This is a genomic window from Xanthobacter aminoxidans, from assembly GCF_043193615.1.
Taxonomy (GTDB): domain Bacteria; phylum Pseudomonadota; class Alphaproteobacteria; order Rhizobiales; family Xanthobacteraceae; genus Xanthobacter; species Xanthobacter aminoxidans.
Window position 1 is genome coordinate 171,418 of sequence record NZ_JBAFUS010000003.1, and the last position, 112,357, is coordinate 283,774.

General features: G+C 68.8%; 104 protein-coding genes, 1 tRNA gene and 2 pseudogenes (2 of these 107 running past the window's edge). 62 read left to right on the plus strand and 45 right to left on the minus strand.

The window, feature by feature from the left end:
- Positions 1-1,186, minus strand: partial view of an NAD(P)/FAD-dependent oxidoreductase gene (locus tag V5F74_RS15880; protein ID WP_394009110.1) — the 5' portion only. 50 nt of this gene lie to the left of the window's left edge; 1,186 of the gene's 1,236 nt are visible here — the first part of the coding sequence; the start codon lies at positions 1,184-1,186; the stop codon falls past the left edge of the window.
- A 157-nt stretch (positions 1,187-1,343) separates the two neighbouring features.
- Here V5F74_RS15880 and V5F74_RS15885 point away from each other — a divergent pair, with 157 nt between their 5' ends.
- Both V5F74_RS15885 and V5F74_RS15890 read left to right on the plus strand, forming a co-directional pair.
- Positions 1,344-2,789, plus strand: a complete 1,446-nt coding sequence (locus tag V5F74_RS15885) for a 3-oxoacyl-[acyl-carrier-protein] synthase III C-terminal domain-containing protein (protein WP_394009112.1) — start codon at positions 1,344-1,346, stop codon at positions 2,787-2,789.
- 15 nt (positions 2,790-2,804) lie between these two features.
- The gene (locus V5F74_RS15890; protein WP_394009114.1) at positions 2,805-3,998 is read left to right on the plus strand and encodes an acetyl-CoA acetyltransferase; all 1,194 of its coding nucleotides are present in this window, start codon (positions 2,805-2,807) and stop codon (positions 3,996-3,998) included.
- A 78-nt stretch (positions 3,999-4,076) separates the two neighbouring features.
- On the opposite strand, the gene V5F74_RS15895 is transcribed toward V5F74_RS15890, so the two are convergent.
- The 3 genes from V5F74_RS15895 to V5F74_RS15905 form a co-directional block, all read right to left on the minus strand.
- Complete coding sequence (locus V5F74_RS15895; RefSeq protein WP_394009115.1) at positions 4,077-6,197, minus strand: 3-hydroxyacyl-CoA dehydrogenase NAD-binding domain-containing protein; 2,121 nt, start codon at positions 6,195-6,197, stop codon at positions 4,077-4,079.
- 128 nt (positions 6,198-6,325) lie between these two features.
- Positions 6,326-8,872 carry an AsmA-like C-terminal region-containing protein gene (locus tag V5F74_RS15900; protein WP_394009117.1) on the minus strand — a complete coding sequence of 849 codons (2,547 nt, stop codon included), beginning with the start codon at positions 8,870-8,872 and terminating at the stop codon, positions 6,326-6,328.
- 144 nt (positions 8,873-9,016) lie between these two features.
- Positions 9,017-9,964 (minus strand): LysR family transcriptional regulator, encoded by a 948-nt coding sequence (locus tag V5F74_RS15905; RefSeq protein WP_024277589.1) that lies wholly within the window; start codon positions 9,962-9,964, stop codon positions 9,017-9,019.
- A gap of 132 nt (positions 9,965-10,096) precedes the next feature.
- Here V5F74_RS15905 and V5F74_RS15910 point away from each other — a divergent pair, with 132 nt between their 5' ends.
- The 5 genes from V5F74_RS15910 to uraD are packed head-to-tail and all read left to right on the plus strand — an operon-like array spanning position 10,097 to position 14,816.
- The gene (locus tag V5F74_RS15910; RefSeq protein ID WP_250166430.1) at positions 10,097-11,203 is read left to right on the plus strand and encodes an ABC transporter ATP-binding protein; all 1,107 of its coding nucleotides are present in this window, start codon (positions 10,097-10,099) and stop codon (positions 11,201-11,203) included.
- 2 nt (positions 11,204-11,205) lie between these two features.
- Complete coding sequence (locus tag V5F74_RS15915) at positions 11,206-12,249, plus strand: ABC transporter substrate-binding protein (RefSeq protein ID WP_394009120.1); 1,044 nt, start codon at positions 11,206-11,208, stop codon at positions 12,247-12,249.
- A 2-nt stretch (positions 12,250-12,251) separates the two neighbouring features.
- Entirely contained in the window at positions 12,252-13,109 is an 858-nt protein-coding gene (locus tag V5F74_RS15920; RefSeq protein WP_394009122.1) for an ABC transporter permease, read from the plus strand.
- Between the two features lie 10 nt (positions 13,110-13,119).
- Positions 13,120-13,923: an ABC transporter permease gene (locus V5F74_RS15925; protein WP_029557200.1), complete on the plus strand. Its 804-nt coding sequence runs from the start codon at positions 13,120-13,122 to the stop codon at positions 13,921-13,923.
- A 14-nt stretch (positions 13,924-13,937) separates the two neighbouring features.
- Positions 13,938-14,816 (plus strand): 2-oxo-4-hydroxy-4-carboxy-5-ureidoimidazoline decarboxylase, encoded by an 879-nt coding sequence (gene uraD, locus V5F74_RS15930; RefSeq protein WP_394009124.1) that lies wholly within the window; start codon positions 13,938-13,940, stop codon positions 14,814-14,816.
- Between the two features lie 57 nt (positions 14,817-14,873).
- On the opposite strand, the gene V5F74_RS15935 is transcribed toward uraD, so the two are convergent.
- Positions 14,874-15,623 carry a haloacid dehalogenase type II gene (locus V5F74_RS15935; protein ID WP_394009126.1) on the minus strand — a complete coding sequence of 250 codons (750 nt, stop codon included), beginning with the start codon at positions 15,621-15,623 and terminating at the stop codon, positions 14,874-14,876.
- A gap of 119 nt (positions 15,624-15,742) precedes the next feature.
- Positions 15,743-16,258, minus strand: coding sequence for a MarR family winged helix-turn-helix transcriptional regulator (locus V5F74_RS15940; RefSeq protein WP_394009128.1), 516 nt, complete (start codon positions 16,256-16,258; stop codon positions 15,743-15,745).
- A 65-nt stretch (positions 16,259-16,323) separates the two neighbouring features.
- Between V5F74_RS15940 and V5F74_RS15945 the strand changes: the two genes are divergently transcribed.
- From V5F74_RS15945 to V5F74_RS15975, 7 genes are all read left to right on the plus strand, one after another.
- Entirely contained in the window at positions 16,324-16,797 is a 474-nt protein-coding gene (locus V5F74_RS15945; RefSeq protein WP_394009130.1) for a carboxymuconolactone decarboxylase family protein, read from the plus strand.
- Positions 16,797-17,237, plus strand: a complete 441-nt coding sequence (locus V5F74_RS15950; RefSeq protein ID WP_394009132.1) for a GNAT family N-acetyltransferase — start codon at positions 16,797-16,799, stop codon at positions 17,235-17,237. The genes V5F74_RS15945 and V5F74_RS15950 overlap by 1 nt, the downstream gene beginning before the upstream one ends.
- Before the next feature lies 1 nt (position 17,238).
- On the plus strand, positions 17,239-17,874 hold the full coding sequence (locus V5F74_RS15955) for an FMN-dependent NADH-azoreductase (RefSeq protein ID WP_394009134.1): 636 nt from the start codon (positions 17,239-17,241) through the stop codon (positions 17,872-17,874).
- A gap of 115 nt (positions 17,875-17,989) precedes the next feature.
- Positions 17,990-18,424: a hypothetical protein gene (locus V5F74_RS15960; RefSeq protein WP_394009136.1), complete on the plus strand. Its 435-nt coding sequence runs from the start codon at positions 17,990-17,992 to the stop codon at positions 18,422-18,424.
- A 30-nt stretch (positions 18,425-18,454) separates the two neighbouring features.
- Positions 18,455-18,775, plus strand: coding sequence for a hypothetical protein (locus V5F74_RS15965; RefSeq protein ID WP_394009138.1), 321 nt, complete (start codon positions 18,455-18,457; stop codon positions 18,773-18,775).
- A gap of 60 nt (positions 18,776-18,835) precedes the next feature.
- Positions 18,836-20,125, plus strand: coding sequence for an SDR family oxidoreductase (locus tag V5F74_RS15970; protein ID WP_394009651.1), 1,290 nt, complete (start codon positions 18,836-18,838; stop codon positions 20,123-20,125).
- Positions 20,125-20,610 (plus strand): DUF2269 family protein, encoded by a 486-nt coding sequence (locus V5F74_RS15975; RefSeq protein WP_394009140.1) that lies wholly within the window; start codon positions 20,125-20,127, stop codon positions 20,608-20,610. Before V5F74_RS15970 ends, V5F74_RS15975 begins: the two co-directional genes overlap by 1 nt.
- Positions 20,611-20,616: 6 nt before the next feature.
- On the opposite strand, the gene V5F74_RS15980 is transcribed toward V5F74_RS15975, so the two are convergent.
- Both V5F74_RS15980 and mtnC read right to left on the minus strand, forming a co-directional pair.
- On the minus strand, positions 20,617-20,946 hold the full coding sequence (locus V5F74_RS15980; RefSeq protein ID WP_394009142.1) for a 2Fe-2S iron-sulfur cluster-binding protein: 330 nt from the start codon (positions 20,944-20,946) through the stop codon (positions 20,617-20,619).
- Positions 20,947-20,981: 35 nt separating this feature from the next.
- The gene (gene mtnC, locus V5F74_RS15985) at positions 20,982-21,659 is read right to left on the minus strand and encodes an acireductone synthase (RefSeq protein ID WP_394009144.1); all 678 of its coding nucleotides are present in this window, start codon (positions 21,657-21,659) and stop codon (positions 20,982-20,984) included.
- Positions 21,660-21,833: 174 nt separating this feature from the next.
- On the opposite strand from mtnC, the gene V5F74_RS15990 reads away from it, so the two are divergent.
- The gene (locus V5F74_RS15990; protein ID WP_394009146.1) at positions 21,834-23,087 is read left to right on the plus strand and encodes a lytic murein transglycosylase; all 1,254 of its coding nucleotides are present in this window, start codon (positions 21,834-21,836) and stop codon (positions 23,085-23,087) included.
- Between the two features lie 3 nt (positions 23,088-23,090).
- Here V5F74_RS15990 and V5F74_RS15995 read toward each other — a convergent pair whose 3' ends face one another.
- Both V5F74_RS15995 and V5F74_RS16000 read right to left on the minus strand, forming a co-directional pair.
- Positions 23,091-24,362 carry an MFS transporter gene (locus V5F74_RS15995; protein ID WP_029557187.1) on the minus strand — a complete coding sequence of 424 codons (1,272 nt, stop codon included), beginning with the start codon at positions 24,360-24,362 and terminating at the stop codon, positions 23,091-23,093.
- Positions 24,363-24,576: 214 nt separating this feature from the next.
- The gene (locus V5F74_RS16000; RefSeq protein ID WP_394009148.1) at positions 24,577-25,269 is read right to left on the minus strand and encodes a helix-turn-helix domain-containing protein; all 693 of its coding nucleotides are present in this window, start codon (positions 25,267-25,269) and stop codon (positions 24,577-24,579) included.
- A 247-nt stretch (positions 25,270-25,516) separates the two neighbouring features.
- Here V5F74_RS16000 and V5F74_RS16005 point away from each other — a divergent pair, with 247 nt between their 5' ends.
- The 15 genes and pseudogenes from V5F74_RS16005 (at position 25,517) to V5F74_RS16075 (ending at position 44,510) form a co-directional block, all read left to right on the plus strand.
- Positions 25,517-28,270 carry a nitrate/nitrite transporter gene (locus V5F74_RS16005; protein WP_394009150.1) on the plus strand — a complete coding sequence of 918 codons (2,754 nt, stop codon included), beginning with the start codon at positions 25,517-25,519 and terminating at the stop codon, positions 28,268-28,270.
- An 84-nt stretch (positions 28,271-28,354) separates the two neighbouring features.
- A complete protein-coding gene (locus V5F74_RS16010; RefSeq protein ID WP_394009152.1) occupies positions 28,355-32,098 on the plus strand; it encodes a nitrate reductase subunit alpha in 3,744 nt (1,247 codons plus the stop codon).
- Positions 32,095-33,630 carry a nitrate reductase subunit beta gene (gene narH / locus V5F74_RS16015; protein WP_394009154.1) on the plus strand — a complete coding sequence of 512 codons (1,536 nt, stop codon included), beginning with the start codon at positions 32,095-32,097 and terminating at the stop codon, positions 33,628-33,630. Before V5F74_RS16010 ends, narH begins: the two co-directional genes overlap by 4 nt.
- Positions 33,630-34,349, plus strand: coding sequence for a nitrate reductase molybdenum cofactor assembly chaperone (gene narJ, locus V5F74_RS16020; RefSeq protein WP_394009156.1), 720 nt, complete (start codon positions 33,630-33,632; stop codon positions 34,347-34,349). The genes narH and narJ overlap by 1 nt, the downstream gene beginning before the upstream one ends.
- An 11-nt stretch (positions 34,350-34,360) precedes the next feature.
- Positions 34,361-35,134, plus strand: a complete 774-nt coding sequence (narI, locus tag V5F74_RS16025; RefSeq protein ID WP_394009158.1) for a respiratory nitrate reductase subunit gamma — start codon at positions 34,361-34,363, stop codon at positions 35,132-35,134.
- Between the two features lie 5 nt (positions 35,135-35,139).
- Positions 35,140-35,982, plus strand: coding sequence for a peptidylprolyl isomerase (locus V5F74_RS16030; protein ID WP_394009160.1), 843 nt, complete (start codon positions 35,140-35,142; stop codon positions 35,980-35,982).
- Positions 35,983-35,991: 9 nt separating this feature from the next.
- A complete protein-coding gene (locus V5F74_RS16035; RefSeq protein WP_394009162.1) occupies positions 35,992-36,378 on the plus strand; it encodes a hypothetical protein in 387 nt (128 codons plus the stop codon).
- Positions 36,365-37,024 (plus strand): annotated as a pseudogene (locus tag V5F74_RS16040) (carbonic anhydrase); the annotation flags it as partial. The gene V5F74_RS16035 and the pseudogene V5F74_RS16040, both read left to right, overlap by 14 nt.
- A gap of 178 nt (positions 37,025-37,202) precedes the next feature.
- The gene (gene moaA / locus V5F74_RS16045; protein WP_394009164.1) at positions 37,203-38,234 is read left to right on the plus strand and encodes a GTP 3',8-cyclase MoaA; all 1,032 of its coding nucleotides are present in this window, start codon (positions 37,203-37,205) and stop codon (positions 38,232-38,234) included.
- A 33-nt stretch (positions 38,235-38,267) separates the two neighbouring features.
- Positions 38,268-39,446 (plus strand): NnrS family protein, encoded by a 1,179-nt coding sequence (locus V5F74_RS16050; RefSeq protein WP_394009166.1) that lies wholly within the window; start codon positions 38,268-38,270, stop codon positions 39,444-39,446.
- A 130-nt stretch (positions 39,447-39,576) separates the two neighbouring features.
- Positions 39,577-40,554, plus strand: a complete 978-nt coding sequence (locus tag V5F74_RS16055; protein WP_394009168.1) for a TAXI family TRAP transporter solute-binding subunit — start codon at positions 39,577-39,579, stop codon at positions 40,552-40,554.
- A 101-nt stretch (positions 40,555-40,655) separates the two neighbouring features.
- Positions 40,656-42,785, plus strand: coding sequence for a TRAP transporter permease (locus tag V5F74_RS16060; RefSeq protein WP_394009170.1), 2,130 nt, complete (start codon positions 40,656-40,658; stop codon positions 42,783-42,785).
- Between the two features lie 3 nt (positions 42,786-42,788).
- Positions 42,789-43,154, plus strand: a complete 366-nt coding sequence (locus tag V5F74_RS16065; protein WP_374252030.1) for a DUF1850 domain-containing protein — start codon at positions 42,789-42,791, stop codon at positions 43,152-43,154.
- A 77-nt stretch (positions 43,155-43,231) separates the two neighbouring features.
- Positions 43,232-43,831, plus strand: coding sequence for a DUF2239 family protein (locus V5F74_RS16070; RefSeq protein WP_374252032.1), 600 nt, complete (start codon positions 43,232-43,234; stop codon positions 43,829-43,831).
- A gap of 178 nt (positions 43,832-44,009) precedes the next feature.
- Positions 44,010-44,510: a GNAT family N-acetyltransferase gene (locus tag V5F74_RS16075; protein WP_394009173.1), complete on the plus strand. Its 501-nt coding sequence runs from the start codon at positions 44,010-44,012 to the stop codon at positions 44,508-44,510.
- A 3-nt stretch (positions 44,511-44,513) separates the two neighbouring features.
- On the opposite strand, the gene V5F74_RS16080 is transcribed toward V5F74_RS16075, so the two are convergent.
- The gene (locus V5F74_RS16080; RefSeq protein WP_394009175.1) at positions 44,514-46,337 is read right to left on the minus strand and encodes an ABC transporter transmembrane domain-containing protein; all 1,824 of its coding nucleotides are present in this window, start codon (positions 46,335-46,337) and stop codon (positions 44,514-44,516) included.
- An 88-nt stretch (positions 46,338-46,425) separates the two neighbouring features.
- Between V5F74_RS16080 and rpmE the strand changes: the two genes are divergently transcribed.
- Positions 46,426-46,650, plus strand: coding sequence for a 50S ribosomal protein L31 (gene rpmE, locus V5F74_RS16085; RefSeq protein ID WP_024277552.1), 225 nt, complete (start codon positions 46,426-46,428; stop codon positions 46,648-46,650).
- Between the two features lie 98 nt (positions 46,651-46,748).
- On the opposite strand, the gene V5F74_RS16090 is transcribed toward rpmE, so the two are convergent.
- Both V5F74_RS16090 and V5F74_RS16095 read right to left on the minus strand, forming a co-directional pair.
- Positions 46,749-47,150, minus strand: a complete 402-nt coding sequence (locus V5F74_RS16090; RefSeq protein WP_156026321.1) for a hypothetical protein — start codon at positions 47,148-47,150, stop codon at positions 46,749-46,751.
- 290 nt (positions 47,151-47,440) lie between these two features.
- Positions 47,441-47,623, minus strand: coding sequence for a DUF1192 domain-containing protein (locus V5F74_RS16095; RefSeq protein WP_029557169.1), 183 nt, complete (start codon positions 47,621-47,623; stop codon positions 47,441-47,443).
- A gap of 142 nt (positions 47,624-47,765) precedes the next feature.
- Here V5F74_RS16095 and V5F74_RS16100 point away from each other — a divergent pair, with 142 nt between their 5' ends.
- Positions 47,766-48,779: an NAD(P)H-quinone oxidoreductase gene (locus tag V5F74_RS16100; protein WP_029557168.1), complete on the plus strand. Its 1,014-nt coding sequence runs from the start codon at positions 47,766-47,768 to the stop codon at positions 48,777-48,779.
- Between the two features lie 35 nt (positions 48,780-48,814).
- Here the strand turns inward: V5F74_RS16100 and V5F74_RS16105 are convergent, their stop codons facing one another.
- Positions 48,815-49,069, minus strand: coding sequence for a hypothetical protein (locus V5F74_RS16105; protein ID WP_374252043.1), 255 nt, complete (start codon positions 49,067-49,069; stop codon positions 48,815-48,817).
- Positions 49,070-49,241: 172 nt separating this feature from the next.
- On the opposite strand from V5F74_RS16105, the gene V5F74_RS16110 reads away from it, so the two are divergent.
- Positions 49,242-50,681, plus strand: coding sequence for an MFS transporter (locus tag V5F74_RS16110; protein ID WP_029557166.1), 1,440 nt, complete (start codon positions 49,242-49,244; stop codon positions 50,679-50,681).
- Here V5F74_RS16110 and V5F74_RS16115 read toward each other — a convergent pair.
- The 3 genes from V5F74_RS16115 to V5F74_RS16125 all read right to left on the minus strand — a co-directional run bounded on the left by V5F74_RS16115 (position 50,678) and on the right by V5F74_RS16125 (position 53,520).
- On the minus strand, positions 50,678-51,406 hold the full coding sequence (locus tag V5F74_RS16115) for an RlmE family RNA methyltransferase (protein WP_029557165.1): 729 nt from the start codon (positions 51,404-51,406) through the stop codon (positions 50,678-50,680). The two genes, V5F74_RS16110 and V5F74_RS16115, sit on opposite strands and share 4 nt — an antisense overlap.
- On the minus strand, positions 51,403-52,440 hold the full coding sequence (locus tag V5F74_RS16120) for a Ppx/GppA phosphatase family protein (RefSeq protein ID WP_348550880.1): 1,038 nt from the start codon (positions 52,438-52,440) through the stop codon (positions 51,403-51,405). Before V5F74_RS16120 ends, V5F74_RS16115 begins: the two co-directional genes overlap by 4 nt.
- A 330-nt stretch (positions 52,441-52,770) precedes the next feature.
- The gene (locus V5F74_RS16125; RefSeq protein ID WP_038193115.1) at positions 52,771-53,520 is read right to left on the minus strand and encodes a transaldolase family protein; all 750 of its coding nucleotides are present in this window, start codon (positions 53,518-53,520) and stop codon (positions 52,771-52,773) included.
- A 291-nt stretch (positions 53,521-53,811) separates the two neighbouring features.
- Between V5F74_RS16125 and V5F74_RS16130 the strand changes: the two genes are divergently transcribed.
- Positions 53,812-54,171 carry a hypothetical protein gene (locus tag V5F74_RS16130; protein WP_024277543.1) on the plus strand — a complete coding sequence of 120 codons (360 nt, stop codon included), beginning with the start codon at positions 53,812-53,814 and terminating at the stop codon, positions 54,169-54,171.
- A gap of 92 nt (positions 54,172-54,263) precedes the next feature.
- On the opposite strand, the gene V5F74_RS16135 is transcribed toward V5F74_RS16130, so the two are convergent.
- The 5 genes from V5F74_RS16135 to V5F74_RS16155 form a co-directional block, all read right to left on the minus strand.
- Positions 54,264-54,722: a DUF2023 family protein gene (locus V5F74_RS16135; RefSeq protein ID WP_394009180.1), complete on the minus strand. Its 459-nt coding sequence runs from the start codon at positions 54,720-54,722 to the stop codon at positions 54,264-54,266.
- Complete coding sequence (gene fldA, locus V5F74_RS16140; protein ID WP_029557161.1) at positions 54,701-55,183, minus strand: flavodoxin FldA; 483 nt, start codon at positions 55,181-55,183, stop codon at positions 54,701-54,703. The genes V5F74_RS16135 and fldA overlap by 22 nt, the downstream gene beginning before the upstream one ends.
- Positions 55,184-55,581: 398 nt before the next feature.
- On the minus strand, positions 55,582-55,872 hold the full coding sequence (locus V5F74_RS16145) for a GIY-YIG nuclease family protein (RefSeq protein ID WP_029557160.1): 291 nt from the start codon (positions 55,870-55,872) through the stop codon (positions 55,582-55,584).
- A gap of 107 nt (positions 55,873-55,979) precedes the next feature.
- Positions 55,980-57,188 carry a sodium/glutamate symporter gene (gene gltS / locus V5F74_RS16150; RefSeq protein ID WP_029557159.1) on the minus strand — a complete coding sequence of 403 codons (1,209 nt, stop codon included), beginning with the start codon at positions 57,186-57,188 and terminating at the stop codon, positions 55,980-55,982.
- 65 nt (positions 57,189-57,253) lie between these two features.
- Entirely contained in the window at positions 57,254-58,714 is a 1,461-nt protein-coding gene (locus V5F74_RS16155) for a sugar porter family MFS transporter (RefSeq protein ID WP_394009182.1), read from the minus strand.
- Between the two features lie 32 nt (positions 58,715-58,746).
- Here V5F74_RS16155 and V5F74_RS16160 point away from each other — a divergent pair, with 32 nt between their 5' ends.
- The 4 genes from V5F74_RS16160 to V5F74_RS16175 are packed head-to-tail and all read left to right on the plus strand — an operon-like array spanning position 58,747 to position 63,512.
- On the plus strand, positions 58,747-60,069 hold the full coding sequence (locus V5F74_RS16160) for a DegT/DnrJ/EryC1/StrS family aminotransferase (protein WP_394009184.1): 1,323 nt from the start codon (positions 58,747-58,749) through the stop codon (positions 60,067-60,069).
- A gap of 46 nt (positions 60,070-60,115) precedes the next feature.
- Positions 60,116-61,516 (plus strand): sugar porter family MFS transporter, encoded by a 1,401-nt coding sequence (locus V5F74_RS16165; protein WP_284145553.1) that lies wholly within the window; start codon positions 60,116-60,118, stop codon positions 61,514-61,516.
- 9 nt (positions 61,517-61,525) lie between these two features.
- Positions 61,526-61,873, plus strand: a complete 348-nt coding sequence (locus tag V5F74_RS16170) for a hypothetical protein (RefSeq protein WP_029557155.1) — start codon at positions 61,526-61,528, stop codon at positions 61,871-61,873.
- Positions 61,866-63,512: a GMC oxidoreductase gene (locus V5F74_RS16175; RefSeq protein ID WP_394009186.1), complete on the plus strand. Its 1,647-nt coding sequence runs from the start codon at positions 61,866-61,868 to the stop codon at positions 63,510-63,512. Before V5F74_RS16170 ends, V5F74_RS16175 begins: the two co-directional genes overlap by 8 nt.
- Before the next feature lie 49 nt (positions 63,513-63,561).
- Here V5F74_RS16175 and V5F74_RS16180 read toward each other — a convergent pair whose 3' ends face one another.
- Entirely contained in the window at positions 63,562-63,867 is a 306-nt protein-coding gene (locus V5F74_RS16180) for a hypothetical protein (protein WP_029557153.1), read from the minus strand.
- 193 nt (positions 63,868-64,060) lie between these two features.
- Between V5F74_RS16180 and V5F74_RS16185 the strand changes: the two genes are divergently transcribed.
- Positions 64,061-65,176, plus strand: a complete 1,116-nt coding sequence (locus V5F74_RS16185) for an NAD(P)-dependent alcohol dehydrogenase (protein WP_394009652.1) — start codon at positions 64,061-64,063, stop codon at positions 65,174-65,176.
- A 230-nt stretch (positions 65,177-65,406) separates the two neighbouring features.
- Positions 65,407-67,005, plus strand: coding sequence for a bifunctional aminoglycoside phosphotransferase/ATP-binding protein (locus V5F74_RS16190; RefSeq protein WP_394009188.1), 1,599 nt, complete (start codon positions 65,407-65,409; stop codon positions 67,003-67,005).
- Between the two features lie 5 nt (positions 67,006-67,010).
- On the opposite strand, the gene V5F74_RS16195 is transcribed toward V5F74_RS16190, so the two are convergent.
- From V5F74_RS16195 to V5F74_RS16210, 4 genes are all read right to left on the minus strand, one after another.
- A complete protein-coding gene (locus V5F74_RS16195; RefSeq protein ID WP_394009190.1) occupies positions 67,011-67,418 on the minus strand; it encodes a hypothetical protein in 408 nt (135 codons plus the stop codon).
- Between the two features lie 93 nt (positions 67,419-67,511).
- The gene (gene selD, locus V5F74_RS16200; protein ID WP_029557149.1) at positions 67,512-68,570 is read right to left on the minus strand and encodes a selenide, water dikinase SelD; all 1,059 of its coding nucleotides are present in this window, start codon (positions 68,568-68,570) and stop codon (positions 67,512-67,514) included.
- A 131-nt stretch (positions 68,571-68,701) separates the two neighbouring features.
- On the minus strand, positions 68,702-69,841 hold the full coding sequence (locus tag V5F74_RS16205) for a transglutaminase-like domain-containing protein (protein ID WP_394009192.1): 1,140 nt from the start codon (positions 69,839-69,841) through the stop codon (positions 68,702-68,704).
- Entirely contained in the window at positions 69,838-70,419 is a 582-nt protein-coding gene (locus V5F74_RS16210; protein WP_394009194.1) for a TlpA family protein disulfide reductase, read from the minus strand. Before V5F74_RS16210 ends, V5F74_RS16205 begins: the two co-directional genes overlap by 4 nt.
- A gap of 464 nt (positions 70,420-70,883) precedes the next feature.
- Between V5F74_RS16210 and fdnG the strand changes: the two genes are divergently transcribed.
- The 10 genes and pseudogenes from fdnG (at position 70,884) to V5F74_RS16260 (ending at position 82,623) form a co-directional block, all read left to right on the plus strand.
- Entirely contained in the window at positions 70,884-73,970 is a 3,087-nt protein-coding gene (fdnG, locus tag V5F74_RS16215; RefSeq protein WP_394009196.1) for a formate dehydrogenase-N subunit alpha, read from the plus strand.
- Positions 73,971-73,987: 17 nt separating this feature from the next.
- Positions 73,988-74,944 carry a formate dehydrogenase subunit beta gene (gene fdxH / locus V5F74_RS16220; RefSeq protein ID WP_024277525.1) on the plus strand — a complete coding sequence of 319 codons (957 nt, stop codon included), beginning with the start codon at positions 73,988-73,990 and terminating at the stop codon, positions 74,942-74,944.
- A complete protein-coding gene (locus tag V5F74_RS16225) occupies positions 74,941-75,639 on the plus strand; it encodes a formate dehydrogenase subunit gamma (protein ID WP_374252076.1) in 699 nt (232 codons plus the stop codon). The genes fdxH and V5F74_RS16225 overlap by 4 nt, the downstream gene beginning before the upstream one ends.
- A 90-nt stretch (positions 75,640-75,729) precedes the next feature.
- Entirely contained in the window at positions 75,730-76,659 is a 930-nt protein-coding gene (fdhE, locus tag V5F74_RS16230; RefSeq protein WP_394009198.1) for a formate dehydrogenase accessory protein FdhE, read from the plus strand.
- Between the two features lie 7 nt (positions 76,660-76,666).
- Positions 76,667-78,106 (plus strand): L-seryl-tRNA(Sec) selenium transferase, encoded by a 1,440-nt coding sequence (gene selA / locus V5F74_RS16235; RefSeq protein WP_394009200.1) that lies wholly within the window; start codon positions 76,667-76,669, stop codon positions 78,104-78,106.
- Positions 78,107-78,746: 640 nt separating this feature from the next.
- On the plus strand, positions 78,747-79,475 hold the full coding sequence (locus V5F74_RS16240) for a tetratricopeptide repeat protein (protein WP_394009653.1): 729 nt from the start codon (positions 78,747-78,749) through the stop codon (positions 79,473-79,475).
- Positions 79,476-79,624: 149 nt separating this feature from the next.
- Positions 79,625-81,400, plus strand: a pseudogene (gene selB, locus V5F74_RS16245) (selenocysteine-specific translation elongation factor); the annotation flags it as partial.
- Between the two features lie 135 nt (positions 81,401-81,535).
- Positions 81,536-81,631: transfer RNA gene (locus tag V5F74_RS16250), tRNA-Sec, on the plus strand.
- A gap of 98 nt (positions 81,632-81,729) precedes the next feature.
- Positions 81,730-82,245 (plus strand): hypothetical protein, encoded by a 516-nt coding sequence (locus V5F74_RS16255; RefSeq protein ID WP_394009202.1) that lies wholly within the window; start codon positions 81,730-81,732, stop codon positions 82,243-82,245.
- A 6-nt stretch (positions 82,246-82,251) separates the two neighbouring features.
- The gene (locus tag V5F74_RS16260; protein WP_029557137.1) at positions 82,252-82,623 is read left to right on the plus strand and encodes a hypothetical protein; all 372 of its coding nucleotides are present in this window, start codon (positions 82,252-82,254) and stop codon (positions 82,621-82,623) included.
- A gap of 209 nt (positions 82,624-82,832) precedes the next feature.
- On the opposite strand, the gene V5F74_RS16265 is transcribed toward V5F74_RS16260, so the two are convergent.
- The 5 genes from V5F74_RS16265 to trxB form a co-directional block, all read right to left on the minus strand.
- Positions 82,833-83,546: a M15 family metallopeptidase gene (locus V5F74_RS16265; RefSeq protein ID WP_394009204.1), complete on the minus strand. Its 714-nt coding sequence runs from the start codon at positions 83,544-83,546 to the stop codon at positions 82,833-82,835.
- A 67-nt stretch (positions 83,547-83,613) separates the two neighbouring features.
- Positions 83,614-83,937, minus strand: a complete 324-nt coding sequence (locus V5F74_RS16270; protein ID WP_394009206.1) for a hypothetical protein — start codon at positions 83,935-83,937, stop codon at positions 83,614-83,616.
- A gap of 53 nt (positions 83,938-83,990) precedes the next feature.
- Positions 83,991-84,509: a peptidoglycan-binding domain-containing protein gene (locus V5F74_RS16275; protein WP_024277514.1), complete on the minus strand. Its 519-nt coding sequence runs from the start codon at positions 84,507-84,509 to the stop codon at positions 83,991-83,993.
- Positions 84,510-84,826: 317 nt separating this feature from the next.
- Entirely contained in the window at positions 84,827-85,717 is an 891-nt protein-coding gene (locus V5F74_RS16280; protein WP_024277513.1) for a LysR family transcriptional regulator, read from the minus strand.
- A gap of 151 nt (positions 85,718-85,868) precedes the next feature.
- Positions 85,869-86,831 carry a thioredoxin-disulfide reductase gene (gene trxB, locus V5F74_RS16285; protein WP_250167684.1) on the minus strand — a complete coding sequence of 321 codons (963 nt, stop codon included), beginning with the start codon at positions 86,829-86,831 and terminating at the stop codon, positions 85,869-85,871.
- Positions 86,832-87,124: 293 nt separating this feature from the next.
- Between trxB and V5F74_RS16290 the strand changes: the two genes are divergently transcribed.
- Positions 87,125-87,607, plus strand: a complete 483-nt coding sequence (locus V5F74_RS16290) for an Lrp/AsnC family transcriptional regulator (protein ID WP_029557133.1) — start codon at positions 87,125-87,127, stop codon at positions 87,605-87,607.
- A 266-nt stretch (positions 87,608-87,873) separates the two neighbouring features.
- Here the strand turns inward: V5F74_RS16290 and greA are convergent, their stop codons facing one another.
- The gene (greA, locus tag V5F74_RS16295) at positions 87,874-88,347 is read right to left on the minus strand and encodes a transcription elongation factor GreA (RefSeq protein ID WP_029557132.1); all 474 of its coding nucleotides are present in this window, start codon (positions 88,345-88,347) and stop codon (positions 87,874-87,876) included.
- 242 nt (positions 88,348-88,589) lie between these two features.
- Positions 88,590-91,964: a carbamoyl-phosphate synthase large subunit gene (carB, locus tag V5F74_RS16300; RefSeq protein WP_250167683.1), complete on the minus strand. Its 3,375-nt coding sequence runs from the start codon at positions 91,962-91,964 to the stop codon at positions 88,590-88,592.
- Between the two features lie 420 nt (positions 91,965-92,384).
- On the opposite strand from carB, the gene V5F74_RS16305 reads away from it, so the two are divergent.
- Positions 92,385-92,831 carry a GtrA family protein gene (locus tag V5F74_RS16305; protein ID WP_394009210.1) on the plus strand — a complete coding sequence of 149 codons (447 nt, stop codon included), beginning with the start codon at positions 92,385-92,387 and terminating at the stop codon, positions 92,829-92,831.
- An 87-nt stretch (positions 92,832-92,918) separates the two neighbouring features.
- Here V5F74_RS16305 and V5F74_RS16310 read toward each other — a convergent pair whose 3' ends face one another.
- From V5F74_RS16310 to V5F74_RS16325, 4 genes are all read right to left on the minus strand, one after another.
- On the minus strand, positions 92,919-93,614 hold the full coding sequence (locus tag V5F74_RS16310; protein WP_250167682.1) for a class I SAM-dependent methyltransferase: 696 nt from the start codon (positions 93,612-93,614) through the stop codon (positions 92,919-92,921).
- Positions 93,615-93,647: 33 nt separating this feature from the next.
- Positions 93,648-93,902, minus strand: a complete 255-nt coding sequence (locus V5F74_RS16315; RefSeq protein WP_024277506.1) for a hypothetical protein — start codon at positions 93,900-93,902, stop codon at positions 93,648-93,650.
- 168 nt (positions 93,903-94,070) lie between these two features.
- A complete protein-coding gene (locus tag V5F74_RS16320) occupies positions 94,071-94,664 on the minus strand; it encodes a hypothetical protein (RefSeq protein ID WP_374254343.1) in 594 nt (197 codons plus the stop codon).
- Between the two features lie 163 nt (positions 94,665-94,827).
- A complete protein-coding gene (locus tag V5F74_RS16325) occupies positions 94,828-95,532 on the minus strand; it encodes a hypothetical protein (protein WP_394009213.1) in 705 nt (234 codons plus the stop codon).
- Between the two features lie 202 nt (positions 95,533-95,734).
- Here V5F74_RS16325 and V5F74_RS16330 point away from each other — a divergent pair, with 202 nt between their 5' ends.
- The gene (locus V5F74_RS16330; protein ID WP_394009215.1) at positions 95,735-97,231 is read left to right on the plus strand and encodes an MFS transporter; all 1,497 of its coding nucleotides are present in this window, start codon (positions 95,735-95,737) and stop codon (positions 97,229-97,231) included.
- On the opposite strand, the gene V5F74_RS16335 is transcribed toward V5F74_RS16330, so the two are convergent.
- Complete coding sequence (locus tag V5F74_RS16335) at positions 97,232-97,783, minus strand: DUF2478 domain-containing protein (protein ID WP_374254337.1); 552 nt, start codon at positions 97,781-97,783, stop codon at positions 97,232-97,234.
- Between the two features lie 199 nt (positions 97,784-97,982).
- Between V5F74_RS16335 and V5F74_RS16340 the strand changes: the two genes are divergently transcribed.
- Positions 97,983-98,393, plus strand: coding sequence for a DUF930 domain-containing protein (locus V5F74_RS16340; RefSeq protein WP_038193104.1), 411 nt, complete (start codon positions 97,983-97,985; stop codon positions 98,391-98,393).
- Between the two features lie 23 nt (positions 98,394-98,416).
- Positions 98,417-98,698, plus strand: a complete 282-nt coding sequence (locus V5F74_RS16345; protein WP_394009217.1) for a hypothetical protein — start codon at positions 98,417-98,419, stop codon at positions 98,696-98,698.
- A gap of 161 nt (positions 98,699-98,859) precedes the next feature.
- Here V5F74_RS16345 and uvrB read toward each other — a convergent pair whose 3' ends face one another.
- Positions 98,860-101,520 carry an excinuclease ABC subunit UvrB gene (gene uvrB / locus V5F74_RS16350; RefSeq protein WP_394009219.1) on the minus strand — a complete coding sequence of 887 codons (2,661 nt, stop codon included), beginning with the start codon at positions 101,518-101,520 and terminating at the stop codon, positions 98,860-98,862.
- A 181-nt stretch (positions 101,521-101,701) separates the two neighbouring features.
- Here uvrB and V5F74_RS16355 point away from each other — a divergent pair, with 181 nt between their 5' ends.
- Complete coding sequence (locus V5F74_RS16355; RefSeq protein ID WP_250167675.1) at positions 101,702-102,493, plus strand: hypothetical protein; 792 nt, start codon at positions 101,702-101,704, stop codon at positions 102,491-102,493.
- Positions 102,494-102,561: 68 nt separating this feature from the next.
- Entirely contained in the window at positions 102,562-102,924 is a 363-nt protein-coding gene (locus V5F74_RS16360; protein WP_250167674.1) for a DMT family protein, read from the plus strand.
- A 111-nt stretch (positions 102,925-103,035) separates the two neighbouring features.
- Here V5F74_RS16360 and V5F74_RS16365 read toward each other — a convergent pair whose 3' ends face one another.
- From V5F74_RS16365 to V5F74_RS16385, 5 genes are all read right to left on the minus strand, one after another.
- Complete coding sequence (locus V5F74_RS16365; protein ID WP_029557120.1) at positions 103,036-103,818, minus strand: hypothetical protein; 783 nt, start codon at positions 103,816-103,818, stop codon at positions 103,036-103,038.
- Between the two features lie 85 nt (positions 103,819-103,903).
- On the minus strand, positions 103,904-105,268 hold the full coding sequence (locus tag V5F74_RS16370; protein ID WP_394009222.1) for an 8-oxoguanine deaminase: 1,365 nt from the start codon (positions 105,266-105,268) through the stop codon (positions 103,904-103,906).
- Between the two features lie 74 nt (positions 105,269-105,342).
- Positions 105,343-106,449, minus strand: coding sequence for a PQQ-dependent sugar dehydrogenase (locus V5F74_RS16375; protein WP_051679431.1), 1,107 nt, complete (start codon positions 106,447-106,449; stop codon positions 105,343-105,345).
- A gap of 115 nt (positions 106,450-106,564) precedes the next feature.
- Entirely contained in the window at positions 106,565-106,963 is a 399-nt protein-coding gene (locus V5F74_RS16380; protein ID WP_394009224.1) for a hypothetical protein, read from the minus strand.
- Positions 106,964-107,192: 229 nt separating this feature from the next.
- Positions 107,193-107,831 carry a glutathione S-transferase family protein gene (locus V5F74_RS16385; RefSeq protein WP_394009226.1) on the minus strand — a complete coding sequence of 213 codons (639 nt, stop codon included), beginning with the start codon at positions 107,829-107,831 and terminating at the stop codon, positions 107,193-107,195.
- A gap of 301 nt (positions 107,832-108,132) precedes the next feature.
- Here V5F74_RS16385 and V5F74_RS16390 point away from each other — a divergent pair, with 301 nt between their 5' ends.
- From V5F74_RS16390 to msrP, 5 genes are all read left to right on the plus strand, one after another.
- Complete coding sequence (locus V5F74_RS16390; protein WP_250167668.1) at positions 108,133-109,335, plus strand: pyridoxal phosphate-dependent aminotransferase; 1,203 nt, start codon at positions 108,133-108,135, stop codon at positions 109,333-109,335.
- Positions 109,336-109,573: 238 nt separating this feature from the next.
- Complete coding sequence (locus V5F74_RS16395; RefSeq protein ID WP_029557114.1) at positions 109,574-110,047, plus strand: DUF992 domain-containing protein; 474 nt, start codon at positions 109,574-109,576, stop codon at positions 110,045-110,047.
- Positions 110,048-110,280: 233 nt separating this feature from the next.
- Positions 110,281-110,811 (plus strand): DUF992 domain-containing protein, encoded by a 531-nt coding sequence (locus V5F74_RS16400; protein ID WP_374254318.1) that lies wholly within the window; start codon positions 110,281-110,283, stop codon positions 110,809-110,811.
- 114 nt (positions 110,812-110,925) lie between these two features.
- Positions 110,926-111,435 (plus strand): DUF992 domain-containing protein, encoded by a 510-nt coding sequence (locus V5F74_RS16405; protein WP_374254316.1) that lies wholly within the window; start codon positions 110,926-110,928, stop codon positions 111,433-111,435.
- A 115-nt stretch (positions 111,436-111,550) separates the two neighbouring features.
- Positions 111,551-112,357, plus strand: partial view of a protein-methionine-sulfoxide reductase catalytic subunit MsrP gene (gene msrP, locus V5F74_RS16410; RefSeq protein WP_394009229.1) — the 5' portion only. It continues 171 nt past the right edge of the window; only the first 807 of its 978 coding nucleotides appear in the window; it begins with the start codon at positions 111,551-111,553; the stop codon falls past the right edge of the window.

A 112,357-nucleotide genomic window follows, 5' to 3' on the forward strand; every position in this document is an offset into this window, starting at 1 on the left:
CCACCTCGTCGAGCGTGAGAACCGCCCCCGCCTCCAGCAGCTTCTTGGCCGCCATGTAGGTGCGCGCATCGTTGAGGGCGTCCACGGCGATCATCCGCCCGTCGCGGAAATACCAGAGCGATTCGCCCCGCTCGGACCGTCGGCGCAGCACCGCGTCATAGCCGCGGTTGAGGCCGACGATCTGGAGCTTCATGTCGTACTGGTCGGACCAGAACCACGGCACCGGCGCATAGGCGCGGGTGTGGCCGAGCATGTCGTCCGCCGCGCATTCGGCCTGGTCCACCGCGTTCTGCACACTCTCCAGCCGCGTCTGGAGCCCCTGGAACGGGAAGGCCGCGCAATCGCCCGCCGCCCAGATGCCGGGGGCCGATGTACGCCCATGCACGTCCACCACGATGCCGTTCTCGCAGGTGAGGCCGGCCGCGCGGGCGAGCTCGTCGCGGGGCAGGACACCGATGCCCACCAGCACCGCATCCACCTCCAGGCGCGTGCCGTCATCCAGCGTCACCGCCGCCACAGTGCCGTCCCGCGCCTCCACCCCGGCCACGCTGCGGCCTTCGAGGATACGCACGCCATGGCCCGCGTGGAGCGCGCGGATGGCGTCGGAGGTCTCGGCGCAGGCGACGCGCTCCAGAATGCGCGCGGTCCGCTCCACCACGGTCACGGCGAGCCCGGCCTTTGCCGCCACCGCCGCCGTCTCCAGCCCCACATAGCCGCCGCCGAGCACGAGGAGCCGCCGGCCGGGGCGGATCTCGCCTTCCAGCCGGTCCGCATCGGCAAGGCTGCGCAGCTCGTAGATGCCTGTCAGGCCGGAGAATTCCGGCGGAAGCGGACGGGGGCGCGTGCCGGTGGCCAGCGCCAGCTTCGTCCACGCCACACTGCGCCCGCCCACCTCCAGCGTGCGGGCAACCGGATCGATGGCCGTGACCGGCGCGCCCGTCACCACATCGACGCCGATGCCGCTCCAGAACTCGGCCGGGCGCAGATAGAGCCGGTCCACCGTCCACTCCCGCTTGAGATAGGCCTTGGAGAGCGGCGGGCGCTGATAGGGCGGGTGCGGCTCGTCGCCGAAGAGGGTCAGCGCACCGGAATAGCCGCCATGCCGCAGGCGCAGCGCGAGGGAGGCAGCCGCCTGCCCGGCCCCGACGATGCAGATGTGATCCTCACCGGCGTGTTCCTGGTCCATGGCGTCCCCCGTTCTGGATATTGATTGACCGAACGTTCTGATTATTATACTGCCGAAATGCGGGCGGCAATCGGCTTTCCCGCGCGCCGTCGGCCCCGACGTTCGGCGCGTGGACGCCGGTGAAGCCCCCTCCCCCGGCCGCACAGACGGGCACCACATGACGGGCATCACAGCACTCGCAATCCATCTGCCGCGCCTGCGCCTCCAGCGCACCGCCATGGCCGCCGCCATGGGCTGGCTCTGCCCCCGCGCCGAGACCCGCGGCGCCCGCACCCTGGCCTATTGGGACGAAGACCCCATCACCATGGCCGTCGCCGCCGCCCGCGCCTGCCTGGCGCAGGTTCCTGAGGCGCGAACGGCCGTCCGTGCCCTCACCTTCGCCACCACCACCCCTGTGTTTGCCGAGCCACAGCAGGCGTCCCTCGTCCATGCCGCCCTTCGCCTCCCCGAGGCGACCCGGGCGCAGGATGTCGGAGGTACCATGCGGTGCGGACTGCTCGCTTTGCACGCCGCTCTTGAATCCTCGGAACCGGCATTGCTGACAGCCGCCGACATGCCGCTGAATACCCCGGGTGGCACGGCCGAAATGCGCTATGCGGATGGGGGTGTCAGCGCCCTCGTCGGGTGCGGGCCGGACCTCCTCACCTATCGCGGCGGGGCCAGCCTCTCCGCCCCCTTCATCGAGCGCTACCGCGCCGCCGACCGACCGCTCGCCACCGATTGGGAGGAGCGCTGGGTGCGGGAAGAGGGCTTCCTCGACCTCGTGCCCCGCGCCATCGCGGAAGCGCTTGGAAAGGCGCAGCTTTCCGCCGCCGATATCGACCATTTCGTCTTGCCCTGCGTCATTCCCGGCGCAGCTAAGGCGGTGGCGCAGGCGGCCGGTCTCTCCCGCGCAAAACTCGCGCAACCCCTTGATCTGGAATGCGGAGACACCGGCGCCGCCCACGCCCTCGTCATGCTGGCGCGGGCGATGGAAGACATCCGCCCCGGCGAGCGGGTGCTGGTCGCCCAGTTCGGGCAGGGCGCGACCGCTTTGGTGCTGGAGGCGACCGAAGCCATCAGCGCCTTCCCGGCCGCCGCCTCGGCCGTTCTGGCGGATGGCATCGCCGAGCCCAACTATCTGAAACTCCCCATCTTTCGCGGCCTGATGCCGTGGGAGCGCGGCCTGCGCGGACGCTTCCCGGTCAATGAGGCGCTGACCACGGCCTATCGCAATGCCGAGGCCCTGCTGGGCTTCGTCGGCAGCCGCAGCCCCGAGACCGGGCAGGTGCAATTTCCCCCCTCCCGCCTCGCCGTCGCGGAGACGGGTCTGTTCGCGGAAACCCAGCAGCCATGGCCCCTTGCGGACCTCGGTGGCACGGTCGCCACCGCCACCGCCGACCGCCTCGCCTTCTCCCGCAGCCCGCCCAATTGCTACGGCCTCATCGACATCCCCGGCGGCGCCCGCCTGATGATGGACTTCACCGACCCCGACGCGGAGCGGCTCTCGCCCGGCGACGCGGTGCGTTTCGTCTTCCGCATCAAGGATCTGGACGAGCGCGCCGGCTTCCGCCGCTATTTCTGGAAGGCGGTCGCGGCCCCCGCGCCGTCCGCCGCAGCCTGACCGGAGGGCGACAAAATGGCCAACGGAATCAAGGACAAGGTCGCCATCCTCGGCATGGGCTGCTCGCGCTTCGGCGAGCGCTGGGACGTGGGACAGGAAGAGCTGATGGCGGAAGCCTATCTGGAGGCGCTCGGCCATGCCGGCATCGCCCCCGACCAGATCGGCGCGGCCTGGTATTCCTCTCATTATGACGACATCGGCGCCGGCAAGGCCGGCACCCCCATGGCCCAGGCCCTGCGCCTGCCGAACATCGGCGTCACCCGCGTGGAAAACTTCTGTGCCGGCGGCACGGAGGCCTTTCGCGGCGCCGTCTATGCGGTGGCGTCGGGGGCGGTGGATATCGCGCTGGCGGTGGGCGTCGAGAAGCTGAAGGACACCGGTTTTGCCGGCCTGCCCCCAGCCTCGCGCGGCACCTTCGCGCCCATGTATCTGCCGACACACACGAATCCTGGAAACTTCGCCCAGCTGGCGCGGGCCTATGGCACCCGGCACAACATCTCCGCCGGCGACCTCAAGCGGGCCATGGGGCACACCTCCATGAAGAGCCACGCCAATGCGGTGAAAAACAAGAACGCCCATCTGCGCAAGGCCATCACCGTCGAGCAGGCGGTGAATGCCCCGCTCGTCGCCGACCCGCTGGGCCTGTTCGACTGCTGCCCGGTGTCGGACGGCGCGGCCTGCGCCATCGTCACCACGCCGGAGATCGCGCGAAGCCTCGGCAAGGCACCGGTGCTGGTGAAGGCCATCCAGCTCGTCGCCTCCAACGGCTGGGAGGTGCAGAGCAGCGGCTGGAACGGCTCCTACGTCCACACCGCCCGCATCGCCGCCAAGCGGGCCTATGCGGAGGCGGGCATCGCCGATCCGCGCAGGCAGCTGAGTTTCACCGAGCTGCACGACTGCTTCTCCATCACCGAGCTGGTGACGCTGGAAGACATCGGCCTCGCCGACGAAGGCACCGCCTGGAAACGCATGCTGGACGGTGCTTTCGACGCGGATGGCGCCATGCCCAGTCAGGTGGATGGCGGCCTGAAATGCTTCGGCCATCCCGTGGGCGCGTCCGGCCTGCGCATGCTCTACGAATGCTGGCTGCAACTGACCGGACAGGCCGGCGAACGCCAGCTCGCGAGCCCGAGCCTCGCCCTCACCCACAATCTGGGCGGCGCGCCGGCGCAGAACGTGTGCTCCATCACCATTGTCGGTGCCGCCTGATCCGACCGTGGCGGCCCGCTGACTGCCCCGCCGCCCGGCACATGCCGGCGGCGGGGTTTTTTAATGTCGGTGAGCGGCTTAGGCCTTTTGCCAGTCTGCGAAAGTCCTGCCCTCGGCCGCGAGCTGGGCGAGGAGTTCTGCGGGTTCGGAGCCGGCGCCGCCGGTGGCGTGGGCGACTTTGATCTCGGTGAGGATGGTGGGAAGGCCGAGGGCGTCGGCGGCGTGCATGGGGCCACCTTTGAGGCGCGGGAAGCCGTAGCCGTTGACGAAGGCGAGGTCGATGTCGGACGGCCGCAGCGCGATGCCCTCGGCGAGTTCCTTCGCGCCTTCGTTCGCCATCACCGCCAGAAGCCGAAGCTGGATCTGCTCTTGGGTGAAGCTGCGGGGCTGGATGCCCTTGGCCGCGCGGGCCTCTGCGATGATCTGCGTGACGGCGGGGTCGGGGGAGCGGTTGCCGTCGGCGTCGTAGGCATACCAGCCGCCGTTGGTCTTGCGGCCCAGCCGACCCGCCTCCACCAGCGTATCGGCGATGGAAACGTAGCGCTCGTTCGGGTCCCGCGCCGCCGCCCGGCGCTTCCTCATGGCGTAGGCGATGTCGAGGCCCGACATGTCCGATACCGCGAAGATGCCCATGGCGAAGCCGAACGCCTCCAGCGCCGCATCCACCTCTTCGGGCGCGGCCCCGTCCTCCACCAGATATTCCGCGTGGCGCCGGTACACCGCATAGATGCGGTTGCCGATGAAGCCGTCGCAATTGCCCGCAACAACCGGCTGCTTGCCCATCTTCTTGGCGAGGGCAAGCGCGGTCGCCAGCACATCCGGCGCGGTGCGGGTGGCTTTCACCACCTCCAGCAGCTTCATGACGTTGGCCGGAGCGAAGAAGTGCAGGCCCACCACGTCCTGCGGCCGCGCGGTGGCGGCAGCGATGGCGTCGAGGTCGAGATAGGAGGTGTTGGTGGCCAGCACCGCGCCTTGCTTGGCCACCTTGTCGAGGCGGCGGAAGATGTCGGTCTTGACCCCCATGTCCTCGAAGGCGGCTTCGACGATGAGGTCGGCCTGCGCCAGCGCGGCATAGTCGGAGGCCGGGAGGAGGCGGGCGAGGCGCTCGGCCTTGCGGGCCTCATCGATGCGATTGCTCTTCACCTGCCTAGCATAGAGGGCATCGATGCGCGCGACGCCGGCCTGCGCGGCCTCATCGTCCCGCTCTACGAGGATCACGGGATATCCGGCGTCCAGCAGCGCCACGGCGATGCCCGCGCCCATGGTGCCGGCGCCGATGACGGCGGCTGATGACACCGAACGCGCCTTTGCCCCCTCCAGCCCCGGCACCTTCACCGCCTCGCGCTCGGCGAGGAAGAGGTGGCGCAGGGCTTTGGCTTCCGGGCTCTCGCGCAGGGCAAGAAAGGCGGCCCGCTCAAGGGCAAGCCCCGCGGCGAAGTCGCCGTCCTTCGAGGCCGTGATGACACGGATGGCTTCGGCGATGGCCGGCACACCCTTCGCGCCCTTGAGGGCCTTGGCGGCTGCCGCCGCCTCTTCGGCCGGATCGCCCACGGGCACCGGCAGGGCCGACAACCGGCGCTTGGCCGCCGCCGGTGCGCGGGCGATGGCCTCAGTGAGGAGATCGCCCTCCACCACCGCATCGAGCAGGCCCAGCGCCAGCGCCTCGCCGGCCTTCAGCACCCGCCCCTCGCAGACCAGGGCGATGGCTTGCGCCACGCCCACCAGCCGCACCAGCCGCTGGGTTCCCCCCGCACCGGGGATGATGCCGAGCCTTGTCTCGGTGAGCCCCACCAGCGCCTTCGCCGACCCGAGCCTGAGATCGCAGGCCAGCGCGATCTCGCATCCGCCGCCCAGCGCAGCACCATCCAGCGCGGCGACCACCGGCTTGGTGCAGGCATCGATCGCGCCCACCACCTCGGGCAAAAACGGTTCATCCGGCGGCAGCGCCATCTCCCGCAGATCCGCCCCCGCGATGAACCGCCCCGGCCCGCCGCTCAGCACGAGCGCAGAGACCGCCGCATCCCCATCCAGCGACTGCACCGCATCGATCAGCCCCTGACGCACGCCACGAGACAGCGCGTTCACAGGCGCATGATCGATGTGGACAACCGCGACGGTGCCATGGCGCGTGATGCTCACGGGGACGCTTTCGGCATGCGGGGGCGCGCCGCGCGGGGCCGCGGGCGGTTGGTCGGTCATGGGTCGCTCCTGAGGATGGCGTGCGGCGGCTGTGTCGCCGGGCCTTGCCGGCGATTCAAAGATTAAACGATCGATTTATTATTTCCAAGACGACAAGCGGAAGGACCTCAGCCGCCCCCCCCCCCGCCTCACTCGCAACTGTAGCGGCCGTGGGGCTCGTTGCCGGCGGAGGCCATCGCGATGACGGGGCTGCTGAGCGCCCCCTTCACGGTGAAGCTGTGGCCGGGCGGACCATCGGGCGCCGTGATCGGGCGCGGCGCCACGCGCAGATCGATGCGGTTGCGCACCAGGTCCACCGTGCCGCGGGCGAGGGCCTGCACATGCTCGGTATTCACCACGATCACCGGATTGGTGCGGCCGACGCCCTTGTGGAACTGGAGGGGCACCTTGGCACAGCGCAGCACGCTTTCGCCCTTCTGTACCGAGGAGGTGAAGATGCCCGCGAGGATGCCCACGCCGGCGAGGTCCAGAAGCCCGGTGCCGATGCGGCCGCGGCCGACGCGCCCGGTGAGGGTGCCGCCGAGGGTGGCGAGCGGGTTGTCCGCATCCATCCGGGTGGTGAGGTCGAAGACGACGCTCAGGGTGCCGGACACCGAGATGGGCGAGCCATGCCCGAACAGGGTCGCCAGCGGCCAGCCCGTCCCCGACCCCTTGGTGCGCAGCACGGAGCGCCCCTCGCTCGCCATGACGGCGGAGATGACGCCGCCGCGATAGCCGATGCGCAGCGGGTCCACGCGCAGGGCGCCATTGTTCACCACGAGACGGGCCTTGACGCCGGTGGCGCTGTCGCCGCCGCCCTGCAGGCGGGTGGCGGAGATGGCCACGTCCGCATCCGTCGTGCCGATCAGGTCGATCTGGCTGCCGCCTTCCGGCTCCCGGCTGCCGATCAGCTTGACCGTTTTGCGCCGCCGCTGACCTTCCGGACGCATGAAGGCGAGAAGCTCGTCCGCATAGACCAGCGGCGAGGTGATGCTGCCCTTCACCACCGACCGGCCCCCGGGCGCGGCGAGGCTGGAGAGGGTGCCGTCGATGCGGGTGCGGCCGATGTCCGTGCGCCCCTCCATGGTCAGCGCATCGGTGTTGCCGCTCAGGCGCCCCTCGAACGTCACCTGCCCGCGGAAATCGGAGGTGTCGCCGAAGGCCGCGACGAAGGCGGAATAGTTCGGCACCTTGAGCCGCGCATCCACCTGGGTGGTGGCCGCGACGCCGGGCTTGCCGAGATCGTCCAGCACGAGGGCAAGCGTCGCCGAGACCAGGGCGCTGCCCTCGATGCGGGCGGCAAAGGAATCCACCCCCAGCCCGCCCCCGGCGTCCGACATGGAGAGGCTGCCGACGATGCGTCCGAGCTTGTCCTGGGCCTCGGGCGGCAACGCGACGACGCTGGCGACCGGCATGTCGACACCGCCCGCCAGCTCGACGCCGGCAAACCCGAGGATGTCGTCCACATTGCCCTCCAGCCGGGCGATGGGGCGGCTGGGCGGGCCGGCGATCACCGAGATGCCCCGAAAGGCCACATGCCCCTCCGCGTCGCGCGTGACCGAACGCACGTTGATGGGGCCAATCTCCCTCAGGCTCTGGTCGAACGCGTTGGTGGAGATGAGGATCTCCTCCAGCATCATGCCTTCGGCGCGGCTTCGGAAGTCCCCTGTCAGACGGGTGACGACGATGTCGCGCAGGGAGACGGCGGGGGGCGCGGCGGTCGCGAGATCGGCCACCACCTTGAGGTCGGCGCCGGCGAGGGTGGCGAGGTCGTCGGCCTGGCCCGTGACGGAGATGCGCTCGCCGTCCGCCAGGGTGAGGACGAGGTCGAGATCGTGGAAGCTGAAGCGGTCCGGCTCGGCCTTGAAGCGGGCACTGACTTTGCCGGTGCCGTCGATGGAGGGGGCGATGCCGGCGAGGGTGAGCCCCTTGGCGAGGCTCTTGGCGTCGGCATCGAACTTCATCACGAGGCCATGGTCGAACCTTTTCGTCGGCGCACGCACGTCGAAGCGCGCCGAAAGGCCGGGGGCGTCGGGTCCTCCGGCGGTGGCCAAGGTGATACGGGCGCCATAGGGGCGTTCCCGCTCCTCCTTCTCCACCTCGAGGTCGAAGGCGAAACCGAGGGTGAGGGGCTGGCCGTTCAGGGCCGCGTCGGCGACGAGCACGTTGCGCCCCGCCTCCGCCACGCTCCTGAGATCCTTCACCCTGAGATCGAACAGCCAGCCGTTCATGGTGTCCGTGAAGCGCACCACCGTGTCGCGGATGGTGAGGTGCGGCAGCAGGGACAGCACGTGGATGGGGGATTCGAGCAGCGATCCGGGGCGGGCCGCCTCGCCGCTGGCGAAAGGCACGTCGAAGTCTCCCCCCTCGACAGCGAGGCTGTAGCGCAGGCCGCCGCTGACCAGTTCGGCATAAGGCGGGATGGCGACGGTCAGACGATCGGTCCGGGCGTTGGCGCCATCGGTGCCGTGCGCCTCCACGCCGTCCATATCGACCGCCGCATTGGGCCACAGGGAGACCGTCACCGCCCCGCGCACGCTCACGGGCTCGCCCCACAGATGGGTCAGCCCCTGTTCCGCCAGCGACCGGCGCAGTCCCTCCGCCTGTGGCAGGTTGGCCGCCAGCACCAGCGCGAGAAGTGCGGCGCACACCAGCACCAGCAGGACCGCAACGACCCGCCGCACGACGCGAAACATGACCCCTCCGCCTTGCCCGACGGCCGCGAAGCAACCGCCCCCTCTCAACATACCGATTGGAACCCCGTCCGACAGGCGATTTCTCGTGCGACCTTCGCCGCACGACGCGCCGACGTGCCGGAGAGGCCGCATGCACGGCCGGCATCAGTCCGGCGCGGACGCGGTGCCGGCGCGACGGACATCGTCGATCATCCGGCCGGTGAGGCGTTCCAGCGCCTCCGCCACGATGCGCCCCACCCGCGTCAGGGGCTTTCGCCCATCGATGGCGATGGAAACCATCTGCGGCTCGGCGCCCTTGTCGCGCACAGGGCGGAACACCAGCGTGCCGGCGATCAGCTCGGCCGCCGCATCGAGCTCGGAGGTGAAGGCCACATAGCCCTTCTCGCGGGCAAGGATCTTCACCAGCTGGAGCGAATTGGTCTCCACCGTCTTGCGTTCCTGGGTGAACAGCCAGCCGTGCCGCGCCTCCAGATAGCGGCGGATCATCAGCGCCCGGCTCTGGAGCACGATGGGATGGGCCACCACCTCCTGCAGGCTGATGGAGCCGCGGCTCGCCAGGGGATGGTCCGGCGCGATGACGCAGCCGAACGGCAGCTCCGCCGACCACAGCACATGGATGTCGCGCCGGGGCGACAGGTTGAAGATGGCGGCGATGTCGGCGTCTCCGGCCATGAGGGCGGCGACGGCGGCGTCCGTGCTCGCCACCTCCACGTCCAGCGAGATGCGCGGGTGGCGGGCGTCGAGATCGGCGATGAGGGCGGGCAGGATGCCGTTGACGTGGCTGTCCATGGCCACCACCCGTACATGGCCCTGATCCACCCCCTGAAGCTGGCGCAGCTCGGCGGCGGTGCGGCGTTCGTCGGCCATCCAGCGCCGCGCGAGGGTGACGAGGGCGTCGCCTGCGGGGGTGAGGCGCATGCCCTTCGCCACCCGCTCGAACAGGGGCACGCCCAGCGTCTCCTCCAGTTGCAGCACCTGCCGGTTGATGGCCGAGGCGGCGACGTTGAGGTCCTTCGCGGCGCGCTGGATGGAGCCGGAGCGCGCCACCTGCTCGGCATAACGCAGGGCCGCGGGAACGAGGGATGCCGGCACCACTGCCTCCATACGCATTTTGCGTATGGAAAAGTATCAAATCTGCGATGGACGGCAATGGCCGCGAGGACGACTATCTTCCCCGCAGGGGCGATGGGGCGTCCCGATCAGATGCACCTTGAGGCTTCCACCATGAGCCAGTCCGCCGGGCACGCGCTGACGCTGAGGGGCATTTCCCATGCGTTCGGGCAGGTGGTGGCCGCCAATGCCATCGATCTCGACATCCGCCCCGGCGAGCTCGTCTCGCTGCTCGGCCCGTCGGGCTGCGGCAAGACCACCCTGCTCAAGATCATCGCCGGTTTCCTGCGCCAGACCTCCGGCGACGTGCTGGTGGACGGCGCCTCCATCTCTCATCTGCCCACCAACCGGCGGCGCATCGGCATCGTGTTCCAGAACTATGCCCTGTTTCCGCACATGAGCGTGGCGCAGAACATCGCCTATGGCCCCATCGCCGCCGGCCGGCCGAAGGCGGAGACCGATGCGGTGGTCTCCGAGATGCTGGACGTGGTGCAGATGGCCGCCTTCCGCGACCGTCTCCCGCGCGAACTCTCCGGCGGCCAGCAGCAGCGCGTCGCGCTCGCCCGCTGCCTTGCGATCCGCCCGCGCATTCTCCTGCTGGACGAGCCGTTCAGCGCCCTCGACAAGAATCTGCGCCTCGACATGCAGATCGAGATCAAGCGGCTCCAGCGCCAGTCGGGCATCACCACTGTCATGGTGACCCACGACCAGGAGGAGGCGCTTGGCATGTCCGACCGCATCGCCGTGCTCTCGCGCGGCAACCTGGAGCAGTTCGCCCCGCCCTCGGACATCTACGACCGGCCGGCCTCCCTGTTCGTGAACACCTTCGTCGGCACCGCCAACCTGCTCAGGGCCACGGTGGCCGGCACCTCGGCCACGGGCGCGGCGGTGCGCCTGGCCGATGGCATGGTCATCGAGACCGGACGGGAGACACCGCTGCCCGTGGGCGCGGCGGTTCTCGTCGCGGTGCGCCCCGAGGGGATGCGCGTGAGCGCCACCGGCGGCGCGGGGGCCATCGGCGCGGAGATCACCGCCGTCATGCCCATCGGCCCCGCCCTCATCTACGAGGTGGCGCTCATCGACGGCTCGTCGGTGAAGGTGGTGCAGGAGCGCGAGGCGGATGCCCCGCTCGAAGGCTCCGTCTTCCTCCATTTCAAGCCAAACCGCATCACCGGCCTGTTCCCGGACCATTCGGGCGACACCCACAAGAAGGGGAATTGAGCATGACGTTCGAAATGTCCCGGCGAGGGTTCCTCGCCTCCGCGGCCGCCGCCGGCCTCGCCTTCGCCCCGCGCGGCGCCTTCGCCGCGGACGAACTGGTGGCCGCCACCTTCGGCGGCACCTGGGCCAATGTGCAGAAGCAGATCCTCGCGCCCTATTTCGTCAAGCGCACCGGGGCGAGCGTGGTGCAGTCGCCCATGCTGGCCACCGAGCAGATCGCCAAGCTCACCGCCGCCAAGGGCAACCAGCCCCCCTTCGACGTGGCCATGCTGGACGAAGGCCCGGCGCTGGAAGCCATCGATGCCGGCCTCATCGCCAAGTACGACCCGGCCAAGTCGCCGAACTTCGCGGCGCTGAACCCCAAGTTCCAGGGCGCATACGGCCCGGCCATCACCATGCAGGCCATCGGCATCGCCTATAATCCGAAGTCCGTGAAGACCCCGCCCACCTCCTGGGACGACCTCTGGAAGCCGGAATACAAGGGCCGGGTGGGCATCACCTCGCTCGCCTCCACCCTCGGCCTCGCCTTCCTGCTCGACATCAACCGGCTGGCCGGCGGCACCGAGGCGAACATGGAGCCGGGCTTCAAGAAGCTGAAGACGCTGCTGCCGAACCTTGCCGCCGTCTCCGCCAATTTCGGTGCCCACGGCGCGCTGTTCCAGCAGGGCGAGATCGATATCGGCGTGCAGAACTTCAACTTCGCCGAGGAGCTGAAGGCCAAGGGCGTGCCCATCGAGTTCGTCCGCGTCGATACCGGCACGCCGGCCTGGAAGACCACCATGCACATCGTCGCCGGCGCGCTGAAGCCGGAGCTGGCCTATGCCTATGTGGACAGCCAGATCTCGCCCGAGGTGCAGGGCGAGATGCAGAAGTCGCCGTGGAACGTGATCCCCACCTCCAGCAAGGTGCCCTATGCCGGGCTTGTCGCCCAGCAGATCGCCAAGACCCCCGCCGACCTCGACAAGATGGTGTTCTTCGACTGGGCCAAGGTGAACCAGAACCGCGCCGCCTGGACCCAGCAGTTCAACCGTGACATCCGGGTGTGACCATGGCGGGCGCCCTTAATCCCAAACCCAAGGACTGGGCGCTCGCGCTGCCGCTTGCGGCCTTCTTCACGCTGTTCTTCGTCGCGCCGCTCGGCCTGCTCGTCGCCATCAGCTTCGAGACCGAGCGGCAGATGACTGGCACGCTGGGCCTCGGCCAGTATGCCGCCTTCCTCACCGACGGCCTCAACCTCGCCGTGCTGCACGATACGCTGCTCGTCGGGGCGAAGGCGACGCTCCTGTGCCTGCTGTTCGGCTATCCGCTGGCGTGGCTGTGCACACGGGTTTCGGCCCGCTGGCAGGCGGTGCTGATCTTCCTCGTGGTGCTGCCCATCGTCACCAGCGTGGTGGTGCGCACCTTCGCCTGGATCGTCATTCTCGGCCGCCACGGCATCGTCAACGAGGCGATCCTGGCGCTGGGCCTCTCGGCCCAGCCGCTCAAGCTCTTGTTCAGCGAGACCGGCGTCGTCATCGTGCTGGCGCAGGTGCAGATGCCGCTCATGGTGCTGCCCCTCATCACCACGCTCCAGCGCATCGACCCCAATCTGGAGAGCGCCTCGCAGGCGCTGGGCGCGGGGGCCTGGCGCACCTTCTTCAAGGTGACGCTGCCCTTGTCGCTGCCCGGCATCATCGCCGGAACGATCCTCACCTACACGGCCTGCGTGACGGCCTTCGTCACCCAGTCGCTCATCGGCGGCTCGCGGCTGCTGTTCATGCCCATGATGATCTTCCAGCAGGCCATGGATTTGCAGAACTGGCCCTTCGCGGCCGCCGTCTCGGTCATCTTCATGGTCTCGGTGCTGCTCATCGTCGCCATGCTGGTGGCGCTCTCGCGCAGCCGCGCGGCCCGGCTCTACGGCTAGGAGAAACGCCATGCTGCGCGACTGGCAGACCCTCTCCTTCAACACCGTGTTCGGCCTCCTCTCCCTCATCTGCGTCATCGCCCTGGCGGGGCCGACGCTGGTCATCCTCATCCTCTCCTTCACCGGAGAGGAGGCGCTGCACTTCCCGCCCGCCAGCTATTCGCTGCGCTGGTACGCGGCGCTCATCGACGCCAACGAATTGCAGGCGGCCCTGTGGGTGAGCCTGAAGGTGGCGGTCATCAGCGTTTCCGCCTGCGTGGTGCTGGGGGTGGCCGCCGCGCTCGGCATCGCCCGCAGCGAGGGGCCGGTGGCACGGGGGCTGGAGACGCTGTTCATGTCGCCGCTGATCCTGCCGGCGCTGGCCTTCGGCTTCGCGGCGCTGATGCTGTTCTCCATGCTGGGGATGCGGCCCTCGACGCTGACGCTCGCCATCGGCCATATCGTGGTGTGCGTGCCCTTCGTGCTGCGCACCACGCTGGCCAGCCTCGCCCAGCTCGATCCGGCTTTGCTCGACGCCTCGCGCAGCCTCGGCGCATCGCGCCTGCACACCTTCCGGACGGTGACGCTGCCGCTCATCAGCCCCGGCGTCGCCTCCGGCGCCTTCATCGCCTTCATGGCCTCGTTCGACAACGTGCCGGTGTCGCTGTTCCTCCAGGATGCCCGCACGCAGGTGCTGCCCATCTATCTCTGGGACATCATCCAGAACCAGCTCGACAGCCGGGCCGCCTCCGCCTGCGGCGTCATCATCATCGCCACCGTGCTGATGATGGTGCTGATGGAGCGCGTCGCCGGCTTCTCACGCTTCATGAAATGACCGGGAGACGGGACGTGCCGAACGACCTCCTGCGCCTCGACGCGCTGAATGCCATGACCGCCGCCGATTTCGCGGCGGCCCTCGGCCCGGTGTTCGAGAATGCCCCGTGGGTGGCGCGGAATGCTGCCGCCGCGCGCCCCTTCGCCACCCTCACCGCCCTGCACAAGGCGATGCTGGCCGGCATCGAAGCGCTGCCCGCGCCGGCGCTGGCGGACTTCCTCAACGGCCATCCCCGCCTCTCCCCCGAAACCCTGAGGCGCGGCACCACGGCCGAATCCACCGCCGAGCAGACCGCCCTCGGCCTTGATGCCCTCGATGCCGAGATCAGCGCCCGGCTGGACCTCTTGAACGCCGCCTATGAGGCGCGCTTCGGCTATCCCTTCATCCTCGCCGTGCGCAAGGCCTCGCTGGAGACCCTGTTCGCCACCTTCGAGCGGCGCCTCGCGGCAAGTCCGGAGGCGGAGCGTTCCGAGGCGCTGGCGGAGGTCGCGGCCATCTCCTGGATGCGGCTGCTCGACCGCGTGCGCGCCGCACCCACGGGCAGCGTCTCCACCCATGTGCTCGACACAGTGCGCGCGGCGCCGGCCGGCGGGCTCGGCGTGGAGCTGTGGCGGCGGGAGAGCGATGGCGGCATGACGCGCCTCACCTCCTTCGTCACCAACGCGGAGGGCGCCTGCGACCACCATCTCCTCGGCGGCGGCGACCTTGCCGCCGGCACCTATGAGTGGCGCTACGACACGCCCACCTATTTCGCCCGGCACGGCTATTCCACCACTGCCCGCGCCTATCTCGGCAAGGTGCGCGTGGCCTTCACCGTGTGGAATCCAGAGGAGCATTTCCACGTGCCGCTCCTCCTCTCGCCCGGCTCCTACACCACCTATCGCGGCAGCTGAGGGCAAAGGCGGCGCTGCGCTCTTCGGTCGGCCTGCGTCCGCCGTCCCGCCCGTCCATCACCGCATCCCGCCAGCCGTCTCTGCGATCAGCCGCGGCAGGTCGCCGAGGGCGGGCACCACGAAATCCGGCGCCTCCGCATAGGTCTCCTCCTGCATCCTGAGCGCCTTGAACACGGTCAGGGGCGCGATGGTGCCCGAGGCCAGTTCCCGCGCCAGCGCCTCCCGCGGCAGGCGGGCGACACGGGCGACGCGGAAGCCGAACGCCTTCGCGCCCCCCACGTCGAAGCCGTTGGAGGACACGAACAGCACCTCCGCCGGCGTCACGCCCAGCACCTCCTCCACCAGCGCATAGGCCTCGGGATGGGGCTTGAACACGCGCTTGGCATCGACGCTGATCACGGCGTCGAAGCTGTCGGCGAGGCCCGCATTGGCCACCAGCGCCCGCAGCATGTCGGGCGCGCCATTGGAGAGGATGGCGCGCTTGAGCGGCGCCAGCTCGGCGAGGCAGCGGGCCGCGTCCGGATAGGGGGTGAGGCGGTTGTAGGCCTGCGCCATGTCGGCGAGGAAGGCCTCGTCCGGCTCCAGTCCCAGCGTTCCGAGGGTGTAGGCCAGCGCCTCCCGCGTGACGCTCCAGAAGTCGGCATAGCGCCCCATCAGCGCCCGGAGCCAGCTGTATTCCAGCTGCTTCTGCCGCCACACCTGCGTGATGTATTCGCCCCGGCCGGGATACGCCTGCTCGGTGGCGTCGGCCACCGACTGGACGTCGAAGAGCGTGCCGTAGGCGTCGAACACGACGGCCTTGATCATGTGGTTCCTCCCGCTGTGTGCGCCTATCGATCCGTGAAGGCTCTTGCCGGCCGGCGCATCATCGCCCAGTCCGGTCTCGGCGCGAAAGACCACCTTGTCGAACCGCGCCTCCGACAGCTTCAGTCGTCGCCGGCTTCCGCCGGCACATCGGCCCCGCCGGCCGCGACCCGGACCAGCCAGCGGCGCACCACCGCCGCCTCCGCCGCCGACAGGGGCGCGGCGATCTCCGCCTCCAGCGCATTCGCGCTGTCCTTGCATCGGGCGAGCACATCGTTGCCGGGGACGGTCAGGCTCAGGCAGCGGATTCGCCCGTGCACCGGGTGCGGGCCGGACTGGAGCAGGCCGTCCCGCTTGAGATTGGAAACGATCACGGAGACGGTTTGCGGCGTCAGCAGCGACAGCCGCGCGAGGTCCGCGCCCGAGCATCCGGGATAGGCGTCGATCATGGTTAGCACGACGAACTGCGGCTGGGTGACGCCGGTGTCGGCCAGCGCCCGCTCCAGACGGGTGCGGAAGGCCACATTGGCCTGGCGCAGCAGGTAGCCGAGATGCCCGTCCTCCCCGCGCTTGCCATGTCCGGGAGCCGGGATTGTGCCCGGAGCGGGAATCTCGATGGAAGGAGCGGGCTTGCGCATAATATCAGAACTCGAATATATTGTTCGAGCTTTGATATTATCACGTCGCCACTCCCGGAACCAGCATGAGCGCCCATAATCCCCACGAGCCCCGCCTGTCCTACGAAGCGTTTGCCAAGACTGCCGCCTATGCCGCGCTGCTGGCGCTGGGCAAGAGCGTCGACGAGTCCGGCCTCGAGAAGCCGCTGACCGAGATCGCCAAGCTGCGCGCGTCCCAGATCAACGGCTGCGCGTTCTGCATCCAGTATCATCTCACCGTGGCGCGCCGGCTCGCGGTCCCGGCGGAGAAGCTCGATCTCGTCGCCGCGTGGCGCGAGGCCGGTGTGTTCACCCCGCGCGAGCTCGCCGCCCTCGCCTGGACCGAGGCGCTGACCCTGACCGCCGGAGGCCCCCCGTCCGATGCCGATTACGCGGCCCTGCTGGAGGTGTTCAGCGCCGAGGAGGCGATGCACCTCACCGTCGCCATCGGCACCATCAACCAGTGGAACCGCATCGCCGTCGCCCTGCGCTTCGCCCCGCCGCTGGCGAGGGCCGCGTGATGCCTGCATCCGAACTCCGCGACGTCGGTGAGGCCGAGATCGCCCTGTGTTATCCGCTGATGCGCCAGTTGCGGCCGCATCTGGCATCCGCCGAGGAGCTGGCCCGGCGCTGGCGGCGGCAGTCGGCGGATGGCTACCGCATCCTCGCGCTGTGGGCGGGAAGCGCGCCCGTCGCGCTCGCCGGCTACCGGGTGACGGAGAGCCTGATCCACGGCCGCTTCCTCTATGTGGACGACCTCGTTTCCGACGCCGCCGAGCGCAGCCGGGGCCACGGGGCGCGGCTGATGGGCGAGCTGAAGGCGCGGGGCGCGGCGCAGGGCTGCGCCAAGCTGGTGCTCGATACCGGCCTCGACAACGCGCTGGGCCATCGCTTCTATTATCGCCAGGGCCTGCTCGCCATGGCGCTGCGGTTCAACATCCCGCTTCCCGGGGCGGGATGACATGCGGCGCCTGCTCCACGTCTCCGCCAGTCCCCGCGGCGCGGCGTCGTTCAGCCGGACCGTGGGGGAAGAACTCGCAGGCGCAATCGCGGTCGCCATGCCCGGATGGACGGTGATCCGCCGCGACCTCTCCCTCACGCCGCTCCCCCACCCCGGCCCCGACTTCGCCCGCGCCAACGCGCTGGCCCCGGACATGCGCGGACCGGCCGAGGAAGAGGCGCTGGCCCGGTCCGAGGCGCTCATCGCGGAAGTGGAGGCGGCCGATGTGCTGGTGATCTCGACGCCCATGCACAATTACACCGTGCCCTCGGCGCTCAAGGCCTGGATCGACCATGTGGTCCGCCCCGGCCGCACCTTCCGCTCCACTCCAACCGGCAAGCAGGGCCTCCTCGCCGACCGGCCCACCTTCGCCATCGTCTCCTGCGGCGGGCGACTGGGAGATCCGCCAGCGGGGCAGGCGGACTTCCTCACGCCCTATCTGCGCACCGTCTTGGCGACCATCGGCCTGTCGCGCCTCGACATCCTGTGCCTGGAGGAGATGAACCGCGGCCCCGAGAAGGTGGCCGTCGCCCGCGCCGCGGCCCGGCTGTGGAGCGCGGCCTGCGTCGCCCGCGCGACCGCCCCTCCAGGCGCATGAGGTCGAACTGGCGCGCAATGTGCTTCTGGCCGGGCAATGTCGATTTTTGTCGCATGTCCAACGACCCGCCCGACAGGAGCGTATTTTGCCGGCATTGCAGGAAACCCGCGCCAGCGTGACACTGGCCCCCGCCAAGCCCACCGGGCTCGCCGACCTCGGCGTGCTGCCCGCCGAAGGCCTCGCGGTGAAGAAAGGGCGCGTGCACGAATTCCCGCAATTGCTGGCGGACGGCACCATCGGCCGGCGCTTCCAGGACCTGAAGGTCATCGCCATCAGGACGGAGGAGGCGGGCGCGCCGCTGGTGCGGCTCGTCGTCCAGTTCGAGGTGTTCGGCGACAACACCGCCGCGGCCGAGGCCGGCCCCGGCTTCGAGGCGGTGCTGAAGGCGAGCGACACGCCGCTCGCCACCTTCGCCTCCGGCAGCCTGTTCCTGCCCTTCGGCAATTTCTGGTACGCGAACCGCTTCGTCTTCGCCGTGCCGGTGGCGGATTTCGACGCGGCGGACAGGCTGGACTTCGTCGCAAAGGCGGAAGAGGTCCGGCCGATCTGAGCGGCCGGCCTTCGCCATGAGCCTTCAGCAATGACCGACCCCGGCGTCCCCTACCCCTTCGTCCGGCGCATCTCCCACCGCCTCCTCGGCGACATGCTGCGCATGACGCTGAGCGCGGCACGGCATTACGACCTGACGCTTGAGGAAGGCCGCACCCTGTCGCGCGCCTTCACCGCCGTCGCCCACGACTGGCGGCGCACGGATTTCCTCTATCTCAGCCCCGTGGGCATGGATGGCGACTTCTCCGCCGCCGTTCATGCGGAGGGCGTCGACGTGGACACCGGCGGCGCGCCCCTTCGCCTGAGCTGGGACGACGTGCGCGAACTCGCCGAACGGCTGGCGACGGAGTGAGGCGTGGCGCCGCGGCAATGCCGCATGTCGGGAACGGTGCCGGCATGGTAGTTCATGCCCATGCGGATCATCGTCCTCGGCGCCACCGGCCTCATCGGCTCCGCCGTGCTGGCGCGGCTGGCGTCTGCGGGGCATGAAGTGGTCGGCCTTGCGCGGAACACCGAGACGGCGGCCCGCACCCTGCCCAAGGGACGCTTCGTGGCGCTCGACCTCGGCACCGCGACGCCCGAACAACTGGCCCGTGAACTGGACAGCGCCGACGCGGTGGTGAACGCTGCCGGCCTGCTTCAGGACGGGCCGGGCGAAAGCGTCGCGCGCGTGCATGTCTCAGGGATGGCGACGCTGATCGCGGCCTGCCACCTCGCCCGCGTGCGGCGCGTGGTCCACATCTCCGCCATTGGCGTCGACACAGGTGCGCCCTCCGACTTCTCCCGCACCAAGCAGCAGGGCGACGCGCTGCTGGCGGCGAGCGGGCTCGACCATGTCATCCTCCGCCCGTCCGTGGTGGTGGGCCGCAGGGCCTATGGCGGCAGCGCCCTGTTCCGCGGGCTCGCCGCCCTGCCCGTCTTTCCGCTGTTTCCGGACACCGCCGATCTTCAGATCGTGCAGCTCGACGATGTGGCGGAAGCCGTCGCTTTCTTCGTCGCGCCCGGGGCTCCGGCCGACGTGGAGATGGATCTTGCCGGGCCGGAACGGCTGTCCCTCGAAGCGGTGATCGCCACCTATCGCCGCTGGCTGGGCTTTGCTCCTGCGCGAACCGTCCGTGTCCCCGGCGGGATCGCCCGCGTCATGTACCGGCTCGGCGACGCGCTCGGTCGCCTGGGCTGGCGCCCGCCTCTGCGCAGCACGGTGGCGCGCGAGATCGCCCGCGGCGCCACCGGCGATCCCGGCCCGTGGATGGGGATGACCGGCATCCGCCCGCAATCCCTCGCCGACGCCCTCGCCGCCGAGCCGGCGGGCGTGCAGGAACGCTGGTTCGCGGCGCTGTACTTGCTGAAGCCGGCAATCTTCGTCCTGTTCGCCCTGTTCTGGATCGTGACCGGGCTCCTCTCCCTCGGCCCCGCCTATGATGCGGGCGTCGCGCTCCTGAAGGAGGGCGGCGCCGGCGCCCTCGCTGCTCCGCTCGCGATCGGCGGCGCTTTGGCGGACCTCGCCATCGGCCTCGGCATCGCCGTCCGGCGGACCACGCGGATGGCCCTGTGGGCGGCACTCGCCGTCTCGCTGCTGTATGTGGTCGCCGGCACGGCGCTCCTGCCGCGCCTGTGGCTCGATCCGCTCGGCCCGCTGGTGAAGATCGCACCCGTGGTGATGCTGAACCTCGTCGCCCTCGCCATCCTGAGGGACCGGTGATGGTCTATTTTGTCCTGAAGTTCCTGCATGTCATCGGCGCGACGGTGCTGCTCGGCACCGGGGCGGGCATCGCCTTCTTCATGGTGATGGCCCATGTCACCGGCAGCGCCGTGAAGGTGGCGGCGGTGGCGCGCATCGTGGTCCTCGCGGATTTCCTCTTCACCGCCACCGCCGTGGTGCTGCAACCGGTCACGGGTGCGCTGCTGGCGCAGACGGCAGGCTATCCGCTCACCGAGGGGTGGATCGTGCTGTCCATCGCGCTCTATCTCCTCACCGGCGCGTTCTGGCTGCCGGTGGTGGGAATGCAGATGCGCATGCGGAAGCTCGCAGAGGCAGCCGCCACGGCGGGCACGGCACTGCCAGCCGCCTATCATCGCCTGTTCTGGACCTGGTTCGCCTTCGGCTTCCCCGCCTTCGCGGCGGTGCTGGGCATCTTCTGGCTGATGATCGTGCGGCCGGACCTTCCGGCCTTCACCCTCGGCTGACTCGCCTCAGAAGTCCCCCGCCTCCTCCGGCGCGATCACCACCGCCATGCCGTCCAGCGCCGGCTCCAGCTTCAATTGGCAGGCGAGGCGGGAGGCGAGGGTGCGGTTCTGGCTGGTGGCGAGCATGCGGCTTTCGCCGGGGCTGATCGGGGGCGCCGTGACGCCCTCGGGCAAAGTGACGAAGACATGGCAGGTGGCGCAGGCGCAGCCGCCGCCGCACTGGGCGGCGAGTTCCTCGATGCCGGCCTTGCGGATGGCCTTCAGCAGCGTCGCGCCATCGCGCCCCGTCACCTCCTGGCGGGCGCCGCTGCGGGTTTCCACGGTGAAGCGCGCCAAGATTCAGCCCCCCGCCCAGACGTCCGAACGCCGCCTCACGGCAGGATGACGGACGCGAGGTCCGCCGCCGCCGGGTGCCTTCCGCTTTCGCCGCCATCGCGCGCGATCCGCACCGTGGCGAGGCCGGCGGAGGCGGCGGCGTCCAGCTCGTCCACATTGCCGGAGAGCACGAGGATCTGCGCCGGGGCGAGGCCGATCTCCTGGGCGATGGCCTTGTAGGCCTCCTCCTCCATTTTCTGGCCCATGCGGGTGTCGAAGAAGCCGTCCAGCAGGCGCTCCGCATCCGAGCCGGCGGAGGAGATCCAGAGCTTCTGAGCCAGTTCCGACGAGGAGGAGAAGGTGAAGAGCTTCAGCCCCTGCCCCTTCCAGGCGGCAAGGCTCGGCCCGGCATCGCCATGGACCTCCGCCCTGAAGGCGCCGGCCGCATAGCCCTCCTGCCAGATGCGGCCCTGGATGATCTTGAGCGGCGTCGGATTGCGGCCCTGTTTCATCCAGCGCAGCAACAGCGCTTCCGCCTCGCGGGGCTTGAGGGAGAAGCCGCCCATGAGGCGGCCGGCCTCGTCCAGCGCACCCTCGATCTCCTCGTCCTCCTCGCCGTGCTCGGCGATGAAGGCGCCGAGGCGCTCGCGGGCATGGGGCACCAGCGTCTCATCGAGGAAGGACTGGGGGCCGAGAACGCCCTCGATGTCCATCAGCACCGCCTCTATGGCCATGACACCGCCTCTGCCTTGCCCCCAGGGATGCGCCCGTGTCGGGAACGCGCCAATGCGGCCCTTCCCCGGCACGCCGATCGGGTTTGAAGGGAAGGCAAGCACCCGCCGTGCCAGCCGCCGGCTTTGGCGGCGGCGGCGGCCATGCTACCCTCCGGCTCTGCTTTCCCCTGATTGATGAGCGGTCCCTTGCCTGCCGGTTGCCGTTGCCTCCTTGCCGGGCTGATCGCCTGGACCCTGGCCCTCACCATCGCCGCTGCCGCGCCGGCGCAGGCGGCGGATGCTGCATTCACGCAATTCATCGCCTCCCTGTGGCCGGAGGCGCAGGCGGCGGGCGTGTCGCGCGCCACCTTCGAGCGGGAGACGGCCGGCCTCGAGCCCGACTACAAGCTGCCCGACCTCGCTTTGCCCGGCCGCCCCTCCACCGGTGCCGGCGGACAGGCCGAGTTCGTGCAGGTGCCGGCGGCCTATGTGAAGGGGGCCACCATCGCCCGCCTTGCCGCCGAGGGGCAGCGGCTGATGCAGAAATACAAGGCCCCCCTCGACCGCATCGAGGCCATGTTCGGCGTGCCCGCCCCCGTGGTGCTGGCCATCTGGGGCCGCGAGACCGATTTCGGCCGCTACACCTCACCCCACGACGCGCTGAAGGTGCTGGCGACGCAGGCCTATGCCGGCCGGCGCAAGGACCAGTACCGCACCGAGTTCATCCTCGCCCTGAAGATGCTGAACGACGGCGACGTGAGCCGGAAGGATTTCCGCGCCTCCTGGGCCGGCGCGACCGGCCTCACCCAGTTCCTGCCCTCGGACTATGTGAAGCACGGCGTCGATCTCGACGGCACCGGCCATGCCGACATCTGGCATTCGGTGCCGGACGCGCTCGCGTCCGCCGCCAAGCAGCTCGCCGACAAGGGATGGCAGCCGGGCGTGCGCTGGGCCTATGAGGTGCTGGCCCCGGTGAATGCCGACTGCACCATGGGCGTGCCGGAGGTGAAGCAGCCCATCAGCGAGTGGATCCGCGCCCGCTACGCCCCCGTCCGCCGCCTCTCCGCCACCGAGGTGGCGCAGCCCGCATCGCTGTTGCAGCCGGAGGGCACCTACGGCCCCTCCTTCCTCACCACGGCGAACTACTTCGTCATCAAGCAGTACAATTTCTCCGACCTCTACGTGCTGTTCGTCGGCCACCTCTCCGACCGCATGACGGACCCCTCGCCCTTCCGCACGCCGTGGTCGGCCTCCTCCCAGCTCAAGACGAAATCGGTGGAGGCCATGCAGAAGCACCTCGCGCGGCTGGGGCTCTATTCCGACAAGATCGACGGCAAGGCCGGGATGCAGACGCGCGCGGCGCTCGGCGCCTACCAGAAGTCCGCCGGGCTCAAGGTGGACTGCTGGCCGAGCGAGGCGGTGCTGAACGCCATGAATGCCGGGCGCTGAAGCTCAGGGGATCGCGCGATCCTCGTCCGGCCGGTGGAAGGCGAGGACGAGGACGACGGAGGAGAGCGCCAGCACCGCCATCAGGCCGAAGCCGTCGGCGAACGAGCCGCGCAGCGACAGCACGAAGCCGGTGATGACAGGGGCGACGAAGCCGGCCAGCGCGAAGCAGAAATCCATGATGCCCAAAGCGGTGGCCGCCTTCTCCGGCACGATGTCCACGTTCACCGCGAAATAGGCCGCGTTCGCCCCCATGGAGGCGGCGACCGCCAGCGAGATGCAGGCGATGGCCACCGGCAGGCTGGCGCTGAACGCCACCGGCACCACAGCGAGCGCCGCCACCAGTTGCGTGCCCGCGATGAGATAGGAGCGCGACACGCGCAGCCGGCCGGTCGTCTTCAAAAGGTGATCGGACCAGCGTCCCAGCGCCCAGAGCGCCACGGCGGCACACAGCCAGGGCAGCACGGTGAAGGCGCCCACGGCGGCAAGGTTCAGCCCGTAGGACTGCTGGAGATAGCTCGGCAGCCAGGCCATGAAGAAGAACAGGAAGTAGCCGAAGACAAAGAAGGCCCAGTAGTTCACCAGCAGCGTGCGGTTGGTGAGCAGCACCCGCACCTCGCTCATGCGCGGCCAGCGGCGGAGGGGCGCGGCCTCCGCCGTCTGGCCTTCGCGGATGAAGGCGAGTTCCTGTGCATTCACATGGCGCGACTGGGCCGGGTCGTCGCGGAACAGGACGTACCAGAGCGGCACCCAGACCAGCGAGAGCGCGAACAGCACGGCGAACGTGCCGCGCCAGCCGAGCGCCGCCAGAAGCTGCGTCACGATCGGCCCGCCGCAGGCGAGGGCCACCGGCACTGCCACCAGCGCATAGGAGAGCGCGCTCGCCTGCCGGGCCGGCGGCAGCCAGCGCTCCACAGCGCCGGTGACGGCGGAGAAGTTCGGCCCCTCGGCCATGCCCAGCAGCGTGCGCGCGAGATAGAGGGTGAGGAAGCCGGAGGCGAGGCCGGTGAGGCCGATGGACAGGCTCCACAGCACCGCCGCGATGCTCAGCACGATGCGCGCGCCGTAGCGATCCACCGCGAAGCCGCCGATGAGCGTCGTCACCGCATAGCCCAGCCCGAACGCGCCGAGGATGGTGCCGGCGGCGGCCTTGGAGAGGCCGAGCTGCTGCTCGATGGCCGGGATGGCATAGGAGATGGCGGCGCGGTCGATGTAGTTCACCACCGTGATGGCGAACAGCAGGAAGATCACCACCCTGTGGAACCGCGTCGCCGCCATGGATCGCCCCCTGCCCGTGCGCGGTGAGTCACCGGCCGGGAGCACCATGGGCAAGACAGGCGGTCTTAATCAAGAGCGATCCGCCACAACCGTCATCCCCCGGTTCATCCGGGGGATCCACGCCTCCGCGGGAACGGTGCCCGGCCTCCTGCACCCCGCGCGCGGCACCGTGGACGCCCCGGACAAGCCGGGGCATGCCGACAGTGAGTGCCCCTCACTCCGGCCCGTCGATGAGCGGATCGGGCCGCGCGAAGGCGGCGAGCGCCGCGCGGTCGGCGAGGGTGATGACGGCGCCCCGGCTCGTCACGCCGTGGGTCTTGAGCACGGCGAAGGCGCGGGAGAGATTTTCCGGCGTCATGCCCAGCAGCGAGGAGAGGACCCGTTTCTCGAACGGCAGAGTGATGCGCCCTGCGCCCTCCGCATCGGCGCGCTGGAGCAGCCAGTTGGCGAGGCGCTCCGCCCCGGTGCGCAATTTCTGGCCCTTCACCTCCTTCACCGCCCGGCGATAGCCGCGGGCCAGCTCGGTGACGACGGCACGGGTGAAGGCCGCGTCCGTGCCCATCGCATCGCGCACCTTCTCGGCCGGGATCATCAGCACCTGCGATTTCTGCAGGGTGCGGGCGGACTGGAGATAGATGCGCGCATTGAGCACCGCCGCGAGGATGAAGGTGCCCACCGGCTCCACGATGCTCATGGTGGTTTCGCGCTCGCCGAAGGTGGCGAAAAGCTCCACCTGCCCCTCCACCACCACATGGAGGAAGTCCGCCTCGTCATTCTCGTTGATCAGCGTCACCCCCGGCGGGAATCGCTGGAGAAACGCCGTGCGCACCAGCTCCGCGAAGGTCTCCTCGCGGGCGTCGGCGAACAGCGGCAGGCTTCGGATCACGGCGGCGTCGTCGGGCTTCATGCGCACCTCGTTTCGTCACCCCTACCATGCCATCGCCTTCGCCACTTGACAAATGTCAATTGCCGCGTCAAAGCTTGTAAAGTCGAGACAGTAATAAAGACATTTCGCGTCGGGTCATCCAATAAGTCTCCGCTGTTTTCTGATGACCGAAGTCTATTACTGATACAGATCAAAGAAGCCACGGCGCCCCCGCCGCAGGTTGCGACGCGCGGTCCAGCCGCGACTTTGCAACTGGCGGGTTGAAGCCATGCACACCCCTTTCGAGGCGAGCCAAAGCGACCAGCGGCGCGCCCTTTCCATGAGCACCCTCGCCTTCACCGTGTGTTTCGCGGTGTGGACGATCTTCTCCATCATCGGCATCCGCATCCGGCAGGATCTCGGCCTCTCGGACACCGAGTTCGGCCTCCTCATCGGCACGCCGATCCTCACCGGCTCGCTCATCCGCGTGGCGCTGGGCGTGTGGGCGGATGTGTATGGCGGGCGCGTCGTGTTCGCGCTGACCATGCTGGCGGCGGCAGTGGCCACCTTCCTCCTCACCTATGCCCACACCTACCCGCAGTTCCTGCTGGCGGCGCTGGGCGTCGGCATCGCCGGCGGCTCCTTCTCCGTGGGCGTCGCCTATGTCTCGCGCTGGTATCCGGCGGGCAAGCAGGGCACCGCGCTCGGTATCTTCGGCGCCGGCAATGTGGGCGCGGCGGTGACCAAGTTCCTGGCCCCCTTCGTGCTGGTCGCCTTCGGCTGGCAGATGGTGGCGCAGGTGTGGGCCGCCGCCCTCGTGGTGATGGCGGTGCTCTTCTTCGTCACCACCAAGGATGATCCGGTGCTGGTGGAGCGCCGCCACCTCGGCATCAAGCCGAAGAGCGCGTGGCTGGAGCTGGAGCCGCTGAAGAACGTCCAGGTGTGGCGCTTCTCGCTCTATTATTTCTTCGTCTTCGGCGCCTTCGTCGCGCTGGCGCTGTGGCTGCCCCAGTATCTGGTGAAGGTCTACGGCCTCGACATCAAGCAGGCGGGCATGATCGCCGCCGCCTTCTCCGTGCCGGCGAGCCTGTTCCGCGCCTATGGCGGGCATCTCTCCGACGTCTACGGCGCGCGGCGGGTGATGTACTGGACCTTCCTCGTCTCGGTGGCCGCCACCTTCGTGCTGTCCTATCCGCCCACGGACTATGTGGTGCGCGGCATCAACGGCCCCATCACCTTCCACATGGAAATGGGCGTCGCCGGCTTCACCGTCACGGTGTTCGTGCTCGGCTTCTTCATGGCCCTGGGCAAGGCCGCGGTCTACAAGCACATCCCGGTCTATTACCCCAACAATGTGGGCGCCGTGGGCGGCCTCGTGGGGATGATCGGCGGCCTCGGCGGCTTCGTGCTGCCGCTTGCCTTCGGCGTGCTCAACGATCTCACCGGCCTGTGGACCAGCTGCTTCATGCTGCTGTTCGTCATCGCGGTCGGGGCGCTGGCCTGGATGCACCTCGCCATCCGCCACATGGAAAAGGAAGCCTCCGCTCCCGCGCTGGCCAGCCTGCCCGAGCTGCCGGAAATGCAGGGCATGCCGACGCCAGCCCTGCCCGCCCGCAAGGCCGGCGCGGTGCTGACCGACTGGCGGCCCGAGGACAAGGCCTTCTGGGCCTCCACCGGCCGCGCCATCGCCCGGCGCAACCTTTGGCTCTCCATCCCGGCGCTGCTCTTGTCCTTCGCCATCTGGCAGGTGTGGTCGGTGGTGGTGGCGAAGCTGCCGCTGGTGGGCTTCAGGTTCACAACCGACCAGCTGTTCTGGCTCGCCGCGCTCCCCGGTCTCACGGGCGCGACGCTGCGCATCTTCTATTCCTTCATGGTGCCGATCTTCGGCGGGAGGCTCTGGACGACGCTCACCACCTGGTCGCTCATCATCCCCGCGCTCGGCATCGGCTATGCGGTGCAGAACCCGGACACGCCCTATGTGGTGCTGCTCATCCTCGCGCTGCTGTGCGGCTTCGGCGGCGGCAACTTCGCCTCCTCCATGGCCAACATCTCCTTCTTCTTCCCCAAGGCGGAGAAGGGCAACGCGCTGGCGCTGAATGCCGGCCTCGGCAACCTCGGGGTCAGCGTGGTGCAGTTCGTGGTGCCGCTGGTCATCACCATGGGCCTGTTCGGGAAGTTCGGCGGCGATCCGGCCATGGTGAAGGCGGCGGCGGGGCCGGCGCCCCTGTGGCTGCAGAATGCCGGCTTCGTCTTCGTGCCCTTCATCGTGCTCTCGGCCTTCGGCGCGTGGTTCGGCATGAACGACATCGCCGACGCCCGCGCCTCGTTCCGTGAGCAGTCGGTGATCTTCCAGCGCAAGCACAACTGGATCATGTGCTGGCTCTATACGGGGACGTTCGGCTCCTTCATCGGCTATTCCGCGGGCTTTCCCCTCCTCACCAACATCCTCTTCCCGGAGGTGAACGCGCTCTCCTACGCCTTCCTCGGCCCGCTGGTCGGCGCCCTCGCCCGCTCCGGCACGGGCTGGCTGGCGGACCGCTACGGCGGCGGACGGGTGACGCTGTTCGTCTTCGTGCTGATGATGGTGGGCGTCTCGGGCGTGCTGTGGGCCATCGGCATGCGCGCCGAGCCCTGGGCCTTCTCGGCCTTCTTCGCGGCCTTCCTGGTGCTGTTCTTCGCCACCGGCGTCGGCAACGCCTCCACCTTCCAGATGATCCCCGCGATCATGGCGAAGGAGATGGACCGCCTGATGCCCGCCGCCGATGCGGAGGCGCGCCGCAAGCAGGCGGAGAAGGAGGCGGCGGCCATCACCGGCTTCACCTCGGCGATTGCCGCCTTCGGGGCCTTCTTCATCCCCAAAGGCTACGGCACCTCCATCGCGCTGACGGGCGGGCCGGAGGCGGCGCTCTGGGCCTTCCTCGGCTTCTATGTGAGCTGCCTGGTCATCACCTGGGCTGTCTACACCCGCAAGGGCGGCCTCCTCCACGACATCGAGCGCGGGATCGCCCCGCGCGCCACTCCCCGTCCGGCTGCGGCCGCGTAGCACCAGCGGTTCGCGAGCCCGGCTCGCGAACCGCTGGTCAAGCCCGCGCGGCGCTTGAGCGAAAACACACGGAAGGCTCTACCCATGTCCCATTTCCTCGACCGGCTCACCTTCTTCCGCCGCGAGACCGAGCCCTTCGCCAACGGCCACGGCATCGTCACCCACGAGGATCGCTCGTGGGAGGACGGCTACAGGAAGCGCTGGCAGCACGACAAGATCGTGCGCTCCACCCACGGCGTGAACTGCACCGGCTCCTGCTCGTGGAAGATCTATGTGAAGGGCGGCATCGTCACCTGGGAAACCCAGCAGACGGACTATCCCCGCACCCGCCCGGACCTGCCGAACCATGAGCCCCGCGGCTGCGCCCGTGGCGCCTCCTACAGCTGGTATCTCTATTCCGGCGCGCGGGTGAAGCACCCCATGGTGCGCGGGCGCCTCCTCAAGCTCTGGCGCGAGGCGCGGGCGAAGCTGCCGCCGGTCGCCGCCTGGGCCTCCATCGTCGGCGATGCGGAAAAGCGCGCCTCCTACACCTCCATCCGTGGCCATGGCGGGCTCGTGCGCGCCAGCTGGGACGAGGTGAACGAGATCATCGCCGCCGCCAACGCCCACACCATCCGCACCCATGGCCCGGACCGGGTGGCGGGCTTCTCGCCCATCCCGGCCATGTCCATGGTGTCCTACGCGGCGGGGGCGCGCTATCTCTCGCTGCTCGGCGGCGTGTGCCTCTCCTTCTACGACTGGTATTGCGACCTGCCGCCGGCCTCTCCCCAGACCTGGGGCGAGCAGACCGACGTGCCGGAAAGCGCCGACTGGTACAATGCCGGCTTCATCATCGTGTGGGGCTCCAACGTGCCGCAGACGCGCACGCCGGACGCCCATTTCTACACCGAGGTGCGCTACAAGGGCACCAAGAGCGCGGTGGTGACGCCGGATTATGCCGAGGCCACCAAATTCGCCGACATCTGGCTGAACCCCAAGCAGGGCACCGACGCCGCGCTGGCCCTCGCCATGGGCCATGTGATCCTGCACGAATATCACCTTGACCGGCAGGTGCCCTACTTCGACGATTACCTGCGTCGTTACTCGGACATGCCTTTCCTCGTGCGGCTCGTGGAGCGCGACGGGCGTCTCGTGGCGGAGCGGATGCTGCGCGCATCGGACCTGCCCGGCGGCCTCGGCGAGACCAACAATCCCGAGTGGAAGACCGTCGCCTTCGATGAGGCGAGCGGCGATCTCGTCGCCCCCGTCGGCTCCATCGGCCACCGCTGGGGCGAGCAGGCGAAATGGAATCTGGAGGAGAAGGACGGCACCGGCCGCGCCCTGCGCCTGCGCCTCTCGCTGGAGGACCATGCGGACGAGATCGCGGCCGTGGACTTCCCCTATTTCGGCGGCCGCGCCACCGAGCATTTCGTCTCCACCGACCATGGCGAGGTGCTGACCCGCAACCTGCCCGTGCGCCTCGTGCAGGGCGCCGACGGCAGCGTGATGAAGGTCGCCACCGTCTACGATCTCATGATGGCCAATTACGGCCTCGACCGCGGCTTCGGCGGCGGCAACGTCGCCGTCTCCTATGACGAGGACGTGCCCTTCACCCCCGCCTGGGCAGAGCGCATCACCGGCGTGAAGCGCGATGCCATCATCACCGTGGCGCGCGAGTTCGCTACCAATGCGGAAAAGACCAACGGGCGCTCGATGATCATCATCGGCGCGGCCATGAACCACTGGTATCACATGGACATGAACTACCGGGGGGTCATCAACCTCCTGGTGTTCTGCGGCGCCATCGGCCAGTCCGGCGGCGGCTGGTCGCATTATGTGGGGCAGGAGAAACTGCGCCCGCAGACCGGCTGGCAGCCGCTGGCCTTCGGGCTCGACTGGTCGCGCCCGCCCCGGCACCAGAACGCCACCTCCTTCTGGTATGCCCACACGGACCAGTGGCGCTACGAGACGCTGACCGCCGGCGAAATCCTCTCCCCCACCGCGCCCAAGGGCGAGTGGGACAAGAGCTTCATCGACTACAACGTCCGCGCCGAGCGCATGGGCTGGCTGCCCTCCGCCCCGCAATTGAAGCAGAACCCCCTCGCCATCGCCGCCAAGGCCAAGGCCGCCGGCAAGGAGGTGAAGGACTATGTCGCCTCGGCGTTGAAGAGCGGCGAGCTGGAACTCTCCTGCCACGACCCGGACCACCCGGACAACTGGCCGCGCAACCTCTTCGTCTGGCGCTCGAACCTGCTGGGGTCCTCGGGCAAGGGGCACGAATACTTCCTCAAGCACCTGCTCGGCACCCAGCACGGCGTGATGGGCAAGGACCTCGGCAGCGAGGGCGCGGTGCGCAACACGGAAGTCGCGTGGCATGAGGAAGCGCCCACCGGCAAGCTCGATCTGCTGGTGACGCTGGACTTCCGCATGTCCACCACCTGCGTCTACTCGGACATCGTGCTGCCCACCGCCACCTGGTACGAGAAGAACGACCTGAATACTTCGGACATGCACCCCTTCATCCACCCGCTGTCCGCAGCCGTGGACCCGGCGTGGGAAGCGCGTTCCGACTGGGACATCTACAAGGGCCTCGCCCGCACCTTCTCGGCCGTGGCACCCGAAGTGCTGGGGGTGGAGGCCGACACGGTGCTCACCCCCATCCTCCACGACACGCCCGCCGAGATCGCGCAGGCGCTGGATGTGAAGGACTGGCGCAAGGGCGAGGTGGAGCCCATTCCCGGCAAGACCATGCCCAGCGTGACCGTGGTGGAGCGGGACTATCCCGCGACCTACGCCCGCTTCACCGCCCTCGGCCCGCTGATGGAGAAAATCGGCAACGGCGGCAAGGGCATCAGCTGGAAGACCGGGCATGAGGTGGAGGCCCTGCGCGCCCTCAACGGCACCCATCGCGACGGTCCGGCCAAAGGCCTCGCCAAGATCGAGACCGACATCGACGCCGCCGAGGTCATCCTCATGCTGGCGCCGGAGACCAATGGCGAGGTGGCGGTGAAGGCGTGGGAGGCCCTCTCCCAGAACACCGGCCGCGAGCACGCCCATCTGGCGCTGCCCAAGGAAGACGAGAAGATCCGCTTCCGCGATGTGCAGGCGCAGCCGCGCAAGATCATCTCCTCGCCCACCTGGTCGGGCATCGAGAGCGAGAAGGTTTGCTACAACGCCGGCTACACCAACGTCCACGAGCTGATCCCCTGGCGCACGCTGACCGGCCGCCAGCAGCTCTACCAGGACCATCTGTGGATGCGGGCCTTCGGCGAGGAGCTCGTCACCTGGAAGCCGCCGGTGGATCTGAAGACCATCCCCGGCCATCGCAATGCCAAGCCCAACGGCAATACCGAGATCGTGCTCAACTTCCTCACCCCGCACCAGAAGTGGGGCATCCACTCCACCTATACTGACAATCTGCTCATGCTCACGCTCAACCGGGGCGGGCCGGTGATCTGGATCAGCGAGGACGACGCCCGCGCGGCCGGCCTTGCCGACAATGACTGGGTGGAGGTGTTCAACGCCAACGGCGCGCTCACCGCCCGCGCCGTGGTCTCCCAGCGCGTCATGCCGGGCATGGCCATGATGTATCACGCGCAGGAGAAGATCATTAACACCCCCGGCTCGGAGATGACCGGCAAGCGCGGCGGCATCCATAATTCCGTGACGCGCACGGTGCTGAAGCCGACCCACATGATCGGCGGCTACGCCCAGCAATCCTATGGCTTCAACTATTACGGCACGGTCGGCGCCAACCGCGACGAGTTCGTGGTGGTGCGCAAGATGAACAAGGTCGATTGGCTCGAGGACGAGCTGCCGGCCGCTTCCGAAAAGGAGATGGCCCAATGAAGATCCGCGCCCAGATCGCCATGGTGCTGAACCTCGACAAGTGCATCGGGTGTCACACCTGCTCCGTCACCTGCAAGAACGTGTGGACCAGCCGCCAGGGCGTGGAATACGCCTGGTTCAACAATGTGGAGACCAAGCCCGGCGTCGGCTACCCCCGCGAGTGGGAGAACCAGAAGAAGTGGAACGGCGGCTGGCGCCGCAAGCAGAACGGCAAGATCGAGCCGCGCATCGGTGCGAAATGGCGGGTGCTCGCCAACATCTTCGCCAATCCGGATCTGCCGGAGATCGACGACTATTACGAGCCCTTCACCTTCGATTACGAGCACCTGCACACCGCCAAGGAATCGAAAGCCTTCCCCACCGCCCGCCCGCGCTCCCTCGTTTCCGGCGAGCGGATGGAGAAGATCGAGTGGGGGCCGAACTGGGAGGAGATCCTGGGCGGCGAGTTCGCCAAGCGGCGCAAGGATGTGAACTTCGAGGGTGTGCAGGCCGAGATCTACGGCCAGTTCGAAAACACCTTCATGATGTACCTGCCACGCCTGTGCGAGCACTGCCTGAACCCCACCTGCGCGGCCGCCTGCCCCTCCGGCGCCATCTACAAGCGCGAGGAGGACGGCATCGTCCTCATCGATCAGGACAAGTGCCGGGGCTGGCGCATGTGCGTGTCGGGCTGCCCCTACAAGAAGATCTACTACAACTGGTCTTCGGGAAAATCGGAGAAGTGCATCTTCTGCTATCCCCGCATCGAGGCGGGCCAGCCCACCGTGTGCTCGGAGACCTGCGTCGGGCGCATCCGCTATCTCGGCGTGCTGCTCTATGACGCCGACCGCATCGAGGAAGCGGCCAGCGTGAAGGACGAGAAGAAGCTCTACCAGGCCCAGCTCGACCTCTTCCTCGATCCGAAGGACCCCGCCGTCATCGCCCAGGCCCGCGCCGATGGCGTGCCCGATGCCTGGATCGAGGCGGCGAAGGTCTCGCCCATCTGGAAGATGGCCATGGAGTGGAAGGTCGCCTTCCCGCTCCATCCCGAATACCGCACCCTGCCCATGGTCTGGTACGTGCCGCCGCTCTCGCCCATCCAGTCCGCCGCCACCGCCGGCAAGATGGGCATGGATGGCGAGATGCCGGACGTGCGCTCCCTGCGCATCCCGCTGCGCTACCTCGCCAATCTCCTCACCGCCGGCAACGAGGAGCCGGTCGCCCTGGCGCTGGAACGCATGCTCGCCATGCGCGCCTACATGCGGGCGAAGACGGTGGACGGACGCATCGATGGCGGCATCGCCACCAAGGTCGGCCTCACCGGCGCGGACATCGAGGACATGTACCAGACCATGGCCATCGCCAATTACGAGGACCGCTTCGTCATCCCCACCGCCCATCGCGAGGCGGGGGAAGACCCGTTCGACCTGCGCGGCTCGTGCGGCTTCTCCTTCGGCAACGGCTGCTCGGGCGGGGACAGCGATGTGAACCTGTTCGGCAGCCCCACCCACACGCCCGGCCGGCGCACCAAGACACCGATGGAGGTGGAGTGATGGACGACAACCTCACCCTCAAGGCCCTCTCCCGCCTCCTCCTCTATCCCGAGGCGGCATTGCAGGATGCGGCGCCCCACCTCGCCGAGGCGCTCACCGAAGACGGCCAGCTCGATGCCCCCACCCGCCTCGGCCTCATGCCGCTGCTGCGCTCGCTGGCGGGCGAAGACCTCTACGACCTGCAAGAGGCTTATGTGAGCCTCTTCGACCGCACCCGGCGCCTGTCCCTGCACCTGTTCGAGCATGTGCATGGGGAAAGCCGCGACCGCGGGCAGGCCATGGTGGACCTCGCGGCGCTCTACGCGCAGGGCGGCCTCGCCATCGACGCCAACGAGCTGCCGGATTTTCTGCCCCTGTTCCTGGAGTTCCTCGCCACCCGTCCGGAGGCGGAGGCGCAGGGGCTGCTCGCCGACGTGGACCACATCCTCGCCACCCTGGAAGAGCGCCTTGGCGAGCGCGGCTCGCTCTATGCCGCCGTGCTCACCGCCGTGCGCCACCTTGCTGGTGCCGAAGCGGTGTTGGCGCCCACACAGGAGCCCGTGCCCCACACCGAAGACCTCGCTGCCCTCGACCTCAATGCGCTGGACAAGGAGTGGGAGGAGACCGCCGTCACCTTCGGCCCCGGCGATGCCGCCTCCTGCGGCGTCGATCGCTTCCGCACCCAGCTCCGCGCCGCCCAGCGCGATGTGCGCCACCCGGCGCCTCAACCTGCCGCCTGAAGGAGACGACCATGTCGCAGGCCATCAATTCAGCCCTGTTCGGCTGGTATCCCTACCTCTGCCTCACGGTGTTCCTCGTCGCCAGCCTCATCCGGTTCGACCGCGAGCAATACACCTGGAAGACCGGCTCCTCGCAGCTGCTGCGCAAGCGGCAATTGCGCTGGGGATCGAACCTCTTCCATGTGGGCATCCTCGTCATCTTCATCGGCCACGCCGGGGGCCTCCTCACCCCCATCTGGGTGTTCGATGCGCTGGGCATCTCGCATTCCTTCAAGCAGGGCCTCGCCATCACCGTGGGCGGCATCGCCGGGGTGATGTGCTTCATCGGCATCGCGCTCCTGGCCCACCGCCGGCTGTTCGATCCGCGCATCCGGGCCAATTCCAGCTTCGGCGACACCGCCATCCTGCTGCTGCTGTGGGTGCAGCTCACGCTCGGCCTCTCCACCATCTTCGTCTCGCTGCATCACATGGACGGGCACGAGATGGTGAAGTTCATGAACTGGGCGCAGGGCATCCTCACCCTCCAGCCGGCAGCGGCCGCCTATGTGGCGGACGTGAGCCCCATCTTCAAGGCGCACCTCGTGCTGGGCATGACGATCTTCCTCGTCTTCCCCTTCACCCGCCTCGTGCATGTGTGGAGCGCGCCGGTCTGGTATCTCGGCCGGCCCGGCTATCAGGTGGTGCGCTCGCGCCGGCCTGCCCGCAAGCCGGTCGCGATGCACCCGCAGCCGGCGACGGCGGCCGTGCGCCCCGCCGCCCGTCCTCTCAGCAATCCGGCGGAGTGAAAGCCATGGTCGAGATCGTCAGCCGCACCGCACCCCGCCCCGCCGGGCGCCGGCCGCAGGAACTCTCCGTGGACGGCGTCACCATCGCCCGCGCCGACATCGCCCGCGAGGCGCAGAACCATGCGGCGTCGGACCCCGCCGCCGCATGGCAGGCCGCATCCCATGCCCTCGTGGTGCGCCAGCTGCTCCTCGCCGAGGCCGACCGCCTCGGCATCGCCGCCGTGCCGGAGGAGGACGACGAGGACCGCCGCGAGACCGAGGAGGAGGCGGTCATCCGCGCCCTGCTCGAGCAAGAGGTGAAGGTGCCCACGGCGGACGAGGCCACCTGCCGGCGCTATTTCGCGCGCAACCCCGCCCTCTTCCGCACCGGCGACCTCTATGAGGTGGCGCACATCCTCATCGCCGCCGATCCGGCCGACGCGGACGCGCGGCAGGCGGCGCGGGAGCAGGCCGACGCCTTGCTCAAAGCCCTTCTCTCGGGCGCCGTGGCGTTCGAGACCGCGGCGCGCGAAACGTCCGCCTGCCCCTCCCGCGAGGTGGGCGGCAGCCTCGGCCAGATCGGCAAGGGCCAGACCGTGCCGGAGTTCGAGGCGGCGCTGGCGGCCATGGCGCCGGGCGCCATCCACCCCGTGCCGGTGGAGACGCGCTACGGCTTCCACATCGTGCGTCTTGCTCATCGGGTTGAGGGGCGAGACCTGCCGTTCGAGATGGTACGGGAGGCCATTGCCGGCCATCTGGAGCTGTCCTCCTGGCACGCCGCCATGCGCCAGTATGTAAGCCTGCTCATCGGCCGCGCCGACATTCGCGGCATCTCCATGGAAGGGGCGCAATCGCCCCTCGTGCAATAGGGGGCCGCCATGCTGCTCGGAAGCCTGCTGCGGCGCCTGCGCGATGAACGCTTTGCGCAGGAAACCCTCCTCGGCCTCGGCGATCTCTCCCTCGTCGCCCGCGCCGATGCGGCCGGGGCGCCCTATGGGGAGAGCGCGGCGGACTATGCCGCCTCCGCCTGCGCCCGCTTCGGCGATCAGGCGGGCGACGAGGACTGGCTGGCGCTGATGACCGCGCTGGAGCGCAGCACCGACCCCGCCGCCACCTGCCTCAGGACCATGACCGAATGGGCCCTGAAGGACGATGCGGCCGCCGCCCGCGAAGCCGAAGACGCAGGCCATGATGGCTGCGGCTGCGGCGGAGGTGGCGGCTGCGGGGGTGGAGGGCACGGTGGGGGCCACCATGGGCACGGCTGAGCGCCCCCGTCCGGACGGCATCCTCGACGAATTGTTCGACAACAATCTCGCCTGGGCGCGTGCCAAGACGGAAGAGGACCCCACCTTCTTCCGCCGCCTCGCCGAGCAGCAGGCACCGCGCTTCCTGTGGGTCGGCTGCTCCGACAGCCGGGTGCCGGCCAACGACGTGGTGGGGCTCGACCCCGGCGAGCTGTTCGTCCACCGCAACATCGCCAACGTCATCCACTCCAGCGACATGAACATGCTGGCAGTGCTGGAATTCGCCGTGGAAGTGCTGGGCGTGCGCCATGTCATCGTCTGCGGCCATTATGGCTGCGGCGGCGTGCGGCGCGCGCTGGAGAATGCCGCCGGCACCGGCGGCAGCGCGCTGGTGGACCACTGGCTCGCCCCCATCGTCGATCTCTATTGCCGCCACCGCCGGGACATCGCGGCGGCCGGCGATGCCGCCCGGCAGATCGACCGCATGTGCGAGCTGAACGTCGCCTTGCAGATGCGCCGCCTCGCCGCCACGCCGGTCATGAAATCCGCCTGGGCGCGCGGCCACCGCATCACCGTGCATGGCTGGATCTACGGCATCGGCGACGGCCTCCTGCGCGACCTCGGCACCACCATCTCCTCGCCCGAAGACTTCGCCGCTTTGCCCGCGCTCGACGCCCTCATCGCCGCCCCGGCCGAGCCCATGACCGCCGCCCGCCGGCACGCCATCGCCGCCTTCCTGGAGCTCGACGCGGAGGCCTTCCCCGAGCTTGCGGCCTGCGGTCGCGGCGCCTGTAGCTGCGGCGCCTTCCCCCCGCCATCCGCCCGCGCGGCGGAGGAGGCCTGACATGCCCACCCAGATCGCCCCCTGCCCTGTGCCGGCCTCTCCCTGCTCGCTCATCGACCTGTTCGGCCGCCGCATCACCTATCTGCGCCTCTCCGTGACCGACCGCTGCGATTTGCGCTGCGTCTATTGCATGGCGGAGGACATGACCTTCCTGCCGCGCAACGAGGTGCTCTCCATCGAGGAGCTGGACCGCCTCGCCACCGCTTTCATCCGCCAGGGCGTCACCAAGCTGCGCCTCACCGGCGGCGAGCCGCTGGTGAGGCGGGGCATCATGGACCTCGTCGCCTCCCTCTCCCGTCACCTCGCCTCCGGCGCGCTGAAGGAGCTGACGCTGACCACCAACGGCACCCAGCTCGCCCGCCACGCGGACGACCTCGCCCGCCTCGGGGTGCGGCGGGTGAATGTGTCCCTCGATACGCTGGATCCTGATACCTTTCGGCAGGTCACCCGGCGCGGATCGCTGGCCGTCGTGATGGACGGAATCCGTGCGGCGCTGAATGCCGGACTGACTGTGAAACTGAACGTGGTGGCACTCGCCAATTCCACACCCGGCAACGTGGTGAAACTCATCGAATTCGCGCACCGGCATGGCATGGACATCACCTTCATCGAGACCATGCCACTGGGCGACGTGGGGGTGGACCGGGTCGACCAATACCTGCCGCTCGACAAGCTCAGGGCCTTGATCGAGCAGCACTTTTCCCTCGTGGACACGCCGGAGCGCACCGGCGGCCCCGCCCGCTACGCCCGCGTCGCGGAAACCGGAGGCCGCATCGGCTTCATCACCCCCATGAGCCACTCCTTCTGCGAGAGCTGTAACCGTATCCGGGTAAGCGCGACGGGTGTTCTCTACACCTGCCTCGGTCAGGAAAATGCAGTGGATCTAAAGACTTGCCTGCGCACTGGCGGCGAGGCAGCGATGGTGGAGGCCATCGCCGAGGCCATCCGCGCGAAGCCCCGCGGGCACGATTTCGTCATCACCCGCGGCGGCACCCCGGCCCTGGCACGGCATATGTCAGCGCTGGGTGGCTGAGGTAAATTCTTTCTATATTTCAGGACTGTAGCCATGCGAACCGCCGCCACTTTCCGCGCCTTCACCGGCCTCGCCCTGCTGAGCCGGGGCTTCCGCCCCTTCTTCCTCGGCGCCGGCCTGTTCGCCCTCGTCGCCATCGCCGTCTGGCCGGCCGTATTCCTCGGCGAAGTCATTATCCCGACTGCATTTTCCGCTGTGGAATGGCACGCCCACGAGATGCTGTTCGGCTACGGCGCCGCCGTCATCGCCGGCTTCCTTCTCACCGCCATCCCCAACTGGACTGGCCGCCTGCCGGTGGCGGGAAATGCTCTCGGAAGCCTTGTCCTGCTTTGGTTTGCGGGCCGCGCCGCCGTGCTCGTCTCCGCCAAGATCGGCTGGGCCACGGCGGCGGGGATCGACGTGGCCTTCCTCGCCGTCTTCACGCTGGTGGTGGCGCGGGAGGTCACGGCGGGGAAAAACTGGCGCAATCTCAAAGTTATAGCTGTGGTGGGCTTGCTCGCCGGCGCCAATCTCGCCTTCCATCTGGAAGCCCATTTCACCGGCGATGCTGACCATGCGGGGCGGGCGGCTCTGGCACTGATCGTCTTCCTCATCCTCCTGTTCGGCGGCCGGGTGGTGCCGAGCTTCACCGGCAACTGGCTAGCCCGGCGACCGAATGAGCAACGGCCGGCGCCGTTCGACCGCTGGGATGCCTATGCCCTCGGCATTTCCGCGCTGGCGCTCATTGGCTGGATCGCCTTTCCCGACAAGGGCTTGACCGGCATCGCGCTGATCGCGGGCGGCCTTGCATCCCTGGCCCGGCTCGCCCGCTGGCGCGGCTGGCGGACCTTCGCCGACCCGCTGGTTCTGGTGCTGCACGGCGCCTTCCTGCTGGTGGCGCTGGGCTTCCTCGCGGCCGGAGCGACGGCGCTGGCGCCGGATCATGTGCCGCCCGCCGTCGGGCTCCACGTCTGGGCCATCGGCGGCATCGGCGGCATGACTTTGGCCATGATGACACGGGCGACCCTCGGCCATTCCGGCCAGGCGCTTGCCGCAACGCCCGGCACCGTCGCGGTCTATCTCCTTGTCGTTGCAGCACTTGTGGCGCGCGTGGCCATGGCTTGCCTCCCTCAATGGATGGCAACGCTCATGCTGGCCGCGGCCGCCTTCTGGTGCGCCGCGTTCACCGGCTTCGTCATCATCTACGGGCCAATGCTGGTACGACGGAGTTGAGGTCGGATGAAGCTTGGCCATACTCGGCAACCACGCATACGACTTTAGTCGCAAGAGTCAGAAAGGCGCTGGCCTTTACGGTGCGAGACGGTAGCCTCCCTGCAACGATCGATAACAAGGGAGCACGCCAATGCAGCGCCTGTCCGCCGCAGCCAAAGCCTTTCGACCCGCCCATCTCGCCGCAGCCGCCCTCTCCTGCGCGCTCGCCCTCGCCCCGGCCGCCGCACGGGCCGAGTTCGTCAACGTCCTCACCGGCGGGACGTCCGGTGTCTATTATCCGCTTGGCGTTGCGATCTCGAAGCTCATCGGCGAGAAGGTGCCGGGCACCCGCCCCTCGGTGCAGGCGACCAAGGCGTCGGTGGAGAATCTGAACCTCATCCAGCAGGGCAAGGGCGAAGTCGCATTCACCCTCGCGGACAGCCTCGCCGACGGCGCGGCCGGCAAGGAAGAGGCCGGCTTCAAGACCCCGCTCACCAAGGTGCGGGCGCTGGGCGGCATCTATCCCAACTACATCCAGATCGTGGCCTCCAAGGATTCCGGCATCAAGACCATCGCCGATCTCAAGGGCAAGCGCCTCTCCGTGGGCGCGCCCAAATCCGGCACGGAACTCAATGCCCGCGCCATTCTCAATGCGGCCGGCCTCAAGTATGAGGACCTCGGAAAGATCGAATACCTGCCCTTCGCCGAATCCGTGGAGCTGATGAAGAACCGCCAGCTCGACGCCACGCTGCAGTCCGCCGGCCTCGGCGTCGCCTCCATCAAGGATCTCGCGAACTCGGTGCCGATCGTGGTGGTGGAGGTGCCCGGCGCGGTGATCGACAAGATCGGCGCACCCTATCTCAAGACCACCATCCCGGCGGGTACGTATGAGGGCCAGAGCGCGGACGTGGCGACGGCCGCCGTGCCGAATTTCCTCGTCACCCGGTCCGATCTGAAGGACGATGAGGTCTACGCCATCACCAAGGCCATCTACGAAAACCTGCCGGAACTGGCCGCCGCCCATTCCGCAGCGAAGTCCATCACCCTCGCGAATGCCATGAAGGGTTCGCCGGTGGCGTTCCATCCGGGAGCCGAGAAGTTCTTCAAGGAAAAGGGCGTCACGCCCTGATCCGAGGGGCTAGACGCCCGCTCGATTGCCTTGCCGGCGGCGCGCTCCAGCGCCGCCGTTTCCCGTTCCAGACTGTGCCAGCCGCCCGCGAGCCCTGATCCATGACCTCCTCGCTCCACACCCCGCAGACCGCCCCGCCGGTGAGCCACGACGTGAACAATCCCGACCACGGCGCGCCCGTGGTGGTGGACGACGCGCTGCTCGACCTCACCTGGGGGCCGGGGACGTGGGGCCGCACGGTGTTCTGGATCGCGGTGGCCTTCTCCACCTTCCAGGTCATCACGGCGGCCTGGAGCCCGCTCGCCAGCCAGGTGGTGCGCTCGATCCATGTGGGCTTCCTGCTGCTCGTGGTGTTCGCCATCGCCGCCAACCACAAGACCGGCACCGAGCGCCTCGTGCTGTGGGGCCTCGGCATATTCTCCTTCGTCGTCGGGCTTTATCATTGGGTGTTCTACGCCGCGCTGATCCAGCGCGCGGGCGATCCCTCCACCCTGGACATCGTGGTCGGCAGCATTGCCGTGGCGCTGGTGTTCGAGGGTTCGCGCCGGCTCATGGGCGCTTCGCTGCCCATCATGTGCGGTGGCTTCATTCTCTACGGCCTGTTCGGCGAATACCTGCCCGCGCCCCTCGACCACCGCCCGTTCGACTATGTGCAGGTGGTGGACCAGATGTTCCTCGGCACCGAAGGCATCTACGGCACGCCCACCTACGTCTCCTCCTCCTTCATCTTCCTGTTCATCCTGTTCGGCGCCTTTCTCGAGCGCGCCGGGATGATCCAGCTGTTCAACGATCTCGCCATGGGCACGGTGGGCCACGCCAAGGGCGGCCCGGCCAAGGTGGCGGTGATCTCCTCGGCGCTGATGGGCACCATCAACGGCTCGGGCGTGGCCAACGTGGTCACCACGGGACAGTTCACCATCCCGCTCATGAAGCGCTTCGGCTACAAGCCGGCCTTCGCCGGCGCGGTGGAGGCCACCGCCTCCATGGGCGGGCAGATCATGCCGCCGGTGATGGGAGCGGTCGCCTTCATCATGGCTGAGACCATCGATGTCCCCTATGCCACCATCGCAACCGCGGCGGTGATCCCGGCCTTCCTCTATTTCTTCACCGTCTTCGCCATGGTGCATCTGGAGGCCGGCAAGGACGGCCTCTCCGGCCTGCCCAAGGACAAGTGCCCCAATGCATGGCTGGCGCTCAAGAACAACTGGTACCTCATCCTGCCGCTGGCGGCGCTGGTGTGGCTGCTGTTCTCCGGCTACACGCCGCTGTTCGCTGGCACGGTGGGTCTCGCGCTGACCGCCCTCATCGTGCTGGGCGCGCCGGTGGCCCGGTTGATCGGGCCTTACGGGCTGAGGGTAGTGTTCTGGATCGTGCTCGGCCTGTCGGCGGCGAGCTTCGTCGAATACGGCATCAACGGCGTCGCCACGGTCATCGCGGTGCTGGTGGCGATCCTGTTCTTCGTGAAGGGTGGGCGCGAGACGCTGCGCATCAGCATCGAGAGCATGGCGGACGGCGCCCGCAACGCGCTGCCCGTGGGCATCGCTTGCGCGCTGGTGGGCACAATGATCGGCGTGTTCACCCTGACCGGCGTCGCCACCACCTTCGCAACGTTCGTGGTGGAGGTGGGCAAGAACTCGCTGTTCCTGTCGCTGGTGCTGACCATGATCGCCTGCCTCATCCTCGGCATGGGGCTGCCCACCATCCCGAACTACATCATCACCGCCTCCATCGCCGGACCGGCGCTGCTGGCGCTCGGGGTGCCGCTCATAGTCTCCCACATGTTCGTCTTCTATTTCGGCATCATGGCCGACCTCACGCCGCCGGTGGCGCTGGCCGCCTTCGCGGCGGCGCCCATCGCGGGGGCGTCGGGGCAAACCATCGGCTGGATCGCGACGCGCATCGCGGTGGCGGGTTATGTGGTGCCGTTCATGGCGGTCTATGCTCCCGCGCTGATGCTGCAGAACGGCGATCCCATGGCCGATCTCATCGGCTTCTGGCCGGCGGTCGCCTATGTGTTCGTGAAGGCGATCGTCGCGATCATCCTGTGGGCCGCAACTGCCACCGGCTATCTGCTGGCGCCGCTCAACGTCATCGAGCGCATCATCGCCTTCGCCGCCGCGGCGCTGCTCATCCTCGCACTGCCCATGACCGACGAGATCGGCTTTGCCGCCTCTGCCGCCTTCATCGGCTGGCACTACTGGAAGAACCGGTCGCGTCCGGCCGTGGCCTAAGGGGTGGCCCTTGTCTGTTTGGCGACGGGCGCGACGGTGGTGCGCCTCGCCGCCGCCATCACCCTCGCCTGGACCCATTCGGTGCAGAAGAGCGCGTGGCAGGAAGACTGGCGCGCCACCTCCGACGGCCTCATGCTCGCCGAGGTGCGTGTCCAAGGCTCGGGCGCCGGCATGGAGCCGCCGGAGGGTGCCGTGCTGAAGGGCGGCTTCTACGTCGCCCATCCCACACTGGCGCCGCAGCGGGAGGTGATCCTGCGCCGCTCCGGCGCCACCGCGGACTGGCAGGTCTGCATTGCCGGCACCTGCCATTCCATGGCCGAACTGGTGCCGCCCGACGCTGATCCAGTAACTCTGACCATCTGCGAATAAGCCGCAGGCTGCCGGACGATCGGGCTGGACAGATATTTTCATCCGGGTATTTTCCTGCCCAAAGCAGGAGCCCTCCCGTGTCCCCCTCCCCCGCCAGACCATGCACCGCCTTTGCCGGAACGCGCCTCCTCCGGCGTGGTCCCCTCGCCGACGTGGCGCTGGCGGTGAAGGCGGCAACCGAGGCCGGAGAGAGCGTGCTCGTCTTCGACGATGCCACCGGGCGGCTCATCGATCTCGACCTGCGCGGCAGCGATCCCGAAATCCTCGCCCGCCTCGATGCCCCCTCCGCACCGGATGCCACCGAGCCCAAGGCCCCCGGCAAGGGCCGCGGCCGCCCGAAGCTGGGTGTTGTCGCACGCGAGGTGACGCTGCTGCCCCGGCACTGGGACTGGCTCGCCGCCCAGCCGAGCGGCGCCTCAGCGACCCTGCGCCGCCTGGTGGATGAGGCCCGGCGGCGGGGCGCACCGCAGCAGCAGCGGCGCTCCGCTCAGACCGCAGCCTATCATTTCATGCAGGCACTGGCCGGCGACCTGCCCGGCTACGAAGAGGCCACTCGCGCCCTGTTTGCCGATGACCGGGCGGGGCTGGAGCAGACGACAGCCGGCTGGCCGCCCGACGTGCGCGACCACGCCATCCACCTCGCCTTCGACGCGGTCAACGAGCCGGAGGCGGACTGACCCCCGCGCCAGTCACCACCCATCTGCGGCCCACACAGGAGGCCGACCGCCGAACGGCGACGCTGGGCGATTCGCGCCTGCTTTCCTTGATCGAGAAACTGCTGCCGGCCCGAACCGCGGAGGCATTAAAGCGACGGCAACCGGACAGGCGCAGTGTGGGGCAACCGCCGGAGCCGCCATGTCCGACCAGACCGCCCAAGAACCGCCCCAAGAGCCCCTTCCCGCCTACGCTCTCGCTGCGGCGACGCCTCAGGACCGGCCAGCCATGGCGCAATTGTGGGTGGAGACCTGGGCGAAGACGATGCCCGATATCGATTTTCCCGCACGCCTGCCTTGGCTGGAAAGCCATCTGGATAGCCTGGCCGCCGGCGGCGCGCTGATCCGCGTGGCGCGGGAGGGGCACGCGGACGGACCCGTCGCCGGCTTCGTCGTCATCCATCCCGGCACGGGCTATCTCGACCAGCTCGCAGTAGCGCCGCGCGCCTGGGGCAAGGGCGCGGCCGAGGCGCTCATGGCGGAGGCGCGCCGGCTCTCCCCTGCCCTCGTCGCCCTCGACGTGAACCAGGACAATCCACGCGCCGTGCGCTTCTACGAGAAGATGGGGCTCGCCATCGTCTCCGAAGGCGCCAACCCCATGTCCGGCCGCCTGACGTACCGGATGGAGTGGCGTGGCGCCTGAGGCCTACGCCGCCGCATGGAACTGAAGCTGGGCGAGGCGCGCGTAGAGGCCGCCCTTGGCGACCAGTTCCGCATGGGTGCCCTCGTCCACGATGCGACCGGCTTCCATCACCAGGATGCGGTCGGCCGACAGAACCGTGGAAAGGCGATGGGCGATGACCAAGGTGGTCCGCCCCTCCATCGACCGCTCCAGCGCCGTCTGCACCAGTGTCTCGCTTTCCGCATCGAGGGCGCTCGTCGCTTCGTCGAGCAGCAGGATGGGCGCGCCGCGCAGGATGGCGCGGGCGATGACGATGCGTTGCCGCTGGCCACCGGAAAGCATCACGCCGCGCTCGCCCACCATGGTGTCCCAGCCCTGCGGCAGCCGGGCGACGAATTCGTCCACCAGCGCTGCTCGGCCGGCCTCCTCAACCTCGGCGTCGGTGGCCTCGGGGCGGCCGAGGCGGATGTTAGCCCGCACGCTGTCGGCGAAGATGGCCACCTCTTGCGGCACCAGCGCCATCTGCCGCCGCACGGCGACGGGATCCGCCTCGCGGATATCGATGTCGTCGAGGAGGATGCGCCCGGCCTGCGGGTCGTAGAAGCGCTCCAGCAGCTGGAACACGGTGCTCTTGCCAGCCCCGGACGGGCCGACGAGGGCGACGCGCTCCCCGGGCCTGATGGAGAATGCAATGGCTGCGAGCGCCGATTGATCGGGCCGCGTGGGATAGGAGAAGGACACCTCGTCGAATCGGATGGCGCCGCTGACCCGCCCCGGCAGCGGCACCGGCCGGACCGGCGGGCGCACCTGAGGCTCGACCTTGAGCAGTTCGCCGATGCGCTCGGCAGCGCCGGCGGCGGCCGACATCTCGCCCCAGGTCTCGGAAAGGTTGCCAAGGGAGGCAGCAGCGAGCACCGCATAGAGCACGAACTGGCCCAGAGCGCCCGACGTCATGGTGCCGGCCAGCACCGACTGGGCACCCGCCCACAGCACCGCCACCACCGAGCCGAACACCAGAAAGATGGCGATGCCGGTGAGCCAGCCGCGCGCCTGGGTCGCCTGCCGGGCGGCACCGAAGGCCTCTTCCACAGCGCCGTCGAAACGCTGCCGCGCCACACCCTCGGCACTCGCCGCCTGCAGCGCGCGCATGCTGTTCAGCGCCTCGGCGGCATAGGCGGACGCATCGGCGAGGGTGTCCTGCGCCTGCCGGGTCAGACGGCGCACCTTGCGGCCTGAAGCCATCAACGGCAGCACGATGATGGGAATGGCCACCAGCACGAGGCCGGACAGGCGGGGGCTCGTCACAACCATCATCGCCACCGAGCCGATGCACATCATGAGATTGCGCAGGGCCGTAGAGGCGGAGGCGCCGACCGCGGACTTCAATTGCGTGGTGTCGGCGGTGAGGCGGGAGGTAAGCTCGCCCGAGCGGGCCGAATCGTAGAAGGCGCCATCCAGCGTCACGAGGCGGGCGAACACCGCCGTGCGCAGGTCCGAAACGATCCGCTCGCCGAGGGTGGTGACGAGGTAGTATCGGCAAGCGGACGCGAGCGCGAGCACTGCGGCCACCGCCACCAGCACGCCGAAATACTGGTCCACGAGCCCCGCATGGTCCTCGGCGAAGCCGAAATCGATCATGCGCCGCACGGCGATGGGCAGCGCGAGCGTGGCGAGCGCGGCGGCCAGCAGCGCACAGAGCGCCCCCGCCACCCGGCCGCGATACCGCTTCAGATAGGGTGCAAGGCCCGCCAGCGGCTTCAGGTCGCGTCTGCGCTTCTCAGCGGCGGCGCGGGTTTCGGGGCTGTCGACAGGGGCAGATGAGGTGTCGGCTTGTGTCAAGGCATCCACTCGGCTATAGACCCGCCACTTCCGTCAGGAACCGAAATTGACGCTGCCTCCCCCGGCGGGGCGGGCGTGGCGATAAAGGATTGAACCAATGAAGAGCGACATCCACCCCGATTACCACTTCATCAAGGTGGTGATGACGGACGGTTCCGAGTACACGACCCGGTCGACCTACGGCAAGGAGGGGGACACCCTCCAGCTCGACATCGATCCGCGCACCCATCCCGCGTGGACCGGCGGCAGCCAGCAGCTGATGGACCGCGGCGGCCGCGTGTCCCGCTTCAAGAACAAGTTCGGCGCGCTCCTCAAGGGCTGAGGCCGGAGGGGCCTTCAGGCCCCTCGTTGCCGCTGCGAAGCTGCGCGCCTCCGCCGCAGCGACGCAAGCGCACAACCGGTTCGCGCAAGGGGACCGGCTCAGGGAATGACGAGTTCAAGCCGCGGGCGGCCCTGCCGCCGTCGCGGCTTTTCGTTTTGGGGCGCGGCCGCCTGTGCCACCACGAGTCCGGCGCTGACCGCCTCGGCGAGGGCGACAAGTTCCAGCGCAGCGAGACGCGCGGCGGCCGGCAGGCGCCCGATCACGTTTGCGGGAAGGACCAGTTTCAGCGGCGCTGCCGCGGCCGCCATCTCGGCCCGGGAGATGCATCCATCTGCCCGGCTGAGCAGCAGCACAAGACCTGCCGCGATATCCGAGCGCAGGCGTGCGAGGGTTTCGCGGTCGGCTGCGGAGAGAGCAGACCCGGCGAGGCGTGTCTCAGCCGCGGCGAGGCGTTCGAAGCCTCGCGCGATCCCGTCTCTCTTGTCCCGCGCCTCGTCCACCGGCCGCTCCTGTGACTGGACCGGCATGAAGCGCAGCGCGGGCATCCCCGTAAAGGGGAACTGCATTGATCAGACTGGGGATATCGGGGGCTGGCCAAAGAAGAGCCGCCTTGCGGCGGCTCGCAGTCCGACAGGGAGAGTTGCCAGAAGTCCGGGGAGGATTTTTTCCGACGGACAACATCAGAATGCGCGCCGGATATTAACGCCGCGTTAATGCGAACCGGCTAGCCGCGCCCATTCCGCACTAAACGACCCGGCGCAAGCCCAAGGTCCAACTGCCTTTTCCGTCCCTACAGCTTGAACGCCGCATCCGCCGCCGCGCGGGAGGCGTGCTTTGAGGCGAGCGCCGCCTCCAGCCGCGCGATCTCCGCCTTCAGCGTGACAATGCGCGCCTCGATCTCGTCTACCGACAGACGCGACACGTCGGCGACCGCCAAGGGATCGACGGGCTTCGGCTTGATCTCCTCATCCATTGGCTTTGCTCCTCCCCTTCCCTATTCTCCGCGGCGACCGCCGCTGCCTCAGGCGCGGGTGCCTCCTGTATGATCGCCCTATTTTGCGCGCCGTGGCCGGGCTGGGAAGAGCTTCGTGCCGGGTGCCCCACCGGAGCTTTCCATGTCCAGCGCCGCTGTCCCCCTGCCCGAGACCATGACCGCCATCACCGTCAGCGCCCCCGGCGGCCCCGAGGTGCTGGTGCCCGGCCCCAGGCCGGTGCCGAAGCCCGCGCCGGGCGAGGTGCTGGTGAAGGTTGCGGCTGCAGGCATCAATCGGCCGGACGTGATGCAGCGCAAGGGTCTCTACCCGCCGCCGCCCGGCGCCTCCGACATTCCGGGACTGGAGATCGCAGGCACCGTGGTGGCGCTGGGCGAGGGTGCGAGCACCTACAAGATCGGCGACAAGGTGTGCGCCCTCGTCACCGGCGGCGGCTATGCGGAATATTGCCCCGCCCATGAGGCCACCACCCTGCCGGTTCCCGAAGGCCTCTCCATGGCCGAGGCAGCGGCCATGCCTGAGACTGTCTTCACCGTCTGGAGCAACGTGTTCGACCGTGGTGGGCTGAAAGCCGGAGAGACGCTGCTGGTGCACGGCGGAGCGAGCGGCATTGGCACCACAGCGATCCAGCTGGCCAAGGCGCTCGGCGCCCGCGTGGTCGTCACCGCCGGATCGAACGAAAAGTGCGCCGCCTGCGTGAAGCTTGGCGCGGACCTCGCGGTGAACTACCGGACGCAGGATTTCGTCGCCGAGGTGAAAAGCTTCACCGCCGGCAAGGGCGCGAACGTCATCCTCGACATGATCGGCGGTCCCTACATCCAGAAGAATTACGAAGCAGCAGCGCAGGACGGCCGCATCGTGCAGATCGCCTTCCAGCAGGGTGCGAAGGCCGAGGTGGACTTCATGCGCCTCATGCTGAAGCGCCTCACCCACACCGGCTCCACCCTGCGCTCGCGCCCGGTCGCCGAGAAAGCGGCCATCGCCGCAGCCATCGTCGAGCATGTGCTGCCCTTGATCGCCGCCGGAAAATACCGTCCGGTGATGGACGAGACATTCCCCCTCACGGACGCTGCCGGAGCGCACGCCCGCATGGATGCGAGCGCGCACGTGGGCAAGATCGTTCTGGTGGTGGAATAGTCCCAGAGGAGGCGGGGGCGTCCCCGCCTCTGCCTTCAGGGGCGCCAGTCGCGCGGCGGTACGCCGCCCGAGCGCTGGATGGCCTCCAGAACCTCCCGCTGGCGGCGATCGGTGCGCTTCATGTGCACCGCAATCACCGCATGGGCCGAGGGCACGAGGAACATCAACGGGAAAATCAGCCCGAGCAGGATGCAGGGCACGATCATCACCAGATTGATGATGGCCGAGATGGGCTGCCCGTTCACCAGCAAACCGACGGGCGGCAGCAGAGCGGCGAGAATGTAGATCATGGCCTTCCCGGGCCCTCCTTGAGGCCCGATGTCCATATGGTGTGCCCTGCCCGTGCTGCAAGGATCGGGGCGAGACCATGCGCCGAACGCTGGTTGATCCGGGCGTCTCCTCCGCCTATTGCGGGGAAGGGGAAACGCCGCAGCCCGAACGGGCCGGCCCAAGGGTAAGCCGATGCAGCTCAAGGCGCTCCCGCCTCAGATCCTGATCCCGCTCATCGTCGCCTGCGCGCTCTTCATGGAGCAGGTGGACTCGACCGTCATCGCCACCTCCCTGCCCGCCATCGCCGCCGACCTCGGCGAGGACCCGGTGGCGCTGAAGCTGGCGCTGACCTCATACCTGCTCTCACTGGCCGTCTTCATCCCGGCCAGCGGCTGGGCCGCCGACCGCTACGGCGCGCGCACGGTCTTCCGCTCCGCGATCGTCATCTTCACCATCGGCTCGATCCTGTGCGGGCTCTCGTCGTCGCTGGCGGACTTCGTGCTCTACCGGATCATCCAGGGCATGGGCGGAGCTATGATGGTGCCGGTGGGGCGGCTCGTCATCCTGCGCTCGGTGCCCAAGTCCGAACTGGTCTCCTCGCTGGCCTGGCTCACCATTCCGGCCCTGCTGGGCCCGGTGTTCGGCCCACCGCTGGGCGGCTTCATCACCACCTATTTCGACTGGCGCCTCATCTTCTTCATCAATGTGCCGATCGGCGTGCTGGGCGTGTTCCTCGCCACCCGCTTCATCGAGAACGTGCGCGAGGAGGACGTACCGCCGCTCGACCTCAAGGGCCTGATCCTGTCGGGCGTCGGTCTCGCCGGCCTCGTCTTCGGCTTCGCCGTGCTGGGGCAGGAGGTGCTGGTGCCGCAGTGGGCGGCGCTCACCATCGGCACCACGGGGGCGTTCTTCCTGTTTCTCTATGTCCGCCATGCGCGGGTCACACCACACGCCGTGCTGGATTTGAAGCTGCTGCGCCACGGCACCTTCCGCGCCGGCGTGGTGGGCGGCTCCCTGTTCCGCGTGGGCATCGGTGCCATGCCCTTCCTGCTGCCGCTAATGCTGCAGCTCTCATTCGGCCTTTCGCCCTTTGCCTCGGGCCTGCTCACCTTCACCGCCTCGGCCGGGGCGATGGCCATGAAGTTCACCGCCGCCAAACTGCTGCGGCGGATCGGCTACAAGCGGGTTCTCCTCGCCAACGTGTTCCTGTGCAGCGGCTTCATCGCGATCAATGCCGCCTTCACGCCGCTGACGCCGCACTGGCTCATCGCGTCGCTCCTGCTGGTGGGAGGCTTCCTGCGCTCGCTGCAGTTCACCGCGCTGAACGCGCTGAGCTATGCCGATGTCGAGCCGGATGAGATGAGCCGGGCCACCTCGTTCGCCAGCGTGGCGCAGCAGGTGTCGCTCTCCTTCGGCGTCGCCGTAGCGGGCCTTGTGCTGGAAACCATGCGGGCGTCCCGTGGCGAGGTGGCGGTGACGCAGGGCGACTTCTCCGCCGCCTTCCTCGTGGTGGCGGCGGTAAGCGCGCTCAGCATCTTCTACTTCATCCCCCTGCCGAAGGATGCGGGCGCCTCACTCACCGCTCGCAAGCCGGACCTGGACGACCCGCGCAGCGAAGTGCCGCCAGACTAACCCTCCGCCTCGTCGCATTCTTCCGCCCCGGCATCGGCTTTTCCCCGGAAGCCGGTGGCGAGGACATACAGTTCTGCCGAATCGGCGCGGCTGGCAGCGGGCTTGATGTGGCGCACCAGCGCGAAATCCCGCTTGAGGTTGGCGAGCAGCGTGCCCTCGGTTCCGCCCTGGATCACCTTGGCGAGGAAGCCACCGCCGGGCGCGAGCACCTGACGGGCGAAGTCCGCCGCCAGTTCCACGAGTCCGACGATCCGCAAATGGTCGGTTTTCTTGTGGCCCGTGGCGTTGGCCGCCATGTCGGACATCACGAAGTCCGCCTGCCCGCCGAGCATCTCCATCAGCCGCTGCGGGGCGTCGGGGGCGAGGAAGTCCATCTGGGCGAAGGCGACGCCGGGAATGGCGTCCATTTCCAGCAAGTCTATGGCGACGATCTTGCCCTGCCCCTGCTCCAGGCCGATCTTCTGCGCCGCCACCTGGCTCCAGCCGCCGGGCGCCGCGCCGAGATCGACAATCCGCATGCCCCGCTTCAGAAGCTTCACCTTCTCGTCTATCTCGATCAGCTTGAACGCGGCGCGCGAACGCCAGCCCTCGCGCTTGGCGCGGGCCACATAAGGGTCGTTCAGCTGGCGCTGAAGCCATTTCTGCTGGGACGTGGTGCGGCCGCGCGAGGTCTTGACGCGCACCTTCAACGGCCGGCCGTCCGGCCCGCGGGGTGGGGTGGTCACGCTGGGCGGCTTCCGTTCGGCGCGTTCGCGTGGAATCCGTCAGCCGAGCGGCCATTCCGCCACACGCCGTCCGCCCGCATCATCTGCACCAGCATCCCCTCCCTCAGCCCGCGATCGGCCACCCGGAGCCGGTCGGCGGGAAAAATACGGCGCACCGCCTCCATGATGGCGCAGCCGGCGAGCACGAGATCCGCGCGCTGGGCGCCGATGCAGGGATTGGCGACCCGCTCCTCGAAGCTCATGGTCATCAGCCGCTCCACCACCTGCTCGATGTGGCTGGCGCCGAGCCAAGCCCCGTCCACACGCGCCCGATCATAGCGATCGAGGCCGAGATGGATGCCGGCGACCGTCGTCACCGTGCCCGAGGTGCCGAGAAGATGCAGCCGGGCGGGAGCGCGCACGCCCCAGCTCTGTCGCACGCCATCGAGCATGGCGCACACCTCGTCCACCATGGTGTGGAATACGTCCGGCGACACTTTCACGCCGCCATGGCGCTCCGACAGGGAGACGACGCCCACCGGCAGCGACACCCAGGAGCGAATGCGCGCGCGGGGCGGCCCGTCATCGCCGGCCGAGCGGCGGCCGAGCCAGACCACTTCCGTGGACCCGCCGCCGATGTCGAACAGCACAGCCCCCTCGCAGGAGGGGTCCACCAGCGGCGCACAGCCGGTGGCAGCGAGCCCCGCCTCGGTGCGGCGGTCCACCACCTCCAGCGTCAGCCCGGTGCGCGCTTCCACCTGGGAGCAGAAATCTTCGCCGTTGACGGCGGACCGGCAGGCTTCGGTCGCGACCATTCGGGCACGGGTAACGCCGCGCAGATCCATCTTGGTGGCGCAGATTTCAAGCGCGCCCAGCGCCCGCTCCATGGCGCCGTCGCACAGCCGGCCGGAGGCGCCAAGCCCTTCACCGAGGCGGACGATGCGCGAAAAGGCATCCACCACGCGGAAGCTGCGGGCCGTCGGGCGGGCGATCAGGAGGCGGCAATTGTTCGTGCCGAGGTCTATGGCGGCATAAATGCCGTGCGGGCTCGGCACCCGCGATTCGGTCCGCCGATCCTGAGACGGAACGGAAGTGGCGCAAGGGCGGGCGGCAGGAGGATGGTCCTTGGGACCATCACCCGTCCCCGCACGCAACGGAGAATCCGTTGCCTCGGCAACGTTTCCGCTACGGCAAGACTGCTCCGGACCCCCGGCGGGCCCGTGCGTCTCGTCCCTCATGTCCTGTCCCTCGCCGCAAGGCGGTCCCGTGCGCTCAGGCCAGCCGCGAAGGTCCGCGGCCGGCTGCGCCTTGCGGCCAGTGTAACAGCGCGACGCTGCTGCGCAATGCCGCGGCGTGCCCTGTTCGTAATCAGGCGGGGGTGAAACTCACTCGGCGGCGGCGCGGCCCTTGAGATCGAGGGTCAGGCCGGCGGCGAGGGCGTCGGCGCGGAAGGCCTTCACGGCGTCCAGGGACAGCTCGGCAGCGGTGCGCGATCCCAGCGCCGGCAGCTTCTTCAGCACGTCGGCGGGGGCGGTGATGATGTGGCAGCCCATCTCGTCCGCCTCGATCACGTTCCACACCTCGCGGGTGGAGGCCCAGATGACCTCGACGTTCGGGGTGGCCCGGGACAGCTCGACGGCGCGGGAAATCGCCGGCTTGTAGTCGATGCCGAGGTCGGCCAGCCGGCCGGCGAAAACCGAGATGATGGAAGGGGCGCCGCCGGCCAGGGCCTTCACGCCCTCGTCCACCTGGGGCACGTCGAAGATGGCGGTGAGGTTCACCTTCACGCCGTCCTGAACGAGGTCCCGCACCAGTTCGTACAAGGTTTCGCCGCGGGTCGTGGAGACCGGGAGCTTCACATGCACATGCTCGCCCCAGGTGGCTATGACGCGGGCCTGGGCGCGGATTTCGGGGATGTCGTCGGAGAAGACCTCGAACGAGATATGCCGGTCCGGCACCGCCGCCACGAGGTCACGGGCGTAGGATTCATAATCGGTTACGCCGGCCTTGCGGAGCAGAGAGGGGTTGGTGGTGAAGCCGGCGATGTGGGGCTGCTTCGCCATTTCCACGATCTGCGCCTTGTCGGCGCCGTCGGTGAACAGCTTCACCTTCAGGTCGCTCAGCTTCACGGACATCTCTTCGGCTCCCTTGACGATTTCGGCCATCCTATAGGCCGTTTGCGGCGAATTGGACACCGCCCGGACTCACAATTCGAACCGGGTGTCACCCGAGGTTGCCGGGAGGGGTATCGGTGACGTTAAGGGGGCGTTCACCATGAGTCGAATGCGCGGTGTCAGCCGGACTGGCGGCAACCTCCGTGAAAGAACCGCCGGGTCATCCTCCCGGTGACGGAAGGACGGGGACGCGCCTGGGTTGCGCACCTTGATACCGTCACACCCAAAGGGTCAGGGCATCGAGGGGCGGGCATGGTCTCGACGGACATGGTGGAGCGGATGGCGCGGGCGATGCACGCCTATTCGCAGCAGCGTTATCCGCTGCTGGAGCCGTGGGAAGAGCTGTCGCCCGAGCGGCGGGCCTACCAGCGCCAGCTTGCCGCCCATGCCCTCCAGGCCCTCACCCCCCACGACGTGATCGAGATCACCACCCGCGCCGCGCCGGCCATCGTCGCCGTGCCGGTGGAGCCCACCCCCTGGGCGCTGGCGGAGTTGCAGGAAGCGGCCATCTCCGACAACGGCACCGCCATGGATGCCCGGCGGCGCTACCGCTCGTTCCTCGCCACCGCGTCCCTGCCGCTGGCGACCCGCCATGCCGAGGGTGCGGTCTGAAGGGAGCGCGCGGCCTTTGCCGGCCGGAACGCGATCACCTTTAGCCGTCGTTGTCCCGTGGCTTGGCCGGGCGATGACACAAGACGAGAGACCTATTCCGCCGCCAGCGCCGGCCGCTCCAGCCCGCGGCCGGAGCGGGTGAGGTAGCGGCGGCACTGCTGCTCGCGGTCGTAGCCGAGCAGGGTCCCCAGCATGAAATCCTCTTCCGCCGTCAGGGCGTTGAGCGGCCGGGTGACGAACGCCCGCGCCACCGCCACGAACGCGTCGCGGCCGAAGAAGAGGTTGGCCTTGGCCGGGCTCACCTGCTGCACGAAATGGTCGATACCCGCCCGCTCCAGCCGCGCCAGAAGCGGCGGCAGTTCCCGCGTCGCCAGCGTCATCAGGAACAGCGGCCGCACGCCCCGCCCCAGCTCGTAGAGATGATGGTGAAACAGGCGCTGCATGGCGCCTGCCTCCTCCGGCACCGCAAGGCGCACCGGCGCGGGCGGCCAGCCGGCCTCCGCCTCGTGCGGCGGATCGCAGGCAACTTCTAGAGAATGGTGCTGAGCCATGCGGTCACTCGCTTGTCGGTGAGACCGGACTGGGTGTCCTGATCGAGGGCGAGGCCGACGAACCTGCCGTCGCGCTCGGCGGTGGAATTGAGATAGTCGTAGCCCTTGGTGTCGGTGAAGCCGACCACCACCGCCTCCAGCGCCGTCACCTCGTCATAGAGGATGCCCATGGCGTCCACGAAGGAGCCGGGATAGCTCTCCTGGTCGCCGGTGCCGAACAGGGCCACCTTCTTGCCCTTCAGCCGGGCGCCGCGGAGCTTGTCGATATGCTCCTCCCAGTCGGTCTGGAGCGTGCCGTCGCCATAGGTGGGCGAGCCGAGGATGAGCAGTTCGCAATTCTCGAAATCGGCCGGGCTCGCCGTCTTGATGTCCACCGCACGGCCCTGGCACTTCTTGGAAATCCGGGACGCAACGCCCTTGGTGGCTCCGCCGTCGGAGCCGAAGATCACGTTAACGATCATGTCCTCGTCTCTTTATGGAATGATTCAAAATAACGCGCCGCAGACTTCGCGAATGATGCGAGGCTCCGGCCACCTCTAAAACAGTCATCGACGATGCAAATGCATCGCATGAACATCATGGCATCAAGATTTTGATGAAGACAATGGGGGCCGGAGACATTGGAATGTCTCGATGGTGGACTTTGACTATCGTCGTCCCAGGCCGACCGGGCATGACGAGCGGGGCGACGACGTCGAAGAGTGACGCCCCCCCCTCCGGCCCCACACCGCCGTCATGGCCGGGCTTGTCCCGGCCATCCACGTGGTGTGGCTGGGAACAGCTCGGGGACACCGTCCCGGCGGCCCGACGTGGATGCCCGGGACAAGCCCGGGCATGACGCGGCAGGAGTCGCAGCAGATCAGGTCGCGATCTCGTCGTAGAGATCGCGCCATTCCGGGTTCGTCTCAAGAATGAGGCCAACTTTCCAGGCCCGTGACCAGTGCTTCATCGTCTTCTCGCGCTGGATCGCGAGCGCGATGTCGTCGTATCGCTCAAAGTAGACGAGGCGCGTGAGGCCGTGACGCTTTGTGAAGCCCTCGCCGTCACCCTCACGATGCTCGAAGGTCCGTCGCACCAGATCGTTTGTCACGCCGACATACAGCGTGCCATTCGGCCTGTTCGTGAGGATGTAGACCCAGCCGCCGCTCATGCGCGAATAGTCGAACGAACACTTGCCGCTCGCAACGGTAGGTCCTGTCCCCCTTTTGGCCGGGGGCACCTGCGGCGCACCGTCCCGTCGGCGATGGGGCCGCCCCCTCACCTCAGCATGAAGCCGATCGCCAGCGCATTGGCGATGTCGATGAAGAAGGCCGAGACCAGCGGCAGGATGATGAAGGCGATGGGCGCCGGGCCGTGGGTGCGGGTCACGGCGGTCATGTTGGCGATGGCGGTGGGGGTGGCGCCGAGGCTGATGCCGGTGAAGCCCGCCGCCAGCACCGCCGCCTGATAGTCCCGGCCCATGGCTGGAAACACCACGAACAGGATGTAGGCCACCGCCACCAGCGTCTGCAATCCGAGCACGGTCGCCAGCGCCGGGCCGAGGCCGCCCAGCGTCCACAGCTGCATGCTCATCAGCGACATGGCGAGGAAGATCTTCAGCGACAGATCCGAGACCAGCGCCAGCGCCGGGGTGCGGGCCGGCCACGGCAGGCGGGGCGCGAGCTTCGGCAGGATGTTGGTGATGACGATGGCCACCAGCATGCACACCACGAACATGGGCAGCTTCAGGCCGGTCTTCTCCACCACGCCTTCCAGCGCATAGCCGATGATGATGACGAGGTTGAGCGCGAGGATGGTGACGAGGATGTTCTTGTAGTTGACCGAACCGCCCTCGGGCTCGGCCGGGGTGTCCGGCAGGCCCACCATGGGGGCGTCGTCGCCGGTGCCGCGCAGGTTGAAGCGGGCGATGAGCAGGCCCGCCACCGGGCCACCCACGAGGCTGGCGATGACGAGGCCGAGCGTGGCGCTGGCGATGCCGATTTCCAGCGCGTTGGGCAGGTCGAACCGCTGCGAGATCAGCGGCGCCCAGGCGATGGTGGTGCCATGGCCGCCCACCAGCGACACCGAGCCCAGCAGCGGCCCCACGCCATAGGGCAGGCCGAGCACCGCCGCCCCGCCGACGGCCACGACGTTCTGCAACACCAGATAAGTGACCGTCAGCAGCAGCAGGATCACCAGCGGCTTGCCGCCGGTGGAAAGGTCGGAGACGCGGGCATTGAGGCCGATGCCGGTGAAGAAATAGAGCAGCAGCAGGTCGCGGGCGTCGAGGTCGAAGCTCACCGCGAGGCCCACTACCTTGTAGGCGAAGAGCGTGGCGAGCGCCGCGAGGATGCCGCCGGTGACGGCCTCCGGGATGTTCCAGCGCTTGAGCGGGGCGATGATCTCGTTGAGGCCGGCGCCGAGGAAATAGACGAGGATGGCGATGGTGAAGCTCAGCAGCCCCGAAACCTCGTACGTCGCTGGCATCTGGCTCCCCCTGCGCGGCCTTGCTCCGCCCCTCCTCTAGCCCATTCCGGGCGAGGCTCAAACGGTCAGGCGCCGAGCCGGCGCAGGGCCTTGCCGGCGAGCACGTCCGCCTCGATGTCCTCCAGTTCCTTCTGTCGGGTTTCCGGCACATAGGCGAGGGAGATGAAGAGCGAGGCGACGCACACCACGAGGAAGATGCCGATGGTGGCGGCAAGGCCGATACCCTCCACCACCGAGAGGAAGCTCGCCGCCACGATGGCGTTGAACAGCCAGCTCGTCGCCGAGGCGGCGGCGATGCCCCGCTCGCGGATGGCCGAGGGGAACAGCTCGGACATGAGCACATAGGGCAGCGGCCCGAGGCTCAGGGCGAAGGCGACGATGTAGGCGCACAGGCCCGCGAGCGCCACATAGGGCCAGTCCGCCAGAGCGGCGCCGATCACCACGGCGAGGCTCACCGCCATGGCCGCCGAACCGGCGATCAGCAGCGGGCGGCGGCCGAGACGGTCCACCAGCATCATGGCCGCCATGGTCGCCAGCACGTTGACGAGGCCGAGGCCGAAGGTGGCGGCGAGCGCGGCGACGCCGGCCGGGAAGCCGAGTTCGGTGAAGATGTGCGGGGCGTAATAGAGGATGCCGTCGATGCCGGAGAAGTTCTGCAGCACGAACAGCACGCTGCACAGGATGAGCACCGCTTTGGTGCTGCCCCGGCCCAGCACGGCGCGCCAGTTGCCGGCCGGCGCGCTGTCGCCCTCGCCCATGGATATCTCGCCGGCAAGGCCCAGCCGCCGCGCGGCCGCCTCGCCCTCCGCCATCCGTCCGCGGGAGAGGAGCCAGCGCGGGCTTTCCGGCAGCAGCAGCACGGCGCCCGCGCAGGCCGCCGCGATGAGCACGCCGCCGCCCAGCATCTGATCCCACGAGGCGCGGCCGGTGAGCGCGAGGGGCACCGCATAGCCGAGCAGGATGCCGATGGTGACGGCGAGCTGGAACAGGGACACCACCGCGCCGCGATGGCGGGCGGGCGTCACCTCCGCCGCATACATGGGGACCACCATGGAGGAGAGGCCGACCCCGAGGCCGATGAGGATGCGCGCCGCCACCAGCATCCCCACGCCGGGCGACATCGCCTGCCCGAGCGGCACCAGCGCGTAGCCGGCGAAGGCCAGGGTCGCGGCGAGCAGGCAGGAGGGGCGCCGGCCGATGCGCTGGGAGATGGGGGCGGCCAGCACCGCGCCGACGAAGCAGCCCGCCAGTAGCGACGTCACCATCATCTCGGTGGCGCGGGTGGAAAGGGCGAACGCCTCGGAAATGGTCCCGACCACGCCGGCGATGGAGGCCGTGCTGAAGCCGAACAGCATGCCGTTGAGGAGCACGAGGCCCGCCGTGAGGAACAAGGTTGCCATGCGATCCGACGGGTATGGGGGTAGCGCGCCGATAACGTGCGCGAGATGGAGAGGCCTGCGGGACTTGTAAGCGCGACCTACAGTAGAGCATAAGTACAAAAAATCGAGCGGCGATAGGCCCGGCATCTCGCCGGAGCTGCCGTCAGGGAGGGTACCCCGTGACCGTTTCCGCGGCGACACACGAACACGCCAACCGCTTGGCCATCGAGGGCGGCGAACCGGTCCGCACCGCGCCCCTGCCGTGGGAGCTGCCGGGCGCCCACTGGATCGGCGAGGAAGAGCTGGAACTGGTCTCGCGCGTGGTGCGTGCCCGCAGCCCCTTCCGCTTCTACGGCCCCGACCTCCAGCACATGGTGGACACGCTGGAGAAGGAATGGTGCGCCGCCTTCGGCCACAAGCACGCGCTGGGCGTCTCCTCCGGCACCGCCGCGCTGACCATCGCCATGTCGGCCCTCGACATCGGCCCCGGCGACGAGGTGCTGGTGCCCGGCTATCTCTGGGTGAGCTGCGTCGCCGCCGTGGTGCGCGCCGGCGCCATCCCGAAGCTCGTGGACGTGGACGACTGCTTCACCCTCGATCCGGCGGACGTGGCGCGCAAGATCGGCCCCAACACCCGCGCCGCGCTGATGGTGCACATGAGCGGCGCGCCCGGCCGCGTCGCCGACGTCGCCCGCATCTGCCGCGAGCGCGGCATCGCCTTGATCGAGGATTGCGCCCAGACCGCCGGCTCCAGCCAGAACGGCAAGGCCGTGGGCACCTTCGGCGACATCGGCATCTTCTCCTTCCAGCTCAACAAGAACATGACCTCCGGCGACGGCGGCATGGTGGTGACGGAGCGGGACGACCTGTTCCGCCGCATCGTCGCGCTGCACGATCTCGGCTATCCCCGCAACGAGAAGGGCCGCCTCGACACCTCCGACGAGAGCTGCCAGCTCTGGGGCGTCGGCGCCCGCATGTCCGAGCTGACGGGCGCCATGTGCCTCGCCCAGATGCGCAAGCTGCCTGAGATCACCGGGGCCATGCGCGCATCCAAGTGGCGCATCCGCAATGCGATCTCCGACATCCCCGGCCTCGGCTTCCGCACCGTGCCCGACCCCTCCGGCGACACCGGCCCGTTCCTGCTGATGACACTGAAGGACGAGGCCACCGCCCGCCGCTTCGTCGACGCCCTGCGGGCGGAAGGCATCGCCGGTCCGGCCGGCTCGCTCGCCTGCCTCGCCATGCGCGAGTGGGGGATGCACTGGTATTCCAACATCCCGAGCCTCGTGCACAAGCGCTCGGACAGCCGCGACGGCTTTCCCTGGACCCACCCGTCCAATGCCTTCGGCGAGAGCTACAGCTACGCCGCCGGCGCCCTGCCCCATTGCGACAACCTGCACGCCCGCGGCGCGCTGCTCACCATCGCTTCGACCCTGACCACCAAGGACGAGGACGACATCATCGCCGCCGTCCGCAAGGTGGCGCGGGTGGTGCTGGCCTGACGCCCGGACATCGGGCCTTCACGACACAGGGGGCCGCGCCGCCGGGCTGTCCGGCGGGCGGACAAGCGCGAAGGGAAGCGCCATGATCTATTTGATCGCCGCCATCGCCGGCCTCGCCGGGGCGCTGTTCGGCTTCGACGAGGGCGTCATCGCCGGGGCGCTCGCACCGTTGCGCAGGGACCTCGGCATCGATCCCGTTGCGGAAGGCATGATGACGGCGGCGGTGCCCTTCGGCGCCTTCATCGGCGCCATCGTCGGCGGCCGGCTCGCCGCCGCCGCGGGGCGCCGCAAGCTGCTGTTGTGGTCCGCCATCCTGTTCATCGGCGGTGCGCTCTTGAGCGCGCTGGCCGGCGGGCTCATCACCCTCACCCTCGCGCGCCTCGTCATCGGCCTCGCGGTGGGCGTCGCCGCCATGATGGCCCCGCTCTATATCTCCGAGAGCGCTCCGGCCAAGGAGCGCGGCATGCTGGTCTCCATCTACCAGCTCGCCATCACCCTCGGCATTCTCGGCGCCTATGTGGTGGGCTACGCCTTCGACGAGAACTGGCGCTGGATGTTCGCCATGGGCGCGGTGCCGGCGGTGCTGCTGTTCGGCGGCATCTTCGCTCTGTCCGACACGCCCCGGTGGCTGGCCATGCGCGGCCGCAGCGCCGAGGCGAAGGCGGCGCTTGCCCGCATGCGCGAGCGGCCGGAGAGCGACCCCGCGGTCGCCGCCGAATATGAGGAAATCCGCGCCGCCGCGGCCGCCGACGAGGGCCGCAAGGCCACCTTCGCGGACCTGCTCTCGCCCCGCGTGCGCCCGGCGCTCATCGTCGCCATGGGCCTGTTCCTGTTGCAGCAGCTCTCCGGCATCAACGCGGTGATCTATTACGCGCCCACCGTGTTCGAGCTGTCGGGCTTCAGCTCCACCACCACCCAGATCCTCGCCACCGCCGGCATCGGCGTGGTGAACGTGCTGATGACGGTGGTGGGCATGATGCTCATCGACCGGCTCGGCCGGCGCCTGCTGCTGCTCATCGGCTTCGCCGGCACCGCGGTGTCGCTGGGCGCCATCGCCATCGCCGCCGCCACCGGCAGCCCGTCTTTGGGCGTGCTCGCCCTCGCCGGCCTCGTGCTCTACATCGCCTCCTTCGCCATCGCCATCGGCCCGCTGCCGTGGGTGATGATGTCCGAGGTGTTCCCGCTGGATTGCCGGGCGCTGGGCATGAGCATCGCCTCGCTGGTGAACTGGGGCTTCAACTTCATCGTGGTGTTCAGCTTCCCGGTGCTGGTGGCGGAGTTCGGCCTTGCCGGCGTGTTCGGCCTCTATGCCGTGGTGTGCGTCGCCGGCCTCGCCTTCACCCAGTGGCTGGTGCCGGAAACCAACGGCGTGAGCCTGGAAGAGATCGAGCGCCACCTCAGAAGCGGCCGTCCGCTGCGCGAGCTCGGCCGCCTGCACGCGGCCTGAGGAGACCCCATGAGCGAGACCTCTCCCGACGCCCCCCTCGATTTCGAGGCGCTGGTCGTCGCCCTCCTGCCGCTCGGCCCCTACCATGCGGCACTGGAGCCGATGGTGGCGGACCTTGCCCGCATCGCGGCGCTGAACACCCAGCTCAACGCCGCTTTCCGGCGCATCGCCGAGCGCTCCGGCTTCCCCGAAGGCGCGGTGCATCGCGAGCACCTCGCCGAGGATGCGGAGGCGGTGGGCACCTTCTTCGAGTACGTGCATTTCGCCTCGCCCAGCTTCCTGGGCTCGGTGGGGGAATGGCCGCTGGTCGGCGAGCGGCCGCTGGCCGGGACGGCTTCGGGAGGCGCGCGTGACTGAGGCAACCCATTGCGACGTGATCGTCGTCGGCACCGGGGCCGGCGGCGGCATGCTGGCCTACGAGCTGGCGAAGGCGGGCCTCAACGTGGTCTCGCTGGAGCAGGGCGGACGCCTCGCCGACGACCATTTCAAGCGCGTGGACCCGCCGGGCACCCAGCTCGACTTCGGCATCCGCGCCAACACCGTGTGGCCGGCCGAGCCGCACGACAGCCTGTTCGTCCATCCCCTGTTCGAGAAGGGCGCGGACGGCTCCACCGGCTGGCCCGACAATAACTTCCACCACTACCAGATCCTCGCCGTCAACGGCCTCCAGAACCTCTGGAACGGCGTGAGCGTGCGCTTCTCCGCGCGCGATTTCCGGGACTGGCCCATCTCCTATTCCGACCTCGCCCCCCATTACGAGGCGGTGGAGCGGCGCATCATCGTCTGCGGCACCGAGGAGCATCTGGAGGAGTTGCCGGACGGCATCTATGTGCCGCCCAAGCCCCTGCGCCCCGCCGACATGATGATCGTCGATGCGGTCAACGCGATGGACGAGCCCTATTCGCACGCCATCCCCAACCGCAAGGCCATCGACACCCGGCCGGACAGCCCCAACGCCTGCGTCTCCACCGGCATCTGCACCTCCGGCTGCCCCACCGGCGCGGTCTACAAATTCACCGCCCGGCTGCTGCCCGAGATCGAGAACCTGCCCAATTACGAGCTGCGCCAGGGCGCCAAGGTGGTGCGGCTGCTGCGCGAGCCGGGCACGAAGCGGGTGATGGGCGTCGAATATCGCGACATGGCCACCGGCGAGGCGCGCGTCCTCACCGCCGATGCCGTGGTGCTCGCGGCGGGCGCCATCGAGAGCCCGCGCATCCTGTTCAATTCCGCCGACGAAGCCGCGCCCGAGGGCATGGGCAACGCCGCCGGCCAGCTCGGCCTGCGGCTGCAGGACAATCCCAAGGCCGTGCTCTCCACCTCGCTGTGGAAGCTGTGGGGCAAGGGCCGCGACTTCGACATCGGCTATGGCGACCTGCTCATCCTCATGTCGCGCGGCTGGCTGCCGGACGGGGAGGAATTCCCCTTCATCGGCCACGCCATCCACGGCGTGCCTGATATCCCGCACTATCTCGCCGGCATGAAGCGCTTCCCGCCCTTCATGAAGGAGCGGCTCGCCCGCTTCATGTTCCATTCCTACGTGACGCTCGGCCTGTTCTGCGCCGGCGAGCCCACCCCCGCCAACCGGGTGCGGCCGGGCACGACGCGCGACCGCTTCGGCGTGCGCCATGTGGCCGTGGACTTCTCCGCCACCCCGCGCGCGGAAGCCATGATGGAGGCCATGAACGGCTGGGGCCGCCAGGTGCTGCGCCATGCCGGGGCGACCTCCATCTATCCCTCGCGCGACAATACCGGCACCGGCATCCACTATGCCGGCACCACCGCCACCACCGCCGATCCGGACAAGGGCGTGGTGGATGCGGACCTGAAGCTGCACGACCTGGACAACGTCTATGTCTGCGACGGCGGCGTCATTCCCGTGCTCCCGGACAAGCACCTGACTCTGACCATCATGGCGCTGGCCCACCGCCTCGCCGGCCATCTGGTGGAGAAGGCGCGCACCGGCGCGACGGTTCAGGGCGAGCGCGCTCTGGCCTGAAGTTTAAGCTGGCACGCTCATACGCCGCGCGGGCTTGGGGCGCGCGGGCTCATCCCTCCGGCACGGCGCCGGCCATGATGGCGCCGGCGAAGCCGTTGATGCGGCCGAAGGCGGCGCGGGAGAGGTCTCCCGCCCGCAGCACCGCCTCGTGGCATTCGCCGGGGTCCTGGTTGATATGCGCCACCAGCGCCGCCGCCAGCTCGCTCTGGCCGATGGCGAGCGTGCGCAGGCCGAGCAGCAGATTGTCGAGATCGGCCCGCGTGAGGGAGATGCGCAGCGGCGCGTCCTCCGGCAGCCCTGTCCAGCGCGCAATGGCCTGAGGCGCGATCTGCGCCGCCTCGCTGACTTCGGTCATGAAAATCCCCGGCTGAAATGATCGGCCGGCCCGAAAAGGGCCGCTTCTTCCAGTCTACACTGCGCGGCTCCGGTCCCGAAGCCGCGCCCGCGTTGACGGGCATCAATGCCCCGCCGCCACCGGACCAATATCAACGTACCGCAAGGCAGCCGTGCTCGCGGCCCGACGGAAAGGCAGGAACGCCATGACGGATATGCTCTCCCCCGCCGCCTATGTGGAACGCCAGCGCCCCGGCCGCTCGAAGATGAAGGCGGCCATCTTCGTCGAGAAGAACCGCATCGTGCTGGATGAAAAGCCCATCCCCGATGTCGGCCCCCTCGACGCGCTCATCCGCATCACCACCACCACCATCTGCGGCACCGACGTGCACATCCTGAAGGGTGAGTATCCGGTGGCGAAGGGCCTCACCATCGGCCACGAGCCGGTGGGCATCATCGAGAAGCTCGGCTCGGCGGTGGAGGGCTTCGAGGAAGGCCAGCGCGTCATCGCCGGTGCCATCACCCCCTCGGGCTATTCCAACGCCTGCCTGTGCGGCCAGTGCTCGCAGGACGGCCCACGCACGAAGCACGGCTTCAAGGCCATGGGCGGCTGGCGCTTCGGCAACACCATCGACGGCGCGCAGGCGGAATATCTCGTGGTGCCCGACGCCATGACCAATTTGTCCCCGGTGCCGGAGGCGCTGTCCGACGAACAGGTCCTGATGTGCCCGGACATCATGTCCACGGGCTTTGCCGGCGCCGAGAGCGGCAAGGTGAAGATCGGCGACACGGTGGCCGTGTTCGCGCAAGGCCCCATCGGCCTGTGCGCGACGGCGGGCGCCAAGCTCATGGGCGCGACGCGCATCATCGCGGTGGATCGCGTCGCCGCGCGGCTGGAAATGTCCCGCGCCATGGGCGCCGACCTGGTGGTGGACTTCTCCAAGGTCGATCCGGTGGAGGAAATCCTGCGCCTCACCGATGGGCGCGGCGTGGATGTGGCCATCGAGGCGCTGGGCCGGCAGGAGACGTTCGAGGCCGCGTTGCGGGTGCTGCGGCCCGGCGGCACGCTCTCTTCGCTCGGCGTCTATTCGGGCGACCTGAAGATCCCGCTCGATGCCTTCGCGGCGGGCCTCGGCGACAATGCCATCATCACCTCGCTCTGCCCGGGCGGGAAGGAGCGCATGCGCCGGCTGATGGACGTGGTCGCCTCCGGCCGGGTAGACGCCCGCGCCCTCGTCACCCACCGCTTCAAGCTGGACGAGATCGAGGCCGCCTACGACCTCTTCGCCAACCAGCGCGACGGCGTCCTCAAGGTGGCCATCACGCCGTAGGGGGGTGTCTTCTCCTCTCGTGGGAGAAACACCAAACCGTCGTCATCGCCCGGCTCGTCCGGGCGATCCACGGATCGGCCGGGGTCAATCTTTCGGCCATTGCTCAGGCGGCGCGGTGGATCCCCCGGACAAGCCGGGGGATGACAGCCCGAGGGCATGAGCAATTGCCGGCCGGGGTGTATAAGAACCGGCCCCTCCGGTTCGGGACTGCGCGCGTGGCGAGGCCCCCCATGACAGCACCTGCGCAACCGCCCCAAAAAACCGCCGGCGACCATGTGGTCGCCGATCAGGGCGCCGTCTTCGCCCTCCTCGCCGATCCCGCGACCCACGGCATTGCGGAGAAGGTCGTCCGCATCGACACCCACGGCGCCGCCCTCTTCCTCGCGGGGCCGTTCGCCTACAAGGTGAAGCGCGCGGTCTATTTCCCCTTCATGGATTTCTCCACGCTGGAGAAGCGCCGCGCCGCCTGCGCCGCCGAGGTGGAGATATCGGGCGCGGGCGCCCCCGGCCTCTATCTCGGCGTGGTGCCCATCGTGCGCACCGCCCATGGCCTCGCGCTCGGCGGCGAGGGCGAGGCGGTGGAGTATGCGGTGAAGATGCGCCGCTTCGACACCGATCTCACCCTCGATCGCATCGCCGAACGCGGCGACCTCACGCCTGAGCTGGTCAAGGCCGTCGCGGCCATGGCGGTCAACGCCCACGCCGCCGCGCCCGAGCGCCGGGGCTTCGACAGCGCCGGCGCGCTCTCCACCTATCTCGAAGACACCATCGCCGAATTTGCCGCCCGGCCGGACCTGTTCCCGGCGGAAGACGTGGCGCGGCTGGCCGAGGTGTCGCGCGCGGCGCTGGCGCGCGTGCGGCCGCTGCTGGCGGCGCGTTCGGAAGCCGGCTTCGTCCGCCGCTGCCATGGCGACATGCACCTGCGCAACATCGTGCTTCTCGATGGCAAACCGGTGCTGTTCGACGCCATCGAGTTCAACGACGAGATCGCCACCTGCGATGTCCTCTACGACCTCGCCTTCCTGCTCATGGACCTGTGGCAGAGGGGCCTGCGCGACGCCGCCAACGCGATCTTCAACCGCTATCTCTGGGCGAGCGATGACGCGCAGCTCGACGGGCTCGCGGCGCTGCCGCTCTTCCTCAGCCTGCGCGCCGGAATCCGGGCGAAGGTGGAGGCGGCGGGGCTGGCGCATCTGGACGGGGAACAGCGGGCGGAGGCGCAGGCGCGGGTCGCCCATTTCTTCCGGCAGACCATCGCCCTCCTCGGCACCCCGCAGCCCGGACCGATTGGGTTCGGCGATGGGACAGTGGAGGCGGCTGCCCCCTCCCGGCCCACGCTCTGGGCGGTGGGCGGACTGTCCGGCAGCGGCAAGAGCACATGGGCGGCCAAGATGGCCCCCGGGCTCGGCACGCGGGCGCCGGGTGCGGTCGTGCTGCGATCGGATATCGAGCGCAAGCGCCTCTTCAACGTGGCGGAAACGGAAAAGCTGCCCCCGGAAGCCTATGCGGCCGAGGTGAGCCCGCGCGTCTATGAGCGGCTGCGGAGACTGGCGCGCCGCGTCCTCGCCAGCGACTACACGGTGATCGTGGATGCCGTGCATGCCCGCCCCGAGGAGCGCGACGCCATCGAAAGCGTCGCTCGGGAGGCCGGCGTGCCGTTCTCCGGCCTCTGGCTCGACGTGCCGGCGGAAGAACTCGTCCGGCGGGTGGAGGCGCGCACGGGCGATGCGTCAGACGCGGACGCGGCCGTGGTGCGCCACCAGCTCGGCTACGACCTCGGCGTCATCCGCTGGACGCGCAGCACGCGCGCCCTCAGCACTTCCCCCTAGCCCCCCTAGCACTTGCCCTGCGTCTCCGGCTTCGGATTGACGCCCGAGACCGTGTCCGGCTGGCGGGTGGGCGAGGCCGGCGTACCCGCTTGGGGCGTGAGGCCAGTGTGGGAGCCGCCGGTGCCGCCGGTCCAGCCCGTGGACCCCTCGCTGCCCGGCTTGGTGCCGGAATCGGCACCGCGCGCGGGGGGCGTCGCGGCGGTGTGGGGCGGCTCCTCACAGGCGCCGGTCTGCGCCGCAGGCGCGGCTGTCTGGGCGGAGGCCGGCGCAGGCACGCCGGACGCGAGAAGAAACATGATGCCGCCGACGATGGCGGTTGCGCAGATGCGGGCCACGTTGGGCGAAGGCAGCACCACGGGAGACGGGCGCCAGGGCGCCGTCGAATAGATGTTCAAGGCGTCGGTGAAGGGCATGTCCGTTCTCCTTTCGTCGGGAGAACGACTTGCCACGCCGCATGGTTCCTTGATTCCTGCGCCGGCGTCCCGCCAGAGCCCCCGCTTGTCGCCTCAGCCGGCGATGCGCACCCGCCCCGGCCCGGCCTCCACGCGGCCGATGCGTACCGCCGCCGGATAGCCCGCCGCGCGGATTTCAGCCAGCAGACGGTCGGCCTCCTCGGGCGCACAGGCGACGAGCAGTCCGCCGGAGGTCTGGGGGTCGGTGAAGAGGTGGCGCTGCCAGTCGGGCGTGCCTTCGGGCAGATCCACCTCGGCGCCGTAGCTCGCCCAGTTGCGGTGCGAGGCGCCGGTGACGAAGCCCTGCTGCACCAGCGTTTCCGCGTCCGAAAGCCAGGGCAGCGCGGCGCGCTCGATGACCAGCGTCGCGCCCGAGCCGCGCGCCATCTCCAGCCCGTGGCCGAGGATGCCGAAGCCAGTCACGTCGGTGATGGCGCTCACCGCCGCCTCCTTGCCGAGCGCCGCGCCCACGCGGTTCAGCTTGGTCACGGAGGCGATCATCTCGTCATAGGCGGCGGGGGAGAGCGCATCCTTCTTGAAGGCGGCGGAATAGACGCCGACGCCCAGCGCCTTGGTGAGGATCAGCGCATCCCCCGCCCGCGCCGTGGAATTGCGGCGCAGCCGCGCCTTGGGCGCCCGGCCGATGACGGCGAGGCCATAGACCGGCTCCGGGCAATCGATGGAATGGCCGCCCGCCACCGGAATGCCCGCCTCGGCGCAGATGGCCTGCCCACCGGCGAGGATGGCGCGCACGGTCGCGGTGTCGATCTTGCCCAAAGGCATGCCGAGGATGGCGAGGGCCATCAGCGGCTCGCCGCCCATGGCGTAGACATCCGAAATGGCGTTGGTCGCGGCGATGCGGCCGAAATGGTCGGGGTCGTCCACCATGGGCATAAAGAAGTCCGTGGTGGCGATGATGGCGGTCTCGCCGTCGAGATCGTAGGCGGCCGCGTCGTCCCCCGTCTCGGTGCCCACCAGCAGCCGCTCGAACGGCCCGCCGCTCGCCTGCCCCGCCAGCAGCTCCTGCAGCACCGAGGGCGCGAGCTTGCAACCGCAGCCGCCGCCATGGGCGAGGCTGGTGAGGCGGACGGGCGGGTTGGGCACATCGAGCATGGCGCGGGTTCCATGAAGGGAGCAGCCGCGCGGCCGATCACGCCGCGCAGGAACATGTTTGGAAAGAATGTCCTCGCCGGGCGACGCTGAGCGCCACCACGGCGAGGATCACGCCCTGACCGGCGTCTGGATCACACCGCGATTTCAGCGGCGCGAATGGTATATTTGAAATTGTCCGGATCGAGGCAGTCGAGCAGGCCGCCGGCGCTGACCGCCTGCGGATACATCAGAAAGCCGAGGTGCGGCCCGTCGAAACCGGGCAGCGCCACGTCGTGCGCCGTGTTGTAGGCGAACCAGTTGCCCTCCCACGAACCGAACAGCGCCTTGCGCGCGGCGACCACCTTGGGGTCGTCGAGCGCGAGCTTGCCCGGGGGCTCCTCCAGCACCACCTTGCGCACGTCGGCGGGGTCCATCGGGGTCCAGCCGAACTCGGAGAGGAACACCTCGGCCCGGCAGTGCTGCGCCTTGGTGACGATCTCGGAATTGGCGCCGAGGCTCTTGTAGCCGAAGCGCGAGGGCACCACGCGCAGGCCGTAGACATCGCGCGCCGCAATGCCCTGCGCCCGCACGAGGCCGACGAACAAGGCGTTGAGGTCGGCGCACTTGCCGCCGAGATCGCCGCTCTTCAGCAGCGCCGCGATATCGCCGATGCCGCAGCCACGGGTCGCGGCGTTGCGATAGGTGTTCTCGACGATCCACTCGAAGATGGCGTGGACCTTCTCCAGCTCGGACGCCTTGCCGGCGATGATCTTGTCGGAGGTCGCCTTCACGATGCCGTCCGTGGGGATGAGGTCGGTGGCGGCGGTGTTGCGGCGGCGCTCCTCGGCGGTGAGCGGGGCGGGGTTGCCGGGCTTGGTCAGGTCCACGGCGAAATCGCGGCTGGTGGCGCGGCTGACCAGCTCCACCTTCGGCGCGGGCTCGCCCTCGGCCCAGGCGAGGTGCAGCATGTCGGCACCGGAGCGGGCGTCGCGCACCATCTTCGCGGTCTTGGCGTTGGTGGTCCAGGTGTTCTCGCCGGGCTTGAACCAGTCCGGATTGCTGAAGGAGGCCACCGGCAGCCAGGCTTGCACGGTGCCGGCAGGCTTCAGGATCTCGACCGTGGTGGTGATCTGGAAGCTGCGCCAGTTGCCCACCGTGGGGGCGAACACGCGCGCCGCGGGGGCCGTCTGCGCGGCGGCCTGCGCGAAGGCGGCGCGGGGCAGCAGTGCCGCGGCACCGGCGGAGACGCCTGCGAGGGCGCCGGCTTTCAGAAAGTCGCGACGGGTGGTCATCGGGTCTGTTCTCCCTGGGCTTCTTTTGGTTGGTTTTTTTGCGGGGGCGGCGCCGCGACGCGGATCGCGGCGCGGGTTTCAGGATCGGCCCAGTCCACCTCACCCTCGCGGGCGAGAACGAGACGGCCCGAGATCACCACGAAGCTCGCCGGCAGCAGGCTGACGCCCCACCCCCGCGCCGCCGCGCGGTTCTGGTCGAGGAGAACCGGTCCGGGCGTGGCGCCGGCCGTCCCTTCGGCGAAGAAGCGGCGGATGCGGTCGGCGGGCTCGGCCACATCCACCAGCAGCACCCGGACGCCGCTCAAGCGGACGAAATCGGCGAGGGCCGGAAGCTCGGTGCGGCAGGGCGCGCACCAGGTGGCGAAGAAGTGGACGATGGTCGGAGGATCGCCCGCGGCAAGAGTCACCGGCGCGCCGTCGAGGGCGCCGAGCGAGAGTGCGGGGGCGAGCGGGTGGCCTTCGACGGTCGCGAGAAGGCCCGGCGCAGCGCGCTCCGCCTCCGCGAGGACGGGCGCGGCGAGGACGGGTCCAGCCGCGAGCAGGAGGGCGAGCGCCACCGCGCCCGGCACGTCGCGCACAGGCAGAGACCCGACCGTCCCTAGACGCGCGGATACGCTCCCGCGGCCCCGCCAGCGACGCTGCGGCCCAGGATATGTTGTATCCGGCTGGATAGAGTGTGCGCCCCGACCCGCGGGAGCCAAACCGACCTTCACGCGGGCACTCTGCGTCAGGGTTGCAAGCGCGGTCAACGCTCCTTTCCGTGATGTCGGCCATGCTTCGGCAGCGCACAATCAGGCCGCGCCGCAAAACCACCTTCCGTTGCGTCACTAGAGGCAGCCGGCAACCGCCGGCGTGCCGCATCGCAACATGCGACAAGAAGGCGATTTTCGTTCAAACACGCGGAGTTGCGCCGACCCAAATTGACATCATTCCAGTTCCAAAATACCGTCCGCTCACGCTGGGTGATCCAGCTCCCGGAGCGGCCCCGTGGCCGTCCGAAACCGTCCCCGGTCGGGGCACGAAAGGTCGGAGGCTTCCTTCGATGAACATGGAGCTCTCGCGGCGCCAGTTTTTGAAAACGGCGGGCGCGGGCGTGGCGGGAACAACGCTGGGCGCGTTGGGATTCGGTCCCATCGAGGAGGCCCTGGCCTCCACCATCAAGCCGTTCCGCCTCGTCAACACCACCGAGGTGCGCAACACCTGCACCTACTGCTCGGTGGCCTGCGGCATCCTCATCTTCTCCAAGGGCAATCTCGCCAAGGGCGAGAAGGCGGACATCACCCATATCGAGGGTGACACCGACCACCCCACCAATCGCGGCACGCTCTGCCCGAAGGGCGCGGCCCTGCTGGACATCGTGAAGTCCGAACAGCGCCTCAAGCAGCCCATGATCCGGCGCGCGGGCTCCGACAAGTTCGAGAAGATTTCCTGGGACGAGGCGCTCGACAAGATCGCCAAGGCCATGAAGGCGGACCGCGACGCCAACTTCATCGCCAAGAACCAGGACGGCGTGACGGTGAACCGCTGGCTCACCACCGGCTTCCTCGCCGCCTCCGCCACCACCAACGAAACCGCGTTCGCCACCTACAAGGTGGTGCGCTCAACCGGAATTCTGACTTTCGACAATCAGGCGCGCGTCTGACACGGCCCCACGGTGTCCAGTTTGGGCCCAACTTTTGGCCGTGGCGCGATGACCAATTCGTGGACCGATATCAAGAACACGGATCTGGTCGTCATCATGGGCGGCAATGCCGCTGAAGCACACCCGTGTGGATTCAAGTGGGTCACGGAGGCGAAGGCCACCCGTGGCGCCAAGCTCGTTGTCGTGGACCCGCGCTTCACGCGCTCGGCCGCGGTGGCGGACTATTACGCCCCGATCCGGCAAGGCACCGACATCGCCTTCCTGCTGGGCGTCATCAACTACCTGATCCAGAACGACAAGATTCAGTGGGACTATGTGAAGGCGTTCACCAACGTCGGCTACATCGTCAAGGAAGGCTTCGGGTACCAGGACGGCCTGTTCACGGGCTATGACGAGATGAAGCGGGACTACAACCGCTCCTCCTGGGATTACGAGATCGGCCCCGACGGCTATGCGGTCGTGGACGCGACCCTCCAGCATCCCCGCTGCGTCTTCAATCTTCTGAAGCAGCACGTCTCCGTCTACACGCCGGAGATGGTCGAGCGCATCACGGGCACGCCCAAGGACAAGTTCCTGAAGGTGGCGTCCATGATGGCGGAGTGTTCGTCGCCCACCAAGACGATGACCTCCATGTACGCGCTCGGCTGGACCCAGCATTCCAAGGGCTCGCAGAACATCCGCTGCATGGCGATGGTTCAGCTGCTCCTGGGCAATATCGGCGTGCGCGGCGGCGGCATGAACGCCCTGCGCGGGCATTCCAACATCCAGGGCCTCACCGACATCGGCCTGATGTCCAACCTGATCCCGGGCTATCTCACGATCCCGACGGAGAAGGAGCCGGACTTCAACGCCTACATGTCGACGCGCGGTTTCAAGCCGTTGCGTCCCAATCAGATGAGCTACTGGCAGAACTACAAGAAGTTCTTCGTGTCGTTCCAGAAGGCCATGTGGGGTGCGTCGGCGACGGCGGACAACAACTGGGCCTACGACTACCTGCCGAAGCTCGACGTGCCGTCTTACGACATCCTGCGCGCGTTCGAGCTGATGAAGCAGGGGAAGATGAACATCTACTTCTGCCAGGGCTTCAACCCGCTGCAGGCCTTCCCCAACAAGGCCAAGCTCGCGGAGGCGCTCGGCAAGCTCAAGCTCCTCGTGATCATGGATCCGCTGGAGACCGAGACCGCGCGCTTCTGGGAGAACCACGGCGTCTACAACCAGGCCGATCCGTCGAAGATCCAGACGGAAGTCATCCAGCTGCCCACCACCTGCTTCGCCGAGGACAACGGCTCGCTGGTGAATTCGGGCCGCTGGCTGCAATGGCACTGGGCCGCCGGCACCCCTCCGGGAGAGGCGAAGACGGACATCTACATCATGGCGCAGCTCCATCTGCGCCTGAAGGAGATGTACAAGAAGGACGGCGGCGCGTTCCCCGATCCGATCGTCAACCTCACCTGGAACTACAAGGACCCGCACGAGCCCTCGCCCGACGAGCTTGCGAAAGAGCTCAACGGCTACGTGGTCTCGGACGTGCTCGACCCCAACGACCCCACCAAGAAGGTCCTTGAGGCGGGCAAGCAGGTGCCGACATTCGGCGTGCTGCGCGACGACGGCTCCACCGCGGCGGGCTGCTGGATCTATTCCGGCTGCTACACCGAGGCGGGCAACATGATGGCGCGGCGGGACAATTCCGATCCCGACGACACCGGCGCGTATCTGAAGTGGTCGTTCGCCTGGCCGGCGAACCGCCGCATCATCTACAACCGCGCGTCGTGCAACATCGACGGCAAGCCGTGGGACGACACCCGCAAGCTGATCTGGTGGGACGGGGCCAAGTGGACGGGCTACGACGTGCCCGACATCGCCCCCACCGCCAAACCGCAGGATGTCGGCCCCTTCATCATGAACCCGGAAGGCGTCTCGCGCCTGTTCACGCGGGGCATGATGCGGGACGGACCGTTCCCGGTGCATTACGAGCCATTCGAGAGCCCGGTCGCCAACCTGATCGCCCCCAAGGTGCGGGGCAATCCGGTGGCGCGCGTGTTCAAGGACGACTTCGCCCAGTTCGCGGACGTGGCGTCGAAGGAGTTCCCCTATGCGGCGACCTCCTACCGGCTCACCGAGCACTTCCATTACTGGACGAAGAACAACCACGTGAATTCGGTGCTCCAGCCCGAGTTCTTCGTGGAAATCTCCGAGCAACTGGCGAAGGAGAAGTCGATCCAGAACGCCGGCTGGGTCCGCGTGTGGTCGAAGCGGGGCTCGGTCTTCGCCAAGGCCTACGTGACCAAGCGCATCCGTCCGCTGATGGTGGACGGCAAGCCCGTGCACATCGTCGGCATCCCCATCCACTGGGGCTTCGTCGGTGCCGCCAAGAAGGGCTTCCCGGCCAACGTGCTGACCCCCTTCGTGGGTGACGCGAACATCGAGACGCCGGAGTTCAAGGCGTTCCTGGTCAACATCGAGCCCTCCACCGGGCCGGTGGCGTAAGGAAAAGGAGAACCAGCATGTTTCCTCCGATTCCGAACCCCACCACCGCCCCCGTGGCGCCCAAGCTGAGCGATGCGGACCTCGTCCGCCGCTCGGCCTCCGGTTCCCCCTCGCAGGTCGAGTTCAAGGAGCCGGTGGCCAAGCTCATCGACGTGTCGAAGTGCATCGGCTGCAAGGCCTGCCAGGCGGCGTGCCTCGAATGGAACGAGCTCCATGAGGAGATCGGCACCTTCAACGGCACCTACACCAACCCGCCGGACCTGACGCCCGCCTCGCTCACGCTCATGCGCTTCACCGAGTGGGTGAACCCCGAGACCGACAATCTCGAATGGCTCATCCGCAAGGACGGCTGCATGCATTGCGCCGATCCGGGCTGCCTGAAGGCCTGCCCGGCGCCCGGCGCCATCGTGCAGTATTCCAACGGCATCGTGGACTTCGACCACGCCAAGTGCATCGGCTGCGGCTATTGCGTGAAGGGCTGCCCCTTCAACATCCCGCGCATCTCGCAGGTCGATCACAAGGCCTACAAGTGCACTTTGTGCTCGGACCGCGTGGCGGTCGGCCAGGGTCCCGCCTGCCAGAAGGCGTGCCCCACCCAGGCCATCGTCTTCGGCACCAAGACGCAGATGAAGCAGTGGGCCGAGGGCCGCATCAAGGATCTGAAGTCTCGCGGCTACAAGAATGCGGGCCTGTATGATCCGCCCGGCGTGGGCGGCACGCACGTGATGTACGTGCTGCAGCACGCCGACAAGCCCTCGATCTATGCGGGCCTGCCGGACAATCCGCGCATCAGCCCCATCGTCGAGGCGTGGAAGGGCGTGACCAAATATGTGGGCCTCGGCGTCATGGGCTTCGCCGCCCTCGCCGGCGCGCTGCATTACCTCGTCAACGGCGCCAACAAGGTGTCGCCGGAAGACGAGGCGAACGCCGAGAAGCTGACGGCTGAAAAGCTGTCGTCCGGAGGCCGCTCATGAGCGCACCCTACGATCTGGAGACAGGCGACGCGGTTCATCCGGGTCGCCCGGTGCAGGTGGACCGCTACACGGTGGGCGCCCGCATCAACCACTGGGTGACGGCCATCAGCCTGATCCTGCTGGCGATTTCGGGCCTCGCCCTGTTCCACCCCAGCCTCTATTTCCTCACCGGCCTGTTCGGCGGCGGGCAGCTGACGCGCACCATCCATCCCTGGATCGGCGTGGTGCTCTTCTTCTCCTTCGCCGGCATGTTCCTGCGCTTCTGGAAGGCCAACCTCTGGAAGAGCGAGGACGGCACCTGGATGCGCCGCCTGCGCGACGTCATCGCCGGCCATGAGGAGAAGCTGCCCGAACTCGGCAAGTACAATGCCGGGCAGAAGCTGGTGTTCTGGGGCATGAGCCTGCTCATCATGGTGCTCATCACCTCGGGCGTGGTGATCTGGCAGGCCTATTTCGCCACCTACACCACCATCGAGCAGCAGCGCATCGCGCTTCTGGTGCATGCGCTGGCGGCGGTGGCGATCATCTGCGTGTGGATCGTCCACGTCTACGCGGCCATCTGGGTCAAGGGCACCATCAGCGCCATGACCAAGGGGCAGGTGACGGGCGGCTGGGCATGGCGGCACCACCGGAAGTGGTTCCGCGAGCTGGTCAGCTCCCGCAAGTCGGGCACCCGCGGGACTCCCGCGGAATAGCGCTTACCCCTATAATGGCCTCCCGGCCGCCGCGAGCGACCGGGGGGTTCTTGTCCGGTGCACGTGACCCGTGAGGTTCGTGAGGTCATCATGTCGCGTACCTTCGGCCCCGCGTCGGCACCCATTCCCGATCCCTCCGTGCTGGAGGGTGTGACGGCCCCGACCTTCGCGTATCTGCCGGACCCCTCGACCCTGTTCGCGCGGCGCGCGGCCCGGTTCCGGCATCTGGCGCACAGCCATCCCCTTGCGCCCTACCTCACCTTTCTCGCCGGGCTCTGCGAGGCGCAGCACGCCGCCATCGCCGCGACGCCCGCGCCCGAGCCGGTGGACGCCGCCCAGGTCGAGCGCGCCCGCGCCAACGAGATGCCGCCCCTCGACCGCAGCCATTTCACCAGCGATGCCGCCTTCGACACCCTGTTCGAGCGGGCGCTGGCGGAAGCGACCAAGATCGAGCAGCCCGAAGCCGCCCGCACCGCGCTGGAGCGGGTGCGCATGGCGTCCGACGTGGCACGCGGCGAGATGATCCGCAACGTGCTCGCCTCCTCCATTCCCGAGGAAGCTTTGGCCGAGCATCTCTATGTGGCGGCGGCGCTGGAAGCCCATTTCGCCCGCCTCGCGTCCCAGCTCGACGCCTCCCGCCTCGTGCCGGTGGGCGACGGCGTGTGCCCCACCTGCGGCGGGCCGCCGGTGGGCAGCCTCATCGTCAACTGGCCCACCTCCCACGGCGCCCGCTATTGCGCCTGCGCCCTGTGCGGCACGCTCTGGAACTTCGTGCGGGTGCGCTGCACCGCCTGCGGCTCCACCGCCGGCATCGGCTATCAGGAGCTGGAGGGCGGCAACGGCGCGGTGAAGGCCGAGACCTGCGACACCTGCCACGCTTATTCCAAGGTGTTCTACCTCGCCCAGGACGACGGGCTCGATCCGGTGGCCGACGACGTGGCGAGCCTTGGCCTCGACATCAAGCAGAAGGAAGGCCCCTACCGGCGCGCCGCCTTCAATCCCTTCCTCCTCGGCTATTGAGGGCGGCATGATGGCGAACGCACCAGCCGCCGTGGCCCTCTCCCCCGCTCCGCCCTTGCGCCTGCTCCCCTCCGTGGATCAGGTCCTGAAGGCCGAAGCCGCCCGCGCCGCCGTGGAGCGCCATGGCCGGCAGGCGGCGACGCAGGCGGTGCGCGATGCCCTCGACGAGCGCCGTGCTGCGCTCAAAGCCGGTGCCGGCGCCCCCGCGACGCCCGAAGAGATCGCCGCCGCCGCCCTCGCCCGCCTCGATGCCGCCGCCGCGCCCAGCCTGAAGCCGGTGTTCAACCTCACCGGCACGGTGCTGCACACCAATCTCGGCCGCGCCATCTTCGCCGAGGAGGCGATCGAGGCCGCCACCCGCGCCATGCGCAACGCCGTGTCGCTGGAATACGACCTCGACGGCGGCCGCCGCGGCGAGCGCGACGACCATGTGCGCGGCCTCATCTGCGAACTGACCGGCGCCGAGGATGCGACGCTGGTCAACAACAACGCCGCCGCCGTCCTCATCGTGCTGAACACCCTGTCGCCGGGAAAGCCGGCGCTGGTCTCGCGCGGCGAGCTGATCGAGATCGGCGGCGCCTTCCGCATGCCGGAGATCATGCGCCGCGCCGGGGCCGAGCTGGCGGAGGTGGGCACCACCAACCGCACCCACCCGCGCGACTATCGCGACGCCATCGCCCCCGAGACCGGGGTGATCCTCAAGGTCCACACCTCCAATTACCGCATCGAGGGCTTCACCGCCGAGGTGCCGCCCCGCGACCTGGCCGAGATCGCCCGCGCCGGCGGTGTGCCTTTGGTCAACGACCTCGGTTCGGGCACGCTGGCCGACCTCTCCCGCTACGGCCTCGTGCATGAGCCCACCGTGCGGGAGGCGCTGGCCGAGGGGGCGGACATCGTGACCTTCTCCGGCGACAAGCTGCTCGGCGGGCCGCAGGCCGGCTTCATCGTCGGGCGGCGCGATCTCATCGCCCGCATCAACAAGAATCCCATGAAAAGGGCGCTGCGCGTGGACAAGGTGCGCCTTGCCGCCATCGAGGCGACGCTGCGGCTCTACCGCGACCCGGACCGCCTCGCGTCCCGCCTTCCCACACTTCGCTACCTCACCCGCACGCGCGAGGACCTGGCCGCCCAGGCGGCCCGACTGGCGCCGCATCTTCAGCGCATCCTCGGCGAACGCTTCACCGTGGAGGCCGCGCCGTGCCGCAGCCAGATTGGCTCCGGCGCGCTGCCGCTGGAGACGCTGGAGGGCGTCGGCCTCGCCATCCGCGCCCGCGACGGCAGCGGCGGGGCCATCGGCCGGCTGGCCGACGCCATGCGACGGTTGCCGGTTCCGGTCATCGGACGGATTGACGATCAGGCGCTGGTGCTGGATGTGAGATGCCTTGAGGACGAAGCGGCGCTTGTCGCGTCCGTGACCGCTTTGGAGGGGGCACATGAGCTGGCTTGACCGACTGAAGGGCAAGGGTGGGGGACCGGACGACCCGGATACGCCGACCGATGCGCCCCAGGATCGCTCTGTTCAGGATCGCGCACAGCCCCGGCCCCCGCACGTCCATCCGCCCATGCCCCGCCTGCAGCGCGCCACCGAGCGCCGCCCGGTGAGCGAGGCCGAGGTGGATCTCGACGCGCTGCTCGGCGACATCGCCAGCGGCCTTGCCCCCACGCGCCCCGCCGCGCCCGAGGAGCGTCCCGTCGCCCCTGCGCCGCGCCGGCCCCGCCTTGAAGATCGGATGCGGGGGGACAACCCCTTCGCCCCCGTCTCCGAGCCGGAGCCGGTCGCTCACGAGCCGCACGCTCATGAGCCGCACCCGCGCGAGCCGGAAGCCCCCGCGGTGGAGCTGAATTTCGAGGAGATCGTGTTCGCGCGCGCGCCCAGCACGTCGGACGCGCCGGCGGCGCCCCCCGTCGAGGCCCCCGCGTCCGAACCCGCGCCGCACGTGGCGGCGCCCGAGGTCGCGGTGCCCGATTTCGTCGAGACCTACACCGCCGAGGCGAGCTATGCCGAGGTCTCCTACACCGAGCCCGCCTTTACGGAAGAGGCTGCGCCGGAAGAGCCGGTCGCCGACCCCCGCTCCCCCGAGGAGCTGATGGCCGAGGCGCTGGCGGCGGCCACCGCCGGCCAGTACGAGGCCGCGCTCAACATCTGGGAGCCGCTGGCCCGCGCCGGAAATGCCCGCGCCCAGAACAATATCGGTGCCTGCTTCGTGGACGGCCTCGGCGTCGACCAGGACCTCGACCTCGCCCGCCGCTGGCTGGAACTGGCCGCCGAGGGTGGTGATCCGGTGGGCCGGCGCAACCTCGCGACCCTCTATTTCAAGGGCCAGGGCGTGGCGCAGGACTATGCCCGCGCCGCCGAGCTGTACCGCGCGGCGGCCGAGGACGGCGACGCCCCCGCGCAGGACATGCTGAGCTGGATGTTGCTGGAGGGCGAGGTGATGTCCGCCGACGCCACCGAGGCCCGCCGCTGGGCGCTGGCCGCGGCCGAGCAGGGCGTGGCCTCCTCCATGACGCGCCTCGGCATGATCGCCCACAACGCGCTGGACACGGATCGCGACCCGGTGGAAGCCGCGCGCTGGTGGCGCAAGGGGGCCGAGGCAGGCGACGCGGACGGGCAGGCCATGCTCGGTGCTGCCTACCATCTCGGTGCCGGCGTGCCCCATGACAAGATCGCCGCCTTCGCCTGGCTGCTGCGCGCCCGCGCAGGCCACAGCGCCCTCGCCGACCGCTTCTTCGAGGCGGTGAGCGCCACGCTGAGCCCGGAAGAAACCGCCGCCGCCCAACGCCGCGCCGCCATTCCGCTGGGGGAGCTTCCCTAAGGCATTTCCCTGGATCGCGTCATCGCGGAAATGCCTTAGCTTTTCGCGTTGGCGCGTTTTCTTCACGCGAACCGGTATCCACTTCGCTCGAAAGCGCTCATGTGATCATCGGCACGGCCGGACATATCGACCATGGCAAGACCACGCTGGTGCGTGCGCTCACCGGTGTCGATACCGACCGTCTGAAGGAAGAGAAGGCCCGCGGCATCTCCATCGACCTCGGCTTCGCCTATCTCCCGGTGGGGGAAGACGTGCTGGGGTTCGTGGATGTGCCCGGGCACGAGAAGTTCGTGCACACCATGCTCTCTGGCGCGGGGGGCATCGATTTCGCGCTGCTGGTGGTGGCCGCCGACGATGGCGTGATGCCGCAGACCCGCGAGCATCTCGCCATCCTGGACCTGCTGGGCATCGACAAGGGCGTGGTCGCCCTCACCAAGGCCGACCTTGCCGACGCCGACCGCCTCGCGGCGGTGGAAGCCGAAATCACCGCCCTCCTCGCCCCCACCGGCTTGGCCGGCGCGCCCATCCTGCCCGTGGCGGCGGCGCGGGGCGACGGGGTGGATGCGCTGCGCGAGATGCTGGTGGACGCTGCGCGGACCCTGGGCCGGCGGGCGGGCGGCGGGCGCTTCCGCCTCGCCGTGGACCGCAGCTTCACCCTGTCCGGCGCCGGAACGGTGGTGACGGGCACGGTGCTGTCCGGCGCGGTGAAGGTGGGCGACCGGGTGACGGTGAGCCCCTCCGGCCTTTCCGCCCGCGTCCGCTCCATCCGCGCGCAGGATCGGGTCTCCGAGACCGGCGTCGCCGGCGACCGCTGCGGCATCAACCTCGCCGGCGAGGCCATCTCCAAGGACGCCATTTCCCGCGGCGACGTGGTGCTGGACCCCGCCCTGCACGCCCCCGCCGACCATATCGACGCCGAGCTGAAGGTACTCGCCAGCGAGCCCCGCCCCATCGCCCAGTGGCTGCCGGTGCGCCTGCACCATGCCGCGCGGGAGGTGGGGGCGCGCCTCGTGCTGCTCGGCGATGCCATCCCCCCCGGCGGCACCGGCAAGGTGCAGCTGGTGCTGGAGGCGCCCATCGCGGCGGCGGCGGGCGACCGCTTCGTCATCCGCGACACCTCGGCCCAGCGCACCATCGGCGGCGGCCGCTTCCTCGATCTGCGCGGCCCGCGCCGCAAGCGCCGCACGCCCGAGCGCATCGCCCAGCTCGATGCGCTGGCGCACCGCGACCCGGCCGAGGCTTTGGCCGCGCTCCTCGCCGTGCCGCCGCATTTCGTGGACCTCGATGCCTTCGCCCGCGACCGGGCGCTCTCGCTTGAGGAAATGGAGGCGCTGGCGCAGCGGCTCGATCTCGCCCGCCTCGCCGCAGGCCCCACCACGCTGGCGCTGACGCAGGCGACGCTTGCCACCTTCTCGGCCAGCGTGATGGCCGCGCTCGACGCTTTCCATGCGGAGAACCCGGACCTGCCCGGCCTCGGCCGCGAGCGGCTGCGCATGATGCTGGAGCCGCGCCTGCCGGCCGCCGCCTTCCTCGCCGCGCTCGCCGCCTTGCCGGCCGGCACCATCCGGCAGGAGGGCGCCTGGGTGCGCCGGGCCGACTTCTCGGTGAAGCTCGCCGCCGCCGACGAAGCGCTGTGGGCGCGCATCAGGCCGCTGCTCACGGGCGAGGAGCGCTTCCGCCCGCCCCGCGTGCGCGACATGGCCGGCCTCCTCGCCGTGCCCGAGCCGGAGGTGCGACGGCTCATGAAGCTGCTCGGCCGCATGGGCCGGGTGGACGAGGTGGCCCACGACCACTTCTTCCTGCGCCCGGTGGTGTCGGAGATGGTGGAGATCATCACCCGCCTCTCCGGCGAACGCATGAAGGACGAGTTCACCGCCGCCGCCTTCCGCGACGAGGTCGCCAACGGGCGCAAGGTGGCGATCCAGATCCTCGAATTCTTCGACCGCCACGGCCTCACCTTGCGTCGCGGCGATCTGAGGCGCATCAATCCGTTCCGGCTGGACCTGTTCGCCGGAGCGGCGGACGATGCGCCGGAGACGGCCGCGGCGGTGCCGTCGCGGGGAAGAGAAGCGTCCCTGGTGGGGCGTCCGGACTTCAAATCCGGGAGGGGCCGCGAGCCGGTCCTTGGTGGGTTCGACTCCCACTCTCTTCCGCCAAATACTATTGCGCCAAATCCTCTTGCGCCAAATTCCACTGCGCCAAATCCGAAGCCCCCCGCGCCCGAGGCGCGCCCCCGCAGCTACGGGAAGGGACGATGAGCCCCGAGACCGACCTCCCCGCCCCGGCCCCCGAGGCCGCGCCCGATCCGGCCGCGGCGGCCCGCATCGAAGCCCGCGCCGTTCTGCTGGCGCGCCTCGACGCGGCGAAGGTCGCGGCCGATGTGGCGGAGACGGCCTATCGCGCCGAGGCCGCCCGCCGCACCGAGGAGTTGGCGCGGGAGCGCGCCCATGCCTGGCGCCGGGCCGATCTGATGCGGTCGCTGGCCGCCGTACTCGACGGCATCGCGGACGCGGAGATGGCGGTTGCCGCCGGGCAGGCGCTGCTGCGCGCCAGGCTCGGCTGGTCCGACGACAGCGAGGCCCGCGCCGAGGTGCTCGCGCGCTTCGCCCCGGTCGCCGTGGCGCTGTTCGAGATGGAGAGCGAGGCGGCGCCCGAGGCCGCCCTCGCCGCCCTCGCGGCGTTCGAGGACTGGTATGCCACGACGCGGCAGAGCGCCTTCTGGTACCTGTTCGAGCACTATCTTCCCGACACGCCCCTCGTGGATTTCTGACCTCCCATGGCCACCGATTTCGACGACTGGCTCGCCGCCACCTTCGCCGACCATGGCGGCTTCACCGCGCTGGTGGTGCTGGTGCGCATCGCCGAGCCGGAGGTGAAGCCGCTCGCCTCCACCTTCCTCAACATCATCGGCGACGAGGTGGACTGGGCCGGCATGATCGCCCTGTTCGCCGGCTCCCGGCAGGCCTGGGACGGCGCCGCCTTCTTCGCGCAGGTGGAGGACACGGGTCCCCTGGAAAACGCCGAGGCGCGCGGCCGCCTGCGCGCGCTGGAGCAGCGCATCCGCGAGAACCGGCTGGTGCTGAACGAAGGCGATTTCTTCGACACCCTCGGCCGCCGGCTGAAGGTGGAGGAGATCGCGTCGCACTGAGGGGGTGGACGCGGCGGCGGTCATGGCCCGCCCTTTGGCGCTCGCCCTGCCGGCCCTCGACGGGTCACGAACCGCCGTCATGGCCGGGCTTGTCCCGGCCATCCACGTGGACCGGCCGGGTATCCGTCGTCGGCCATCGTCCCGTCGGCCTGACGTGGATGCCCGGCACAAGGCCGGGCATGACGACCGCTTGACTCGCTCCCCCGCCCCTACTCGATGGGGAAATCGAAATAGGTATCCGGGAAAGGCTCGTCCTTCAGGGTGAAGTGCCACCATTCCTTGTCGAACGGCTTGAAGCCGTTCTGCGCCATGAGGCCCGCGAGCAGCCGGCGGTTGGCGCGCTGGGCGGCGGTGGCGGTGGGGGAATCGGGCCAGGAGCGCGGGCTGAACAGGTCGAAGGGCGTGCCCATGTCGAGATCGCGCCGCGTCGAGAGATCGAACAGCGTCAGGTCCAGCGTCGAGCCGCGCGAATGGCCGGAGCGGGCGGCGATGTAGCCCTCCGCGAACAGGTCCTTCTTGGCGACATCGGGATAATAGGTGGGCTTGGTCTTCTCGTCGGCGAGGTCGCTGGCCCAGCGGGCGAAATGGGCGACGGCGCGGGCCGGGCGGTAGCAATCGAAGATGCGCAAGCCGAGGCCCTTCTTCCTCGCATCCGCCGCCACCTGCGCCAGCGCCTCGGCGGCCGGGCGGGTGAGGAAGCAGCGGGCGGCGCCATAGCCGTCCACCCGCGTGCCGACGAAATTGTCGGTGGAGAAATAGCGCACGTCGAACACCGCGTCCGGCACCACGCCCGACACGTCCACGAACAGGTCCGGCCGATCGGTCCGCGCATCCGCGGCGAGCGGCAGGCCGGCAATGGTGAGGGTGAGTGTGAGGGCTTGGGCGGCGGGCTTCACCAGTCGATCCATCAGGGCTCTGAGCATGTCGCGTTCGCGTCGGGTGGTGAGGCCCAAGCATAGGCCCCGCCGCGGATACCCGCCAGAGCGGGCCTCACGCCATGCGCGCGGGCGGCTCCGGCAGATCGACGGGATCGCGCAGCGGCGGTGGCTCCGGGTCAGGATCACGGCGCGGCTCGCGGGAGGGGTCGCCCTCGGGGAGCGGGGGCAGGTCCGGACCGGGCTCGGGAAAATCCGGCGGGTCCTCCACCGGGTCCGGCGGCAGGATGGGCGGCTCCGGCGGACGGCCGGGCTCGGTCGGGGGGAACGGGCCGCCCGCGAGGGCGGCCAAGCCTGAAGAGGAGGACCGGCCGCCCGCGAGGGCGACCGTATGGGGTTCAACGCCGGAGCGCATGGGGTGGAAAGGGGCGAGGTTCATCCCGGGCCAACGCCCGGGACCTGCCCCTGTTCCCCCCCGCGGCTTCCCGCGGATCAGGAGAAGAAGGAGGTGATGGTCTGCCAGATGCTCTTCTTCGGCGCGGCGGTGGCGCCGGCCTCGGCGGGCTTGGCATCGATGGAAATGGTGCCCGGCGCGGTCTGGGACTTGGCCACCGCCTCCGGCGAGAACACGCCGGCGAAGGCGGGGAGCTTGGCGAGGGTGTCGGGGCCGGCCATGCCGTCCGCGTCCAGCCCGTTCTTTTCCTGGAACTCCTTCACCGCCTTGGCGGTGGCGGGGCCGAAGGCGCCGTCGGCGGGAATGCCCAGCGCCGTCTGCAGCTTCTTCACCGCCTCGCCCTTGGTGCCCACCGTGAGCAGCACAAGCTCCGGCAGGCCGAGCGCCGTGAAGGTGTCCGGGCCGGCGATGCCGTCCGCCGAAAGGCCGTGCTGGGTCTGGTAGGCCTTGAGGGCCGCCTCGGTGCCGGGGCCGAACTGGCCGTCCGCAGTCACCCCGAGCTTGGCCTGAAGGATCTTCACCGGCTCGCCCGCGAGCCCACGCTTGAGAAGTGCCATGACACACCCCGGTCCAGTTGCCCCGGCCTTGAGGCCGGCAACCGACATTGCGGGAAAAGAGCCGCTGCGGCACCCTCAAAAATGAACCGCCCAAAAGAAAAATGCCGGGTCCTGGAGGGGACCCGGCAAGTATCGCTGCAGAGCAGCGAACCTTCCAGAGGGGAACAGCTGATGCACCGCACAAGGTGCAATCAGCGCAAGGGAAAGATGCTCCCTGAATAGGCAGAATGCAATGTATACTGACCGCATATCAGGCATGTGCCCAGCGCTTGGCTAGGCAATGTACGCCCTACCATGGCACCAGCGAACGTCATAAATCAGTAATTCCAGCGCTGCGCCTTGGAAATCAGAAAGTCGCGGAAGACCTGAATCCGGGCCACCGAGCGCATTTCCTGAGCATATGTGAAGTATGCCTCCAGCTTGGGCGTTTCGCGATCGGTGAAGAGCTGCACCAGCGAGGTCGAATCGTCCGAGAGATAATCCGGCAGGGTGCCGATGCCCACGCCCCGCTCCACCGCCCGCTTGAGGCCGAGCACGTTGTTGACCTCGAAGGCGGGAATGCGCGGGGTGGAGCCGTCGCGGCCGGCATGCTCCAGCCAGTTCAGCCCCTGGAAATAGGAGGGGATCGGCCCGCCGAGCAGCAGGATGCGGTGCTTGTCCAGCTCGTCCAGCGTGCGCGGATGGCCGTGGCGCTTGAGATAGTCGGCCGAGGCATAGGCGTGGAAATGCACGGTGAAGAGCTTGCGCTGCACCAGGTCCGGCTGCACCGGCTGGCGCATGCGGATGGCGACATCCGCCTCGCGCATGGCGAGGTCCAGCTCCTCGTCGGTGAGGATGAGCTGGATGCGGATGTCCGGGAACAGCTCCACGAACTCGCCCACCCGCGCGGTGAGCCAGTGGGTGCCGAGGCCCATGGTGGTGGTGACGCGCAGGTCGCCGTTGGGTTTCTCGCGGCTGTCGGTGAGCTGGGCGCGCGCCGATTCCAGCTTGAGGAACACCTCATGGGCGGTGCGGTAGAGCAGCTCGCCCTGCTCGGTGAGGATGAGGCCGCGGGCGTGGCGGTGGAACAGCGGAACCTTCAGTTCCGCCTCCAGCGCCGAGACCTGCCGGCTCACCGCCGACTGGGAGAGCCCCAGCGTCTCGCCGGCATGGGTAAAGGAGCCCGCCTCCGCGGCGACGTGGAAGACCTTCAGCTTGTCCCAATCCATCCGGCCCGAGCCCCTTGAGCATCACCGGCGTCCGGCCGGCGAGGTGGTGCTGTTTTTCGCTTGTCTCGGGAGAAGCCGCGGGCTCCCCAGCCCCGCGGCCTTCCTTGAACCCATTTAGATCCGTTCCGGGCGGCTGCCGCGCCCGGGTGATCTACTCCGCCGCCTGCGCCACGCTGTGGTGGGCGAGGAACCGCTCCGCCTCCAGCGCCGCCATGCAGCCCCGCCCGGCGGCCGTGACCGCCTGACGATAGACATCATCGGCCACATCGCCGGCCGCGAACACGCCCGGCACCGACGTTGCCGTCGAATCCGGCGCAGTCCACACGTATCCGCTCTCTTTGAGCTTCAACTGGTCTTTGACCAGCTCTGTGGCAGGCGCATGACCGATGGCGATGAATATGCCGTCAGCGGGCAGCTCGGTGAGGGCTCCGGTCCGAACGTCGCGCAGGCGCGCGCCGGTGACCTTGGAGATGTCGCCGCTCTCGCCCACCACGTCGGCGACCTCGGAATGCCACACCACGCTCACCTTGGGATTGGCGAACAGGCGATCCTGCAGGATGCGCTCGGCGCGGAACGCATCGCGGCGGTGCACCAGCGTGACCTTGGAGGCGAAATTGGTGAGGAACAGCGCCTCTTCCACCGCCGTGTTGCCGCCGCCCACCACCACGACTTCCTTGCCGCGATAGAAGAAGCCGTCGCAGGTGGCGCAGGCCGAGACGCCGAAGCCGCGGAACGCCGCCTCCGATTCGAGGCCGAGCCAGCGCGCCTGGGCGCCGGTGGCGAGGATCACCACGTCGGCGAGCCACGTGTCGCCCGATTCGGTCTCCAGGCGGAACGGCCGCTTGGACAGATCGAGGGTGTTCACATGGTCGGCGATGATCTTCGTGCCCACATGCTCGGCCTGGGCGCGCATCTGCTCCATCAGCCACGGGCCCTGGATGGGATCGGCGAAGCCGGGATAATTCTCCACATCCGTGGTGATGGTGAGCTGGCCGCCGGGCTGGATGCCCTCGAACAGGACCGGCTCCAGCATTGCGCGGGCCGCATAGATGGCCGCGGTATAGCCGGCCGGACCCGACCCGATGATGACGACCTTGGCGCTGTGGGTGGTCATGACGTCCTCGAAAACCAGAAGCTCGAAAGGCTGGAAACCGCGACAAGAGAAGGAACGGGCCGTGTGGCAGGCCGCCCGATGGCCGCAGCGTGAGCTATGCCCGAATGTAGGGGCTCCCTCCCCCGCCCACAAGGCGGCAGCTTCTGTCCCTTCGCAGCGCAACCGACGCAATATTATTTCGTTGCGTTGCCGCATACGGAGACTAAGGTGCGCGGACGTAATGCCCCTGTTCGCCGCGCTGGCGGCGGCACCCTCGACCCTGCCCCCAAGCCTTGCCCCCAAGGAGCCGTGCCTTGACCGTTCGCCTCGATGCTGTCGACTGGAAAATCCTCGACGAGCTGCAGCGGGACGGTCGCATGACCAATGTGGAATTATCCCGGCGCGTCGGCATCTCCGCCCCGCCCTGCCTCAGGCGCGTGCGCGCGCTGGAGGAGGAAGGCATCATCGAGGGCTACCGCGCGCTGCTGGACGAGAAGCGGCTCGGCTATGACCTCATGGCCTTCGCCATGGTGCATCTCATCAGCCAGGCGGAGGTCGACCTTGATGCCTTCCAGGAGCGCATCGCCGGCTGGCCGCTGGTGCGCAGCGCCTGGATGCTCTCGGGCGACGTGGATTTCCTGATGCTGTGCGTGGCGCCGGACCTGCGCACCTTCCAGACCTTCGTGCTGGATATCACCGCCGCGCCCAACGTGCGCAACGTGAAGACGGCCCTCACCCTCAAGCAGTCCAAGGACGCGCCGATCGTGCCGCTGGAAGCCGGATTGCCGAAGGCGTGAGGCGTCATCTCACCGGAGGGCGCTGCGGCGCCTGAGATTCGCAGGCTTCATCGATCTTGAGCGGCGTCATCCCCCGGCTTGTCCGGGGGATCCACGGCGCGGCCGGGCTGGCTTCCGTCCTGTCGGCACCGCACCTGCGGCGGGGTGGATGCCCCGGACAAGCCGGAGCATGACGGCGGAGAGGATGGGGCAAGGCGAGCAAGCCCGATACGACAGCAGCCCTCGGAGGCCATGCGCCGCCGAACCCGCGAAACTCCCAACCCCGCTCAGGCCCAGCGCACGTCCGCGATCTCGAACGAGCGGGCACCCTTGGGGGTGACGACCTCCACTGAGGCGCCCTTCTTCTTGCCGATGAGCGCGCGGGCCACCGGCGAGGAGATGGAGATGCGGCCGGCCTTGGCGTCGGCTTCGCTGTCGCCGACGATCTGCCAGACCTTCTCTTCCTCGGTGTCCTCGTCCACCAGCGTCACCGTGGCGCCGAACTTGACGATGTCGCCGGAGAGTTTCGAGACGTCGATCACCTCGGCGCGGGAGATCTTGTCCTCCAGCTCGGCGATGCGGCCCTCGTTCAGCGACTGCTGCTCCTTGGCGGCGTGATATTCCGCGTTCTCGGACAGGTCGCCATGGGCGCGCGCCTCCGAGATGGCATTGATGATGCGCGGACGCTCCACCTGCTGACGCTGCTTCAACTCTTGCTCGAGGGCGACAAAGCCGCCCGCCGTCATCGGAATCTTCTCCATGGGTCCTTGTCAGACCTCCTGAAACGGTTCGGTGCGCCGGAGCCCCACCTCAGGTGGTGCCGGCGCCGAAAAGAAAGCCGCCCCGCGGTGCCTTTCGGCGCCCCGGCTGCGGCGACTGTCCCGGTTCGGGCGCTCTGCGGCCCCCGGGCGATGCACCCGCCCCGCGCCTTGAGACGCCGGACGGCCGCGACGACTGCGCGCCGGCTCCCGCAGCCTGCGCGTTCTGGTGTTCCCTTGCGGGATCAGGCGACGGAGGCTTCGCCCCGCGGGCTGACGGGAGCGCTGTCGCCCCCGGCACCGAAATAGCCCTGCAGCGGACGCACCGTCAGGTCGCCGCCCACATAGGCCTTGATCCCCTGCGCCGCAGCGATGGCTCCGGACAGCGTGGTGTAATACGGCACTTTCTGCAAGAGGGCGGCGCGGCGCAGCGAACGGCTGTCCGCAAGGGCCTGCGCGCCCTCGGTGGTGTTGAACACCAGCTGGACCCCGCCATTCTTGATGGCATCCACGATGTGGGGGCGGCCCTCCAGCACCTTGTTGATCTTCGCCGCCGACACGCCGTGCTCCTCCAGGAAGCGCTGGGTGCCCGACGTGGCGATGATCTTGAAGCCGAGGTCCACCAGCATCTTCATGGTGGGCAGGATGCGGATCTTGTCCCCATCCTTCAGCGAGACGAACACCGTGCCGGACTGCGGCACCTTGGTGCCGCCGCCCAGCTGGCTCTTGGCGAAGGCGACGCCGAAATCGGTGTCGAGGCCCATCACCTCGCCGGTGGAGCGCATCTCCGGGCCGAGCACCGTGTCCACGCCGGGGAAGCGGGCGAAGGGGAACACCGCCTCCTTCACCGCGATGTGGCCGAGCTTGGGCTGCACGAGGTTGAAGCTCGCCAGCTTCTCGCCGGCCATCACCCGCGCCGCGATCTTGGCGATGGGCAGGCCGATGACCTTGGCGACGAAGGGCACCGTGCGCGAGGCGCGTGGGTTCACTTCGAGCACGTAGATCTCGTCGCCCTTGATGGCGTACTGCACGTTCATCAGGCCGCCGACGCCCAGCGCCAGCGCCATGGCGGCGGTCTGCTTCTCCAGCGCCGCGAGGGTATCGGGCGAGAGCGAATAGGGCGGCAGCGTGCAGGCGCTGTCACCCGAATGGATGCCCGCCTCCTCGATGTGCTCCATGATGCCGGCGATGAACACGTCCTTGCCGTCACAAAGAGCGTCGACATCCACCTCGATGGCGTCGGAGAGGTAGCGGTCGAACAGCAGCGGGTTCTTGCCGAGGACGGTGTTGATCTGGCCCGTCTTGTCGTTGGGATAGCGCGCCTTGATCTCCTGCGGCACGAGGCCCGGCAGGGTCTCCAGCAGGTAGTCGCCCAGCTCGCGCTCCTCGCGGATGATCTGCATGGCCCGGCCGCCCAGCACGTAGGAGGGGCGCACCACCATGGGATAGCCCAGCTCCGCCGCGACGAGGCGGGCCTGCTCCACGCTGTAGGAGATGCCGTTGGCCGGCTGGCGGATCTTGAGCCGGTCGAGCAGCGTCTTGAACCGGTCGCGGTCCTCGGCGAGGTCGATGGCGTCGGGCGAGGTGCCGAGGATCGGCACGTCCGCATCCTCCAGCGCCTTGGCGAGCTTCAGCGGCGTCTGGCCGCCGAACTGCACGATGACGCCCTTCAGCGTGCCGCGGGTCTTCTCGCGGGCGATCAGCTCCAGCACGTCCTCGGCGGTCAGCGGCTCGAAATAGAGCCGGTCCGAGGTGTCGTAGTCGGTGGAGACCGTCTCCGGGTTGCAGTTGACCATGATGGCTTCATAGCCGGCGTCCTTCAAGGCGAAGGCAGCATGGCAGCAGCAATAGTCGAACTCGATGCCCTGGCCGATGCGGTTGGGACCGCCGCCGAGGATGATGACCTTCTCGCGCTCCGAGGGCTGCGCCTCGTCGGCGAGGGTCCCGGCGAAGGGCGTCTCGTAGGTCGAGTACATGTAGGCGGTGGGCGAGGCGAACTCGGCCGCGCAGGTGTCGATGCGCTTGTAGGCGGGGCGCACGTCCAGCGCATGGCGCCGCGCGCGCACCTCGCCCTCGTGGAGGCCGGCGAGAGCGGCGAGGCGGGCGTCGGAGAAGCCCATGGCCTTGAGGCGGCGGAACTGGCCGGCCGTCTCCGGCAGGCCGAGCCGGCGCACCTTCTGCTCCATCTCCACGATGCCGCGGATCTCCGCGAGGAACCATGGATCGATCTTGCAGGCGGCGTGGATCTGCTCGTCGGAGAGGCCGAGGCGCATGGCCTGCGCCACATAGAGCAGGCGGTCGGGCGTGGGCGTGCCCAGCGCCGCGCGCACGGCGTTCTTGTCGTCGCCCTGGCCGAGGCCCTCGATCTCGATGTCGTCGAGGCCGGACAGGCCGGTCTCCAGCGAGCGCAGCGCCTTCTGGAGCGATTCCTGGAAGGTGCGGCCGATGGCCATGGCCTCGCCCACCGACTTCATGGCGGTGGTCAGCGTCGGCTCGGCGCCGGGGAACTTCTCGAAGGCGAAGCGCGGGATCTTCGTGACCACGTAATCGATGGTGGGCTCGAAGGAGGCCGGGGTGGCGCCGCCGGTGATGTCGTTCTCGATCTCGTCGAGCGTGTAGCCCACCGCGAGGCGCGCGGCGACCTTGGCGATGGGGAAGCCCGTGGCCTTCGACGCCAGCGCCGAGGAGCGCGACACGCGCGGGTTCATCTCGATGACGATGAGGCGGCCGTCCTCGGGGTTCACCGCGAACTGCACGTTGGAGCCGCCGGTCTCCACGCCGATCTCGCGCAGCACCGCAAGCGATGCGTCGCGCATGATCTGGTATTCCTTGTCGGTGAGCGTCAGCGCCGGCGCCACCGTGATGGAATCGCCGGTGTGGACGCCCATCGGGTCGATGTTCTCGATGGAGCAGATGATGATGCAGTTGTCCGCCTTGTCGCGGACGACCTCCATCTCATACTCCTTCCAGCCCAGCACGCTCTCCTCCACCAGCACCTCGTTGGTGGGGGAGGCATCGATGCCGCGCTCGATGATCTCGATGAACTCGGCCTTGTTGTAGGCGATGCCGCCGCCGGTGCCGCCCATGGTGAAGGACGGGCGGATGATGGCGGGCAGGCCCACCTCGTCCAGCGCCTCGAGCGCCTGGGGCAGGGTCTTGATCTGGCGGGACTTGGGCGTCGAGAGGCCGATCTTGGTCATGGCCTCGCGGAACAGCTCGCGGTCCTCGGCCTTGTCGATGGCCTCGGCGGTGGCGCCGATCATCTCGACGTCATACTTTTCGAGCGTGCCCATCTTCTTGAGCGACAGCGCGCAGTTGAGCGCGGTCTGGCCGCCCATGGTGGGCAGCAGCGCGAAGCCCTTGGAGCGGTCGCCGCGCTCCTTCTCGATGATCTTGGTGACGATCTCGGCGGTGATGGGCTCGATATAGGTCGCGTCCGCCATGTCCGGGTCGGTCATGATGGTCGCGGGATTCGAGTTCACGAGGACGACCCGGTATCCCTCCTCCTTGAGCGCCTTGACCGCCTGCGTTCCGGAATAGTCGAATTCGCAGGCCTGCCCGATCACGATGGGACCGGCGCCGATGATGAGGATGGTTTCGATATCGGTGCGTTTCGGCATATCCGTCTTTGAGCTCTCGACCGCCGCCACCCGCGCCGCTGAGCCGGCGAAGACAACGGGATCCGTTTCCATCAGGAGCCGCCCCGTCGCAGCGCCCGCCCCTTCCTAGCGCCCGCCGGGCGCAAAAAAAGGGCCGCGGGTCACGCGCCCCAGAAAGGTACGAGCTTGGCCGGGGCCTGCTCCCAGACTTGCGCGCGGGCGGGACGCGGCGCGGATGTCACACCTCACGGATGTCACACCTGCGCAATTTCCCGGGCCCTTGGCGCTGATGGGCTTCCTTAGACCATAATTTGCGGCGACGGAAGCCATGTCACCGAGATGACGCCGCGCCCGGAATACACATCCTCGCGGGGTGTCCGGCGCCCGCCCGCGCTGCCTCGGCCTGAAGGATTCCTGTTCGTTTTCCTGCCGGAGACGCCTGTGCTGCCGCCTTCCCTCGCCCGGACGGTCAATGAATACCACGCGCGCCATGGCGACCTGATCCGCCAGTTCGCCCGATTCGTCGGTGTGGGCCTCACCGCCGCCGTGGCTCATTTCTCCACGCTCGCCATCCTGGTGGAGATGGATGCCGTCGGCCCCGTGCTGGGCTCGGCGGTGGGATTCGTCATGGGCGGCATCGTGTCCTATATCCTCAACCGCCGCTTCACCTTCGACGCCACGCGCTCCCATGCCGGGGCGGTGCCACGCTTCATCGTGGTGGCCGGGGTGGCGTTCGTGCTCAACGAAACGCTCATGTGGCTGTTCGTGCACGAGGTGGGGCTGTTCTATCTGCTCGCCCAGTTCCTCACCACCGGCATCACCATGATGTGGACCTTCACCGGCTACCGCGTCTGGGCCTTCGCCCACCGGAGCACCGTGCGCGGCTAAGGCGCCGCAGGGGCTTGCTGCGCTGTCCACGCTCAAGCGCCGCGCGGGCTTTTTTTGCGCTGTCTCCGCTCAGGCGCCGCGCGGGCTTCAGGCGCCGCGTTCGCCGATGAAGGCCATGCGCTGCTGGTTGTGGCCGATATTGGGCTCGACCCGTCGCGCCGCGAGGCCGGCCTTGGTGAGCAAGGCGAGCACATCCGCCTCCTCGTAGGTGGTCAGCCCAAGTTCCGCGCGCAGCTTGCGATAGGGGGAGATGGCGGTGCGGGCGAGGCCGGCGACCGCGGCCAGCAGGAACTTCTCCCGCGCCGCCAGCCTGAGCAGCGCCTCGGCGTCGGCCAGCGCGCTCACATGGGGCGGGATGACGTCGGCAATCAGCAGCCGTCCCCCCGGCGCCAGCAGCCGCCGCCATTCCAGCACGAGGCTGGCGAACAGGTCGCGCGAGAGATACTGCGCCACCGAATTGCAGATGATGAGATCGAAGCTGCCGTCCGGCAGGGCCGAGACCTCCTCGGGGGCCAGCACGTCGATGCTGGGGGCGGCGACGAAGCGCCCCTTCAGGCGGCGCCGGACTTCGGGCGCGGCATCGGTGAGCACGAGGTGCGCGCAGCGCAGCGCCAGCTCGGCCGAGGCGAGGGCTTCGCCGCAGCCGAAATCCAGAACCCGCGCGTGCGGCCCCGGCAGGAAGCCGACGAGATCGGTCGCGATGGCCGCATAATGCACCGCCTTGTGCCGGTCATTCACATAGATGGCGTGACTACCATTCCAGAACGAGATCCAATCAGCCATCAGCAACTTTCCGAAAACAAGGCGGCGCCGGGGTCAGCGCGCGAACTGGATGCCGGCCTCGGTCTCGCCGATGGCCCGGTCCACGAGGTCGATGGCGCGCTCGCGATGGCCGCCCTTGTTGGGCTCCGCCTGCTGCAGGAAGGCGCGCGCGGTGCGCAGCGCCTCGAGCGCGCGCTGCATGTTGGGCTGGTCGGCGAAGGCCGACTGCACGAGCCCGGCAGTCGCAAGGCCCGCGGCGAAGGTCAGCGCGAGGGTCAACGGGCGCAGGGCGGCCCTGGGGCGGATCATGATGTCTCTCACGGCTTCGAGGAGCGACGTCCGGCGGCAGCGGGGGTGCTGGCACGCAGGGGTGAAACGGCACCATCAAGACGGCACCATCATGGCAGACGGCCACAGACGCGAACGCCCCGCCGCGGGGTGCGGGCGGGGCGAACGTCTAACGGCGGAAGATCAGGCTCACCAGCGGCAGTGCAGGCCGCCCAGCGGGCCGCGCCAGCAGCCGCCACCACCCCAGCGGCCGGGTCCGGGACCCCACCAGCGGTGATAGTGCCACCAGTCGATGAACAGGCTGGCATTGGTGCCGGCGAGGGGCTTGTCCTCGCTCAGGAGCTTGTAGTCGTAGGTCAGCGTGTCACCGGTGAGCACCGGATTCGACAGCTTGATCACCGACAGGTTGGGCTGGCCGTCCACCGTCACCGAGAGGGTGGCGTTGGGCGGGTCCTTCTGGAAGCTGTCCTTGCCCTCGTTCCAGATCTTGATGAAGGTCGCCGTCGAGGCATCGCCGGTGATCCGCTCGGGGCGGTCGGCGAACATGATGACCTGCGGCGCGACGCCCTTCAGCGTGATGGTCTTGTCGGTGACGGTGATGGAATCCGCCACCTGCACGAACAGCCACTGGACGCCCTTCAACTCTTCGATGTTTGCGGGCGGACCGTTCATGCCGCCGGCGGGTCCGCCGGCCATGGGGGCGTTGGCGGGCGCCCCCTGTGCGAAAGCCCCGCCGACGGCGCAAACGGCCCCCAGCAGCGCTCCAAGGATCAGGCGTTTCATTGGGAAAGTCTCCTGCGCGCAGCAAGGTTCGCGGCGCGCAGTGGCACTCTACAACCGCCACGCTTCTTGGAAAGGCGATGGCGCGGGCTCAGCGGTATTTAGAGAGCGTTAATCTTAACGCCGGCGCTGGTTTCGCAATTCGCGACGATCGGCGCCCTTCCCCCTACCGGTAATTCACCCAGAACACGCCCACGCTCGGGTTGGCGGCGCGGATGGCGGGATCGTTCGAGCTGTAGACCTTGGGGCCGGAAACGCGCGCCTGCGCGCCGTCCGAGGCGCCGGCCGAAAGCGCCAGCTGCGCCCCGAGCACGCAGCCGCCGCCCAGATTGCCCAGCCGCCCGCCGCGCCAGTCGGCCACCACGCCGCCGGCATTGCCGCCGAAGCCCTGGATGCGGAACGGCTTGCCGTTGGCCCGTTCAAGGTCTGCGAGGCTGGTGCCGATGCCGATGCCGTTCACGGTCCAGGCCGAGCTTTCGGTGAAGGCCACCCGGCGCGGGGCGGCCATGTTGGCCGGGTCCTTCCAGGCGATCTCCAGGCTCAAGGCGGGATCGTTGGGCAGCAGGATGATGCCCGGCGCGGTGCTGCCGTCCGGCGACATGATGTTGCCGGTGATGACGTTCGCCTGCCCGAAGTCGGCGGCGATGTTGATGGCGGTGGTGTTGGGCGCGAAGGGGCCCGTGCATTCGAACTGGCGCGGCCCGGCGGTGGGCTTGGGGACGGAGACCACCGTCTCCGAATAGTCGCCGAAGGCGTCCGTCTGCTTCACCACGCCGGTGCCCCAGCTATCCGGATTGCCCTGGCAGGCGGCGAGGGCGAGGCTCGCGGCGAGGGCCGCGAGGGACAAAGCAGAGACGCGGGAAAAGACCATGGGAACCTGCGGCGCCGGACGGGAGGGGGCGCGCCTTGCGCTGAGAGGCCGCGGAAACGGCCGGGCAGCACGCCGGTGAACGCCTTTCTTAGCCGCTCCCCTTTCGGCCCGCCAGCCCCCGGGACGGTAGCCGGCCCCGCGACCGTCATAGGCAATTCACGGCTCGCACGCTTTCTGTCACGCTGGAGCGTGGGGGAAGGCCATGAACGAGATGCGGGACCTGCGCGGGTTCGACCACAAGCGCTCGGTGCAGGATTATATCGACGAGACCCCGATCTGGCGCGACGGCACGCGGGTGGCGGCCACCCCCATGACCGCCATGCAGTGGCGCATCTGGTGGCTGGCCGCTGCGGGGAAGTTCTTCGAGGGCCTCGTGGTGTTCATGACGGGCGTGACGCTGCCCCTCATGTCCCGCGAATTCGGCATGGACGCCTTCCAGCACGGCCTCGTGGGCGCGGCGAGCCTCGCCGGCATCCTCTTCGGCGCGCTGCTGCTGGGTGGCCTCGCCGACCAGTTCGGCCGCAAGCTGATGTTCGTGGCGGAGATGGTGATCTTCATCATCTTCCTCGCGCTGCTGGCGGTCAGCCCCTCCTTCGGCTGGACCGTGGTGTTCCTGTTCGGCATCGGCATCGCGCTCGGCTGCGACTATCCCACCGCCCATCTCGTGATCTCCGAGAGCATCCCCTCCGTGGCGCGCGGGCGGCTGGTGCTCAGCGCCTTCGGCTTCCAGGCGGTGGGGGCGCTCACCGGCACCCTGCTCGGCTATCTCGTCCTGTCCAACATCGAGGCCGTCTCCGCCTGGCGCCTCATGTATGCGGCAGCCATCCTGCCCGCCGTGGCGGTGGCGGTGGCCCGGCTGTTCGTGCCGGAAAGCGCGAGCTGGCTGCTCGCCCACGGCCGCGTGGAGGAGGCCCAGCAGGCGGCGCAGCGTCTGCTCGCCCGCTCGCCGCAATATCCGAAATCCATCGCGCTCAGCCATCGCCACCACGGCCATGCCGGAGGGGCAGCGCACGATCAGGGCCACGATCGCACCCCCGCCGCCCTGTTCAAGACCCCGCACAACCGGCGCGCGACCGTCCTCGCCGCGGTGCCATGGTTCCTGCAGGACCTATCCACCTACGGCATCGGCATCTTCACCCCCACCATCCTCGCCGCGGCGTTCGGCCATCAGACGGATGTCGGGCGCAATTTGAGTGATCTCGTCTCGGCGGATCTGCTCGCCTCGGAGGGGGCGGCGCTGATCGACCTGCTGCTGCTCGTGGGCATCGGCGCGGCGGTGGCGCTGTCCGACCGCATCGGCCGCATCCCGATGCAGATCGCCGGCTTCGTCGGCTGCGCGGCGGGCCTGCTGGTGGCCGCGCTCTCCACCTATTACAGCGGCGACCGCGCCGTCACGATGGTGGTCATCGGCTTCATGCTGTTCAACTTCATGACCAATCTCGGCCCCAACGCGCAAACCTACCTGATCGCCGGCGAGGTCTTCCCCACCCGCATCCGCGGCATGGGCGCGGGCTTCGCCGCGGCCTTCGCCAAGATCGGGGCGGTGCTCACCGCCTTCCTGTTCCCGATCCTGCTGGCCGACCTCGGCACACGCACGCTGCTGTTCGTGCTGATCGCCGCCTCGCTCCTCGGCGCGGTGGTGACCTGGCACTACCGCATCGAGACGCGCGGGCGCAGCCTGGACGATATCGGGATTTGATTATTCCGCGGGTTCTGGAACGGGCACGCCCCACCACGCATCGATGGAGGCCGGCACCGCCGGGCGCAGCTCGGCGAGGTCGCCGGCGAAGCCCGCCCATTCAGCGGTGATGCTGGGCGAGACCGAGGTGAGGACGCACAGCTCGGCCGCCACCGCCGCATGGAAGGCAGAGGTGAGGCCGCGGCCCTCGGCCTCCTGCCGGCCGAACTTGGAGAGCACCACCACCGTGTCGGACAGGTCGCCGCCCTCGGCGAGGCGATCGGCGATGGCCCGCTCCACCCCCGCCGAGGCGGCGGCGAGGCCCGCCGGATCGAGGCTGCACCCGGCCGCGCCGGGGCCGAGGTCCTGATGCAGGCGATTGGTCTCGCCGGAGACGAGATCGAGCAGCAGCACGTCCTCATGGGCGCAGCCGGGGGTGAGGTGCTCCACCACGCCGAGCACGCGCACGCCCTGCGCGGCAAGCCGCCGTGCCGCTTCCGCCAGCAAGGACTGGATCTCTTCCCGGTCGCCGCCCTGAAGGGCGAGGATCATCGGCCGTTCGTCCCCCGTCATTCCGAACATCCGTCCTGTCTGCGTTTCCGGTGGGCCGCCCCGCGCCCCGACAGCCGAAGCTGTATCGTGAACACCATAACACGCGGGGGCTCCGGCGGGCGAGACCCCTCTTCCCTACCACGCCACCATCCCGTCCCATCCCTGCCACAGATTCGGCCTAGAGGCGGCACGCTTCCCTGTCTGCGGAGATGCTCCCGCCGTGATTCGCCCGCTCGTGCTGCCCCTCGTCCTCCTCACTGCCGCAACGGCCGCTCCGGCGCTCGCCGGTCCCGGTCGGCACGACGACATGATGCTCCATGTGGACCCCGGCACCCGCATCGAGCAGCGTTGCAACGCCCGCGCCATGGGCGAGATCGGGCGCGAGCACAAGGACATGCGGCCGGAAGAAGTGGTGGCCTATGCCTTCGCCGATCCCAAGCTCGGCGACTTCCGGCACGGCGATGCCGCCATCTCCGCCCCCGGCGCGGCCATCCGCAGCCGGCAGCACTGGTATCATCTCTCCTATCGCTGCAAGACCAGCCCGGACGGCATGGATGTGGTAGCCTTCAGCTACACCTTGGGCGCCGAGGTGCCGCGGCACGACTGGGACGCGCACAGCCTCGTGCCCTGACGTCCCCGATCCGAGGACATGCGATGACCGCCGATCCAGAGACCGAGGCCGAGGCTCCCGCCGCACCGCCCGCCCGCAGGCGCCGCATCCGCAAGGCGGCCGTGGGGGCCGGGGCAGTTGGTGCGGGCACCGTGGGTGCGGGATCTCTGGGCGCAGGCTCCATCGGCGCCATCGCCGTCGGCGCGCTGGCCTTCGGGGCGCTCGCGGTGGGCGCCGTCGCCATCGGCCGCCTCGCCATCGGCCGCGCCCGCATCCGCCGGCTGGAGATCGACGAACTGGTCATCGGCCGGATCAGCCGGCGATAGGTGGCATAAGAGCAGGTGACATAAGAGTAGGCTGTCACCCTCCGGCTCGTCCGGAGGGTCCACGGCACGGCCGGGTCCCCTCCGCGTTCTGAAGCGCCGAGCCTGCGGCGCGGTGGATGCACCGGACAAGCCGGGGCATGACGGCGCCAACGGAGCCTTCCCTACCCCTTCCGCCTGCCGCCCTTGCGATAGCCCTTGGTCCCAGGATCAGGCCTCGGGCCGGGGCGGAAGGTGTCTTCGGCCAGCGGCACCACGCGGTCGGAGCCCGGCCCCATGTCGTCGAGGGACGGCTTGTGGGCGCGCGTGGATAGAGGCGCGGCCAGCGGCGTCTCGGCGGGAGTGCGGGCCGCCTTCGGCGTGGCCTCGCCCGGCGGGGTGTAGGGCGCCTGCGCCTCTCCCATCCCGTCCTCGGCGGCCGCGCCACGGCTTTTGGCTGAGGGCTTGCCCCGCCCGCGCGGCAACAGGCGCCCGGCCTCCTCCTTCGGCGGCAGGTTGGCCGCCTTGCCATATTTGCGCGCGCCCTTGTAGCCGCCGGTGCGGTCGTCCACCGCCTCCTGCCGCGCCAGCGGATCGTCGGAGACGGCCAGCTCCGTGGCCTCCAGCCGGCGGATCTCGTCGCGCAGGCGGGCGGCGGTCTCGAAGTCGAGGTCGGCGGCGGCGGCGCGCATGCGCTTTTCCAGATCCGCCATGACCGCCTTGAGATTGTGCCCGAAGGCCGCCCCCTCTTCCGCGAGGCCCGCATCCACCTGCACGTGGTCGCGCTCGTAGACGGAATTGAGGATGTCGCCGATGGCCTTCTTCACGCTCTCTGGCGTGATGCCGTGCTCGGTGTTGTAGGCCACCTGCTTCTCGCGGCGGCGGGAGGTCTCCGCCATGGCCCGCTCCATGGAGCCGGTGATGTGGTCCGCATAGAGCACCACCCGCCCGTCCACGTTGCGCGCGGCGCGGCCGATGGTCTGCACCAGAGACGTTTCGGACCTGAGGAAGCCTTCCTTGTCCGCATCGAGGATGGCGACGAGGCCGCACTCGGGAATGTCGAGGCCCTCGCGCAAGAGGTTGATGCCGATGAGCACGTCGAACGCCCCGAGGCGCAGATCGCGGATGATCTCGATGCGCTCGATGGTGTCGATGTCCGAATGCATGTAGCGCACGCGGATGCCGTTCTCGTGCAGATATTCGGTGAGGTCTTCCGCCATGCGCTTGGTGAGCACGGTGACCAGCGTGCGATAGCCCTTGGCCGCCACCGCCCGCACCTCGCCGAGGAGATCGTCCACCTGCGTGCGCGCCGGGCGCACCTCCACCGGCGGATCGATGAGGCCGGTGGGGCGGATGACCTGCTCCACGAACACGCCGCCGGTCTGGTTCATCTCCCACGAGCCGGGGGTGGCGGAGACGTGGACCGTCTGCGGCCGCATGGCCTCCCACTCCTCGAAGCGGAGCGGGCGGTTGTCCATGCAGCTCGGCAGGCGGAAGCCGTATTCCGCCAGCGTCGCCTTGCGGCGGAAGTCGCCGCGATACATGGCGCCGATCTGCGGCACGGTCACATGGCTCTCGTCGATGAAGACGAGGGCGTTGTCGGGCACGTATTCGAACAGGGTGGGCGGCGGCTCGCCGGGCTTGCGGCCGGTGAGCCAGCGCGAATAGTTCTCGATGCCGGCGCAGGAGCCGGTGGCCTCCATCATCTCCAGATCATAGCGGGTGCGCTGCTCCAGCCGCTGGGCCTCCAGCAGGCGGCCCATCTTGTACAGCTCGTCGAGCCGCATCTTCAGCTCGGCCTTGATGCCGGAGATGGCCTGGATCAGCGTCGGGCGCGGGGTGACATAATGCGAGGCGGCGTAGACGCGCACGCTCTTCATGTCGCCGCTCTTCTGGCCGGTGAGCGGATCGAACTCGGCGATGCTCTCCACCTCGTCACCGAACAGGGAGACGCGCCACGCGCGGTCCTCGTAGTGGGCGGGGAAGATCTCCACGCTGTCGCCGCGCACCCGGAAGGTGCCGCGGGCGAAATCCGATTGGATGCGCTTGTATTGCAGGGCCACGAGATCGGCGATGAGGCCGCGCTGGTCGATGCGCTCGCCCACCTTGATGTCGAAGGTCATGGCCGAATAGGTCTCGACCGAGCCGATGCCGTAGATGCACGACACAGAGGCGACGATGATGACGTCGTCCCGCTCCAGCAGCGCGCGCGTCGCCGCATGACGCATGCGGTCGATCTGCTCGTTGATGGAGGATTCCTTCTCGATGTACGTATCCGTCCGGGGCACGTAGGCCTCGGGCTGGTAGTAATCGTAGTAGGAGACGAAATATTCCACCGCATTGTCGGGGAAGAAGCTTTTGAACTCCCCGTAGAGCTGCGCCGCGAGCGTCTTGTTGGGCGCCAGCACGATGGCCGGGCGCTGCAACTGCTCGATCACCTTGGCCATGGTGAAGGTCTTGCCCGAGCCGGTGACGCCCAGCAGCACCTGATCGCGATCCCCCGCCTCGGCCTGCGCGCACAGCTCCCTGATGGCCTGCGGCTGGTCGCCGGCGGGCTGGAAGTCGCTCTTCATGGTGAAGGGGACGCCGCCTTCCGACTTCTCCGGCCGCGGCGGACGGTGCGGCACCCAGGTCTGGCCGTTCACCTCCGGCCGCCCGGTCTCGATCAGCCGCGACAGCGCCTGCACCGTGGCCGAAGCCCCGGCCGATTCGAAGTCGAGCGAAAGCGCCCCCGGCTCCAGCCCGAGGGATTTCGCAACGGCGGGATCAAGCGCCTGCTGGGGCGCCGGCTCGAAATGACGCTGGGAGCGCTCACCGAGCTTTCCGGGACGGGATGCTTTGGCCATGGGGGGAATATGGGGGCGATCACCGACTATGAAAAGGCGGTACCGACAGCCGAAGTGCCGGCTCCGCAGCACTGGACTCCTGATGCAAAAAAGACACGCTGTGATAGAATAATTAACAAATTACTACTTTTAATTGCAGACGCCACCCACCCCACCATCATGGGTGGAGGGGGAGGCAATCATGCAGATGAAATTCGGGCGTCGGGGCACCACAATTCTGATGTTCGTCACGGGCTTCGCCCTGACGGGATGCGAATCACTGCCAGCCGGGATGCGGGCACCCATGCGCCCTACAACCCTCGTCGACTACAACCTGCGACTGTCCTACGTGGACCAGCAGAATGGGCGTACCGTCACTGCGCTACCTGCCGCGTCGGCCGCCAGTGAAACTGCCACGCCGCAGCCGTCGGCCTTTTCCGGCCGTTACGTGCCGCTGATCGATTGGGATATCCTTGACTTCGCCCAGCGCAGCACAGCCAACCGTGATTTCGTTCAGGACGCGCTGATGCAGCGGTCGGACGTGCTGTGCGAAGCTTTTATCGACGATCTCTATGTCCGCGTATCGCACCGCAAGCTCTTCCTCGGCGAAATCGCGATGGTCGCCTCCACCGTTGGCGCATTTGCTGGCGGACAAGCGGCGCAGGCGCTCAATCTCGTCTCCGCTCTGGCCCAAGGCACCGACACGCTCAGCGACAGCACGTTGATGCAGAACCAATTGGTTTCGCTGATCGCCAACCAGATTCAGGCCAATCGCACCCGCATTCGCGACCAGATCATCGCCAATCGCAAAACCGCGACACTGGCGGACTATTCGGTCGCCCTCGCGCTACGTGATGCACAGTCATACCATCAGGCCTGCTCTTTCATGTCCGGCGTGACCAGCCTCGCCGTAACCTCCAACAAGCCTGACGCGCAGGCCGCCAACGCTGCCTCGGTGACGCCGCAGGCCAAGGCGGCTGAAAAGCTAAAATAGGCGAGGCCCACCGCCGCGCATTCCGTGCTAGACGGCGGATCGGTTCAGATCCGCCGGAACACTGCCTTATGCCCCCCCTGACGAACCTTCTGCCCCCCCAAATCCTGCCTATCGTCATGCTCGTGGCCTCGAACGTCTTCATGACGTTCGCCTGGTACGGGCACCTCAAGCACAAGTCGGCGCCGCTCGTTCTCGCCATCATCGCGAGCTGGGGCATCGCCTTTTTTGAATATTGCCTCGCCGTGCCGGCCAACCGCTTCGGCTCCGAGGTCTATTCCACGGCCCAGCTCAAGACGATGCAGGAGGTCATCACCCTCATCGTCTTCGCCGGCTTCTCGGTGCTTTACCTAAAGGAACCGCTGGGCTGGAACCACCTGCTCGGCTTTGCCTTCATCTCGGCCGGCGCCTTCTTCATCTTCCACAAGTTCTGAGCGCGGCGGCGCGGCATCGGCGCCGCGCGTTCAGCCCGCGCGGCGCCTGAGCGAAGACAACGTCAAAGCCAGCCCGCGCGGCGCCTGAGCGAAGGCAAAGCCGAGAACCGCTCAGGCCAGCGCGCGGCGCACCAGCGCCTCGACGGCGTTCACGGGCTGCTTCAGCCAGCCGTACTCGGCCGGGATCACAGCCTCGGCCAGCTGGTCGGCGAAGCGCTCCACGTGGCGGCGCGGGTCGGCGCGGAACTGGGGCTGCGCCATGAAGAACTGCACCGAGACCGTGGAGCACGGGTGCTTGGAGGCGGCCGAGAGATAGAGCGGCACCTTCTTGGGCGGCCACCAGAATTTTCCGAAGCGCCGGTCCGCGTGATAGTGCTCGAACAGGCGCGGATAGCCGTGGTGGTTCAGTGCGCGGCCGGTGACGGCATAATTGTTGGTGTAGATCACCCGCTTCAGCGGCCGCAGCTCGATCAGCGGGACGGTCTGCGATTCCTCGTAGGTGGTCAGCTGCGGACCGACCAGGATCGAGCCCCACCATATGCCGTTGAGCGGGCGCGGGCAGGCCTTGTCCAGCTCCTCGAACAGGCCGGGGGAGAGCCAGTCGTCGTCATCCACGAAGGCGATGAGATCATCGCTCGCGCGCTTGGTCTCGCGCAGCACCTCGTGGGAGATCACCTCGGCGCCCCGCACGGCGGCGAAGCTCGCGCGGGAGAGCTTGGCGATCTCGTCGCGGAAGCTGCGGTAATCCACCTTCAGGTTGCCATCCCACAGCGCCATGAAATCCACGAGCAAATTCTCGTCGATGTGGTGGCGGCGCAGGAAGCGGCGGGTGTCGTCGTCGGTCAGGGCGAGCCAGTCGGGACTGTAGCGCACCGCGACGATGCGTTTGCCCATCGTCAACTCCGGACGGTCGTCTTCAAAAAAGCAGCGCCGTTTCCGGCACCGGGAGGGCGGGCCGCCAGCCGCCGCGGTCGTCTTATCAAGCTGAAGCCAAGCGCGCCAGTTCGGCGGCCATGGCGTTGTGCCGCGCCACCGTGGCTCCGAGGTCGATGGTGAGGAGGCGACCGTCGCGCACCACCACCCGCCCGTTGATGACGCTGAGGGACACATCCTGCGACTGGCAGAAGATCAGCGCCGCCACCGGATCGTGCAGCGCCCCGGCGTAAGCGAGGCGCGACATGTCGAAGGCGATGAAGTCGGCCGCCATGCCCGGGGCCAGCGCGCCGATATCGTCACGCCCGAGCACCCGGGCGCCGCCCAGCGTCGCCATTTCCAGCGCCGTGCGCGCGCTCATGGCGTCGGGACCATGGGCGACGCGCTGCAGCAGCATGGCCTGCCGCGCCTCCCCCAGAATGTGGCCGCTGTCGTTGGAGGCGGAGCCGTCCACCCCGAGCCCCACCCGGATGCCCTCGGCGAGGAAGCGCTTCACCGGCGCGATGCCCGAGGCGAGGCGCATGTTGGAGCACGGGCAATGGGCGATGCCCGTCCCGGTCTTGGCAAACAGGGCGATGCCGTCGTCGTCCAGCTTCACGCAGTGGGCGTGCCAGACATCCGGCCCCACCCAGCCGAGCGAGCGCACATATTCGGTGGGCCCCATGCCGAAGGTCTTCTCGGAGAAGGCGACGTCGCTGTCGTTCTCGGCGAGGTGGGTGTGGAGCGTCAGGTTGTTGTCGCGGCCGAGCTTCAGCGTCTCCAGCATGAAGTCACGGCTCACCGTGAAAGGCGAGCAGGGCGCGAGCACGATGCGCAGCATGGAGTAGCGGGCGGGGTCATGATAGGCGCCGATCAGCCGCTCGGTGTCCTTCATCACGAAGCCCTCGTCCTCCACCACCCGGTCGGGCGGCAGGCCGCCCTTGCTCTCGCCAATGGTCATGGCGCCCCGCGCCGCATGGAAACGCATGCCGATGCGCCGCGCCGCGCGGATGGAATCGTCGAGCCGCGCGCCGTTGGGATAGATGTAGAGATGGTCCGAGGAGGTGGTGCAGCCGGAGAGGATCAGCTCCGCCATGGCGGTTTCCGTCGCCGCCTCCACCATCTCGCCGGTGAGACCCGCCCACAGCGGATAGAGTGACTTCAGCCAGGTGAAGAGTTCGCCGTCCTGCGCCCGCGGCACGGCGCGGGTCAGGCTCTGCACCATGTGGTGGTGGGTGTTCACCATGCCCGGCATCACCACATGGCCCGAGAGGTCGATCACCTCGTCGGCGCTCGCCGGCAGGTCCTGCGGCCGGCCCACGGCGACGATGCGGCCGTCTTCCACATAGAGCCCGCCGCCCGCGATCTCCCGCCGTTCGCCGTCCATGGTCACGAGCACGAGGGCGTTGCGGGCGAGCAGGGTCGAGGCCATGGGAACTCCGGGTCGGGCGCCGCGCGGCTGCGGCGGTCCGATCTTAGGGAGCTTCAGGGGAGGAGGGAATCCGGTCAGCGCCCCGCCGGCACCACGCGCAGGATCTCGCCCGTGCTCTCGGCGGCGAGCCAGAGCGCGCCGTCCGGCCCCATGCGCACGTCGCGGATGCGCTTGCCCAGCGGCAGGCGCTCCTCGCCGATGACGGCGCCGTCGCGCACCTTCACCATCACCAGCGCCTGACCCGCCAGCGCGCCGACGAAGAGCTGGCCGCGCCAGCCCGGCAGCGCATCGCCGGTGTAGAAGGCGGCGCCGGACGGGGCGATGGAGGGGTCCCAGTAGAACAGGGGCTGCTCCATGCCCTCCTTGGCGGTGCCGACGCCGATCTGGGCACCGGAATAGTGCCGGCCATAGCCGATCACCGGCCAGCCGTAATTCTCGCCCGCCTCCGGCCGGTTCACCTCGTCGCCACCGCGCGGGCCATGTTCGACGGTCCACAGCGCGCCGGTGCCCGGCTCGATGGCCGCGGCCTGCACATTGCGGTGGCCATAGCTCCAGATCTCAGGCCGGGCGCCGACCCTTTCGACGAAGGGATTATCGGCCGGAATTGAGCCGTCGGGCGCGATGCGGACGACCTTGCCCAGGGTCGTGGAGAGGTCCTGCGCCTTGTCCATGTAGTTGAACCGCTCACCGAGGGTGACGAACAGCATGCCATCCGGCGCGAACACGAGGCGGGAGCCGAAATGGTTGCCGCCGGAGACCGCCGGCTGCTGGCGGAAGATCACGTCCAGGTCGGTCAGGCGGGTGAGGTCTTCGGAGAGCCTGCCGCGGGCGACGGCGGTGGCGGCGCCTTCCGGGCGCGGCTCGGCATAGCTGAGATAGATCAGGCGGTTCTGCGCAAATTTGGGGTCCAGCACCACATCCAGCAGGCCGCCCTGCCCGCGCGCCGCCACCTGCGGCACGCCGGAGACGGGGGCGCCCACCTTGCCCGTCGCGTCGATGGGGCGGAGCCGGCCGTCGCGCTCGGTGACGAGGAGGCGGCCATCGGGGAGGAAGGCGATGCTCCAGGGCGTGTCGAGGCCGCTGGCGAAGGGCACCACGCGCACCTGCGCGCCGCCAAGCCGGGCCTCCACGGGCTGGGCGAACGCGTAGGTCGCCACCGCAAGGAGAATGAGGAGAAGGATGGAGCCGAGCGCCGCACCGCCTGTGCCGCGCCGCCGCGTCGTGCGCGGCCCGGCGACACGCTGCGCCTCGGGCAGCGTGTCGTTCAGCGGCGAAGGCGTATGCCGCGCGGCCGGATCAACGCGACCGCGCACGCGCGCGGGTTTCGATGCGGCGAGTTTCAATGCGCGACGTCGCAAAACGCCGCGCCGCAAGGGCCGACAGGAGAACCGCGCCGCCGACCACGCCGAGCGACAGGAGGAAACCGGAGGATTCCTTGACGCCACCGGCGATCAGATCCCCCGCCATGGCCGCATGACCGCCGAGCACCAGCGCCACCGCGCCGATGGCGACCATGAGGGCAAAGGTGAGAACGGCCTGGGCCAGCGCATCGCCTTCCTTGTGGGCGCGCACGGCACGGGCCAGCAGCTCGGGATCCGCCGGCGACTGGCGCACGGCGCGGCGGGTGAGGGAAAAGTGCCCTGCTTCCATGTAACCGCCGACGTCACAACGTCCGGACATGATGGTCTCGCTCATTGGGGCAGCCTCCTCATCCCCTGTTCCGCGCGCTCTCCAGCAACGTGAAAAGGGGCGAATCAGTTCCGCCGACACAAGGCAGGGTGGAAAAGAATCGTGGCGCGACGGCGGCTTAGCCTTCACGGATGATGGCAAGATGATGTCGATCGCTCACGGACGCGCGAGCCGTCCCCGCTGTTTTGGCGCGCCATTGCGTCGCTCAGGATCGCGTCGCTCAGGATTGCGTCGCTCAGGCGAGCGCCGGGTCGGCCGCCGCGTTTCCGGGCCGCCAGCCCATGTCCACATGCCCCGGCTCCGCCGCCACGCGGGCGAGCCAGTCCCGCACGGCGGGGAAAGCGGCGAGGGAAAAGTCCCCCTCCTCCGCCACATGGGTGTGGGCGAACAGGGCGATGTCGGCGATGGTGAGCGCATCGCCGACGAAATAGCGGCGCGCGGACAGGTGCCGCTCCATCACCTTGAGCGCCGCATAGCCCTCCTCCATCCAGCGATCCACGTCATGGGCGCGCAACTCACGCCCACCGCGCACCTGCCGCAACCAGAAGCGGGCGGTGGCGATGCCCGGCTCGTGGCTGTTCTGCTCGAAGAACATCCAGCGCAGCACCTCGGCGCGGGCGAAGGCGTCGGCGGGCAGAAGCGGCGTGCCCTCGGCGAGATAGAAGAGGATGGCATTGGACTCGGCGAGATAGCGCCCGTCCACATCGAGGAGCGGCACCCGCCCCTCCAGATTCATGGCGAGGAATTCCGGCGTGCGATGCTCGCCGGCGAAGATGTCCACCTCCACGAGGCGGAACGGCCAGCCGAGCTTCGCCAGCATCAGGCGCGCCTTGTAGGAATTGCCCGACGACTGCGTGGAATAGAGCGTCAGCACCTCAACCGTCCTCCCCGCCCCCCCGAACGCCCAGCATGTGGCGGCAGGCCGGGGAAGCCGCAAGCCCCGGATCAAAGCCCGCGTGGCGCCTGAGCGTAGGTAGCGCAGAGGGCCGGTCCACGCCGCGCCCCGATCCATCAATCCGGCGTGGCGCGACATTCACGATCCTTGCTTGTTCGCGGCAAAGCTCTGAACTAGTGTCCGCCCCGCCGGCATCCGGCCGGCCCTCGACCTGTCATCGTTGCGCCCGTGCCGCGGCATCCGCTCCGCCCACGATCGCGCGTCCCGGAGCCCAAAGGCCATGAGCCTCCTTTCGTCCGCCCTCAAGCGCATCAAGCCCTCCCCCACCATCGCCATCTCCAACAAGGCGCGGGAGCTGAAAGCGTCGGGGCGGGACATCATCGCGCTCTCGGCCGGCGAGCCGGACTTCGACACCCCCGAGAACATCAAGGAAGCCGCCATCGCGGCCATCCGTCGCGGCGAGACCAAGTACACCGCCGTGGACGGCATTCCCGAGCTGAAGGCCGCCATCTGCCGCAAGTTCAAGCGCGAGAACGGGCTCGACTACAAGCCCTCGCAGGTGACTGTCGGCACCGGCGGCAAGCAGGTGCTGTTCAACGCGCTGGTCGCCACAGTCGACGCCGGTGACGAGGTCATCATCCCGGCGCCCTTCTGGGTGAGCTACCCGGACATCGTGGAATTCTGCGGCGGCACCCCGGTGCCGGCGATGACCACGCTGGAAGACAATTTCAAGCTGCGTCCCGAGGTGCTGGAAGCCGCCATCACGCCGAAGACCAAGTGGCTGATCTTCAACTCGCCGTCCAACCCCTCGGGCGCGGCCTACAGCTTCGACGAGCTGAAGGCGCTCACCGACGTGCTGGTGAAGCATCCCCACGTGTGGATCCTCACCGACGACATGTACGAGCACCTCGTCTATGACGACTTCAAGTTCGTCACCCCGGCGCAGGTGGAGCCCGCGCTCTACGACCGCACGCTGACCATGAACGGCGTCTCCAAGGCCTATTGCATGACCGGCTGGCGCATCGGCTACGCCGCCGGCCCGGAGGCGCTCATCAAGGCCATCGGGACGCTGCAGTCCCAGTCCACCTCCAACCCCTCCTCCATCGCCCAGTGGGCGGCGCTCGAGGCGCTGGACGGGCCGCAGGACTTCATCGCCGAGAACAACAAGGTGTTCAAGGAGCGCCGCGACCTCGTGGTCTCCATGCTGAACCAGACCAAGGGCCTCACCTGCCCGAAGCCGGAAGGCGCCTTCTACGTGTTCCCGTCCTGCGCCGGCACCATCGGCAAGACCACGCCCACGGGCGTGAAGATCACCAATGACGAGGTGTTCGCCACCGAGCTGCTCAATGCAGAAGGCGTCGCGGTGGTGCACGGTTCGGCTTTCGGCCTCGGCCCGGCCTTCCGCATCTCCTACGCCACGGCCACCACGGACCTCGAGGAAGCCTGCCGCCGCATCCAGCGCTTCTGCGGCTCCCTGGCCTGACCCTACGGGAGCGAGCGGCACCTGTCGCTCGCTCTCGACCCGGCCGCCGCGCCGGCCCTGCGTCCGCCCGGCCTCCCGTGAAATTTACCTTCCGGGAGGGTGGGAATTGCAACAGCGACGGGAAAACGGAACCCTGCGCCAACTGGAGCGTTGGCGCCGCGGTGAAGTCTGGGCTAAGGCTGCGCGGTCGTCGGGCGCCGGATTCGACCCGCCCGCTTCCCACAGGAGGAACGACATCATGAAGACTGTTCTCAAGGCCGGCCTCGCTGCTGCCGCCGTGCTCGTCGCCGGCGCGCTTCCCGCTTCGGCCCAGTCCCGCGTCCAGGTGGGCACGCTGACCTGCAACATGGCGCCCAACGTGGCGTTCGTGATCGGCTCGGTCCGCGAGATGAGCTGCGCGTTCCGCCCGGCCGTCCACGGCGCCAAGCGCGGCACCTATCAGGGCACCGTGCGCCGCTTCGGCCTCGACATCGGCGTGAACGGCCGCGGCACGCTGGTGTGGGGCGTGTTCGCCCCGTCCGCCAAGGTTCCCGCCGGCGCCCTGCGCGGCACCTACGTGGGTGCGGCCGGCTCCGCCTCCATCGGCGTGGGCCTCGGTGCCAACGTCCTCGTGGGCGGCTCCCAGAACACCTTCGCGCTGCAGCCGCTGTCGCTCGAAGGCCAGACCGGGCTCAACCTCGCCCTCGGCGTGTCGGACCTCACCCTGCGCTGATTCGGCCCTGCCCGGCGGCAGGACGGCCCAAACGCCTCCTGCCGCAACGGCATCTGCCCCATCTGCAAGCCTGCCCCGCGCCCCCGGCCCAACCGGGGGCGCGAGCATTTTCAAGCCTCTGTCTCCGCCCGCTCCGCCGGATGATTCCGCGCGCGCCAAGCCGCCTGGGGCGGCGATTGCACGGGACTCCCCGACGACGTACCTCTCGAGCGTCGCCATCTGGGGGATTGTCCATGCGCGCCACCATCGCCGCCGCCCTTCTTGCTGCCTCGACCGTCCTCGCCGCCGCGATTCCGGCTGCCGCCCAGCCCCTCCCGCCGGTGCAGCTTCCCCCGCCCCCGACGGGACCGCTGGTCCAGTCCGGCATGCTGGTGTGCAAGGTGGCGCCGTCCATCGGCTTCGTGCTCGGCTCCATGCGCGAGGCGGCCTGCGAATTCCGGGACAACGCGGCGCAGCCCTATGTGGTGCTGTCGCGCTACAAGGGCACCATCTCCCGCTTCGGCATCGATCTCGGTGTGCTCGCCGCCGACACCCTCGCCTGGGCGGTGTTCGCCCCCACCGCCCGGCCCAACCCGAGCGACATCGCCGGCAGCTATATCGGCGTCTCGGCGGATGCCGCCTGGACCATCGGCGCGGGCGCCAACGTGCTGCTCGGCGGCTCCAGCAACCAGATCGCCCTGCAGACCATTTCGGTGGAGGGCATGGTGGGCGCAGACGTTGCGGCCGGCATCGCCGACCTCACCCTGATTCTGCTGCCGAACTGAAGGTATTTTGCGACCCACCATAAAAGGGCCGCAGCCTTCGTGGCAGAGTGAGCTTTGCCTCGGCCGGACGACATGGTTCCGCCGAGGCGCCATCCCTGTGCGGAGGGGTTCGGCATGTCCAGGTTTCTGTCTCGTTCGGTGGCGGTCGCGCTTTGCGGCGCCGGCCTCGCCGCCATGCTGGCGCCGGCCTTCGGCGGCCCGGCGATGCCCCAGGTGGCGGCCGGCCTGCTGGAATGCCGCAGCGCCTTCGCCACCGGCTACGGCTTCGGCTCCTCCCGCTCCGTGAAATGCGAATACCGGCCCTCCATGGGGGTCAACCACTATTACAGCGGCACCATGGAGCGGATCGGGCTCGACTTCGGTGTGTCCGATCAGGCCAGCATGCTGTGGGCGGTGATCGCCACCTCGCCGGCGGTCGCGCCCGGCGCGCTGGCGGGGAAATATGTCGGCATCTCCACCGGCTTCTCCCTCGGCCCGGGCTTTTCCGCCAACATGCTGGCCTCCGACGACGCCACCAAGCAGGTGACGCTGCAACCCCTCAGCGTATCGTCCGACAGCGGCCTCAGCGTTTCCATCGCCGGCGCGACGCTGACCCTCGAGCAATCCGCCGCCGCCCCCCAGTGAGCCCACGGGAGAGGACTCACATCGGCGCTCAAGACACGCCCGTGTGAGACACGCCTGTGTGACTTGCCCCTTCGTCCCCCCGCCCCGATCTTGGCGCCGCGACGGAGGACACTGAATGCTCATCAGATCAAGGCGCGGCTGGGAACTTCCCGAATCGGCGGCAACGCCGGAGGACGTCTATCTCAACCGCCGCCAGGCCATGGGTGCGGGGGCGATGCTCCTCGCCGGCCTCGGCGCCGGGACGCTCTCCAGCCCTGCCGCAGCCCAGCGCGTCGGCGACATTCCCGACCCCTCGGCCAGCCTCTACCCCGCCCCCCGGAACCCCCGCTACACGCTTGAGCGGCCGGTGACGCCGGAGGCGAAGTCGAGCCTCGTGAACAATTATTACGAGTTCAGCTACGGCAAGGTCGTCGGCCCTTCCATGACGCGCTTCCAGCGCCGGCCGTGGCTGGTGAAGATCGACGGGTTGGTGGAGAAGCCCCAGGAGATAGGCATCGACGACCTGTTCAAGAAGGTGAAGTTCGAGGAGCGCCTCTATCGCCACCGCTGCGTCGAGGCGTGGTCCATGGCGGTGCCGTGGACGGGCTTTCCCATGAAGGACCTCGTGGCCCTCGCCGCCCCCACCTCGGGCGCGAAATACATCAAGATGGAGACCTTCCTCGATCCCAAGGTGGCGCCCAACCAGCGGGACTTCCGCTATACGTGGCCCTACGTGGAAGGCCTGACGCTGGAGGAGGCGACCAACGAGCTCGCCTTCCTCGTCACCGGTGTCTACGGCAAGCCCGCGCCCAACCAGTTCGGCGCGCCGCTCCGGCTGGTGCTGCCGTGGAAATACGGCTTCAAATCCATCAAGGGCATCGTCCGCTTCACCTTCACCGACAAGCAGCCGGTGAGCTTCTGGGAGCAGCTTCAGGGCTCCGAA

What these genes read in the sequence shown, in the direction of transcription:
- V5F74_RS15885 (WP_394009112.1), top strand. Translation starts at nt 1,344, where the DNA reads ATGACGGGCATCACAGCACTCGCAATCCATCTGCCGCGCCTGCGCCTC.
- V5F74_RS15890 (WP_394009114.1), top strand. Translation starts at nt 2,805, where the DNA reads ATGGCCAACGGAATCAAGGACAAGGTCGCCATCCTCGGCATGGGCTGC.
- V5F74_RS15895 (WP_394009115.1), bottom strand. Translation starts at nt 6,197, where the DNA reads ATGACCGACCAACCGCCCGCGGCCCCGCGCGGCGCGCCCCCGCATGCC.
- V5F74_RS15900 (WP_394009117.1), bottom strand. Translation starts at nt 8,872, where the DNA reads ATGTTTCGCGTCGTGCGGCGGGTCGTTGCGGTCCTGCTGGTGCTGGTG.
- V5F74_RS15910 (WP_250166430.1), top strand. Translation starts at nt 10,097, where the DNA reads ATGAGCCAGTCCGCCGGGCACGCGCTGACGCTGAGGGGCATTTCCCAT.
- V5F74_RS15915 (WP_394009120.1), top strand. Translation starts at nt 11,206, where the DNA reads ATGACGTTCGAAATGTCCCGGCGAGGGTTCCTCGCCTCCGCGGCCGCC.
- V5F74_RS15920 (WP_394009122.1), top strand. Translation starts at nt 12,252, where the DNA reads ATGGCGGGCGCCCTTAATCCCAAACCCAAGGACTGGGCGCTCGCGCTG.
- V5F74_RS15925 (WP_029557200.1), top strand. Translation starts at nt 13,120, where the DNA reads ATGCTGCGCGACTGGCAGACCCTCTCCTTCAACACCGTGTTCGGCCTC.
- V5F74_RS15935 (WP_394009126.1), bottom strand. Translation starts at nt 15,623, where the DNA reads ATGATCAAGGCCGTCGTGTTCGACGCCTACGGCACGCTCTTCGACGTC.
- V5F74_RS15940 (WP_394009128.1), bottom strand. Translation starts at nt 16,258, where the DNA reads ATGCGCAAGCCCGCTCCTTCCATCGAGATTCCCGCTCCGGGCACAATC.
- V5F74_RS15945 (WP_394009130.1), top strand. Translation starts at nt 16,324, where the DNA reads ATGAGCGCCCATAATCCCCACGAGCCCCGCCTGTCCTACGAAGCGTTT.
- V5F74_RS15950 (WP_394009132.1), top strand. Translation starts at nt 16,797, where the DNA reads ATGCCTGCATCCGAACTCCGCGACGTCGGTGAGGCCGAGATCGCCCTG.
- V5F74_RS15955 (WP_394009134.1), top strand. Translation starts at nt 17,239, where the DNA reads ATGCGGCGCCTGCTCCACGTCTCCGCCAGTCCCCGCGGCGCGGCGTCG.
- V5F74_RS15965 (WP_394009138.1), top strand. Translation starts at nt 18,455, where the DNA reads ATGACCGACCCCGGCGTCCCCTACCCCTTCGTCCGGCGCATCTCCCAC.
- V5F74_RS15970 (WP_394009651.1), top strand. Translation starts at nt 18,836, where the DNA reads ATGCGGATCATCGTCCTCGGCGCCACCGGCCTCATCGGCTCCGCCGTG.
- V5F74_RS15975 (WP_394009140.1), top strand. Translation starts at nt 20,125, where the DNA reads ATGGTCTATTTTGTCCTGAAGTTCCTGCATGTCATCGGCGCGACGGTG.
- mtnC (WP_394009144.1), bottom strand. Translation starts at nt 21,659, where the DNA reads ATGGCCATAGAGGCGGTGCTGATGGACATCGAGGGCGTTCTCGGCCCC.
- V5F74_RS15990 (WP_394009146.1), top strand. Translation starts at nt 21,834, where the DNA reads ATGAGCGGTCCCTTGCCTGCCGGTTGCCGTTGCCTCCTTGCCGGGCTG.
- V5F74_RS15995 (WP_029557187.1), bottom strand. Translation starts at nt 24,362, where the DNA reads ATGGCGGCGACGCGGTTCCACAGGGTGGTGATCTTCCTGCTGTTCGCC.
- V5F74_RS16000 (WP_394009148.1), bottom strand. Translation starts at nt 25,269, where the DNA reads ATGAAGCCCGACGACGCCGCCGTGATCCGAAGCCTGCCGCTGTTCGCC.
- V5F74_RS16005 (WP_394009150.1), top strand. Translation starts at nt 25,517, where the DNA reads ATGCACACCCCTTTCGAGGCGAGCCAAAGCGACCAGCGGCGCGCCCTT.
- V5F74_RS16010 (WP_394009152.1), top strand. Translation starts at nt 28,355, where the DNA reads ATGTCCCATTTCCTCGACCGGCTCACCTTCTTCCGCCGCGAGACCGAG.
- narH (WP_394009154.1), top strand. Translation starts at nt 32,095, where the DNA reads ATGAAGATCCGCGCCCAGATCGCCATGGTGCTGAACCTCGACAAGTGC.
- narJ (WP_394009156.1), top strand. Translation starts at nt 33,630, where the DNA reads ATGGACGACAACCTCACCCTCAAGGCCCTCTCCCGCCTCCTCCTCTAT.
- narI (WP_394009158.1), top strand. Translation starts at nt 34,361, where the DNA reads ATGTCGCAGGCCATCAATTCAGCCCTGTTCGGCTGGTATCCCTACCTC.
- V5F74_RS16030 (WP_394009160.1), top strand. Translation starts at nt 35,140, where the DNA reads ATGGTCGAGATCGTCAGCCGCACCGCACCCCGCCCCGCCGGGCGCCGG.
- V5F74_RS16035 (WP_394009162.1), top strand. Translation starts at nt 35,992, where the DNA reads ATGCTGCTCGGAAGCCTGCTGCGGCGCCTGCGCGATGAACGCTTTGCG.
- moaA (WP_394009164.1), top strand. Translation starts at nt 37,203, where the DNA reads ATGCCCACCCAGATCGCCCCCTGCCCTGTGCCGGCCTCTCCCTGCTCG.
- V5F74_RS16050 (WP_394009166.1), top strand. Translation starts at nt 38,268, where the DNA reads ATGCGAACCGCCGCCACTTTCCGCGCCTTCACCGGCCTCGCCCTGCTG.
- V5F74_RS16055 (WP_394009168.1), top strand. Translation starts at nt 39,577, where the DNA reads ATGCAGCGCCTGTCCGCCGCAGCCAAAGCCTTTCGACCCGCCCATCTC.
- V5F74_RS16060 (WP_394009170.1), top strand. Translation starts at nt 40,656, where the DNA reads ATGACCTCCTCGCTCCACACCCCGCAGACCGCCCCGCCGGTGAGCCAC.
- V5F74_RS16075 (WP_394009173.1), top strand. Translation starts at nt 44,010, where the DNA reads ATGTCCGACCAGACCGCCCAAGAACCGCCCCAAGAGCCCCTTCCCGCC.
- rpmE (WP_024277552.1), top strand. Translation starts at nt 46,426, where the DNA reads ATGAAGAGCGACATCCACCCCGATTACCACTTCATCAAGGTGGTGATG.
- V5F74_RS16095 (WP_029557169.1), bottom strand. Translation starts at nt 47,623, where the DNA reads ATGGATGAGGAGATCAAGCCGAAGCCCGTCGATCCCTTGGCGGTCGCC.
- V5F74_RS16100 (WP_029557168.1), top strand. Translation starts at nt 47,766, where the DNA reads ATGTCCAGCGCCGCTGTCCCCCTGCCCGAGACCATGACCGCCATCACC.
- V5F74_RS16105 (WP_374252043.1), bottom strand. Translation starts at nt 49,069, where the DNA reads ATGATCTACATTCTCGCCGCTCTGCTGCCGCCCGTCGGTTTGCTGGTG.
- V5F74_RS16110 (WP_029557166.1), top strand. Translation starts at nt 49,242, where the DNA reads ATGCAGCTCAAGGCGCTCCCGCCTCAGATCCTGATCCCGCTCATCGTC.
- V5F74_RS16125 (WP_038193115.1), bottom strand. Translation starts at nt 53,520, where the DNA reads ATGTCCGTGAAGCTGAGCGACCTGAAGGTGAAGCTGTTCACCGACGGC.
- V5F74_RS16130 (WP_024277543.1), top strand. Translation starts at nt 53,812, where the DNA reads ATGGTCTCGACGGACATGGTGGAGCGGATGGCGCGGGCGATGCACGCC.
- V5F74_RS16135 (WP_394009180.1), bottom strand. Translation starts at nt 54,722, where the DNA reads ATGGCTCAGCACCATTCTCTAGAAGTTGCCTGCGATCCGCCGCACGAG.
- fldA (WP_029557161.1), bottom strand. Translation starts at nt 55,183, where the DNA reads ATGATCGTTAACGTGATCTTCGGCTCCGACGGCGGAGCCACCAAGGGC.
- V5F74_RS16145 (WP_029557160.1), bottom strand. Translation starts at nt 55,872, where the DNA reads ATGAGCGGCGGCTGGGTCTACATCCTCACGAACAGGCCGAATGGCACG.
- gltS (WP_029557159.1), bottom strand. Translation starts at nt 57,188, where the DNA reads ATGCCAGCGACGTACGAGGTTTCGGGGCTGCTGAGCTTCACCATCGCC.
- V5F74_RS16155 (WP_394009182.1), bottom strand. Translation starts at nt 58,714, where the DNA reads ATGCCGGGCCTATCGCCGCTCGATTTTTTGTACTTATGCTCTACTGTA.
- V5F74_RS16170 (WP_029557155.1), top strand. Translation starts at nt 61,526, where the DNA reads ATGAGCGAGACCTCTCCCGACGCCCCCCTCGATTTCGAGGCGCTGGTC.
- V5F74_RS16180 (WP_029557153.1), bottom strand. Translation starts at nt 63,867, where the DNA reads ATGACCGAAGTCAGCGAGGCGGCGCAGATCGCGCCTCAGGCCATTGCG.
- V5F74_RS16185 (WP_394009652.1), top strand. Translation starts at nt 64,061, where the DNA reads ATGCTCTCCCCCGCCGCCTATGTGGAACGCCAGCGCCCCGGCCGCTCG.
- V5F74_RS16190 (WP_394009188.1), top strand. Translation starts at nt 65,407, where the DNA reads ATGACAGCACCTGCGCAACCGCCCCAAAAAACCGCCGGCGACCATGTG.
- V5F74_RS16195 (WP_394009190.1), bottom strand. Translation starts at nt 67,418, where the DNA reads ATGCCCTTCACCGACGCCTTGAACATCTATTCGACGGCGCCCTGGCGC.
- selD (WP_029557149.1), bottom strand. Translation starts at nt 68,570, where the DNA reads ATGCTCGATGTGCCCAACCCGCCCGTCCGCCTCACCAGCCTCGCCCAT.
- V5F74_RS16205 (WP_394009192.1), bottom strand. Translation starts at nt 69,841, where the DNA reads ATGACCACCCGTCGCGACTTTCTGAAAGCCGGCGCCCTCGCAGGCGTC.
- fdxH (WP_024277525.1), top strand. Translation starts at nt 73,988, where the DNA reads ATGTTTCCTCCGATTCCGAACCCCACCACCGCCCCCGTGGCGCCCAAG.
- V5F74_RS16225 (WP_374252076.1), top strand. Translation starts at nt 74,941, where the DNA reads ATGAGCGCACCCTACGATCTGGAGACAGGCGACGCGGTTCATCCGGGT.
- fdhE (WP_394009198.1), top strand. Translation starts at nt 75,730, where the DNA reads ATGTCGCGTACCTTCGGCCCCGCGTCGGCACCCATTCCCGATCCCTCC.
- selA (WP_394009200.1), top strand. Translation starts at nt 76,667, where the DNA reads ATGATGGCGAACGCACCAGCCGCCGTGGCCCTCTCCCCCGCTCCGCCC.
- V5F74_RS16240 (WP_394009653.1), top strand. Translation starts at nt 78,747, where the DNA reads ATGGCCGAGGCGCTGGCGGCGGCCACCGCCGGCCAGTACGAGGCCGCG.
- V5F74_RS16255 (WP_394009202.1), top strand. Translation starts at nt 81,730, where the DNA reads ATGAGCCCCGAGACCGACCTCCCCGCCCCGGCCCCCGAGGCCGCGCCC.
- V5F74_RS16260 (WP_029557137.1), top strand. Translation starts at nt 82,252, where the DNA reads ATGGCCACCGATTTCGACGACTGGCTCGCCGCCACCTTCGCCGACCAT.
- V5F74_RS16265 (WP_394009204.1), bottom strand. Translation starts at nt 83,546, where the DNA reads ATGCTCAGAGCCCTGATGGATCGACTGGTGAAGCCCGCCGCCCAAGCC.
- V5F74_RS16270 (WP_394009206.1), bottom strand. Translation starts at nt 83,937, where the DNA reads ATGAACCTCGCCCCTTTCCACCCCATGCGCTCCGGCGTTGAACCCCAT.
- V5F74_RS16275 (WP_024277514.1), bottom strand. Translation starts at nt 84,509, where the DNA reads ATGGCACTTCTCAAGCGTGGGCTCGCGGGCGAGCCGGTGAAGATCCTT.
- V5F74_RS16280 (WP_024277513.1), bottom strand. Translation starts at nt 85,717, where the DNA reads ATGGATTGGGACAAGCTGAAGGTCTTCCACGTCGCCGCGGAGGCGGGC.
- trxB (WP_250167684.1), bottom strand. Translation starts at nt 86,831, where the DNA reads ATGACCACCCACAGCGCCAAGGTCGTCATCATCGGGTCGGGTCCGGCC.
- greA (WP_029557132.1), bottom strand. Translation starts at nt 88,347, where the DNA reads ATGGAGAAGATTCCGATGACGGCGGGCGGCTTTGTCGCCCTCGAGCAA.
- carB (WP_250167683.1), bottom strand. Translation starts at nt 91,964, where the DNA reads ATGCCGAAACGCACCGATATCGAAACCATCCTCATCATCGGCGCCGGT.
- V5F74_RS16310 (WP_250167682.1), bottom strand. Translation starts at nt 93,614, where the DNA reads ATGGCTGATTGGATCTCGTTCTGGAATGGTAGTCACGCCATCTATGTG.
- V5F74_RS16315 (WP_024277506.1), bottom strand. Translation starts at nt 93,902, where the DNA reads ATGATCCGCCCCAGGGCCGCCCTGCGCCCGTTGACCCTCGCGCTGACC.
- V5F74_RS16320 (WP_374254343.1), bottom strand. Translation starts at nt 94,664, where the DNA reads ATGAAACGCCTGATCCTTGGAGCGCTGCTGGGGGCCGTTTGCGCCGTC.
- V5F74_RS16325 (WP_394009213.1), bottom strand. Translation starts at nt 95,532, where the DNA reads ATGGTCTTTTCCCGCGTCTCTGCTTTGTCCCTCGCGGCCCTCGCCGCG.
- V5F74_RS16330 (WP_394009215.1), top strand. Translation starts at nt 95,735, where the DNA reads ATGAACGAGATGCGGGACCTGCGCGGGTTCGACCACAAGCGCTCGGTG.
- V5F74_RS16335 (WP_374254337.1), bottom strand. Translation starts at nt 97,783, where the DNA reads ATGACGGGGGACGAACGGCCGATGATCCTCGCCCTTCAGGGCGGCGAC.
- V5F74_RS16345 (WP_394009217.1), top strand. Translation starts at nt 98,417, where the DNA reads ATGACCGCCGATCCAGAGACCGAGGCCGAGGCTCCCGCCGCACCGCCC.
- uvrB (WP_394009219.1), bottom strand. Translation starts at nt 101,520, where the DNA reads ATGGCCAAAGCATCCCGTCCCGGAAAGCTCGGTGAGCGCTCCCAGCGT.
- V5F74_RS16355 (WP_250167675.1), top strand. Translation starts at nt 101,702, where the DNA reads ATGCAGATGAAATTCGGGCGTCGGGGCACCACAATTCTGATGTTCGTC.
- V5F74_RS16360 (WP_250167674.1), top strand. Translation starts at nt 102,562, where the DNA reads ATGCCCCCCCTGACGAACCTTCTGCCCCCCCAAATCCTGCCTATCGTC.
- V5F74_RS16365 (WP_029557120.1), bottom strand. Translation starts at nt 103,818, where the DNA reads ATGGGCAAACGCATCGTCGCGGTGCGCTACAGTCCCGACTGGCTCGCC.
- V5F74_RS16370 (WP_394009222.1), bottom strand. Translation starts at nt 105,268, where the DNA reads ATGGCCTCGACCCTGCTCGCCCGCAACGCCCTCGTGCTCGTGACCATG.
- V5F74_RS16380 (WP_394009224.1), bottom strand. Translation starts at nt 106,963, where the DNA reads ATGAGCGAGACCATCATGTCCGGACGTTGTGACGTCGGCGGTTACATG.
- V5F74_RS16390 (WP_250167668.1), top strand. Translation starts at nt 108,133, where the DNA reads ATGAGCCTCCTTTCGTCCGCCCTCAAGCGCATCAAGCCCTCCCCCACC.
- V5F74_RS16395 (WP_029557114.1), top strand. Translation starts at nt 109,574, where the DNA reads ATGAAGACTGTTCTCAAGGCCGGCCTCGCTGCTGCCGCCGTGCTCGTC.
- V5F74_RS16400 (WP_374254318.1), top strand. Translation starts at nt 110,281, where the DNA reads ATGCGCGCCACCATCGCCGCCGCCCTTCTTGCTGCCTCGACCGTCCTC.
- V5F74_RS16405 (WP_374254316.1), top strand. Translation starts at nt 110,926, where the DNA reads ATGTCCAGGTTTCTGTCTCGTTCGGTGGCGGTCGCGCTTTGCGGCGCC.